The 93,595-nt window shown below is 70.4% G+C and carries 83 protein-coding genes; 50 read left to right on the top strand and 33 right to left on the bottom strand.

The features are described 5' to 3' along the window. The 5 genes from RT2_RS18700 to RT2_RS18720 form a co-directional block, all read left to right on the top strand. Window positions 1-200 (top strand): 3-keto-5-aminohexanoate cleavage protein (locus RT2_RS18700; RefSeq protein WP_139280377.1); only part of this gene is annotated, 200 nt, incomplete at its 5' end. Window positions 201-378: 178 nt separating this feature from the next. Then, window positions 379-960: an RBBP9/YdeN family alpha/beta hydrolase gene (locus RT2_RS18705; protein ID WP_072846312.1), complete on the top strand. Its 582-nt coding sequence runs from the start codon at window positions 379-381 to the stop codon at window positions 958-960. Continuing rightward, complete coding sequence (locus tag RT2_RS18710; RefSeq protein WP_072846313.1) at window positions 957-1,724, top strand: CoA transferase subunit A; 768 nt, start codon at window positions 957-959, stop codon at window positions 1,722-1,724. The genes RT2_RS18705 and RT2_RS18710 overlap by 4 nt, the downstream gene beginning before the upstream one ends. A gap of 1 nt (window position 1,725) precedes the next feature. After that, window positions 1,726-2,373, top strand: a complete 648-nt coding sequence (locus RT2_RS18715; RefSeq protein WP_072846314.1) for a CoA transferase subunit B — start codon at window positions 1,726-1,728, stop codon at window positions 2,371-2,373. A 128-nt stretch (window positions 2,374-2,501) separates the two neighbouring features. Continuing rightward, window positions 2,502-4,070, top strand: coding sequence for a long-chain-fatty-acid--CoA ligase (locus tag RT2_RS18720; protein WP_072846315.1), 1,569 nt, complete (start codon window positions 2,502-2,504; stop codon window positions 4,068-4,070). 81 nt (window positions 4,071-4,151) lie between these two features. On the opposite strand, the gene RT2_RS18725 is transcribed toward RT2_RS18720, so the two are convergent. After that, window positions 4,152-4,748 (bottom strand): hypothetical protein, encoded by a 597-nt coding sequence (locus RT2_RS18725; RefSeq protein ID WP_139191145.1) that lies wholly within the window; start codon window positions 4,746-4,748, stop codon window positions 4,152-4,154. Between the two features lie 154 nt (window positions 4,749-4,902). Here RT2_RS18725 and RT2_RS18730 point away from each other — a divergent pair, with 154 nt between their 5' ends. After that, window positions 4,903-5,673 (top strand): siderophore-interacting protein, encoded by a 771-nt coding sequence (locus RT2_RS18730; protein WP_072846317.1) that lies wholly within the window; start codon window positions 4,903-4,905, stop codon window positions 5,671-5,673. Between the two features lie 22 nt (window positions 5,674-5,695). Here RT2_RS18730 and RT2_RS18735 read toward each other — a convergent pair whose 3' ends face one another. Then, window positions 5,696-6,886 carry a multidrug effflux MFS transporter gene (locus tag RT2_RS18735; protein ID WP_072846318.1) on the bottom strand — a complete coding sequence of 397 codons (1,191 nt, stop codon included), beginning with the start codon at window positions 6,884-6,886 and terminating at the stop codon, window positions 5,696-5,698. A gap of 84 nt (window positions 6,887-6,970) precedes the next feature. Here RT2_RS18735 and RT2_RS18740 point away from each other — a divergent pair, with 84 nt between their 5' ends. Beyond that, a complete protein-coding gene (locus RT2_RS18740; protein WP_072846319.1) occupies window positions 6,971-7,921 on the top strand; it encodes a tyrosine recombinase XerC in 951 nt (316 codons plus the stop codon). A gap of 12 nt (window positions 7,922-7,933) precedes the next feature. On the opposite strand, the gene RT2_RS18745 is transcribed toward RT2_RS18740, so the two are convergent. After that, complete coding sequence (locus RT2_RS18745) at window positions 7,934-8,410, bottom strand: M23 family metallopeptidase (RefSeq protein ID WP_072846320.1); 477 nt, start codon at window positions 8,408-8,410, stop codon at window positions 7,934-7,936. A 284-nt stretch (window positions 8,411-8,694) separates the two neighbouring features. Here RT2_RS18745 and rpsB point away from each other — a divergent pair, with 284 nt between their 5' ends. The 8 genes from rpsB (at window position 8,695) to RT2_RS18785 (ending at window position 16,366) form a co-directional block, all read left to right on the top strand. Next, the gene (gene rpsB / locus RT2_RS18750; RefSeq protein WP_072846321.1) at window positions 8,695-9,591 is read left to right on the top strand and encodes a 30S ribosomal protein S2; all 897 of its coding nucleotides are present in this window, start codon (window positions 8,695-8,697) and stop codon (window positions 9,589-9,591) included. Between the two features lie 102 nt (window positions 9,592-9,693). Beyond that, entirely contained in the window at window positions 9,694-10,518 is an 825-nt protein-coding gene (tsf, locus tag RT2_RS18755; RefSeq protein WP_072846322.1) for a translation elongation factor Ts, read from the top strand. Window positions 10,519-10,721: 203 nt separating this feature from the next. Then, window positions 10,722-11,465, top strand: coding sequence for a UMP kinase (gene pyrH / locus RT2_RS18760; RefSeq protein WP_072846323.1), 744 nt, complete (start codon window positions 10,722-10,724; stop codon window positions 11,463-11,465). Between the two features lie 55 nt (window positions 11,466-11,520). Continuing rightward, window positions 11,521-12,078: a ribosome recycling factor gene (frr, locus tag RT2_RS18765; RefSeq protein WP_072846324.1), complete on the top strand. Its 558-nt coding sequence runs from the start codon at window positions 11,521-11,523 to the stop codon at window positions 12,076-12,078. Window positions 12,079-12,083: 5 nt separating this feature from the next. After that, window positions 12,084-12,956, top strand: a complete 873-nt coding sequence (locus RT2_RS18770; protein WP_245709180.1) for a phosphatidate cytidylyltransferase — start codon at window positions 12,084-12,086, stop codon at window positions 12,954-12,956. Between the two features lie 4 nt (window positions 12,957-12,960). Then, window positions 12,961-13,686 carry a class I SAM-dependent methyltransferase gene (locus RT2_RS18775; protein ID WP_072846326.1) on the top strand — a complete coding sequence of 242 codons (726 nt, stop codon included), beginning with the start codon at window positions 12,961-12,963 and terminating at the stop codon, window positions 13,684-13,686. Between the two features lie 134 nt (window positions 13,687-13,820). Then, window positions 13,821-14,993, top strand: coding sequence for a glycoside hydrolase family 27 protein (locus tag RT2_RS18780; RefSeq protein WP_083577483.1), 1,173 nt, complete (start codon window positions 13,821-13,823; stop codon window positions 14,991-14,993). 32 nt (window positions 14,994-15,025) lie between these two features. After that, window positions 15,026-16,366, top strand: coding sequence for an MFS transporter (locus tag RT2_RS18785; protein WP_072846327.1), 1,341 nt, complete (start codon window positions 15,026-15,028; stop codon window positions 16,364-16,366). 6 nt (window positions 16,367-16,372) lie between these two features. Here RT2_RS18785 and RT2_RS18790 read toward each other — a convergent pair whose 3' ends face one another. Both RT2_RS18790 and RT2_RS18795 read right to left on the bottom strand, forming a co-directional pair. Further along, the gene (locus tag RT2_RS18790; protein WP_083577485.1) at window positions 16,373-17,281 is read right to left on the bottom strand and encodes a cation efflux transmembrane domain-containing protein; all 909 of its coding nucleotides are present in this window, start codon (window positions 17,279-17,281) and stop codon (window positions 16,373-16,375) included. Between the two features lie 3 nt (window positions 17,282-17,284). Continuing rightward, entirely contained in the window at window positions 17,285-17,689 is a 405-nt protein-coding gene (locus RT2_RS18795) for a lipopolysaccharide assembly protein LapA domain-containing protein (RefSeq protein ID WP_072846328.1), read from the bottom strand. Between the two features lie 93 nt (window positions 17,690-17,782). Between RT2_RS18795 and rlmN the strand changes: the two genes are divergently transcribed. Continuing rightward, a complete protein-coding gene (rlmN, locus tag RT2_RS18800) occupies window positions 17,783-18,892 on the top strand; it encodes a dual-specificity RNA methyltransferase RlmN (protein ID WP_072846329.1) in 1,110 nt (369 codons plus the stop codon). A gap of 84 nt (window positions 18,893-18,976) precedes the next feature. Here the strand turns inward: rlmN and RT2_RS18805 are convergent, their stop codons facing one another. Together RT2_RS18805 and RT2_RS18810 are read right to left on the bottom strand one after the other, a co-directional pair. Beyond that, window positions 18,977-19,246 carry a DUF2631 domain-containing protein gene (locus tag RT2_RS18805; RefSeq protein ID WP_072846330.1) on the bottom strand — a complete coding sequence of 90 codons (270 nt, stop codon included), beginning with the start codon at window positions 19,244-19,246 and terminating at the stop codon, window positions 18,977-18,979. Window positions 19,247-19,321: 75 nt separating this feature from the next. Continuing rightward, on the bottom strand, window positions 19,322-19,675 hold the full coding sequence (locus tag RT2_RS18810; protein WP_072846383.1) for a zinc ribbon domain-containing protein YjdM: 354 nt from the start codon (window positions 19,673-19,675) through the stop codon (window positions 19,322-19,324). Window positions 19,676-19,799: 124 nt separating this feature from the next. On the opposite strand from RT2_RS18810, the gene dxr reads away from it, so the two are divergent. The 7 genes from dxr (at window position 19,800) to RT2_RS18845 (ending at window position 27,381) form a co-directional block, all read left to right on the top strand. Beyond that, entirely contained in the window at window positions 19,800-20,957 is a 1,158-nt protein-coding gene (dxr, locus tag RT2_RS18815; protein ID WP_072846331.1) for a 1-deoxy-D-xylulose-5-phosphate reductoisomerase, read from the top strand. Between the two features lie 7 nt (window positions 20,958-20,964). Further along, a complete protein-coding gene (locus tag RT2_RS18820; protein ID WP_072846332.1) occupies window positions 20,965-22,191 on the top strand; it encodes a M50 family metallopeptidase in 1,227 nt (408 codons plus the stop codon). Window positions 22,192-22,237: 46 nt separating this feature from the next. Further along, on the top strand, window positions 22,238-23,395 hold the full coding sequence (gene ispG / locus RT2_RS18825; RefSeq protein ID WP_072846333.1) for a flavodoxin-dependent (E)-4-hydroxy-3-methylbut-2-enyl-diphosphate synthase: 1,158 nt from the start codon (window positions 22,238-22,240) through the stop codon (window positions 23,393-23,395). Window positions 23,396-23,460: 65 nt separating this feature from the next. Then, a complete protein-coding gene (locus RT2_RS18830; protein WP_072846334.1) occupies window positions 23,461-24,297 on the top strand; it encodes a GNAT family N-acetyltransferase in 837 nt (278 codons plus the stop codon). A gap of 90 nt (window positions 24,298-24,387) precedes the next feature. Next, on the top strand, window positions 24,388-26,199 hold the full coding sequence (locus tag RT2_RS18835) for a penicillin-binding transpeptidase domain-containing protein (protein ID WP_083577487.1): 1,812 nt from the start codon (window positions 24,388-24,390) through the stop codon (window positions 26,197-26,199). A 243-nt stretch (window positions 26,200-26,442) separates the two neighbouring features. Then, entirely contained in the window at window positions 26,443-26,958 is a 516-nt protein-coding gene (locus tag RT2_RS18840) for a hypothetical protein (RefSeq protein WP_083577488.1), read from the top strand. A 30-nt stretch (window positions 26,959-26,988) separates the two neighbouring features. After that, on the top strand, window positions 26,989-27,381 hold the full coding sequence (locus RT2_RS18845) for a DUF4240 domain-containing protein (RefSeq protein ID WP_072846335.1): 393 nt from the start codon (window positions 26,989-26,991) through the stop codon (window positions 27,379-27,381). Between the two features lie 88 nt (window positions 27,382-27,469). Here RT2_RS18845 and RT2_RS18850 read toward each other — a convergent pair whose 3' ends face one another. The 4 genes from RT2_RS18850 to RT2_RS18865 all read right to left on the bottom strand — a co-directional run bounded on the left by RT2_RS18850 (window position 27,470) and on the right by RT2_RS18865 (window position 31,926). Beyond that, window positions 27,470-28,327 carry a tyrosine-protein phosphatase gene (locus RT2_RS18850; RefSeq protein ID WP_072846336.1) on the bottom strand — a complete coding sequence of 286 codons (858 nt, stop codon included), beginning with the start codon at window positions 28,325-28,327 and terminating at the stop codon, window positions 27,470-27,472. A 403-nt stretch (window positions 28,328-28,730) separates the two neighbouring features. Beyond that, window positions 28,731-29,501: a nuclear transport factor 2 family protein gene (locus RT2_RS18855; RefSeq protein WP_072846337.1), complete on the bottom strand. Its 771-nt coding sequence runs from the start codon at window positions 29,499-29,501 to the stop codon at window positions 28,731-28,733. Between the two features lie 92 nt (window positions 29,502-29,593). Beyond that, window positions 29,594-30,955 (bottom strand): APC family permease, encoded by a 1,362-nt coding sequence (locus RT2_RS18860; RefSeq protein ID WP_083577496.1) that lies wholly within the window; start codon window positions 30,953-30,955, stop codon window positions 29,594-29,596. A gap of 104 nt (window positions 30,956-31,059) precedes the next feature. Continuing rightward, window positions 31,060-31,926 carry a helix-turn-helix transcriptional regulator gene (locus tag RT2_RS18865; RefSeq protein WP_072846339.1) on the bottom strand — a complete coding sequence of 289 codons (867 nt, stop codon included), beginning with the start codon at window positions 31,924-31,926 and terminating at the stop codon, window positions 31,060-31,062. 103 nt (window positions 31,927-32,029) lie between these two features. On the opposite strand from RT2_RS18865, the gene RT2_RS18870 reads away from it, so the two are divergent. Next, complete coding sequence (locus RT2_RS18870) at window positions 32,030-33,655, top strand: AMP-binding protein (protein ID WP_072846340.1); 1,626 nt, start codon at window positions 32,030-32,032, stop codon at window positions 33,653-33,655. 22 nt (window positions 33,656-33,677) lie between these two features. On the opposite strand, the gene RT2_RS18875 is transcribed toward RT2_RS18870, so the two are convergent. The 5 genes from RT2_RS18875 to RT2_RS18890 all read right to left on the bottom strand — a co-directional run bounded on the left by RT2_RS18875 (window position 33,678) and on the right by RT2_RS18890 (window position 36,880). Next, entirely contained in the window at window positions 33,678-33,971 is a 294-nt protein-coding gene (locus RT2_RS18875; RefSeq protein ID WP_072846341.1) for an antibiotic biosynthesis monooxygenase, read from the bottom strand. Next, entirely contained in the window at window positions 33,968-34,786 is an 819-nt protein-coding gene (locus RT2_RS18880) for a dienelactone hydrolase family protein (protein ID WP_072846342.1), read from the bottom strand. The genes RT2_RS18875 and RT2_RS18880 overlap by 4 nt, the downstream gene beginning before the upstream one ends. 119 nt (window positions 34,787-34,905) lie before the next feature. After that, complete coding sequence (locus RT2_RS18885; protein WP_072846343.1) at window positions 34,906-35,892, bottom strand: GlxA family transcriptional regulator; 987 nt, start codon at window positions 35,890-35,892, stop codon at window positions 34,906-34,908. A 266-nt stretch (window positions 35,893-36,158) separates the two neighbouring features. Then, entirely contained in the window at window positions 36,159-36,284 is a 126-nt protein-coding gene (locus RT2_RS26555; protein WP_255312555.1) for a hypothetical protein, read from the bottom strand. Window positions 36,285-36,427: 143 nt separating this feature from the next. Then, window positions 36,428-36,880, bottom strand: coding sequence for a MarR family winged helix-turn-helix transcriptional regulator (locus tag RT2_RS18890; protein ID WP_072846344.1), 453 nt, complete (start codon window positions 36,878-36,880; stop codon window positions 36,428-36,430). Between the two features lie 170 nt (window positions 36,881-37,050). Between RT2_RS18890 and RT2_RS18895 the strand changes: the two genes are divergently transcribed. From RT2_RS18895 to RT2_RS18905, 3 genes are all read left to right on the top strand, one after another. After that, a complete protein-coding gene (locus tag RT2_RS18895; RefSeq protein WP_072846345.1) occupies window positions 37,051-38,499 on the top strand; it encodes an MFS transporter in 1,449 nt (482 codons plus the stop codon). 96 nt (window positions 38,500-38,595) lie between these two features. Then, entirely contained in the window at window positions 38,596-39,453 is an 858-nt protein-coding gene (map, locus tag RT2_RS18900) for a type I methionyl aminopeptidase (protein ID WP_072846346.1), read from the top strand. Continuing rightward, window positions 39,450-40,994, top strand: coding sequence for a cobyric acid synthase (locus RT2_RS18905; protein ID WP_072846347.1), 1,545 nt, complete (start codon window positions 39,450-39,452; stop codon window positions 40,992-40,994). Before map ends, RT2_RS18905 begins: the two co-directional genes overlap by 4 nt. A 29-nt stretch (window positions 40,995-41,023) precedes the next feature. Here the strand turns inward: RT2_RS18905 and RT2_RS18910 are convergent, their stop codons facing one another. The 3 genes from RT2_RS18910 to RT2_RS18920 are packed head-to-tail and all read right to left on the bottom strand — an operon-like array spanning window position 41,024 to window position 43,037. Continuing rightward, window positions 41,024-41,773 carry an ABC transporter permease gene (locus tag RT2_RS18910; RefSeq protein ID WP_072846385.1) on the bottom strand — a complete coding sequence of 250 codons (750 nt, stop codon included), beginning with the start codon at window positions 41,771-41,773 and terminating at the stop codon, window positions 41,024-41,026. After that, complete coding sequence (locus tag RT2_RS18915) at window positions 41,773-42,678, bottom strand: ABC transporter ATP-binding protein (protein ID WP_072846348.1); 906 nt, start codon at window positions 42,676-42,678, stop codon at window positions 41,773-41,775. Before RT2_RS18915 ends, RT2_RS18910 begins: the two co-directional genes overlap by 1 nt. Beyond that, window positions 42,675-43,037 (bottom strand): GntR family transcriptional regulator, encoded by a 363-nt coding sequence (locus RT2_RS18920; protein ID WP_072846386.1) that lies wholly within the window; start codon window positions 43,035-43,037, stop codon window positions 42,675-42,677. Before RT2_RS18920 ends, RT2_RS18915 begins: the two co-directional genes overlap by 4 nt. A 133-nt stretch (window positions 43,038-43,170) precedes the next feature. Between RT2_RS18920 and RT2_RS18925 the strand changes: the two genes are divergently transcribed. The 6 genes from RT2_RS18925 (at window position 43,171) to RT2_RS18950 (ending at window position 49,173) form a co-directional block, all read left to right on the top strand. Beyond that, a complete protein-coding gene (locus tag RT2_RS18925) occupies window positions 43,171-43,716 on the top strand; it encodes an alpha/beta fold hydrolase (protein ID WP_072846349.1) in 546 nt (181 codons plus the stop codon). Window positions 43,717-43,787: 71 nt separating this feature from the next. Beyond that, window positions 43,788-45,281 carry a SulP family inorganic anion transporter gene (locus RT2_RS18930; RefSeq protein WP_072846350.1) on the top strand — a complete coding sequence of 498 codons (1,494 nt, stop codon included), beginning with the start codon at window positions 43,788-43,790 and terminating at the stop codon, window positions 45,279-45,281. A 329-nt stretch (window positions 45,282-45,610) separates the two neighbouring features. Further along, on the top strand, window positions 45,611-46,609 hold the full coding sequence (locus RT2_RS18935; RefSeq protein ID WP_072846351.1) for an isopenicillin N synthase family dioxygenase: 999 nt from the start codon (window positions 45,611-45,613) through the stop codon (window positions 46,607-46,609). Window positions 46,610-46,640: 31 nt separating this feature from the next. Further along, entirely contained in the window at window positions 46,641-47,474 is an 834-nt protein-coding gene (locus tag RT2_RS18940; RefSeq protein WP_072846352.1) for a MetQ/NlpA family ABC transporter substrate-binding protein, read from the top strand. Beyond that, the gene (locus RT2_RS18945) at window positions 47,474-48,508 is read left to right on the top strand and encodes a methionine ABC transporter ATP-binding protein (protein WP_072846353.1); all 1,035 of its coding nucleotides are present in this window, start codon (window positions 47,474-47,476) and stop codon (window positions 48,506-48,508) included. The genes RT2_RS18940 and RT2_RS18945 overlap by 1 nt, the downstream gene beginning before the upstream one ends. Further along, on the top strand, window positions 48,505-49,173 hold the full coding sequence (locus tag RT2_RS18950; RefSeq protein WP_072846354.1) for a methionine ABC transporter permease: 669 nt from the start codon (window positions 48,505-48,507) through the stop codon (window positions 49,171-49,173). Before RT2_RS18945 ends, RT2_RS18950 begins: the two co-directional genes overlap by 4 nt. Before the next feature lie 62 nt (window positions 49,174-49,235). On the opposite strand, the gene mtr is transcribed toward RT2_RS18950, so the two are convergent. Continuing rightward, the gene (gene mtr, locus RT2_RS18955; RefSeq protein WP_072846355.1) at window positions 49,236-50,606 is read right to left on the bottom strand and encodes a mycothione reductase; all 1,371 of its coding nucleotides are present in this window, start codon (window positions 50,604-50,606) and stop codon (window positions 49,236-49,238) included. Beyond that, window positions 50,603-51,631 (bottom strand): alpha/beta hydrolase, encoded by a 1,029-nt coding sequence (locus RT2_RS18960; protein WP_072846356.1) that lies wholly within the window; start codon window positions 51,629-51,631, stop codon window positions 50,603-50,605. The genes mtr and RT2_RS18960 overlap by 4 nt, the downstream gene beginning before the upstream one ends. 119 nt (window positions 51,632-51,750) lie before the next feature. Between RT2_RS18960 and mqo the strand changes: the two genes are divergently transcribed. From mqo to RT2_RS19005, 9 genes are all read left to right on the top strand, one after another. Then, entirely contained in the window at window positions 51,751-53,289 is a 1,539-nt protein-coding gene (mqo, locus tag RT2_RS18965) for a malate dehydrogenase (quinone) (protein WP_072846357.1), read from the top strand. Between the two features lie 261 nt (window positions 53,290-53,550). Further along, complete coding sequence (locus RT2_RS18970; RefSeq protein ID WP_083577490.1) at window positions 53,551-55,533, top strand: magnesium chelatase subunit D family protein; 1,983 nt, start codon at window positions 53,551-53,553, stop codon at window positions 55,531-55,533. A 29-nt stretch (window positions 55,534-55,562) separates the two neighbouring features. Next, window positions 55,563-56,183, top strand: a complete 621-nt coding sequence (gene cobO, locus RT2_RS18975) for a cob(I)yrinic acid a,c-diamide adenosyltransferase (protein ID WP_072846358.1) — start codon at window positions 55,563-55,565, stop codon at window positions 56,181-56,183. Window positions 56,184-56,284: 101 nt separating this feature from the next. Then, the gene (locus RT2_RS18980; RefSeq protein WP_072846359.1) at window positions 56,285-57,649 is read left to right on the top strand and encodes a cobyrinic acid a,c-diamide synthase CobB; all 1,365 of its coding nucleotides are present in this window, start codon (window positions 56,285-56,287) and stop codon (window positions 57,647-57,649) included. Beyond that, complete coding sequence (locus RT2_RS18985; RefSeq protein WP_072846360.1) at window positions 57,642-58,007, top strand: cobalamin biosynthesis protein; 366 nt, start codon at window positions 57,642-57,644, stop codon at window positions 58,005-58,007. Before RT2_RS18980 ends, RT2_RS18985 begins: the two co-directional genes overlap by 8 nt. A 33-nt stretch (window positions 58,008-58,040) precedes the next feature. After that, entirely contained in the window at window positions 58,041-59,267 is a 1,227-nt protein-coding gene (cobA, locus tag RT2_RS18990) for a uroporphyrinogen-III C-methyltransferase (protein WP_072846388.1), read from the top strand. Window positions 59,268-59,353: 86 nt separating this feature from the next. Further along, window positions 59,354-60,757, top strand: a complete 1,404-nt coding sequence (locus RT2_RS18995; protein WP_371851187.1) for an MFS transporter — start codon at window positions 59,354-59,356, stop codon at window positions 60,755-60,757. Window positions 60,758-60,890: 133 nt separating this feature from the next. After that, window positions 60,891-62,285, top strand: a complete 1,395-nt coding sequence (locus tag RT2_RS19000; RefSeq protein WP_072846389.1) for a 3' terminal RNA ribose 2'-O-methyltransferase Hen1 — start codon at window positions 60,891-60,893, stop codon at window positions 62,283-62,285. Then, complete coding sequence (locus RT2_RS19005) at window positions 62,286-64,820, top strand: polynucleotide kinase-phosphatase (protein WP_072846362.1); 2,535 nt, start codon at window positions 62,286-62,288, stop codon at window positions 64,818-64,820. Between the two features lie 19 nt (window positions 64,821-64,839). Here the strand turns inward: RT2_RS19005 and RT2_RS19010 are convergent, their stop codons facing one another. The 4 genes from RT2_RS19010 to yaaA all read right to left on the bottom strand — a co-directional run bounded on the left by RT2_RS19010 (window position 64,840) and on the right by yaaA (window position 70,674). Next, the gene (locus RT2_RS19010; RefSeq protein ID WP_072846363.1) at window positions 64,840-66,072 is read right to left on the bottom strand and encodes an FAD-dependent oxidoreductase; all 1,233 of its coding nucleotides are present in this window, start codon (window positions 66,070-66,072) and stop codon (window positions 64,840-64,842) included. 126 nt (window positions 66,073-66,198) lie between these two features. After that, complete coding sequence (locus tag RT2_RS19015; RefSeq protein ID WP_072846364.1) at window positions 66,199-67,143, bottom strand: hypothetical protein; 945 nt, start codon at window positions 67,141-67,143, stop codon at window positions 66,199-66,201. Between the two features lie 209 nt (window positions 67,144-67,352). Beyond that, window positions 67,353-69,635 (bottom strand): hypothetical protein, encoded by a 2,283-nt coding sequence (locus RT2_RS26230; protein ID WP_217635581.1) that lies wholly within the window; start codon window positions 69,633-69,635, stop codon window positions 67,353-67,355. 295 nt (window positions 69,636-69,930) lie between these two features. Further along, complete coding sequence (gene yaaA, locus RT2_RS19035) at window positions 69,931-70,674, bottom strand: peroxide stress protein YaaA (RefSeq protein ID WP_072846390.1); 744 nt, start codon at window positions 70,672-70,674, stop codon at window positions 69,931-69,933. A gap of 60 nt (window positions 70,675-70,734) precedes the next feature. Here yaaA and RT2_RS19040 point away from each other — a divergent pair, with 60 nt between their 5' ends. Then, window positions 70,735-72,480 (top strand): proline--tRNA ligase, encoded by a 1,746-nt coding sequence (locus RT2_RS19040; RefSeq protein ID WP_072846368.1) that lies wholly within the window; start codon window positions 70,735-70,737, stop codon window positions 72,478-72,480. Window positions 72,481-72,711: 231 nt separating this feature from the next. On the opposite strand, the gene RT2_RS19045 is transcribed toward RT2_RS19040, so the two are convergent. The 6 genes from RT2_RS19045 to RT2_RS19070 form a co-directional block, all read right to left on the bottom strand. After that, window positions 72,712-73,269, bottom strand: coding sequence for a hypothetical protein (locus tag RT2_RS19045; protein WP_072846369.1), 558 nt, complete (start codon window positions 73,267-73,269; stop codon window positions 72,712-72,714). Window positions 73,270-73,332: 63 nt separating this feature from the next. Further along, entirely contained in the window at window positions 73,333-74,148 is an 816-nt protein-coding gene (locus tag RT2_RS19050; protein ID WP_072846370.1) for an SDR family NAD(P)-dependent oxidoreductase, read from the bottom strand. Then, on the bottom strand, window positions 74,145-75,704 hold the full coding sequence (locus RT2_RS19055) for a succinic semialdehyde dehydrogenase (RefSeq protein ID WP_072846371.1): 1,560 nt from the start codon (window positions 75,702-75,704) through the stop codon (window positions 74,145-74,147). The genes RT2_RS19050 and RT2_RS19055 overlap by 4 nt, the downstream gene beginning before the upstream one ends. Before the next feature lie 28 nt (window positions 75,705-75,732). Continuing rightward, on the bottom strand, window positions 75,733-76,323 hold the full coding sequence (locus RT2_RS19060) for a TetR/AcrR family transcriptional regulator (protein ID WP_072846372.1): 591 nt from the start codon (window positions 76,321-76,323) through the stop codon (window positions 75,733-75,735). Window positions 76,324-76,344: 21 nt separating this feature from the next. After that, entirely contained in the window at window positions 76,345-77,691 is a 1,347-nt protein-coding gene (locus RT2_RS19065) for a cytochrome P450 (protein WP_072846373.1), read from the bottom strand. 9 nt (window positions 77,692-77,700) lie between these two features. Then, window positions 77,701-78,633: an oxygenase MpaB family protein gene (locus RT2_RS19070; RefSeq protein ID WP_072846374.1), complete on the bottom strand. Its 933-nt coding sequence runs from the start codon at window positions 78,631-78,633 to the stop codon at window positions 77,701-77,703. A 205-nt stretch (window positions 78,634-78,838) separates the two neighbouring features. Here RT2_RS19070 and RT2_RS19075 point away from each other — a divergent pair, with 205 nt between their 5' ends. The 7 genes from RT2_RS19075 to RT2_RS19110 all read left to right on the top strand — a co-directional run bounded on the left by RT2_RS19075 (window position 78,839) and on the right by RT2_RS19110 (window position 89,791). Continuing rightward, window positions 78,839-80,590, top strand: a complete 1,752-nt coding sequence (locus RT2_RS19075; RefSeq protein ID WP_072846391.1) for an acyl-CoA dehydrogenase family protein — start codon at window positions 78,839-78,841, stop codon at window positions 80,588-80,590. A gap of 130 nt (window positions 80,591-80,720) precedes the next feature. Then, window positions 80,721-82,121: a lipase/acyltransferase domain-containing protein gene (locus tag RT2_RS19080; RefSeq protein ID WP_072846375.1), complete on the top strand. Its 1,401-nt coding sequence runs from the start codon at window positions 80,721-80,723 to the stop codon at window positions 82,119-82,121. 11 nt (window positions 82,122-82,132) lie between these two features. Next, complete coding sequence (locus RT2_RS19085) at window positions 82,133-85,111, top strand: CHAT domain-containing protein (protein WP_072846376.1); 2,979 nt, start codon at window positions 82,133-82,135, stop codon at window positions 85,109-85,111. A gap of 59 nt (window positions 85,112-85,170) precedes the next feature. Continuing rightward, complete coding sequence (locus RT2_RS19090; protein ID WP_072846377.1) at window positions 85,171-87,288, top strand: DNA/RNA non-specific endonuclease; 2,118 nt, start codon at window positions 85,171-85,173, stop codon at window positions 87,286-87,288. 30 nt (window positions 87,289-87,318) lie between these two features. Further along, window positions 87,319-88,554 (top strand): zinc metalloprotease, encoded by a 1,236-nt coding sequence (locus RT2_RS19095; RefSeq protein ID WP_083577495.1) that lies wholly within the window; start codon window positions 87,319-87,321, stop codon window positions 88,552-88,554. Window positions 88,555-88,571: 17 nt separating this feature from the next. After that, a complete protein-coding gene (locus RT2_RS19105; protein ID WP_245709178.1) occupies window positions 88,572-88,883 on the top strand; it encodes a hypothetical protein in 312 nt (103 codons plus the stop codon). Beyond that, window positions 88,880-89,791 (top strand): AfsR/SARP family transcriptional regulator, encoded by a 912-nt coding sequence (locus RT2_RS19110; protein WP_245709177.1) that lies wholly within the window; start codon window positions 88,880-88,882, stop codon window positions 89,789-89,791. The genes RT2_RS19105 and RT2_RS19110 overlap by 4 nt, the downstream gene beginning before the upstream one ends. A 31-nt stretch (window positions 89,792-89,822) precedes the next feature. Here the strand turns inward: RT2_RS19110 and RT2_RS19115 are convergent, their stop codons facing one another. After that, window positions 89,823-93,224, bottom strand: a complete 3,402-nt coding sequence (locus RT2_RS19115) for a phage tail tip lysozyme (RefSeq protein WP_072846379.1) — start codon at window positions 93,222-93,224, stop codon at window positions 89,823-89,825. 12 nt (window positions 93,225-93,236) lie between these two features. Further along, window positions 93,237-93,595 (bottom strand): hypothetical protein (locus RT2_RS19120; RefSeq protein ID WP_218019049.1); only part of this gene is annotated, 359 nt, incomplete at its 5' end.

Consider the following 93,595-nt stretch of genomic DNA (forward strand, 5'->3'; position numbering starts at 1 on the left):
AGAAGATCACCTCCGCCGAGCAGGTCCGCCAGCTGGTGCGCGTCGCCAAGGAGCTCGGTCGTGAGGTGGCCACCGGTAAGGAGGCCCGCGACATCTACGGGATCGGCAAGTCCTACAAGGATGCCGACGAGACCCTGGCGAAGCTCGGTTACGCGCCGAACCGCAAGCCCGGCCAGACGGGCTTCACCCAGCACGCCTGATCGAGTCATGAGCTGACCGGGACGTCGCCTCGCGACGAGGGGGCATGGACCGACGAGTCCATGCCCCCACCGCCGTATCCCGGCCGGCACACGAGTCCATCGCGCAGACCGTCACACGGTTCGCGGCGTTGCGCGCGAGGCCATCTCACTGATCCACAACCGACAACCGGAGTAGGTAATGAACAACAGCGATTCCCCGACCGTCGTGATCGTCCCCGGTCTGCGTGACCACGTCGCCGATCACTGGCAGACCCTCCTTGCCGAGAAGCTCGACAAGGTGGTAACCGTGGCGCCGCTCGAGCACGACAAGCTCAGCCTGTCGGCCCGGGTGGCCGCGCTGGACCACGTTCTGTCCGAGGTCTCCGGGCCCGTCGTGCTCGTTGCTCACAGCGCCGGCGTCATGATCACCGTGCACTGGGCCGCGCTGCACGACCGCCCCGTCCAGGGCGCGCTGCTCGCCGCCCCGCCGGACTTCTCCACGCCGCTGCCGGAGGGCTACCCGGCCCGCGAGGATCTCGACAGCAACGGTTGGAATCCCACCCCGCTGCAGCCGTTGCCGTTCCCCAGCACCGTCGTCGCGAGCCACAACGACCCGTTGGCCAGCTACGAGCGGGTCGTCGAGCTCGCCGAGGCATGGGGCAGCAAGCTGGTCGACGCCGGCAACGTCGGCCACCTGAACCCGGCATCCGGATTCGGGTACTGGCCGCAGGCCGAGGAACTGGTCGAGGACCTGATCCGGGAGACGGCGGTCCTCGGGTGACGAACAAGGTGGTCGCGTCCACGGCCGATGCCGTGGTCGACGTCGAGTCGGGGTCGTCCCTCGCGGTCGGCGGATTCGGGTTGTGCGGGATTCCGGACCGGCTGATCGCCGCGATCGCGTCCGGCGGTGCGGAGAACCTCGAGGTCTTCTCCAACAACTGCGGAACCGACGGACACGGTCTGGGAATTCTGCTGGAAGGCAAGCGGATCCGCCGGGTCACCGCCTCGTACGTGGGGGAGAACCGCGAGTTCGCCCGCCAGTACCTGACCGGCGAACTCGAGGTGGAGCTGACCCCGCAGGGCACGCTCGCCGAGAAGTTGCGTGCCGGCGGCGCCGGCATCCCGGCCTTCTTCACCCCGGCCGGCGTCGGCACCCCGATCGCCCTGGGCGGGCTGCCGTGGCGTTACCACGCCGACGGATCCGTCGCGCTCGCGTCGCCGCCGAAGGAGGTCCGCGAGTTCCGCGGCCGGCGCTACGTGCTCGAGGAGTCGATCACCGCCGACTTCGCGCTGGTGCATGCGCTGATCGGGGACACCGAGGGCAACCTGGTGTTCGACAAGGCGGCGATGAACTTCAACCCGCTTGCCGCGATGGCCGGTCGGGTCTGCATCGCGCAGGTCGAGCGGCTCGTCGAGCCGGGCGAGATCGACCCCGCGCAGGTGCACCTGCCGGGCATCTTCGTCGACCGGGTCGTGCACACCGGACCGCAGGACAAGAAGATCGAGAAGCGAACGGTCTCTGCCGCGGCCGGGACGGGGAACTGAGATGACGACCATGATCGAGACCGTCGGCTGGACCCGCGAGCAGATGGCGGGCCGGGCCGCGCAGGAGCTGTCCGACGGCGAGTACGTGAACCTGGGCATCGGGTTGCCGACGATGATCCCGAACCATCTGCCCGCGGGCGTGACGGTCACCCTGCACAGCGAGAACGGCATCCTCGGGACCGGGCCCTACCCGACCGAGGACGCCGTCGACGCCGACCTGATCAATGCGGGCAAGGAGACGGTGACGGTCAACCCGGGCGCCTCGTTCTTCGACTCGGCGACCAGCTTCGGGATGATCCGCGGTGGCCACATCGGCACCGCAGTCCTCGGCGGCATGCAGGTTTCGGCGACCGGCGACCTGGCGAACTGGATGGTGCCCGGCAAGATGGTCAAGGGCATGGGCGGCGCGATGGACCTCGTCCACGGCGCCGGCCGGGTGATCGTGCTGATGGAGCACACCGACAAGTCCGGTGCCTCCAAGATCGTGCAGGAATGCACTCTGCCGCTCACGGGTGAGGGCGTGGTGCAGCGGATCGTCACCAATCTCGCGGTCATCGACGTCACCGACACCGGGCTGGTGCTGCGCGAATGCGCACCCGGCGTCACCGAGCAGCAGGTCCGGGACGCCACCGACGCGCCTCTGGCGTAGCGGCCGGGTCCGTGCACGCGGCACGGGCCCGGCCGGTCGGCACGGACGGGTTGCAGGGGCGCCGCCGCGTAGGCGCCCCTGCGACCCGGTGCCGGCCACGATTTCGAAACAACGAAAGTAGGAAGTTCATGCTCAACCTGTCCGTGCTTCTCGAGGATTCCGCCCGCCGGTACCCGGCCCGTGAGGCACTGGTCCTCGGTGACGAACGCCTGTCGTACGAGGAGCTGAACAACCGCGCCAATCAGGTGGCGAACCTGCTCGTCTCCCGTGGCATCGAGCCGGGCGACAAGGTCGCGCTCTCCTGCCCGAACCTGCCGCACTTCCCGATCGTCTACTACGGGATCCTCAAGGCGGGTGCCGTGGTCGTTCCCCTCAACGTGCTGTTGAAGGGACGCGAGATCGCTTACCACCTCACCGATTCCGACGCCAAGGCCTACTTCTGCTTCGAGGGTTCGGCGGATCTTCCGATCGGGGAGTACGGCCACGCCGGCTTTGCCCAGGCCCCCGAGTGCCGCGAGATGTTCGTGCTCACCGCGGACCCGGCCGCGCCCTCGGCGATCGAGGGGGTCGAGAGCGCCGGTCAGGTTCTCGCGGCCCAGCCCGTCCAGTTCGAGACCGTGGTGCGTGAACCCGCCGACACCGCGGTGATCCTCTACACCAGCGGCACCACCGGAAAGCCCAAGGGCGCCGAGCTCACCCACTCCAACATGGTGCTCAACGCCATGGCGGCGAACCGGCTGTTCGACAGTTCGCCGATGCGACACGACACCAGCCTGCTCACGCTGCCGCTGTTCCACTCCTTCGGTCAGACGGTGAGCATGAACGCGGGCCTCGCGGTCGGCTCGACGCTGGTGATGCTGCCGCGGTTCGAGCCCGCCGCCGCGCTCGAGCTGATGGAGCGGGAGTCGATCACGATCTTCGCCGGCGTCCCGACCATGTACTGGAGCCTGCTCGGAGCCCTCGAGGAGGGGGTCGACGTCGAGCGGATCGCGCGGAACATGCGACGCGCCATCTCCGGTGGCGCCGCGCTGCCGGTGGAGATCCTCACGCGGTTCAAGGAGCGCTTCGGCGTGCAGATCCTGGAGGGCTACGGCCTGTCCGAGACCTCGCCGCTGGCACTGTTCAGCGACCCGGAGCGCGACCCGCGGCCGGGATCGATCGGCGTCCCGGTCTGGGGCATCGAGGCCCGCCTCGTGGACCGGGACTGGAACACCGTCACCGGCACCGACGAGGTCGGCGAGCTGGCCCTGCGCGGCCACAACGTCATGAAGGGGTACTACAACCGCCCCGAGGCCACCAGCGAGGTGACGGACAACGGCTGGTTCCGCACCGGCGACCTGGCCAAGGTGGACGAGGACGGCTTCTACTACATCGTCGACCGGGCCAAGGACATGATCGTGCGGGGCGGGTTCAACGTGTACCCCCGCGAGATCGAGGAGGTCCTGATGGCCCACGAGGCGGTCTCCCTGGCCGCCGTCGTCGGGGTTCCCGACGAACGGCACGGCGAGGAGATCAAGGCGTTCGTGATCCTCGAGCCGGGTTCGCAGACCGCCGAGGCCGAGCTGATCGAGTGGACCAAGGAGCAGATGGCGGCGTACAAGTACCCGCGCCTCGTCGAGTTCGTCACGGTCCTGCCGATGACCGCCACCGGCAAGATCCTCAAGCGTGAGCTCGGTCAGGTCGCCTCGAGCTTGTGATCGCGTCGCCCCGGTGAGCACGGGGCCGCGATGATCGACGACGGCGGCGACGGCAACTTGCCGTCGCCGCCGTCGCGTTTGTCAGCTGAACTGGGGGCAGAGGTTCTTCCGGGCTGCCTCGTAGGTCAGGCGCGCCTCGTCGGTGCCCTCCATGCCGCCCTGCGTCATCATGTCGACGTAGCCGGACCAGTCCGTCCAGGCGCCGGTGGAGGCGGCGGAGGGCTGGAGCTGGGCGAAGGCGTCGCAGTAGGTGTGGCCGGTGGCCGCGATCGCGGCGCGCTGGGACCGCGGGCTCGAGACGGCCTTGCCGTCCGCGTCGACCACGTCGTCCCAACGAGACTGCGAGCACACCGCTTTCACGAACTCGGCGTCGCCGCCGGCGGGCACGGCGCGGAAGACCTCGCTCGCCTCCAGGCGGGCGATCTGGTCCGCCCGGCCCTCTTCGAACTGCGCCAGCAGGCTCCGGTACTCGTCGTCGGCGTCCTCGACCTGCACCGGTCGCAGCACGTCGACGAGATCCGCCGCGGTCGCGTTGGCGGCGGTCGCGTCCGCGCACGTCGTGGTGCCGCCGGCAGAGGCGTTGGCGGCGGGCTCGGAGTCCGAAGAGCATCCGACGATCGCGACACCCACCACCGCTACGGTTGCGGCGAACGTGCAGGCACGGCGAGCGATTTTCATGATCCTCCGAATGGTGTGAACGGGATTGGGCGACGGGCGCAGCGTTCCGCTCCGTCGGCACGGCGGTGTGCAGTATTGCAGCCGCGCGCGGATTCCGCGTCGGATATCCCACCTCCGCTATAGTTAGGTAGCCCTAACCGTTGGAGGTATCGGCATGACCCGACCGCTCGTCACCCTCACCGTACTGCGCACCGAACGGCTCACCTCGCACCTGGTGCGGGTGCACCTCGGCGACCCCGGCTTCGACGACTTCGTGGCGAACGGCTACACCGACGCCTACGTGAAGCTGGTCTTCGGCACCGACGCAGAGCCCGTGCTGCGCACCTACACCGTCCGCCGTGTGGACGACGAGAAGCGGGAGGTCGCAATCGATTTCGTCGTCCACGGCGACGAGGGGGTGGCCGGGCCGTGGGCGCGGGCGGCGCAGCCGGGTCAGAGCCTGCGGTTGCGCGGTCCGGGCGGCGCGTACGCCCCGAGGGCGGACGCGGACTGGCACCTGATGGCCGGCGACGAGTCCGCGATACCCGCGATCGGCGCGGCACTCGAGGCGCTGCCCGCGTCGGCGGTCGCCAAGGTGTTCGTCGAGGTGGACGGTCCCGACGGAGAACTCGACCTGCCCTCCGCCGCGGATGTCGAGGTCACCTGGGTGCACCGCGGCGCGGCCGCCGACGAGGTGGGTGACGACCGCGCAGGGGACAACGCGCCGCTGGTGGCCGCCGTCCGGCAGGCGCCGTGGCTGCCCGGCCAGCCCCACGTGTTCGTGCACGGCGAGGCGAACGCCGTCATGCACGGCCTGCGAGGCTACATCCGCAAGGAGCGTGGGGTGAGCGCGGAGTGGGCGTCGATCTCGGGATACTGGCGGCGCGGCCGCACCGAGGAGGGCTTCCGGGTCTGGAAGTCCGATCTCGCGAAGACCGAGGGTTAGGAACTTCCCGGGGCAGGGAGTCTCAGGCGAGCGGGGACGCGGCCTCGGCGGCCGACGGCGCGGGTCGGGGCGCGGGTCGGCCGAGGGTCAGCAGCGCCGTCGTCGCGACCGCGCCGCACACGACGATGCTGCTCGCCATCTGCACGGCCGAGCCGCCCACCAGCGGTGAGATCAGCGCGGCCAGGCCGAACTGGCCTGCGCCCATCACGGCCGATCCGGTGCCTGCGGCCTTGGTGACCTGGGCCTGGCTCAGCGCAGTGGCGTTGCCCATGATGAACCCGATGCTGGTGGTGACCAGGAACAGCAGCGGCAGCACCACCGCGGTGTGGGTGCCGCCGAGCGTGACCTCGAGCAGCAGCGCGACGCCGGCGGCGAGCAGCAGCGTGACGCCGAAGGCGAGCAGCTGCCGGGCGTGGAAGCGCCCGATGAGCCGGGTGTTGACGATGCTGCCGCCGACGATGCCGACCGAGTTCACGCCGAAGATCACGGAGAACTGGCCCGGCGACATGCCGAGCACGTCCTGGACCACGAACGGCGACGCCGAGATGTACGAGAACAGGGCGCCGAACCCGAACACGAAGGTGAGCGCGTAGCCGACGTATCGCCGGTTGCCGACCACGTACCGCATGTTGTGCGCGTGCGCGGCCAGCCCGCCGCCGTGCCGCTTCTCCGCCGGGAGCGTCTCGGGAATCAGGGTCAGTACGCCGACCGCCATCGCCACGCCGGCGCCGGTCAGCACCCAGAAGATGCCGCGCCAGCCGATCGGGCCGAGCAGCGCGCCGCCGAGCAGCGGCGCGACCACCGGCGCGACACCGCCGATGATCATCATGACGCTGAAGAGCTTCGCGGCCGCGTCGCCCTTGGCGCGATCGGCAATCACCGCGCGCGCCAACACGATTGCCGCGCCGCCGCTCAGGCCCTGCAGCAGTCGGGCCCCGATCAGCACCTCCGCGGTGGGGGCCAGTGCGCACGCGACGCCGCTGATCGCGAACGCCACGGTGCCGCCGAGCAGCAGCCGTCGTCGGCCCCAGCCGTCCGAGAGCGGCCCGACGACCAGCTGTCCGATGCCGAGACCCGCCATGAACGTCGCGAGGGTGAGCTGCACCGTCTCCGTCGGTGCCCCGAGGTCCTCGCCGAGCGCGGGTAGGCCGGGCAGGTACATGTCGGTGGCGAGGGGTGCGATCGCGGAGAGCAGGGCGAGGGCCAGCAGCATGGGTATCGAAATGGCTCGGGTCACATGCATGAGCCAGCGGCGCGGAGGCTTGATTTATTCCCGTGCGGGAGAGAATCTTCGGGCATGGCTTCCGAGGCACGCGACCACCCCGCAGAGCAGCTGCCGCCCCGGCTGGCAGCACACCTCGACGCCTACTCCGAGCATCTGCGGCTCGAGCGGGACCGCTCCGAGCACACCGTGCGCGCCTACCTGTCCGACGCCCGTTCGCTGCTCGCGCACCTCGTCGCGACCGCGCCGGAGGACGGGATCGAGGACCTGGACCTGCGGGTGCTGCGGTCCTGGCTGTCCGCCCAGGCGGCCGCCGGCGTCGCCCGCAGCACCCTGGCCCGGCGCACTGCCGCCGCGCGCACCTTCACCGCATGGCTGGCCCGCACCCGACGCATCACCCGTGACCCCGGTACCCGGCTGGCCTCGCCCAAGTCGCACCGGACGTTGCCCGCGGTGCTGCGGCAGGAGCAGGCCGAGGATGCGATGCGCGCAGCGGAATCCGGTGCGGCGCAGATGGATCCGGTCGCGGTGCGCGACCGGCTGGTGGTGGAGATGCTGTATGCCACCGGAATCCGGGTGGGGGAGCTGTGTGGCCTGGACCTCGACGACGTCGACCGGGACCGCCGGGTGCTGCGGGTGCTGGGCAAGGGCAACAAGGAACGTTCGGTGCCCTTCGGTGGGCCGGCCGCCGACGCTCTCGACGCCTGGCTGCGGGCGGGCCGGCCGCACCTGGTGCGGGCCGAGTCGGGTCCGGCGCTACTGCTCGGCAAACGCGGTCGACGGCTCGACCAGCGGCAGGCCCGGTCGGTGGTGCACGAGGTGCTCGAGGCCGTTCCCGGGGCGCCGAGCCTCGCCCCCCACGGGCTGCGGCACTCGGCCGCCACGCACCTGCTCGAGGGCGGCGCTGACCTGAGGGTGGTGCAGGAGCTGCTCGGGCACACCAGTCTGGCCACCACCCAGCTGTACACGCACGTCTCGGTGGCGCGCCTGCGGGCCGTGCACGACCAGGCCCACCCCCGCGCCTGACCGGCGGAGCCGTTACCGCAGCGGCTTGAGGCGCACCGGGGTCGCGCGGAGCAGTCCGAGCGGGTCGAGGTAGGTCCGGTCCCGGCGCAGCCCCCAGTGCAGGCAGCCGTCGCACCCGGGGTGGCCGGCCACGAGGGTGCCCAGCACGGTGCCGCGGGTGACCCGTCGGCCCACGGCGACCGCGGCCCGCACCGGCTCGTACGTGGTCCGCAGGCCGCCGGCGTGGTCCACCGACACCACCGGCTTGCCCGCGACCGTCCCGGCGAAGACCACCGTCCCGTCGCCCGCGACGAGCACCGGCCGGCCCGGTTCGCCGACCAGGTCGACGCCTCGGTGTCCGGGCAGCCAGTCGTGCGCGGGCGGGTCGAAACCCCGGCCGAGCGGCGGTCGGGGGTTCAGCGGCCAGCCGAACGCCGCGGCCGCGGGAGCCGGGGGAGGCGCGGCGAGCAGGAGCAGGGCGGCGAGTCTGACGACGGCGAGCAGGCGCATCCCTCCACGCTCGGCCCTCGCGCCCTCCCGCGGAAGCCCGTTCCCGCCTCCTGTGGACCGGCGGAGGTTCCTCCACAGGCCCGCGACCGCCTGGTTATGACCTGCGCGACCCAAGCCGTACACTTGCCACGCGGTCTGTGTTCGCGCAGTCCGACTTCGCGCGTCCGCGCAAGAACATCGGCCCTCGGCTGGTCCTGCACCCGTGCAGGTCCGAGGGTTCTACGGGCGCCAGGGCAGGGGTCACCCGACCGCCTGCGTCAACCGAATGAAAGAGGTACACAGCCATGGCTGTCGTAACCATGAAGCAGATGCTCGACAGTGGTACCCACTTCGGGCACCAGACCCGTCGCTGGAACCCGAAGATGAAGCGTTTCATCTTGACGGACCGCAACGGCATCTACATCATCGACCTGCAGCAGACCCTCACGTACATCGACAAGGCGTACGAGTTCGTCAAGGAGACCGTTGCCCACGGCGGCACCGTCCTCTTCGTCGGCACCAAGAAGCAGGCGCAGGAGTCCATCGCCGCAGAGGCGACCCGCGTCGGCATGCCGTACGTGAACCAGCGCTGGCTCGGTGGCATGCTCACCAACTTCACCACCGTCCACAAGCGTCTGCTGCGCCTCAAGGATCTCGAGGCCATGGAGCAGAGCGGTGGCTTCGAGGGTCGCACCAAGAAGGAAATCCTCATGCTCACGCGTGAGATGACCAAGCTTGACCGCACCCTCGGCGGCATCCGGGACATGGCCAAGGTTCCGTCGGCCATCTGGGTCGTCGACACCAACAAGGAGCACCTCGCGGTCTCCGAGGCGCGCAAGCTGAACATCCCGGTCATCGCGATCCTGGACACCAACTGCGATCCCGACCTGGTCGACTACCCGATCCCGGGTAACGACGACGCGATCCGCTCCGCCGCGCTGCTCACCAAGGTTGTCGCTTCCGCGGTGGCCGAGGGTGTCCAGGCGCGCGCCGGACGCAACGCCGGCGACGACACCAAGCCCGAGGCCGGCGCAGGCGAGCCGCTCGCCGAGTGGGAGCAGGAACTGCTCTCCTCCGCGGCTCCCGCCGCCGATGTCATCACCGAGGGTGGCCCCGAGTCCCCGCGTGAGGCTGTCGCCGAGGCCGAGGAGAAGCTCGCCGAGGCCCCCGCGGAGATCGCGGACGCCGAAAAGCAGGCCTAGTCGATCCGGCCCTGACCCGTCATCTCGTAAAGACTGGGTCAGGGCCGTTTCGCCCCCTGCACCACCTCAGGCATCGAAACTCACTCAAGGAGGCTCGCCCCGATGGCGAACTACACCGCCGCTGACGTGAAGCGGCTCCGCGAGCTCACCGGCTCCGGAATGATGGACTGCAAGAACGCGCTCGTCGAGACCGAAGGCGACTTCGACAAGGCCGTCGAGCTGCTCCGTATCAAGGGCGCCAAGGACGTGGGCAAGCGCGCCGAGCGCACCACGGCCGAGGGCCTGGTCGTCGCCAAGGGCGGCGTCATGCTGGAGATCAACTGCGAGACGGACTTCGTCGCGAAGAACGCCGAGTACCAGGAGATGGCCGAGAAGGTCGTCACCGCCGCCGCCGCCGCCAAGCCGGCCGACCTCGACGCCCTCAAGGCCGTCGCGGTTGACGGCAGCACCGTCGACGAGACCGTCGCCGCCCTCTCGGCCAAGATCGGCGAGAAGCTCGAGGTCCGTCGTGTCGTGTCCTTCGACGGCCCGGTCGCGATCTACCTGCACAAGCGCAGCTCCGACCTGCCCCCCGCCGTGGGCGTGCTGGTCGAGTACACCGGTGAGGGCGAGGCCGCCGAGGCCGCCGCTCGTGCCGCCGCGATGCAGGTCGCCGCACTCAAGGCGAAGTACGTGACCCGCGACGAGGTCCCCGCGGACATCGTCGACGCCGAGCGTCGCATCGCCGAGGAGACGGCCAAGGAGGAGGGCAAGCCCGAGGCTGCGCTCCCCAAGATCGTCGAGGGTCGCGTCAACGGCTTCTACAAGGACGTCGTGCTGACCGAGCAGTCCTCCGTCTCCGACTCGAAGAAGACCGTCAAGGCGCTTCTCGACGAGGCCGGCGTGACCATCACCCGCTTCGCGCGGTTCGAGGTCGGCGCCAGCTAGTTCGGCGCAACAGACGAACGACAGGGCCCCGTCTCCGATTTCGGAGACGGGGCCCTGTCGCGTACGCCACGCCGACCCGACCCGGCAGTGCTGGTCGGGAGCCGATGAGGCAGGATGGACAGGCAATCCGCGACCGATTCGGTCGCGGGTGGCCGATTCATGCTGGCCGCACCATCCACGCGGCACAGAGACCGAGGAGAGCCATGACCGAACCCGCACCAACCGAATCCGCGACCGGACGCGAGGGCTTCTCGCGTGTCCTGCTCAAGCTCGGCGGCGAGATGTTCGGTGGTGGTGGGGTGGGTCTGGACCCGGACGTCGTGCAGACGATCGCCAAGCAGATCGCCGAGGTCGTCGCGACCGGCGTCCAGGTCGCCGTCGTCATCGGTGGCGGCAACTTCTTCCGCGGCGCGGAACTGCAGCAGCGCGGCATGGACCGGGCCCGCTCCGACTACATGGGCATGCTCGGCACCGTGATGAACTGCCTTGCGCTGCAGGACTTCCTGGAAAAGGCCGGCGTCGACACCCGCGTGCAGACGGCCATCACCATGGGACAGGTCGCGGAGCCGTACCTGCCGCTGCGGGCGCGTCGGCACCTGGAGAAGGGCCGCGTCGTGATCTTCGGCGCCGGCATGGGCATGCCCTACTTCTCCACCGACACCACCGCCGCGCAGCGGGCGCTCGAGATCGGCGCCGAGGTGGTGCTGATGGCGAAGGGTGTCGACGGCGTCTACACCGCGGACCCCCGGGTCGACCCGGCCGCCACCATGTACACGGAGATCAGCCACCGCGAGGTCATCGAGCAGGGCCTCAAGGTGGCGGACGCCACCGCGTTCAGCCTGTGCATGGACAACCAGATGCCGATCATGGTCTTCAACCTGCTGACCGAGGGCAACATCGCCCGCGCGGTCGCCGGTGAGAAGATCGGAACACTGGTCAAATCGTGAATTTCGGTGACATCGTGAATGCCACCGCCGTACCCGCCGAGCCTGGAGGAACACCGTGATTGATGAAGCGCTCTTCGATGCCGAGGAGAAGATGGACAAGGCCGTCGCGGTGGCCAAGGACGACCTCGGTGGCATCCGCACCGGCCGCGCCAACCCCGGCATGTTCAACCGCATCGTGATCGACTACTACGGCTCGATCACCCCGATCACCCAGCTCGCGAGTATCAACGTGCCCGAGGCCCGGATGGTCATCATCAAGCCGTACGAGGCCTCGCAGCTGAACGCGATCGAGAACGCGATCCGCAACTCGGACCTCGGGGTGAACCCGTCCAACGACGGCAGCATCATCCGCATCTCGGTCCCGCAGCTCACCGAGGAGCGGCGCCGCGAGCTGGTCAAGCAGTCCAAGGGCAAGGGCGAGGACTCGAAGGTTGCCATCCGCAACATCCGCCGGAAGGCGATGGAGGAGCTGGGTCGCATCCAGAAGGACGGCGAGGCCGGCGAGGACGAGGTCGCCCGCGCCGAGAAGGAGCTCGACAAGACGACCGCCAAGTACGTGGCGAGCATCGACGAGCTGGTCAAGCACAAGGAAGCCGAATTGATGGAGGTCTAGGCACATTGTCCACCGAAGGCTCAGCGCCCGGCGGCTCGGCGGGCGCGGCCACCGCCCCGCCCTCGAAGGCCGGCCGGAACCTGCCGGCCGCCATCGGGGTCGGGGTGGGGCTCGGTGCCCTGCTGATCGCCACCCTGCTCTTCGTTCCCCGGGCCTGGTTCGTCATCGTGGGCGCCGCGATGGCCGTCGCGACCTGGGAGGTCGCCAAGCGGCTGCGTGAGGGCGGCATCCTGGTGCCGCGGATCCCACTGATCCTCGGTGGGCAGGCCATCATCTGGCTCGGCTGGCCCTACGGCGCCACCGGCGTGCTCGCGGGATTCGCGGGCACCGTGCTGGTGTGCATGGTGTGGCGGCTGTTCGACCAGGGCCTCAAGGCCGCCCCGCAGAACTTCCTGCGGGACGTGTCGATCACCGTGTTCGTCGCGGCCTGGATTCCGCTGCTGGCGTCGTTCGCGACGCTGATGGTGCTGCAGGACCACGGACCCGGCCGCATCTTCGTGCTGATGATCGGGGTGGTGTGCTCCGACGTCGGCGGCTACGCGGCCGGCGTGCTGTTCGGCAGGCACCCGATGGTCCCTGCGATCAGCCCCAAGAAGTCCTGGGAGGGCTTCGCCGGCTCGCTGGTGTTCGCCGTGGTCGGCTCGATCCTCACCGTCACTCTCATCCTGGACGCCAGCCCGTTGACCGGCGCCCTGCTGGGCGCGCTTCTGGTGGTGGTCGCGACGCTCGGCGACCTGATCGAGTCGCAGGTCAAGCGCGAGCTCGGGATCAAGGACATGGGCACGCTGCTGCCCGGGCACGGCGGCATCATGGACCGGCTGGACTCGCTGCTGCCGTCCGCGTTCGTGACGTGGCTGGTGCTCACCGCCCTGCTCTGACGCCATGAGACTCGCGCGCGCCGGCTCCAGCCCGATCCCCAGCCCCAACATCTGGCACTGGCCGGAGATCTACGAGGTGGAGAACCGGGCACAGGACGCGGACGGCGCGATCTTCGCGGCGCTGCGGGACGTCGCGGACTGGTCCGGACGCGACGTCCTGGACCTTGGCTGCGGCGCCGGTTTCCACCTGCCGCAGTTCGCGCGCGACGCCCGGTCGGTGACCGGGGTCGAGCCGCACCGCCCGTTGGTGGACCTGACACTGCGTCGGGTCCGCGCCGCCGAGCCGCCCGTCACGGTGCTCGCCGGGTCCGCCGAACGCATCCCGCTGCCCGACGACAGCGTCGATGTGGTGCACGCGCGGACCGCGTACTTCTTCGGCCCCGGCTGCGGCGCCGGGATCGTCGAGTCGATGCGGGTGCTGCGGCCCGGCGGCGTCCTCGCCGTGGTGGACCTCGACGCCACGGTCGGCGGCTACGGCGAGTGGATGCGCGCGGACCTGCCGCACTACGACGCGGCGAAGGTGGAGGCGTTCTTCGCCGCGCAGGGCTTCGGGCTGGTGCGGGTGCGGACCCGCTGGGAGTTCGACAGCCGGGAGGCGATGCGGTCGGTGCTGGGCATCGAGTTCACCGAACGCACCGCGGAGCGGGCCTTCGCTCAGACGCCCGGGCTGGCGCTCGAGGTCGGCTACCGGATCCACACCCGGCGCGCGCCGGTCGGCCTTGTGCTCTGAGCACCGAAGTCCCGAAACCGAACTGGCTGAAGAGAATCTGAGGCCATTGGCCGCGGAAGCCTTGCCTGGTCGTTACTGTTCGCCCTGAACTCCGACGGATCCGTCGAAAGCGTCATAGTGCCAAGGAGTCTGGCGTGAGTGCAGGCAACACCGCAGGGCGGACGGCGCCCGGCAAGGACCCGGCCCTCGCGCCCACCCCGCCGATGGGCTGGAACAGCTGGAACCGTTTCCGTTGCTACGACCTGACCGAGGAGGTCGTCCTCGCGACCGCGGACGCCATGGTCGAGAGCGGGATGCGCGACGCCGGGTACCGGTACCTGGTGGTCGACGACTGCTGGCAGGCCTTCGCCCGCGGCGACGACGGCCGGCTGCGCTCGCACCCCCGACGGTTCCCGAGCGGGATGGCCGCCCTCGGCGAGCACATCCACGCCCGCGGGCTGAGGTTCGGCCTCTACCTGGCGCCCGGGCGCAAGACGTGCGCAATGACCTACGACCGCTACCCGGCCCGCGACATCGGATCCTTCGGGTACGAGCAGCTGGATGCGGACACCCTCGCGGGGTGGGGCGTCGACTACCTCAAGTACGACTGGTGCCGGGCCGGTCGGGGCGGCACCGGACTCGACCACCGGGGGGCCTTCGAGCGGATGGCCGCGGCCCTCGCGGACACCGGCAGGCCGATCGTCTACAGCATCTCCGAGTACGGCCAGACCCGGCCGTGGGAGTGGGCGGGAGAGTACGCGCACCTGTGGCGCACCACCGGGGACATCGGTCCGAGCTGGCGCTCGGTGCTCAGGCTCGTCGACCGTCAGCACGGATTGGCCCGGTACGCGGGTCCCGGCGGATGGAACGACCCCGACATGCTCGAGGTGGGCAACCCCGGGCTCGGTGAGGTGGAGTCCCGCAGCCACCTCATGCTCTGGGCGATGCTGGCGGCGCCGCTGTTCGCGGGAAACGACCTGCGCACCATGACCGAGCAGACGCGCCGGCTGCTCACCCATGCCGGGGTGCTGGCGATCTCCCAGGACGCGCTCGGCAGGCAGGGGGAGCGGGTCGCACGGTTCGGGCGCGTCGAGGTGTGGCGCCGCGAGCTGAGCGGCGGCGTGGCGTACGGGGTGCTCAACCGGGGCCGACGCGAGGTCTCGCTCCAGGTCCGTGACGACGCGCTGGTGCTGCCCGAGGGCAAGGTGTTGTGCCCGCTCGCCGCCGACAGCGTCGACGTCTGGACCGGGCACCCGGTCCGCGACCGGAAAGGCATGTGGCCGCTGCAGTCTCGTGAGATGGTGCTGGTTCGTTCCCCGTCCGGATGACGCGGGCACACCGTCGCCCGAAGGGATCCCCGATGTCCGTTTCGCCGCCCGAGTCCGTCGCGCCCACCGCGCCGCAGCGCGTCGCGGCACCGACCACGCGGGCGTCACGCGGGTGGATCACGATGTTCACCCTCGCCTACGTGGGCATCAACATCGCGTGGTCGGGACCGACGCAGGTGCTGATGTCGCCGCAGGTGGAGCGGCTGACAGACGGTGCGCCGTGGTTCTTCTCTGCCACCAGCAAGGAGACCAACCTCGCCGTCATCGGCTTCGTCGCGGGCATCTTCGCGCTGCTGTCGACGCCGCTGTGGGGCGCCCTGTCCGATCGCACGGCCTCCCGCTGGGGTCGGCGCACGCCGTGGATGGCCGGGGGAATGGTGGTGGTGGCGGCCGGGCTGGTTGCCACCGGGTTCGCGCAGTCGCTGCCGGCGGTGTTGCTCAGCTGGGTCGCGATGCAGACCGCGATCAACGCGGTCATCTCGCCGCTGTCGGCCTCGGTGCCGGACCACGTGCCCGTCGCCCAGCGCGGCGTGGTCTCCGGCTGGTACGGATTCGCCTACACCCTCGCCGTCGTCACCGGCACCGCTCTCGGCACCGTCGCGACCGCGGTGTGGGCGGGACCGCTGGGGATCACGGTGGGGTACCTGCTGTGCGCGGCCACCTGCGTCCTGGCGATGCTGCCGTTCGTCTTCTCGCGCTGGGAGACGCCGCTCGCCCCGGTCGACAGGCCGCCGTTCCGGTTCGCCGAGTTGCTCGCCTGCTACTGGGTGGACGTGCGCCGGTACCCGGACTTCGGCTGGGCCTGGCTGACCCGGTTCCTCGCCACCCTGAGCACCGCGACGGCGCTGTTCTACCTCTTCTACTACCTACAGGACGAGGTGGGACTGACCCGCGACGACGCGGCGACCGGCGGCGGGCTCCGGGTCAGCGACGGGGTGCTGGTCCTCACCGTCGTCTACGCGTTGTCGGTCTTCGTCACGGTGGTGCTGGCCGGTGTCATCTCCGACCGCGTCGGGCGGCGCCGGGTCTTCGTGTCGGCGTCGGCCCTCTTCATCTCGGTCGCGACGCTGCTGATGGCCTTCGTCCCGAGCTTCCCGGTGACGGTGCTGGCGGCGGTGATCCTCGGGCTCGGCACCGGGGTGTTCACATCGGTCGACTTCGCCCTGGTGACGGAGGTGCTGCCGGCGGCCGAGAGCAACGGCAAGGACATCGGCATCATCAACCTGGCGATCGCGCTGCCGAACGTGCTCTCGCCGGTGGTCGCGGCGGTCATGGTGAACTCCCTCGGCGGCTACACCGGCCTGTACCTGCTCTCCGGGGCGCTGTCGGTGCTCGCCGGGGTGCTCGTCTACCGGATCAAGGGCGTCGCCTGAGCCCGGTCACACCAGTTCGGGGTCGGTGGTCAGCTCCACGTTCACCCACAGGTCGTACGGCAGTTCCCGCAGCCGCCCGATCAGGGCGCGGCGCACCGCGTCCTCGTCCGTGATCTCCCACAGGCCGGGCGGGTCGAGGAAGACCACCTCGACGTACATCTTGCGGCCGACCTTACTGATCGAGGTCTCCGGCTCGGGCAGGTCGAACGTCGCGCGGACCTCGGCGATCGCGCGGTGCACGGGTTCCTGCACGGCGTCCGTCGGTGCGCCCTCGAGGATCTCGACCATCGCCGACCGCAGCATCGTGACCGGCTGGGGCAGCAGCAGCGCGCAGGTGACCAACACCAGCACCGAGTCGACGTAGCGGTCCGCGGAGGTCCAGGAGGTGTACCGCAGGGCCAGCACGACGACGCCGCCGACGGCGATCACCGCGCTGAACACCGTCCCGGACAGCCACTGGCGGGACTCCGCGGCGAGCAGGTCGGACCCGCGGGCCGCGGCGCGGACGTAGAGGTACGCGGCCGCCGACAGCGCGGCGCTGACCAGGCCGTAGCCGAGCAGGGAGCCGCCGGCGACCTCGCCGCCCCCGTCGAGGATCACCCGGACCGCCTCGGCCGCGGCGTAGGCGAGGGTGCCGAACAGGGCCAGGCCCTGCACCACCACGACCACCGGCGTGAGCGCCTCCCGGCCGAACGGGTAGCGGGCCGTCGGACCTGAGGCCGCCACCCGGGACGTCACCAGCGACAGCCAGGTCAGCGCCATCCCGATCAGGGCGTAGGCGCCGTCGAGGAGGATGACCTGCGAGCCGGAGACCAGGCCCCAGCAGACGGCGAGGGCGGCGAGGACGGCGGACGCGGCCAGGCAGACCCGCAGGACCGACTGTTCCCGCCGCGCAGCGTCGGAGGTGGGTGCCAACGGTCAGCGCGCCGAGGCGCGGGACCGTTTGGCGACGCGGCGGATCTGCACGATCCGGACCCCGCCGGCGAGGGCCATGATCAGCGCGCCCGCGATGGCGGCGAGCAGCAGGCTGACGCCGAGCGGCAGCGAGAACTCCCACACGAACACGTTGAGCGTCACCTGGTCGAGGTTCTGCAGGATGAACACCAGCAGCAGCACCAGCACCAGTGCGCCGATCACCAGGCCGGTCCAGGTGGCGGCGGCCTTGGTGTGCCCCAGGCTCGTGTGGCGGTCGAGCGCGGCCTGTTCGGGCGTCACGGCGGGCTCCCGCTCCGCTGCCTGCTCGGGCGTCACCGGCGACGGCTCGCGCGGTTCGCCGGTCGGGCCGGGGCGGGGTTCCGGGATGGGTCCGTCGGTCTGGGCCATGCGCTCATCATCACGCACCGGATGTGTGATTGCACGCTCATCTCGCCGGGAATTCGCATGTCGCGGCCGGGGGATGGGACACTGGGAGGCACTATGTCTGTTCCAGTCCCGCTCGTGTTCAATGCCCCGCGCCGAGGCATGCCGCCCACGCATCTCGCCGACCTCGACGAGGAGGGTCGCCGCGAGGCCGTCAAGGAACTCGGACTGCCCGCATTCCGCGCCGACCAGCTGGCCCGCCAGTACTACGCCAGGCTGGAGGCGGACGCGGAGAAGATGACCGACCTGCCCGCCGCCGTGCGGGAGAAGGTCGGGTCTGCGCTGTTCCCGACGCTGCTCACCCCGGTCAAGCACGTCGCCTGCGACGACGGGACCACCCGCAAGACGTTGTGGAAGGCGAACGACGGCACGCTGCTCGAGAGCGTCCTGATGCGCTACCCGGACCGTGCGACGCTGTGCATCTCCAGCCAGGCCGGCTGCGGCATGGCCTGCCCGTTCTGCGCGACCGGTCAGGCCGGCCTGACCCGGAACCTGTCCACCGCGGAGATCGTCGACCAGGTGCGCGCGGCGGCCGCCGCGATGCGGGACGGCGAGGTGGCCGGCGGCGAGGGACGGCTGTCCAACGTGGTCTTCATGGGCATGGGCGAGCCGCTGGCCAACTACAAGCGGGTGGTGGCCGCGGTGCGCCGGATCACCTCGCCCGCGCCCGAGGGCCTCGGGCTCTCGCAGCGCTCGGTCACCGTCTCCACGGTGGGCCTGGCGCCCGCGATCCGGAAGCTGGCCGACGAGGGCCTGTCGGTGACGCTCGCGGTGTCGCTGCACACCCCGGACGACGAGCTGCGCGACACCCTGGTCCCGGTGAACAACCGGTGGACCGTCGCCGAGGTGCTCGACGCGGCGAAGTACTACGCCGACCAGACCGGCCGCCGGGTGTCGATCGAGTACGCGCTGATCCGGGACATCAACGACCAGGGGTGGCGCGCCGACCTGCTCGGCAAGAAGCTGCACAAGGCGCTGGGCTCGCGGGTGCACGTGAACCTCATCCCGTTGAACCCGACGCCGGGCAGCAAGTGGGACGCCAGCCCCAAGGACGTCGAGCGTGAGTTCGTGCGCCGGGTCATCGCGCAGGGAGTCTCCTGCACCGTCCGCGACACCCGCGGCCAGGAGATCGCCGCCGCCTGCGGGCAGCTCGCCGCCGAGAACTGACGCTCGCCTCACCCGTCATACGACAACTGCGGCCGCGCGGCTCCCCGAGGGGAGCGGCGCGGCCGCAGTCGTCGGCGTGGGTGGCTAGCGCGGCTTGCGGCGCTGGATCATGTCGCGCACCAGCAGGAACACCATGAAGCCGGCAATGCCGACGAGCCACAGGTCTTCTACCTTGCCCTCGTGGTTGCCGATCATGTAGACGAGCAGGAATGCGGCGAAGAACCAGCCGAGGAAACGGAAGAGGCGCGGGGCCTCGCCGCTCCAACCCCAGGCTGCGGACGGAACTTCTGCGGTGTCGACGTGTGCGGCGACGAGGGGCTCGTTGACGCTGGGGTCCAGCTCGGTGGCGGCCACGGTCGATCCTCCTGATCGTACGGGTGTGCGTGTGTGCATATCGTGGCATACGACCGGGCGTCGTACCTAGCTGGGTCAGACCTTCTTGACCACACTGGACTTGAGCTGCATCGGACCGATGCCGTCGACCTTGCAGTCGATGTCGTGATCGCCGACGCCGTTCACCAGGCGGATGTTGCGCACCTTGGTGCCCGCCTTGATGCCGGTCGGGCTGCCCTTGACCTTGAGGGTCTTGACCACGGTGACCGTGTCGCCGTCGGCGAGGACGTTGCCCACCGCGTCGCGGACCACCCCGTCGCCGGCGTCGTCCGTGGCGTCGGCGACGGCGGCCGCCCACTCGTGCGCGCACTCCGGGCAGACCAGCAGGGCCCCCACCTCGTAGGTGTACTCGCAGGAGCACCGGGGGCAGGGCGGCAGGGTCTCGTCCATGCGGGTCATCGTAGGGGAGGCGGCGGGGGGAGAGGTCGCACCGAAGCGCTCCCCGCCGACGTGGGTGGGGAATCCTGTGCGCACCTGTGTAATTCTCTCAGGCTCCGTCAGGAACAATGGACGCGTGGCTGACAACCAACCGACTCGCGTCCTGCTGCTGGGCAGCACCGGCTCCATCGGCACCCAGGCTCTCGAGGTGATCGCCGCCAACCCCGACAAGTTCGAGGTGGTCGGTCTCGCCGCGGGCGGCGGCAACATCGACCTGCTGGCCGCGCAGATCCGCGCCACCGGCGTCACCCGGGTGGCCGTCGCCGACCCGGCCGCCGCCGCGCGGCTCGACCTGCCCGGGGTGCTCAGCGGCCCCGACGCGGTCACCGAACTGGTACGCGAGACGCCGGCCGACGTGGTGCTCAACGCGCTGGTCGGCTCCCTCGGCCTCGCGCCGACCCTGGCCGCCCTCGCCTCCGGTGCCCGGCTCGCGCTGGCGAACAAGGAGTCGTTGGTCGCGGGCGGTCCGTTGGTGACGGCCGCCGCGGCGCCCGGGCAGATCGTGCCGGTGGACTCCGAGCACTCGGCGCTCGCGCAGTGCCTGCGCGGCGGTCGTGCCGACGAGGTGGACCGGCTGGTGCTCACCGCCTCCGGCGGACCGTTCCGCGGCTGGACCGCCGACGCGCTCGAGGCCGTCACCCCCGAGCAGGCCGGGGCGCACCCGACCTGGTCGATGGGCCCGATGAACACGCTGAACTCCGCCACCCTGGTCAACAAGGGGCTCGAGCTGATCGAGACGCACCTGCTGTTCGGCATCGACTACGACCGCATCGACGTCACCGTGCACCCGCAGTCGATCGTGCACTCGATGGCGACCTTCACCGACGGCTCCACCCTGGCGCAGGCCAGCCCGCCGGACATGAAGCTGCCGATCGCGCTCGCCCTGGGCTGGCCGGACCGGGTGCCCGGCGCGGCCGCGGCCTGCGACTTCTCCACCGCGGCGACCTGGACGTTCGAACCCCTGGACGCCACGGTCTTCCCGGCCGTCGACCTGGCCCGCGCCGCGGGCAAGGCCGGGGGCTGCCTGACCGCGGTGTACAACGCCGCCAACGAGGTCGCGGCCCAGTACTTCCTGGACGGCGCGCTGCGGTTCCCGGCGATCGTGCGCACGGTCGAACGCGTTCTCGCAGGTGGCGACGGGTGGAGCGCCGCACCGGCTACCGTGGACGACGTGCTCGCCGCGGACGGCTGGGCGCGGGCGCGGGCACACGAGCTCGTCGAGCAGGAGGGCTAGACCACAGATGGTGTTCGTACTGGGAGTGGTGCTGTTCGCACTCGGCATCACCGTCTCCATCGCGCTGCACGAGGCCGGCCACATGTGGACCGCCCGCGCGCTGGGGATGAAGGTGCGTCGCTACTACATCGGCTTCGGGCCGAAGATCTTCTCCTTCCGGCGAGGGGAGACCGAGTACGGGCTCAAGGCCATCCCGGCGGGCGGGTTCTGCGACATCGCGGGCATGACCATGCACGACGAGCTCGCCCCCGACGAGGTCGACCGGGCGATGTACAAGCAGAAGACGTGGAAGCGGCTGGTCGTCATGTCCGGCGGCATCGTGATGAACTTCGTGTTCGGCACCGTGCTGGTCTTCGTGCTGGCGATGGGCTGGGGCCTGCCGAACCCCGAGACGCGGGCCGTCGTGGACGGCGTCACCTGTGTCTCTCCCAGCCAGGGCCCCGGACCCGACTTCGCGCTCGCGGAGTGTGACGGGGTCGGACCGGCGCAGGCCGCGGGCATCGAACCGGGCGACGTCGTGATCGCCGTGAACGGGACACCCACTTCCACCTTCCGGGACGTGGTGCTGGCGACCCAGCCGCTGACCGGGACCGCTGAGTTCACCGTCGACCGCGACGGGCGGACGGTCAGCGTCCCGGTGCAGGTCCAGCAGGCCCAGCGCTGGGTCAACGACCCGGAGTCGACCGAGGCCGCGCCCCGGCCGCCGATCTCCCAGGAGGTCGGCGCGATCGGCATCAAGGCGCCGCCGCCACTGGTGAAGTACTCCGCGGTGGCGGCCGTCCCGGCTGTCGCGGACTTCACCGGCGACATCTTCGCGCGCAGCGTGGAGGGCCTGGTGCAGATGCCGAGCAAGGTCGTCGACCTCTGGCACGCCGTCACCGGCGGCGAGCGCGGACTCGACACCCCGGTGAGCGTGGTCGGCGCCTCGGTGATCGGCGGCCAGGCCGCCGAGGCCAGCAACTGGGAGACCTTCGTCCTGCTGCTGGCGACGCTGAACTTCTTCCTCGGCATCTTCAACCTGGTGCCGCTGCTCCCGCTCGACGGCGGGCACATGGCGGTCGCGATCTACGAGAAGATCCGCAACGCGTTCCGGTTCCGCCGTGGGCTGCCCGCGGGCGGGCCGGTGGACTACGCGAAACTGATGCCGCTGACCTACGTGGTCATCGTCCTCGGCGGCGCATTCATGCTGCTCACGCTCACCGCGGACATCGTCAACCCGATCAAGATCTTCTGACAAGAAGACTAGACTTTTCCTGTAGCGACGAAAGAAGGCACACCCCGTGACTAGCCCCGTTGGACTGGGCATGCCCGCCGGCCCGGCCGCAGTGCTCGCGCCCCGCCGCCAGACCCGCCAGCTCAAGGTCGGCAACGTCGGCGTCGGCAGCGATTCGCCGGTTTCGGTGCAGTCGATGTGCACCACCAAGACTCACGACATCAACGCGACCCTGCAGCAGATCGCCGAGCTCACCGCGTCGGGCTGCGACATCGTCCGCGTCGCGTGCCCCCGCCAGGAGGACGCCGACGCGCTCGCGACCATCGCGAAGAAGAGCCAGATCCCGGTCATCGCGGACATCCACTTCCAGCCGCGCTACATCTTCGCGGCCATCGACGCCGGCTGCGCCGCGGTGCGGGTGAACCCCGGCAACATCAAGGAGTTCGACGGCCGGGTCGCGGAGGTCGCGAAGGCGGCGGGCGACGCGGGCATCCCGATCCGCATCGGCGTCAACGCCGGCTCGCTGGACCCGCGGCTGATGGCCAAGTACGGCAAGGCCACCCCGGAGGCGCTGGTCGAGTCCGCGCTGTGGGAGGCCGGCCTGTTCGAGGAGTACGGCTTCGGTGACATCAAGATCTCCGTCAAGCACAACGACCCGGTGGTCATGGTCGAGGCGTACCGCCAGCTGGCCGCCAAGTGCGACTACCCGCTGCACCTCGGGGTGACCGAGGCGGGTCCGGCGTTCCAGGGCACCATCAAGTCCGCGGTCGCCTTCGGGGCACTGCTGGCCGAGGGCATCGGCGACACCATCCGCGTCTCGCTCTCCGCGCCGCCCGCCGAGGAGATCAAGGTCGGCACCCAGATCCTCCAGTCGCTGAATCTGCGGCCGCGCAAGCTCGAGATCGTCTCCTGCCCGTCCTGCGGGCGGGCGCAGGTGGACGTCTACACCCTCGCCGACGAGGTGACGGCCGGGCTCGAGGGCATGGACATCCCGCTGCGCGTCGCCGTGATGGGCTGCGTCGTCAACGGTCCGGGTGAGGCCCGCGAGGCGGACCTCGGCGTCGCGTCCGGCAACGGCAAGGGACAGATCTTCGTCAAGGGCAAGGTCATCAAGACGGTGCCCGAGGCGAAGATCGTGGAGACGCTGATCGAGGAGGCGATGCGCATTGCCGAGGAAATGGGTGACGGTTCCGACTCGGGTACGCCGGTCGTGACCGTCAGCTAGGACAGCACCGTATGGTGGGCGTCACACGTCCACTCGATTTTTCCGACGGACCCGGGGGTGACTGGGTGCTCAAACTGCTCGGTGCCAGGCAGCTCGGCACGCGGGACCGCGCCGACGTGCTGCAGGTGCTCGACGCCGACCCGATCGCGACGTGCATGGTCGCGGCTCGGGTGCAGGACCTCGGCGTGGAGCCGCGCGCCATCAACGGGGAGCTGTGGAGCCGTGGCGGGCCCGCGGAGTCGCTGTGCTTCTCCGGCGCGAACCTGGTGCCGCTGCGCGGCAACCTGAGCGACCTGCGGGCGTTCGCCGACCGCGCCTGCCGGGTGCCGCGGATGTGTTCCTCGCTGGTCGGCCGCGCCGAGCTGACGATGCCGCTGTGGGAGATGCTCGAGGCGGACTGGGGCCCGGCCCGGGAGGTTCGCGCCGAGCAGCCACTGCTCGCACTGGCGGGGCCGCCGGCGATCGCGCCGGACCCGCGGGTGCGGCTGGTGCGGATGGACGAGCTCGACGCCTACCTGGTGGCCGCCGTCGCGATGTTCATCGAGGAGGTCGGCATCGATCCCCGCGCCAGCGACGGCGGCCGCGGCTACCGTCGCCGGGTCGCCGGGCTGATCGCGTCCGGGCGGGCGTGGGCCCGGTTCGAGGGCGGCAAGGTGATCTTCAAGGCCGAGGTCGGGTCGATGTCCGCGCAGGTCGGCCAGATCCAGGGCGTGTGGGTGCATCCGCGGTTCCGCGGTCAGGGGTTCGGCGGCGCGGGCACCGCGGCGGTCGCGCAGGCCGTCGTCGACTCGGGTCGGATCGCGAGCCTGTACGTGAACAGCTTCAACCGGGCGGCCCGGCAGACCTACGACCGGGTCGGGTTCAGCCAGGTGGCCACGTTCGCCACCATCCTGATGGACTGACGCCGCCCGGCCCGGGCGGCGGGGTCCTCCGGTGACGGGCCATGCGCGCCTTGCCCTGTCGCCGTCGGCCCACCCCTAGGATGGGCACCGATGATCTCCCGAGCCGTCCGCCGCCGCCTCCGTCCGCCCGTCGTCCTGGTCGTGACGGGGGCCCTTGCCGTCGGCCTCGCAGCCTGCACGCCCAAGCCGGCCGGGCCCGAACCGGTGGCACAGCAGTTCCTCACCGCCGTCGCGGAACGCGACACCGGCCGCGCGGCGGACCTCTCCGACCGTCCGGACGCCGCGCAGGCGGCCCTCGACTCGGCATGGGAGAACCTGCAGGCGGAATCGCTCACCGCGTCGACCGGGACCGTCCGGGTGAACGGGGACACCGCCACCGTCGGCTACACCTACGAGTGGCACCTGCCCAAGGAGCGGGTCTGGACCTACACCGGCGAACTGCAGATGGGCCGCCGGGACGGGCAGTGGGGGGTGCGTTGGAGCGCGACCGACATTCACCCGAAACTGGGCGACACCCAGACGATGTCGCTGCGGGCCACCCCGGCGCCGCGGGCCCGGGTCAACGAGCGGGCGGGCTCGGACGTGCTGGTGCCCGGCACGACCACGCGGATCGGTTTCAACCCACGGGAGGCCGGCGACGTGGGCTCGGTCGGGGCCGCGCTGGCGGCGACGCTCGCGCCGTTCGACAAGACCCTCACCGCCCAGTCGCTGGTCGAGTCGGCGACCGCGGTCAAGGGGGTCTACCCGGTGATGACCCTGCGTCAGGACGACTACGAGTCCGTCGCGGCGACGCTGGCCGGGATGCCGGGCGTCTCGGTGGTCGAGGAGGCGGACCTGGTCGCCACCGACCGGACGTTCGCGCCCGACCTGATCGGCCAGGTCAAGAAGCGGGTGATCGACGAGGTGGACGGCAAGGCCGGCTGGAGCGTCGTCACCGTGAACAAGAACGGCGTCGACATCGACGTGCTCACCGAGAGCAAACCCCAACCGGTGCCTTCGTTTTCGGTGACCCTGGACCGTCCCGTCCAGGTGGCCGCGCAGAACGCCGTCGACGCCCGGCCCGACCAGGCGATGATGGTGGTGATGCAGCCCTCGACCGGCGCGATCCTGGCGGTCGCGCAGAACAAGGCCGCCGACCGCGACGGGCCGGTGGCGTCGACGGGCCTGTACCCGCCGGGCTCCACCTTCAAGATCATCACCGCGGGCGCGGCGATCGACAACGGACTGGCCCAGCCCGGCAGCATGGTCGGCTGCCCGGGCCGGATCGAGATCGGCGAGCGAACGGTGCCCAACTACAACGAGTTTGCGCTGGGCACGGTGTCGATGAGCACGGCGTTCGCGCGGTCCTGCAACACCACCTTCGCGAAGCTGGCGAGCGAGATGACGCCCGACGCGTTGACGGTGGCCGCCGCGAAGTTCGGCGTCGGCCCCGACTACACCGTCGCCGGGCTGCCCACCGACTCCGGTTCGGTGCCGCCGGCCTCGGACCTGGTGCAGCGCACCGAGGACGGCTTCGGCCAGGGCAAGGTGGTGGTGAGCACCTTCGGGATGGCGCTGGCGGCGTCCACCGTCGCGCACGGGTCGACGCCGGTGCCGCAGTTGATCGTCGGCGAGGAGACCACGATCTCCGGGGCGCACCCGGAGATCAGCCCCGCGATGGTCGACGGTCTGCGCGGGATGATGCGTGAGGTGGTCACCAGCGGCACCGCCGAGCGGATCGCCGACCAGGGCGAGGTGTACGGCAAGACGGGGGAGGCAGAGGTCGACGGCGGCTCGCACGCCTGGTTCGTCGGCTACCGGGGCGATCTCGCTTTCGCGACGCTGGTGGTGCGGGGCGGCAGCTCCGACAACGCGGTCGCGGTGACCCGGGACATGCTCGCGGCGCTGCCGGACGGGTACTGAACGAAACCCGTTCGACCGGAAGGGCATCGAGGGCCACACTGGTGACCGTGTCCGTTGGTCTGAAACCCCTGGCAGAGTCGTTCCGCGCGCTCGCGTGCTCCTCGCCGTGGCGCTGGTCCACGCTCGAGTTCGAGCTGGACCGGTCGGGCGAGGTCGAGCACGCGTGGATCCGGCGACCGGATCGTCTGCGGGTGGAGGACCGGTCGGGTGCGGTGTTGTACACCACCGTCGGCGTCGCCGGCGGTGCGATACTCCGATGGTGGCGGCGAGCGCGTCTCGCGAGTCTGGCCGACGGACGTCGAACCCCTGTACAGCGCAGACGGTTTGGTCCTCGAGCGACCCGACGGAGTCGGCATCGACTACGACGAGCCGTTCCACGACGACTACTTCTGGGTCGCACTGCTCGATCCCGCGGAACTGGCGGCGGGCGTCGAGATACGTGAGGTGAACGCGGTGGAGCATTACGGCAGACCCGCGTGGGAGGCGACGGTGCGGCCGACGGGGGAGTACGAGCCGCGGTGCTCGTGCTGCTCGCTGCTCTGCGGCGACGGCGAACCGGGCCCCGGCCCGTGGCCGCCGACAGCCGAGTCGGTGGTCCGACTCGACGTGCAGACCGGGGTGTGCGTGTCGGTCCGGCACGTCGGCGGTGCCGGTGCCGGCCCCCAGCGGGCGGACATGCGGATCGCGGCTGTCGATGCGCCGATGGCCGACGAGTTGTTTCGTGCCGATCACAATGGTGCGGCAGGTTCGTGCCGATAGGTCTGCACGTCTGGAAGGTGGGGCGAGGCTTTGGCTGACGATCTTCGTCGCGACGACGGTCCGGACGTCGACTGGTTCTGGGACGTTGTCGAGGAGTCCTCGCGGAGCCGCGACCGCCTTCGCGAAATTCTTGGACGCCTGCCGAAGGACGCCGTCTACAAGTTCCAAGATCTGTTCTTGGACTTCGCCGCCGAGCTACAGGACGAGCCGTACCGATCCTGTCTCGGGCCCGACGAGTCTGAGGATGGCCTGGAAGATGCAGCGCAGTGGGTCGTCAGCCAGGGACGCGTGAGGTACGAAGCGGTTCTCACAGAGCCAAGCCGGATGCCATCACACATCGACGGCGGTGATCCAGCCAACCTTGGCGGGCTCGCTTACGAGGTCTACTACGACCGGTTCGGGGAGCCCCTGGACCTGATCTAGGGCATGTCTGACAAAGGTCGGGTCGGTAGCCGAGCCGGGCCGAGGCTGTGCAGGATTCCTGTCCGCCGAGGCAGCGGTTTGGTCCGCACTACCCGCCCGCGGGGATCAGGTCGGCGGGCTTCATCGTCAGCGGGTCGACCGCGTCGCGCAGCTGTGTTCGCACGCTCTCGATTTCGGCGTCGGACAACCCACCTGCACGCAGGTATCCAGCCGCGCCGCCGTGCACTCGGTCAAGCCACTCCATAGCCGTCTCGATCGCATCGGCTGGCGACTCCGTCGCCAGGGCGCGAAGTCTCGGCACAGCAGGAATGCCCAAGGACGTGATGAGGCCGAGCAACTGCTCGGCGAACGGGCCCGCCAAGTTCTCGCCCGTACGCGTGTAGTCCTCGACGATCGCCCGCCGCTCGACATCGGCGAGCATCAGCAGAATCGCCGATACCAACCCAGTCCGGTCCTTTCCCGCAGTGCAGTGGAAGAGCACGCCGGGAGGAGACCCGTCAGCAGGAGTGACGATGCTCCTCGCTGCGGTCGCGAACGCGGCAGCACTGTTCTCGAGAATCGTCACGTAGAGATCACTCAGCAGGGGAACCTGGTCGACGATGTTCTGGATCTGATCGTGCGCCAGCGACCCACTGCGCCCATCGGAGGGAAGTAGTTGCTGCACAAGCTCGTCCATGGCCCCGCCCTGAACGGGCAGCGAGATGAACCGGACGGAACCATCCGTAGGAAGCGCATCCGGTGCCCGGCGCCGCTCTCCCTCGGTCCGCAGATCCACAACCGTCCCGATCCCCAACGACGCCAACTGCTCAACTCCCACCGGGGTGAGCGAACTCAACGCGTCGGAGCGATACAGCACCCCAGCACGCACCGTGCCGCCACCCACGAGCGGTAGCCCCGCAAGACCGCGCGCGTTGTGTGTTACCTCGAGCATCGTGGATAGATCCATCCGAACTGCTCCTCACCTTGACGTCGAGTGAATCTGGATGAGCCGACAACGATGCAAATTTACGGGGGAGGACCACAGAACGGGTGAAACTGGATATCCACCACGAACGGTGCGCACCCGGCTCTGCTCAGCCCGACGAACGAACTCAGAGACGAACAAACTCGGAGGCGTCAAGCTGCATGTCCTTACCAAGGCGGAGCTGCTCCGAGATCTCATCGCCTCGACCTCAGCGATGTGGGGCTCGGGCCGGACGAGGCTCTGCGATCACGGAGAAGCTGCCAACGCTCGCATCTCGCGCGCTCTCCGCGCCGACTGTCTACTGGATCGTCGGCGTCATCCTCGGTTACTGCGCATCCGAGCGAATGAGCTGGAACCCGACGTGCAGGGCGGAGCGCCGGGGGTGCTACCCGCCGACGTACACGCGGGCGTCGATGACGCGCAGGTCCTTTCGGTTCAGGTAGGCGAACAGCACGGCATGGCGACCGTCGACGGTGCACGACGCGGTGACCGTGTCGCCGGCGGCGATGGTCTTCGTCAGGTCGGTGACGGTGCGGCCGCCGAGCATCCGCAACGCCTCGCCGTTGCCGCTCGCCGCGGACTCGACGAACCGCTGCACCGCGCGCTTGCCGGGAGCGCCGACGCTGCGGACGGCGGCGCCGAATGCGAGCGAGCCGCCGAGGCCCTGCAGTCGGAGCATCCGCGCGCCCATCCCGGCGCCGACCCGGAGCTTCGCCGGCGACACCCCGGCCACCTGTGCGAACATCGGTCCGACCTCCCAGTGCGCCGCGATCCGGCGGATCCGCGGCGCGCCGTCGTCGACGGTGGCCTCGTACAGCAGGTGCATCGGGGCCTTCGCCGTGACGTCGCCGGACAGCCGGGTCTCGATGGTCACGTCGCGGACCACGTTCAGCCCGTCGACGATGTCCTCGCGCTCGACGTGGAAGCGGATGTCGTTGGGGGCGATGAAGGTTTCCCAGAATCGGGCCAGGGGTGCGTTGCCGCGCTCGCCGCTGCGGCGGTCGTTGAGCCCGCCGTGCACGGGCCGCCCGCCGACCGGGTCCTCGACCACGTGGCGGTACGCGAAGAGGTCGAGCCAGGCCTGCTTGTCGTGTGCGGCGACCGCGGCGGGAGAGGCGTGGGCCAGCGCCAGCAGGGTGTCGGTGGTCGCGGTCATGGCTCTCCCGTGGTCGGTGATGTCGGTTCCACGGAGTATGCCAGGAATGCTAGAACGTGTTCCAGAATTAGCGACTGCCGAGGTTGCCGTGCTCAGTTCATCGGCCCGGGCGGGACGCCCTCCTCGCCGAGGAACTCCGGGTGCAGTTCCGCCTTCACCCCAAGGCGCTTGTTGACGGCCACCGTCACGAACCACAGCACCACGCCGATGGCGAGCAGCACACCGGCGATCTTGTACTGCACCGGGTCACGATCGGTGAGCGGGGTGGCGAGGAACGCGCAGCTGACCGCGCCGACGATCGGCAGCACCGTGGGCGCACGGAAGTGCTTGTGTTCTACCACGTCCCGACGGAGCACCAGCACCGCGACGTTGACCACGGTGAACACGCAGAGCAGCAGCAGCGCGGTGGTACCGCCGAGCTGGGGCACCTCGCCGACCACGGTGATGAGCCCGAGTGCCAGCACCGTCGTGAAGCCGATCGCGACGTACGGGGTGCGTCGCGACGGGTGCACGCGGCCGAGTGCGTAGGGCAGCACATGCTGGCGGGCCATGCCGTAGAGCAGGCGGCTGGCCATCAGCATGTTGATCAGCGCGGAGTTGGCGACCGCGAACATGGTGATGAACGCGAAGATCCCCAGCGGGAATCCCGGCGCGCCCGCCTCGACCACCTTCAGCAGCGGGGTGTCGCCCTCGCCGAGTTCGTTGATCGGCACCAAGGCGACCGCGGTCACGGACACCAGGACGTAGATCAGGCCCGTCGAGACGAGGCCGATCAGCAGCACCTTGGGGAAGATCCGGGTCGGGTCCTTGCACTCCTCGGCCATGTTGACCGAGTCCTCGAATCCGACCATGGCGTAGAAGGCCAGCGTGGTGGCGGCGATCACCCCGCCGAGTGCCGACCGGTCCCCGGTGTCGAAGGTGGCGGCGCGGGAGAAGTCGCCCTCGCCGACGCCGAGTGCCCACATGCCGATGAAGATCACGATCAGCAGGCCTGACAGCTCGACGCAGGTGAGCACCACGTTGAGCTTCACCGACTCGCTGACCCCGCGGAAGTTCACCGCCGCGACCGCGAGCATGAAGACGATGCCGATGATCGTGATGCCGGCGCCGGTGCGCACGTCCCAGTCGAAGGCCTCGGCGAAGTTGGAGGCGAACGCCCGCGACGCCGTCGACGCCGAGGTGATGCCCGAGCACATCACGGCGAACGTCACCATGAAGGTGAAGAACTGGATGCCGAAGGCCTTGTGGGTGTACAGCGCGGCCCCCGCCGCCTGCGGGTACTTCGTCACGAGTTCGAGGTAGCTGAACGCGGTGATCAGGGCGACCAGGAAGGCCACCAGGAACGGCAGCCACACCACGCCGCCCACGTCGTTGGCGACCTGGCCGGTGAGGGCGTAGATGCCGGTGCCGAGGATGTCGCCGACGATGAAAAGCAACAGCAGCCACGGACCCATCACGCGTCGGAGGGTGGGTTCGTGCGTGCCGGCGTCCTCGGTTGGTCGCGGAGTGGTCACGTCCGGCTCCTCTCGGTGTGGGCCACCGGGTCGGTGGCACCGAATTACGGCAGCAGCCCCAGTCGCCGCGCGGTCACCACGGCCTCGTGCCGGGAGTGCGCGTCCAGCTTGCCCATCGCGCCGCGCAGGTAGCTCTTGACCGTCTCCGGGCGCAGCGAGAGCCGGTGGGCCACCTCGTTGTTGGTGCAGCCGAGTGCGATGTGGGCGAGCACGTCCAGTTCGCGGGGCGAGAGGGTGACCGCGTCCGGGGCCTCGCGGTCGCGCTCGCCCGCGAGCGCGGCCAGCTTCTCGGCGACCGCCCGCAACCGGTTGCGCAGCGGGCCCTCCGGCACCGACTGGGCGATGCCGCGCAGGTCGGCATGGGCGTCCCGGATGCCCTCGGCGACGGCGCCGTCGACGGCGGGCGAGGCGGCGTCCTGCACGCCGAGCATCCGCAGCCGGCGGTCCACCTCGTCGCGGACGGTGATCTCGGCGGCGAGCCGGCGGCCGGCCTGGATCAGCGCCTCCGCGGTGCGGTCGCCGATCGCGGTGGACTCGCGGACCGCGGCGTAGAGCACCGCACGCGAGGTGCCGGCGACCATCACCGGCACCGCGACCACCGAGCGCAGGCCCTCGCCGAGCACCGGGCCGTCGTAGTGGTGGGTGATCGTCCGGTCGCTGCCGTAGTCGGGCACCGCGGACGGCCGACGCAGGTGCACGACGCGGCCGCCGAGTCCGGATGCGGGCGGGACCACCAGGCCCTTGAGGCCGTTGGTCCGGGTGCCGAGGAACTCGGTGAGGTGCAGCGACCCGTCGTGCACCTCGCCGCCGAACAGGACCGGGACGGCCGTCAGCGCGGCGGTGTGCCGGAGCTCAGCGCGCAGCGCGTCGCCGTCTCGGGGGCGCAGGAGCGACGGCGTGCGGGAGTCCATTCGGCTACCCCTTTCCGGGGGTGGTGGAAGTGTCGTGTGAGCTAGATCATAGGTCCTGACGAGAGTTCGGTCCGAGCCGGACCACTGGGAGAAGGAGTTGGACATGGGCGTCGACGCCACTGCGCGGGTGCGCGAGCTGTTGGAGCGGTACGACACCCCGGAGGCCTGCGCGGCAGAGCTGTTGTGCGACCGGCATCCCGCGGCCGACGTCGCTTTCACGGTGATCGAGGGCGACCTCTCGTCGCGGGACCTGACGTACGGCGAATTGCGTGCCGAGTCCACCCGGTTCGCCGCCGCCCTCGCCGACCTCGGCGTCGAGCCCGGCGACTGCGTGGCCACGCTGATGGGCAAGTCGGCGGAACTGGTCGTCGCGCTGCTCGGCATCTGGCGTCGCGGCGCCGTGCACGTGCCGCTGTTCACCGCGTTCGCCGCGCCGGCGATCGCGTTCCGGCTCGGGGCCAGCGGTGCCAAGGTGGTCCTCTCGGACCGGGACCAGCTGGCCAAGCTGGCGCCCGGCGAGGACATCCCGGCCGACGCGCCCTGGCGGGTGATCGTCGCGGCCGGCGACCCCCAGTCCGACGACCAGCTCCGCTTCCAGGACCTGCTCGACGCCCATGCCGCGGACGACCCGGCGGGCGCGGCGGTCGCGCGCGGCGGCGACGCGCCGATCGTGCAGCTGTTCACCAGCGGCACCACGGGCACCCCGAAGGGCGTGCCGGTGCCGGTGCGCGCGCTCGCGTCGTTCCACGGCTACATGGAGTTCGGGCTCGACGTCCGCGAGGACGACGTGTTCTGGAACGCCGCGGACCCGGGCTGGGCGTACGGGCTGTACTACGCCCTGCTCGGTCCGCTGGCCGCCGGTCGCCGCAGCCTGCTGCTGCACTCCGGTTTCTCGGCGCAGCTCACCTGGCAGGTCATCGAGAAGTTCGGAGTCACCAACTTCGCCGCCGCGCCCACCGTGTACCGGAGCCTGCGGGCGGACACCGGGCCGGTGCCCGAGATGAACCTGCGCCGGGCGTCGTCGGCGGGCGAGCCGCTGACCCCGGACGTGGTGGCGTGGTCGCGGACCGCCCTCGGCTGCGAGGTCCGCGACCACTACGGCCAGACCGAGCACGGCATGTTCATCGTCAACGCCTGGGCGGACGGGCTACGCGAGGACGTACCGGCCGGGTCGATGGGCCGCCCGCTGCCGGGCTGGTCCTGTGCGGTGCTGCGCGAGGACGCGGACGAGGTGGCGACCGCGGGCACCGCCGGCCGGGTCGCCATCGACACCGCCGCCAGCCCGATGATGTGGTTCTCCGGCTACGTCGACGCCCCGGAGAAGACGGCGGAGCGGTTCAGCGAGGACGGCCGCTGGTACCTCACCGGCGACGCCGGCAGCACCGACCAGGAGGGGCGCTTCTTCTTCTCCTCCCGCGACGACGACGTGATCATCATGGCCGGCTACCGCATCGGCCCCTTCGATGTGGAGTCCGTGCTCGCGATGCACCAGGACGTGGTCGAGTCGGCAGTCGTCGGCATGCCCGACGAGCTGCGCGGCGAGGTGCTCGAGGCCTTCGTGGTGCTGCGTGACGGGGTCGACGGCACCGACGCGCTCGAGGTGGAGCTGCAGACGCTGGTGAAGAAGAAGTTCGCCGCGCACGCCTACCCGCGGACCGTGCACTTCGTGCCGTCACTGCCGAAGACCCCCAGCGGCAAGGTGCAGCGCTACCTCCTCCGCAAGGGGTAGGCGGCTCCGCCGCCCGTGCGCCTCAGAGGATTCCGTCCTCCAGGTTCTCCAGGTAGTGGAACGTCGGCGCCCGGACGCCGGCCTCGGCGCGGATTCGGACGAGGTCGGGGGATTCGAAGAAGCATCTCGCCGCCGCCAGCGTCGTCCACCGTGAGAAGTGGACGACCTGGTTGGCGTCGTGTTCCTGCCGCAGCAGCCGGTACTCGATTTCCCCGGCCGCCCTGCGCATCGGCGCCGCGTCGTCGAACACCCGCTTCCAGCCGGCGTAGTCGGCGACCTCGTGAACGATCAGGACGTAGCTCGCGCCGTCCGTCATCGCGCGAGCCGTTCGGTGAAGAACGCCAGGATCTCGTCGCGGGCGGCGAGTGTCGGCTCGCCGGCGCCGTCGACCAGGTGCGCCGTGACCACACTGTGTGGGCTGGCGACCACCTCCGCGAAGAACGGTGCGGGGGTGGGGTTGGCGGCGCTGTCCGGCAGCACCCTTCCGACGAACCGGTCGCCGAGAGCCTCGGTGTATGCGGCGAATCGCTGTGCCCGGCACCACTTGTCGCCGGCGAAGCGGTAGGCCAGGACCGTCAGGTCGTCCCGGTCGAGGCGGTCGGCAACGGCCCGCAGGTCGTCGGGCGCGATCTCGAGGCCGGCGGGGTCGTCGAGCGGCAGGGACGGCTGGCACACCACCGGCGCGAGCACCGACTTCTCGAGCACCATGGTCAGCGCGAAGTTCCCGGTGAAGCACATGCCGATCGCGCCCACGCCGGGGCCGCCACACTCCTCGTGCGCCCGCCGCGCCAGCGCCCGCAGCCACTGGGTGACGGGGCTCGTCCGGTTGGCCCCGAAGGCTCGGAACTCGGCGCTGACGCAGGCCCGCTCCATGACCGCGGTGCCCTCCTCGACCTGCGGCACCGCGCCGTCCCGCCCGAACAGCGAGGGCAGGTAGACGGTGAAGCCGGCCGCGCGCACCCAGCGGGCGAAGCGCGCGACCTGCGGGCTGATGCCGGGCATCTCGGGCAGCACGATCACCGCCGGGCCCCGGCCGCTCACGTGGACGACCTTGGCGACGCCGTCCACGGTGACGGTGCGGGCCTCGAAGTCCTCGAGCGGATCGTCCTCGGTCATCTGACGGGTCGGCATCGGCGGCGCCCCCTGGTTGTCGAATCGGTCTGCTCGGTGCGAGCACGATGATCCTGTCTGCCTCCAGGCCCGGTCGGCGAGGGGCGCGATCGCCACATTTGCGGCCGATCTCGCCATCCCTACCGTGGCGGCCGAGGTCGGCGGAACTGCCGGCGGTACTCGGCTGCGCTGACGCCCACCCGCTCGACGAACAGCCGGCGCAGCGCGCCCGGGTCCTGGTAGCCGATCCGTCGGGGGATGTCGCCCAGCGGCACGTCGGTCGCGGCGAGCAGGTGCTTGGCGGCCCGGACCCGGGCCTCCAGCAGGAAAGCCAACGGCGACCGGCCGGCCTCGGCGCCGAACCGGCGCAGCAGCGTCCGGCTGCTGACGTGGAACTCGCCCGCCAACCGCGACAGGTTGTACGGCTCCTGCAGGTGCTCGACCAGCCACCGCCCGACCTCGTCGGCGAACGGCCCGCCGGCCGCCGGCACCATGGCCTCGACGATGTACGGCGCCTGGCTGGTTCGGTTCTCGGACACCAGCGTCACCCGGGCGGTGATGCTCGCGACGTCGGCGCCCAGGTGTTCGCGGACGAGGGCGGTCGCGAGGTCGAGCGAGGCACTGAACGCCGCCGTCGTGGTGATGTGCCCGTCGTGCACGATCAGCGACTCCACGCACACCGTCGTGCGCGGATGGCGCCGACCCAGCTGCGACGCGTACAGCCACGAGGTGGTCGACCGGCGCCCGTCGAGCGCCCCGGCCTGACCGAGCAGGAAGGCGCCGACGCACACCGACGCGATCCGGGTCCGACGCGCCGCGGCCGCACGGAGGAAGTCGACCTCGCGTTCCCATCCGGCGAGCCGGGCGTCGGTGTCCTCGGCGGGCACGAACTCGAATCCGGGTACCACCAGCAGGTCGAACCCGTGGTGCCACCGTCGCACCCCGATGGGGAACCCGCCGGCGGCGGCCACGGGGGAGTCCGACGCCCCGATCACCGACACCTCGAACAGGTCCGCGGCGGGGACACCGCGCTGCCGGGCCACGCGGTTGGCGATGCGGAGCATGTCGGAGAAGAGGAAGACCTCGGCCGCGAAACAGCCGTCGTAGGCCAGGATTCCGATCCGCATGGCCGTCACTCTTCCAGACAGGCAGTGCCCACCGTCGACGGCGGATCCGCCCGACCACCAGCGCCACCAGGGTGACGGCCAGCAGCAGCGTGGTGTCGGCGGCGGCCGGGAACACCTGCCCGCGGTCGGTGAGCCCGAAGATGGTGACCGGCAGGTTCTTCCACGTCGCGGGGTACACTATGACGGTGGCGCCGAGCTCGCCGTGTCGACCCGGAGTCTGAGAAGCCGGAGCGGGGGTGGGCGGACCGACTACGGTGCGGTGGTCCCTATTCCGCCGACTGGGGCGAGAAACCGAGCTGGAGCAAAGTAGTTTCCAGGCCTCCCGATGATGCGGCGTCGATGCCGCCGGCGACGTAGGTGTAGGCGACGTAGACGTCCTCGATTGATCCCATGCGAGCCTCCGCGGGGCGATGTCGCGTTCGCACCGAGGCGGAGTGCCCCGGTTGTGCCCTGCGACGGCACGCACGCTACGTGGCACAACGGGGCATGTGTCGGTTTTCACCCGATCCCGCCCGGCGAGATGTCCGCTGGGTGTTCAGGATTCGCGCATTCGCGGCCACGGGCGGCCCGCGCGGCGCTCTATGTCGAGGTTGAACCGTTCGAGCATCGCGGCGAAGGCGGCGACGTCGTCGGGTTCCCAGTCGGCCATCACCCGGTCCAGCCCGGCGACGTTGCCGGCCCGCTCGGCGTCGAGGCGTTGGCGGCCCTCGGCGGTGATCCGGAACTTGCGGGCCATCCCGCCGTCGGGGTCCGGGATGCGTTCGACCAGGCCGGAATTGAGCATGGCGGTGCTCTGGCGGCTGATGGTCGAGGTGTCCAGGATGAAGGCGTCGCTGAGTTCGCCTACGGACATCGGGCCGTCGATGCAGAGGCGGCTGAGCAGGGCGTAGGCGCTGGCGTCCAGGTGGCCCACACCGCGGCGGGGGCGGGTGAGGTGCCGCCCGAGCAGCATGGTCTCGAACTCGATCCGGTCCGTGGGCTTGTCCATGCGGGTCCTTCCGTCGCCCCGGCCCGGGGCGCGCTGCGCGGTTTGTCCGTATTGCACGATACATGCCCATTGCATGGTGCAGACAGTTTGCATCATGCAATAGATGTGTAGTGTGCACACTCTGTGTATCGAGCACATCGGTGCCGCCCGTGAAGTCGAGGAGATCGCCCGTGTCAGGTCCGAGTCCAACCGCCAACCCGAAGGGCCTCGTCGGTGTGCTGGCGTTCACCGGCATTGTCGCCGCGCTGATGCAGACGCTGGTCGTCCCGCTGATCGCCGACCTCCCGCTCCTGCTCGACACCACCGCATCGAACGCCTCCTGGGTGATCACCGCGACGCTCGTCGCCGGCGCGGTTTGCGTCCCGATCACCGGACGGCTCGGCGACCTCTACGGCAAGCGGCGCATGCTGCTCGTCTGCACGGTGCCGCTGATCGTGGGTTCGGTGATGTGTGCACTCGCTACGTCCGTGGTGCCGATGATCGCCGGCCGCGCCCTGCAGGGCATGGGCATGGGCCTGATCCCGATCGGCATCAGCGCCCTGCGCGACCTGGTGCCCAGGGAGAAACTGAACACGTCGATTGCCCTGATGAGTGCGTCGATGGGCATCGGTGGCGCGCTCGGCCTGCCGATCGCCGCGGCCGTCACGCAGAACACCAGCTGGCGGGTGCTGTTCTGGGGCGCCGCCGTCCTCAGCGTCGTGATCGCCGGACTGATCTGGAAGGTCGTGCCCACCACCCCGGTCGACCCCGACGCCGGCAGGTTCGACCCCATCGGCGCGGTCGGCCTCGGCGTCGGCCTCGTGTGCCTGCTCCTCGGCGTGTCCAAGGGCGCGGTCTGGGGCTGGACCAGCGGGACCATCGTCGGACTCTTCGTCGTCGCGATCGCCGTCCTGCTGGCCTGGGGCTGGTGGGAGCTGCGCACCAGCGATCCGCTGGTCGATCTCCGGACCACCGCGAGGCCGCAGGTGTTGCTGACCAACGTCGCCGGCGTGGTCGTCGGCTTCGCGATGTACGCGCAGTCGCTGATCCTGCCGCAGCTGTTGCAGCTGCCCGAGGCCACCGGATTCGGCCTGGGACAGTCGATGCTGGCGATGGGCCTGTGGATGGTGCCGGGCGGCCTGGTGATGATGGCGCTCTCCCCGGTCGGCGCCAAGCTCTCCTCGGCGCGCGGGCCCAAGGTGACCCTGATCGTCGGTGCCCTGATCATCGCGGTCGGCTACGCCTCGTCGATGCTGCTGATGGGCACGGCCTGGGGCCTGATGATCGTCGCCGCCATCTGCGGCGCCGGCACCGGCTTCGCCTACGGTGCGATGCCGGCCCTGATCATGAGCGCGGTCCCGCACTCGGAGACCGCCGCGGCCAACGCCTTCAACACGCTCAGCCGGTCCATCGGTACGTCGATCGCCGCCGCCGTCGTCGGCCTCGTCCTCGCCCAGATGAGCGTCCAGGTCGGTGAGTACACGCTGCCCACCGAGAACGGCTTCCGGACCGGACTGCTGCTGGGCTGCGGCGTCGCGCTCGTTGCCGCCGTCGTCGCCGCGTGCATCCCGACGGGTCGACGGGCACCGGAGGTGCCGACCGTCGGGTCCGAGGACGAGCTGGTGTCCGCGCGGAGCTGACCTGCAGCCGAACCACCCGGGCACGGCGGGCATCCCTCGTGGATATTCGCCGGGCTCGTCCGTTCGGGCGCTCGCGCGGCGCGTAGCCTTGCACCCATGTCTGTGCGCACCCAGCTCCGCCCCGGAACCGTCTCGCCGACCCTCGCCGTCCCCGCCAAGATCGAGCGGCCGGAGTACGCGTGGAAGCCGACCGTCAACGAGGGCAACGAGCCGTGGGTGCAGACCCCCGAGACGATCGAGAAGATGCGGGTGGCGGGCCGGATCGCCGCGCAGGCCCTCTCGGAGGCGGGCAGGGCGGTGGCGCCCGGCGTCACCACCGACGAGCTGGACCGGATCGCGCACGAGTACATGTGCGACCACGGTGCCTACCCGTCCACGTTGGGCTACAAGGGTTTTCCCAAGTCGTGCTGTACCTCGCTCAACGAGGTCATCTGCCACGGCATCCCGGACTCCACGGTGATCGAGGACGGTGACATCGTCAACATCGACGTCACCGCCTACATCGACGGCGTGCACGGCGACACCAACGCCACCTTCCTGGCGGGCGACGTCTCCGAGGAGCACCGGCTGCTCGTCGAGCGCACTCGCGAGGCCACCATTCGGGCCATCAAGGCGGTCCGGCCGGGCCGCGAACTGAACGTGATCGGCCGGGTGATCGAGGCCTACGCGAACCGCTTCGGCTACGGCGTGGTGCGCGACTTCACCGGCCACGGCATCGGTGAGACGTTCCACAACGGACTGGTGATCCTGCACTACGACCAGCCGAACGTGGACACGGTCATCGAGCCCGGCATGGTCTTCACCATCGAGCCGATGATCAACCTCGGCACCCCCGACTACGAGATGTGGGCCGACGACTGGACCGTGGTCACCGCCGACCGCAAGTGGACCGCGCAGTTCGAGCACACCATCGTGGTGACCGAGACGGGTACGGAAATCCTCACCCTCCCGTGAAGGGCGCACTGCTCGTAGCCGGGACCACCTCCGACGCCGGCAAGAGCGTGCTGGTCGCCGGGCTGTGCCGGATGCTGGCCCGGCGCGGCGTCTCGGTGGCGCCGTTCAAGGCGCAGAACATGTCGAACAACTCCGTCGTCACCCTCGACGGCGGCGAGATCGGCCGCGCCCAGGCCCTGCAGGCGCAGGCCTGCGGGCTCGCGCCCAGCGTCCGCTTCAACCCGGTGCTGCTCAAGCCCGGCAGCGACCGCACCTCGCAGCTGGTGGTGCGGGGCCGCGCGGTCACCACCGTCGGCGCCCGGGACTACGTCGAGCACCGGCAGTGGCTGCGCGAGGTGGTCGCCGAGGAACTGGCCGCGCTGCGCGAGCAGTACGACGTGGTGATCTGCGAGGGTGCCGGCTCGCCCGCCGAGATCAACCTGCGGGCAACGGATCTGGCGAACTTGGGGCTGGCGCAGGCCGCGCAGCTGCCGGTGATCGTGGTCGGGGACATCGACCGCGGCGGGGTGCTGGCCCACCTGTTCGGCACCGTGGCGGTGCTGGACGCGGCCGACCAGGCGCTGATCGCTGGGTTCGTGGTCAACAAGTTCCGCGGCGACGTGGGGCTGCTCGAACCCGGGCTCGAGCAGCTCCGGGTGATGACCGGCCGGCCCACGCTCGGCGTGGTGCCGTTCGCCGAGGGCCTGTGGATCGACGCCGAGGACTCGCTGTCGACGGTGGCCGACGCGCCCGTCGGCCGGCCCGGCCCGCCCGTCGGGCAGGCGTGGCTGCGGGTGGCCGCGGTGCGGCTGCCACGGGTGTCCAACGCCACCGACGTCGAGGCGCTGGCCTGCGAGCCCGGGGTGTCCGTGCACTGGGTGACCGAGCCGTCCCGGTTGCAGGACGCGGACCTGGTGGTGCTGCCCGGCAGCAAGTCCACCGTCACGGACCTGGCGTGGCTGCGGTCGAGCGGGATCGCGGACGCCCTCACCGCCCGGGCCGCGGCCGGCCGGCCGATCCTCGGGATCTGCGGCGGCTACCAGATGCTGGGCCGCACCATCGTCGACGACGTCGAGTCCGGGTCCGGGGCCGTCGACGGGCTCGGCCTGCTCGATCTGGACGTCGAGTTCGCGGCCGAGAAGGTGCTGCGGCAGGCGACGGGGACCTCCGAGCCCGGCGTCCCGGGCGCGGCAGTCGCGGTGTCCGGCTACGAGATCCACCACGGCCGGGTGGTCCGCACCGGCGACGCGCCGTTGCTGCGCGGGTCCGACGGCGTCGCCGAGGGCAGCGTCCGCGGCGTGGTGCTGGGCACCCACTGGCACGGGCTGCTCGAGTCCGACGTCTACCGTCGCGCGTTGCTGGCCTGGGTGGCCGGGCAGACCGGCCGCGCGTTCACCGTCGCGCCGGACACCTCCGTCGCCGCCGAGCGCGCCGCCCAGCTGGACCTGCTGGCCGACCTGGTGGAGCGGCACCTGGACGTGGACGCGGTGCTGGCGTTGATCAGCGGCGGTGCGCCCCAGGGTTTTCCGGTCCTGGAGCACTTCCTGGCGGTGGGGGAGTAGCCGCAGTCAGCAGAACTCGTCGGCGACGCTCACGGCGTCGCGCGCCGCAGCGCGCACCAGGCCACCCCGATCGCCAGCACGGCCAGCGCCAGCGGCAGCACCACCATCGGCACCGCCCGGTTCACCTCCTGGAACCAGGCGCCGATGCTCGGCCACGCCCGCGCCCAGGTCACCAGGACGGCCGCCAGCGACAGGCCGCCGAGGACGGTGACGCCGGCAGTGAGCACCCCGGTGACCTTCCAGCGCTGGTAGACGGCGCCGGCGGCCAACGCGATCGCGGCGACCAGCAGCAGGTTGGCGAACAGGGCGAGGAACTGCAGCACCGGGCTGTCCGTGAAGTACCGGGCCAGGCCGAACATCCGCATCCGCACGCCCCATCCGTCGGTGGCCGCCTCGACCACCGACAGGAGGTAGAGCGCGAGGGCGAAGACGACGGACTGCGCCAGGGCCATCAGCGCGGTGGCGGTGAAGAACTCACGGCGGGTGACGCTGAGGCCGAGCGCGAACGGGAACGTCTGCGTCATCGCCTGCAGGTAGAAGGCCAGGACGAAGCCGTAGACGGCGAACACGCTGCCCGTGAAGTTGTCGTCCTGGTCCGACTGCACCAGGGAGAAGATCACGTAGCTGATCAGGAACGAGCCTGCGAGGATGCCGACCGGCCAGGCGATCAGCAGCGGCCAGGCCACGGTGTGCAGGCGCAGCGTCGCGCCGATCCGGGAGCCGGTGGTGGCGTCGTCGTGGACGGGTGCGGTGGCGGTGGCGGTGGGGGAGTCGGTGATCACCGGGTCGGCTCCTTGGTGGCGGTGGTGCTCCGGATGACGAGTTCCTGCAGCGACGCGGGTTCGAGCGTGACGCCGTCCTCGCGGAGTCGGGCGACCTCGGCGCCGGACGCGGTGCGGCGCACGGTCGCGCGGGCCTGCTCGCCGAGCGACTCGCGGTGCAGCACGGTGGCACCCGCGCTGAATGCGTCCACGGCGGCGGCCGGGCCGGTAGCGACGACCGCGCGGTGGCGCAACGCGTCGGCGTCGTCGTCCATGATGATCCGGCCCCGGTCGAGGACGACGACGTGCTCGAGCAGGTTGGCGACCTCGTCGATGAGGTGGGTGGACAGCACGACGGTGCGCGGCTGCTCGGCGTAGTCGGCGAGCAGCCGGTCGTAGAAGAGCTGCCGGGCAACGGCATCGAGGCCGAGGTAGGGCTCGTCGAAGAGTGTGAGCGGGGCACGGGATGCGAGGCCGATGACCACCCCGAGTGCCGAGCGCATCCCGCGGGAGAGCTTCTTGACCTTGCGGCCCAGGGGAAGTTGGAAGTCGTCGAGGAGTTGGTCGGCGAAGTCGCGGTCCCAACCGGGCAGCAGGTGCCGCGCGGCGGTGAGGACGTGCCGCACGCACAGGTCCTCCGGGTAGGACTGGCTCTCCCGGACGAAGCAGAGGTTGCGCAGCACCCGGGGGTTCTCGAACGGCGTCTCGCCGAACACCTCCACCCGTCCGGTGGTCTGCAGCGCCTGGCCGGTGAGGGTCTGCATCAGCGTGGTCTTGCCCGCGCCGTTGCGGCCGAGCAGGCCGTAGATCTTGTCGCGTTCGAGGGTGAGGGTGACGCCGTCGAGCGCGTCGACGTCGCCGTAGCGCATGCCGACCTCGCGCACGGTGACGACCGGTTGCTCGGCGAGGGCGGTGCGGTTCATCGGGTCTCCTCCCACTGGTCGAGCATGGTCTTGAGCTCGGGGATCGTCATGCCGAGCTTGTCGGCCTCGGCAACGAGCGGCTCGATGTACTGGCGCGCGAAGTGCTCGCGTCGCCGAAACCGGAGCGCGTCGCGCGCGCCTGGCGTGACGAACATGCCGATGCCTCGTTTCTTGTAGAGGATTCCCTCGGTGACCAGCTGGCCGAGGCCCTTGGCGGCGGTCGCCGGGTTGATCCGGTGGAACGCGGCGAGCTCGTTGGTCGAGGGGGCCTGGCCGTCCTCCGGCAGGGATCCGTCGATGATCGAGTTCTCGACCAACTCGGCGATCTGCTGGAAGAGCGGCCTGCCGTCGTCGATCACCGAAATCCCCACCGTCGCCGGCTCGCTGGTTCATTACTCATGTAATGAACCATAGAACCGGCGCGGCGGGGGGCGCAACCCTGCGCGCACGGTTTTCCCGACCGGGGCGTGGCGGCGTGTACCGTCCGTTGCCATGGAGTTGACGGAAGTGTCGGTCGGCGAGGTCGTCTACACCGTGCGCATGGACGGTCCCGAGAGTGCCCACGTGGTGGTGCTGCTGCCCGGCGCCGGCGAGGACGCTTCGGTGTTCGACGCCGTCTGCGAGCGGTTGCACGGCTCCGACCTGCGCACCGTGGTGCCCGACACGATCGACGGCCTCGACGTGGCGGGGGTGCTCGCCCTCCTCGACGCGCTCGGCCTGAAGTACGTCAACCTCGCCGGCAACCGGGAAGGCGCCGCGCTCGCCTGGCAGGCCGCCGCCCGCACCTTCGGCCGGTTCAAGAGCCTCGTCGTCGCCGACAGTCCGCACCCCGCGGTGGCCGGCGCCGACTGCCCGGCGGTCGAGGTCCCGTCCACGCTGGTGATCGGGGGGCCCGAGGCCCGGCCCGACGCCGACGCCAGCGGCCGACGCTGCTACTCCGACTTCCGGGTCGTCGAACTCGACGGCGTCGAGTCGGTCCCGCGCGCCGCGGCCGCCGCGTTCGCCGCAGAGATCTCGCTGCGCACCAGCATGTGGTGAGGCGCTGCACGGGTGTTGATCGACGACTCCCGCATCGGGTCCTGCCGCAAGCAGCGCACTAGACTCTGCCGGTGCTCGACACCGTCCCCGCCGCCTCCGACGAAACGTCGGTCCGCTCGGCCCTGCGATCCCCCCGCCGGCTGACCACGGAGGCCCTGGCGGGCTTGGTGACGGCACTTGCCCTGATCCCCGAGGTGATCTCGTTCGCGGTCATCGCGGGCGTCGACCCCAAGGTGGCGCTGTACACGTCGTGCATCATGGCGATGACGATCGCGTTCGTCGGCGGCCGGCCCGCGATGGTCTCGGCCGCGGCCGGTGCCACGGCGCTGGTGGTGGCGCCGCTCGTGGCGTCGCACGGCATCGACTACCTGATCGCCGCGGTGTGGTTGGCCGGCGGGTTGCAGATCGTCCTCGCGCTGGCTGGGGTCGCGCGGCTGGTGCGGTTCATCCCGCGGTCGGTGATGATCGGCTTCGTCAACGCGCTCGCGATCCTCATCTTCGGCGCCCAGGTGAGGCACCTGTTCGACGTGCCGTGGCTGGTGTACCCCCTCGTCGCCGCGGGTCTCGCGATGGTCGTGTTCGTCCCGAAGCTGACGCGGGCGGTCCCGGCCCCACTGATCGCGATCGTGGTGCTCACCGGGGTCGTCGCCCTGTTCCGCCTGGACGTGCCCGACGTCGCCGACCAGGGCGAGCTGCCGTCGGGGCTGCCCACCTGGATGATCCCGGATGTCCCCTGGACGTGGGAGACCCTCACGATCGTCGCGCCGTTCGCACTCGGCCTCGCCCTGGTGGGTCTGCTCGAGTCGCTGCTGACCGCGAAGCTCGTCGACGACATCACCGACACCCCGTCGGACAAGACCCGCGAGTCCTGGGGCCAGGGCGTCGCGAACATGGCCGGCGCACTGTTCGGCGGCATGGGCGGATGCGCGATGATCGGGCAGACCATGGTCAACGTGAAGGAGGGCCGGGCGCGCACCCGCATCTCCACGTTCCTCGCCGGGGCGTTCCTGCTGGTCCTGTGTGTGACGGTCGGCGACGTGGTCGGCGCGATCCCGATGGCCGCGCTGGTCGCGGTGATGCTGGTGATCGCGGTGACCACCTTCGACTGGCGCAGCATCGCGCCGCGCACCCTGCGGCTGATGCCGCGCAGCGAAACCCTGGTGATGGTGGTGACGGTCGTCGGCACCATCGCCACCGAGAACCTTGCCGTCGGTGTCGTCCTCGGTGTGCTGACCGCGACGGTGGCGTTCGCGCGTCGGGTCGCCCACATGGCCTCGGTCGCCGCCGCCGACCGCGACCGGGACGGAGGGGTCGAGCGGGTGTACCGGGTTACGGGACAACTGTTCTGGGCGTCGAGCAACGACCTGGTCCACCGGTTCGACTACGACGCCGACCCCGAGGCGGTGGTCATCGACCTCACCGACGCCGAGGTGTGGGACGCGTCGACCGTGGCCACGCTCGACGCGGTGCGCGAGAAGTACGAGGCGCGGGGGAAGTCCGTCCGGATCGTCGGCCTCGGGGGCGCCGGACTGGGCCGGCTCGAGCGTCTGTCCGGGCGGCTCTGACCGCTCGTCGCACCCGTCTCGCCGCTCGGCGCTCCGCGTGCCCGCGTGATTTGAACTCGTGGCCGCCGACGCGTTAACGTTCAGCAACGCCGAGTCATATGCGGCGGTAACGACCTCGTCCGGAAGGGACCTCGATGCGCGGCCCCGCAGCAACCGCCACCACGATGCACATGCGTGGTTGTTGTTGCATGCGTCAGCGCTGAGACGAGACCCCGCGCGACGGCACCTTCAAGGCCGTCCCGTTCCCGAAGTGCGAATCCTCCCACCGGGCACCCACACGTCGCAGCGCCAGTAGCCCGCCGGTGCCCCGTGGGGAAAGGACCCGTTCCATGTCCGCCCGCTCACTCCCGATCATCGATCTGGAGAACCTCGACGTCGACGCTCTCCGTGAGGTCACGCACGAGATCGGATTCTTCTACCTGACCGGTCACGGCATCGACCAGCAGCTCACCGACGACCTGATCGCCGCCGCCCGTGAGTTCTTCGCGCTGCCCGAGGCCGACAAACTCGAGATCGAGAACAGCAACTCGCCGCACTTCCGCGGTTACACCCGCGTCGGCGGCGAGCGCACCCAGGGCTACATCGACTGGCGCGAGCAGCTCGACATCGGGCCCGAGCGCGCCGCGGTGGAGCCGATCGACCCGGCCCGCCCGTGGGACGTGCTGCACGGGCCCAACCTGTGGCCGGCCCGGGTCCCGCGGCTGCGCGACCTGGCGCTCGAGTGGTCGGCCCAGGCGCAGTCCGCGGGGCTCCGACTGATCAGCGGATGGGCGGTCTCGCTCGGCGCGCCCGCCGACTTCTTCGACGCCGCGTTCGCCGACCCCGATCCGCTGCTGAAGATCGCCCGCTACCCGGGCCACGACGGCTCGGTCACCGACCAGGGCGTCGGCAGCCACAAGGACGTCGGGGCGCTGACCCTGCTGTACCCGGAGCCGGGCAGCGCCGGCTTCCAGGTGGAGACGGACGACGGCTGGCTGGACGTCGCACCGATCCCCGGACACCTGCTCGTCAACATCGGCGAGCTGCTCGAGGTGGCCACCGGCGGCTACCTCAAGGCCACCGTGCACCGGGTGCTGCCGCCGGCCGCCGGCACCGACCGGGTCTCGCTGCCGTTCTTCCTCAACCCCGGCTACGACCAGGCCCTGCCGACGGTGCCGCTGTCGCCCGAACTCGCGGCCGAGGCCGCCGGCGTCGGACCCGACCAGCACGGCGGCACCCTGCACGCCCGTTACGGACTCAACGCCCTCAAGTCGCGCCTGCGCGCGCACCCGAACGTCACCGAGCGGTACCACCGCGACCTGCTCGACCTGCCCGCCCTGCGCGGCTGACCCTCTCGACCCCACCGGAAGGTATCTCCCAATGTTCTTGCGCCGCACCGCTGTTCTCTCCGCCGCCGCCCTGCTCACCGCCGGTCTCGCCGCCTGCTCCTCGGGCGGTGACGGGGAGAAGTTGGTGATCTCCGCGTCGAGCACGCCGCACGTCGAGATCCTCGAGCACATCGCCGACTCCGGCGCCCTCGGCGACGTCAAGCTCGACATCAAGCCCGTCACCGGCGAGATCGACCCCAACGAACTGCTCGTCGCCGGCGACGTGCAGGCCAACTACTTCCAGCACGCCCCGTACCTCGCCGACTGGCAGAAGCAGAAGGGCGTCGACGACCTCGTCTCCGTCGCCGACGTGCACCTCGAGCCGATGGGCCTGTACTCCGAGAAGGTCACCGCCGTCGACCAGATCGTCGACGGGTCGACCATCGCCCTGCCCAAGGACACCACCAACTTCGCGCGCGGCCTGTACCTGCTCGAGTCGGCCAAGCTGATCGAGATGGACGTGCCGTTCGCCGACGCCGACCTGTCCGTCGTCACGCAGAAGAACATCAAGGCCAACCCGAAGAACCTGAAGTTCGTCGAGATCGAGCGCTCCCAGATCGCCCGCAACCTCGGCGACCCGCAGATCACCGCGGCCGTCATCAACTCGAACTACGCGATCGAGGCAGGCCTGGTCCCGGCCGACGACGCGCTGCTCTCCGAGAACGTCGAGAACAACCCGTTCGCGAACCTGCTCGTCGTTCGCGCTGCGACGGAGAACGACCCGGGCGTCAAGGCCCTCGCCGCCGCTCTCGTCTCCCCGGAGACCGCCGCCTGGATCCAGGAGAACTACCACGGTTCCGTCGTCCCGGTTCACGCGGCCAACTGATGATCGTCATCGAGAACCTGGTCAAGACCTACCCCGCCGCCGCCGGCGCGGGGGAGGTCTCGGCCCTGCGCGGCATCGACCTCGAGATCGCCGAGGGCGAGATCTTCGGCATCGTCGGGCCGTCGGGTGCGGGCAAGTCGACGCTGCTGCGGTGCCTGAACCTGCTCGAGAGCCCGACCAGCGGGCGCATCGTGCTCCGCGGCGACGACGTCTCGCAGCTGACTGGCGCCGGCCAGCGGCAGGCGCGTCGCCGCATCGGCACCGTGTTCCAGCAGTTCAACCTGCTGCACTCGCGGACGGTGCGGGCGAACGTCGAGTTCCCGCTGGAGCTGGCCGGACTGGGCCGCACGCAGCGCCGGGCCCGCGCCGACGAGCTGATCGAGCTGGTCGGGCTGGCGGGCAAGGAGAAGGCCTTCCCCTCGCAGCTGTCCGGCGGCCAGCAGCAGCGGGTCGGCATCGCCCGCGCTCTCGCGTCGGAGCCAGACGTGCTGCTGTGCGACGAGGCGACCAGCGCCCTCGACCCCGACACCACCGACCAGGTGCTGGACCTGCTGGCGGAGCTCAACGGCAGGATCGGCGTCACCGTTGTGCTCATCACCCACGAGCTGGGGGTGCTGCGCCGCATCTGCACGTCCGCCGCCCGGCTCGACGACGGCCGGATCGCCGAGACAGGCCGGATCCTCGACCTGGTCGGTACGCCCGGCTCGGTCCTGGGGTCGGCGATCGTCCCGGTCGGGGACGATCCGTCCGCGGGGGACGGCGCGGACACGGCGCTGGTCACGACGATCGGTGACGAGGCGCACGGGCCGTGGCTCGCCCAGCTCGTGCGCAAGCTCGACGTCGACATCTCGGTGGTCGGGGGTCGCGTGGAACAGGTCGCCGGCGTCACCGTCGGCCGGCTGCGTCTGCGCTTCGGCCCCGACGTGAACCGGGCGGACGTCGCCGCGTTCGTGGACGCCCAGTCGGGTACCACCCTGGCCTGGGGCGAGGGACCGGAAACGATCGGCGCAGTGACGCAGGGAGCAACCGCATGAACAAGCTGACCTGGTTCGACTCGCTGCCCGAGGTGTGGGAGGCGACGCAGGAGACCCTCTACATGGTGTCGATCTCGTTCCTGCTCACCGTGATCGGGGGGATCCTGCTCGGCGTGGTGCTGCACGTGACCTCGCCGAGCGGGCTGTGGCCGCAGCGCGCCGTCAACGGCGTGCTCGGCGCGATCGTCAACATCTTCCGGTCGCTGCCGTTCCTGATCCTGATGATCGCCCTGATCGGCGTCACCCGGCTGGTCGTCGGCACCGCGATCGGGCCGACCGCGGCGATCGTGCCGCTGACGATCGGCGCGATCCCGTTCTACGCGCGCGTGGTCGAGTCGTCGCTGCGCGAGGTCCCCGTCGGCCGCGTCGAGGCGGCGCAGGCGATGGGGGCGACCAACGGTCAGATCGTGCGCAAAGTGCTGCTGCCGGAGTCGGTTTCGTCGCTGGTGGCGGGCGCGACCCTGACCGTGGTGCTGCTCGTCGGGTACTCGGCGATGGCCGGCGTCATCGGCGGCGGCGGGCTGGGCGACTTCGCGATCGTCTACGGCTACCAGCGGTTCAACACGCCGGTGCTGCTCGTTGCGGTCGTGGTGCTCATCGTGCTGGTGCAGATCCTGCAGTCCATCGGCGACGGCGTCGTGCGGGCGCTGGCCCACCGGCGCTGACGCGCCCGTGCGTGGTTTTGGTGGTCGGAGCTACCAAAACCACGCACAGGCGGCGGAGCCGCCTACAGGCCGAGGAGGGCGTTCTCGACGACCTCGGCCAGCGCCGGGTGGATCCAGTACTGGCCGCGGGCCATGTCCTGGGCACTGAGGCCGAACGACATCGCCTGGATCAGCGGCTGGATCACCGTCGACGCCTGCGCGCCGATGATGTGCGCGCCGAGCAGCCGTCCGGTGCCGCGCTCGGCGATCACCTTGCACAGTCCCTCGGTGTCCTCCATCGCCCATCCGTAGGCGACGTCCGAGTAGCTCTGTACCTTCACGGAGATGTCGAGGCCCTGCTCGCGGGCCTGCTCCTCGGTGAGCCCGACGTCCGCGATCTGCGGGTCGGTGAACACCGCGGCCGGCACGAACCGGTGATCGGTTTCGACCAGGTCGGCGTCCTCGGCCCACGCGCCGCGCAGCAGGTTCTCCTGCACCACCCGCGCCTCGTGGTTGGCGACGTGCTTGAGCTGGTAGGGCGAGGACACGTCGCCGAGCGCGAACACCCCCTCGGCGGTGGTGCGCTGGTACCGGTCGACCACGATGCGGCCGGTCTCGTCGACGTCGATGCCCGCCGTGTCGGCGCCGAGCCGGTCCCCGTTCGGGGCGCGGCCCACCGCGACGAGCAGGGCGTCGCCGGCGACCCGGCTGCCGTCCGCCAGCTCGATCTCCACGGAGTCGCCGTCGCCGCGCACCGACGCGACCGGGTGCCCGAGGCGCACGTCCCACTTGGCGTGGGCCAGTTCGGTGAACCGGTCGGAGATGTCGCGGTCGAGGTGGCGGAGCAGGCGGTCGCCGCGGCCGATGATCGACACCCGGCTGCCCAGCGCGGAGAAGACGTGCGCGAACTCGGCGCCGATGAAGCCGGAACCCAGGATCACCAGGTGTTCGGGCAGTTCCGGCAGCCGCATGATGTCGTCGTTGGTGTAGTACCGGACGCCGCTGTCGCGCACCTCGGCGGGGATGATCGGCCGCGACCCGGCGGCGATCACGACCTGGTCGGCGGTGATCACCTCGCCGGTCCCGGTGTCGATCCGGCGCGGTCCGACGAACCGGGCGTGGCCGGAGTACACGGTGGTGTTGGGGCTCTCGTCCCGCCGGTACCGCATGCCGCCCGCCGAGATCGGGTCGATCCGGTCGAACACCCGGGCCACGATGTCCGGCCAGCGCACCTTGTCCACGTGCGCGTCCACGCCGTACCGGCCGGCGTGCTCGACGGTCCGCGCGACGTCCGCGGCGTAGACGAACATCTTGGTGGGGATGCACCCGACGTTCAGGCAGGTGCCGCCGAAGACGCCGTCCTCGAGGATCGCCACCTGCAGGTCCGCGAACCGGTCGTCGAGGATGGTGTTGCCGGAGCCGGATCCGATGATCGCGAGGTCGTAGTGGGTCATCGCAGGTGCCCGTTCAGCCAGTCGAGCCACTGGTCCAGTTCGGTGAAGGCCTGCTTGCGCGGCGCCTCGGTGGACAGGAAGACGTCGTGCCGTGCGCCCTCGATCGGGACGATGGTGGTCCGGTCGCCCAGACACCCTGCCCACCGGGCGATCTGCGTCACGTCGAGCACCAGGTCCGCCGCGTCGGACTTGTCCGTGTACTTGCGCGAGACGTGGGATTCCTTGGACCGCAGGATGAGTGAGGGCACACCGACGTCCAGGCCGCGGTGCAGGCGGGCGTGCCCGGCCCGGATCGCGCGCAGCCAGCCGAAGGTCACCGGGAATCCGCTGAGCGGCTTCCACTCCAGGTTGTAGTCCCACTCGCCACTCGAGTCGCGGTGCAGGCTGCGGCCGTAGACGTCCGAGAGCGGCTGGCCGACCGTGAGCTTGTCCCGGACCCGGCCGATCGCGTCCACCGCGACCGTCCCGACGCTGCGCAGGTACGACGGGCCCTGCAGGTCGAACCAGGGGCTGTTGAGGACCATGCCGGTCACCCCGGCACCCGCCACGCCCGCGGGCCGGGCCCGCACCCGGTCCATCCACAGCGGCACGATCAGGCCGCCGGTCGAGTGCGCCACGAGCAGGACGGAGCCCTCGCCGGTCCCGGCGGCGTCCGCGTCGCCGCCGACCTCGGCACGCACGATCTCCAGCGCCCGGTCGAGCTCCTGGTCGTAGGACGTGAGGTCGGTCACAAAATGTGGGGTCTGGCCGGGGCGAAGTGAACGGCCGCACTTGCGCAGGTCGAGCGCGAAGAACGCGTATCCTTGCTCGTGGAAGTGCTCTGCCAGGTGTTCCTGGAAGAAGTAGTCGGTGAATCCGTGGACGTACAGGACCGCGCGGCCGTGCTCCGCCGCGGAAGGTCCTTGTGGGGGGTGGTACCGGACCAGGGTGGCCTCGACCGTGCCCTCGCCGTCCGGATCGTTCCCGAGGGGGATGCTGCATTGCTGGTAGGCGTCGCCGAGGACGTCCGGAGCCCATGTAGTCACAGATCACAATGTTAGTGGGCTGGTATCCGGTCCGCAGTGGCGCACAATTGGGTGGGGTCATCGGCGTACTTATGCGCGGGTAACCTATCGGCTGCAGTCGGCGCGACTGCCCACTGCCAATGGACAAGGAAGTCGATTTTCCAGTGTCAGACAATAATGCGGTAGAGACCAAGACCGACGTAGTGCTCGTAGGTGCGGGCATCATGAGTGCCACCCTCGGGGCGCTCCTGCGACAGCTGCAGCCGGACTGGTCCATCAGTGTGTTCGAGCGGCTCGACGCCGCGGCCGCGGAGAGCAGCGACCCGTGGAACAACGCGGGCACCGGGCACTCCGCACTGTGCGAGCTCAACTACACGCCCGAGAACAAGGACGGCTCCGTCGACATCGCCAAGGCGATCAACGTCAACGAGCAGTTCCAGGTCTCGCGGCAGTTCTGGGCGCACGCGCTCGAGAACGGTGTGCTCACCGAGGCACGGGAGTTCGTCAACCCGATCCCGCACGTGAGCTTCGTGCACGGCGCGGACAACGTGAAGTACCTGCGCAAGCGCTACGACGCGCTCGCCGGGCACCCGCTGTTCGCGGGCATGGAGTACACCGAGAGCCCCGACGAGTTCGCCCGTCGCCTGCCGCTGATGGCCAAGGGTCGCGACTTCTCCGAGCCGGTCGCGCTGAACTGGTCCGACGGTGGCACCGACGTCGACTTCGGCGCGCTCACCAAGCAGCTGCTCAACCACGTCGCGTCCTCCGGTGGCACCGTCCACTTCGGGCACGAGGTGACGGGGATCTCGAAGCAGTCCGACGGCAGCTGGACGCTCAAGGTGCACAACCGTCGCACCCGCGCGAGCAAGACCGTCAACGCCAAGTTCGTCTTCGTCGGCGCCGGCGGCGGCGCCCTGCACCTGCTGCAGAAGTCCGGTATCGCCGAGGCCAAGGGCTTCGGCGGGTTCCCGGTCAGCGGTGCGTTCCTGCGCTGCACCAACCCGGAGCTGATCGACCAGCACCGCGCGAAGGTGTACGGCAAGGCCGCGGTCGGCGCCCCGCCGATGTCGGTTCCGCACCTCGACACCCGGGTGATCAACGGCAAGCCGGGACTGCTGTTCGGCCCCTACGCCGGCTGGTCGCCGAAGTTCCTCAAGCAGGGCCGGCTCACCGACCTGCCCGGGTCGATCAAGCCGAACAACCTGTTCTCGATGCTCGGCGTGGGTCTGACCGAGTTGGGCCTGACCAAGTACCTGATCTCTGAGCTGCTGCAGTCGCCGGAGGACCGGATCGGCACGCTCGGCGAGTTCGTCCCCGAGGCGCAGGGCAAGGACTGGGAGCTGATCACCGCCGGCCAGCGCGTGCAGGTGATCCGCCGCAAGGGCAAGGGCGGCGTGCTCGAGTTCGGCACCGCCGTCGTCACCGCCGGCGACGGCTCCATCGCCGGCCTGCTCGGCGCGTCCCCGGGCGCCTCGACCGCGGTCCCCGCGATGATCGACGTACTGCAGCGCTGCTTCGGCGACAAGTTCGCCTCCTGGGAGCCGAAGCTCAAGCAGATGGTGCCCTCGCTCGGCGTCAAGCTGTCGGACAACGAGGCGCTCTTCCGTGAGGTCTGGGACTGGACGAACCGCGTCCTCGAACTGGGCACCGACGAGATGGCCACCGCCGTCACCGCCTGACGTACACAGCTCTGCCGCTCGTGCGCGGTCGACGGGTCTCACCGGCCCGTCGGCCGCGCACGAGTGCGTTGTGGGCACGGGCTAGAGTCGTCACCACAACATCTCGTTCGCTGCCGTGGGGAATCCTGTGTGAATCAGGTACGGTCCCGCCACTGTGACGGTTCGTCGGCCCACGCACCGAACCGGAGTCAGATCACCGCGGCCGCGACGCATCTCGTCCGACTCCCGGCGCGGAAACCGGGCAGTGAAGGGAATTACGCTGTGGCACAAACCGGTTCAGGTATCGACCCGGGCTTCCCGTTCAGTGCGATCGTCGGTCAGGACCAGCTGCGGCTGGCCCTGACGCTGTGCGCGGTGCACCCCGGCATCGGCGGTGTGCTGGTGCGGGGGGAGAAGGGCACCGCCAAGTCGACGGTGGTGCGGGCGCTCGCCGCGCTGCTGCCCCCGGTCGACGACGGGCGGCCCGCCCGGCTGGTGGAACTGCCCGTCGGCGCCACCGAGGACCGGGTGGTCGGGTCGCTGGACCTCGAGAAGGTGCTGCGCGACGGCGAACGCGCCTTCCAGCCGGGGCTGCTCGCCGCCGCCCACGACGGTGTCCTCTACGTCGACGAGGTGAACCTGCTGCACGACCACCTGGTGGACGTGCTGCTCGACGCCGCCGCGATGGGCCGCGTGCACATCGAGCGCGACGGCGTCTCGCACTCGCACCCCGCCCGCTTCGTCCTGGTCGGCACCATGAACCCGGAGGAGGGCGAACTCCGCCCGCAGCTCCTCGACCGCTTCGGGCTGGCCGTGGACGTCGCGGCCTCCCGCGACGTCGACACCCGCATGCAGGTGGTCCGTCGCCGGCTCGACTTCGAGGCGGACCCCGGCGGGTTCGCCGGCCGGTACGCGGAGCAGGACGCCGCCCTGGCGCGCCGGATCGCCGCCGCCCGCGCCGCCCTGCCCGCCGTCGCGCTCAGCGACACCGAGCTGCGCCGCATCGCCGCGCTCTGCGCGTCCTTCGACGTGGACGGCATGCGCGCCGACCTGGTGCTCGCGCGCACCGCGACCGCGCACGCCGCCTGGCGCGGCGCCGACGCCGTCGCCGAGGAGGACGTGCGGGTGGCCGCCGAACTGACGCTGCCGCACCGGCGTCGCCGCGACCCGTTCGACGAGCCCGGGCTGGACCCGCAGCAGCTCGAGGACGCGATGCGCGACGCCGCGGAGCAGGCTGGCCGGCCCGACCCGGACCCCGAGCCGGACCCCGATCCGGACGGCCCCGGCGGCGCGCCCGTGCCCGACGAGACGCCGACGCCCCCCGACGGACAGGCCCCCGAAACGCCCGCCGCCGATGCCCCTGCCCCCGAGGCCCCCGCGCCCGCCGAGACGGCCCCCGACGAGGCGCCCGCACGCAGCGGACCGGGGCCGGCGCCGCAGCGGCAGGCCGGCGCGCCGTCGGCCCAGTTCCGCACCCGGCTGCTGCAGATCCCCGGCGTCGGCGAGGGCGCGCCCGGCCGCCGCTCCCGGTCGCGGTCCCCGCAGGGCCGCACCGTCCGCTCCACCTCCGAGCGCGGGCACGGGCTGCACCTGGTCGGCACCCTGTTCGCCGCCGCCGAGCACCAGGTGGTGCGTGGCCGGACGACGGGCCGAATGAAGTTGGCGCCCAGTGACATCCGGGGCGCACACCGCGAGGGCCGCGAGGGCAACCTGGTGCTCTTCGTGGTCGACGCGTCCGGCTCGATGGCCGCCCGGGACCGGCTCTCCGCGGTCACCGGCGCCATCGTCTCGCTGCTGCGCGACGCCTACCAGCGCCGCGACAAGGTCGCCGTGATCACCGTCCGCGGCAGCTCCGCGGAGCTGGTGCTGCCGCCCACCTCGTCGGTGGACGTCGCGGTCCGGCGGCTGGCGTCGTTGCGCACCGGCGGCAAGACCCCGCTGGCGCAGGGATTCCTGGAGGCCCGCAGGGTCGTGCTCCGGGAGAAGGTCCGGGACCCGCAACGACGCGCCCTGGTGGTGGCGCTGACCGACGGCCGCGCCACCGGCGGCGTCGACCCGGTCCAGCGCGCGAAGGTCGCCGCCGGCCTGCTCGCCGACGCGTCGGTCGCCTCGGTGGTCGTCGACTGCGAGTCCGGGATGATCCGGCTCGGGCTGGCCCGCGAGCTCGCGACGGCGCTGCGCGGCGCGTACGTCCGGCTCGACGAGCTGTCGGCAGAGCAGGTGGCCGGCGTGGTGCGCGCCGGCACGTCCAAGTTCGCGGCCTGAGTTCGGCCGGAAGAGAAGGAGTCGTCACGATGCCCAAGGGAGTCCCGCTTCCGGAGAACGTCCCCGACGACGGTCTGACCACCCGGCAGCGCCGCAACGCGCCGGTGCTGGCCGTGCACACCGGGCCCGGCAAGGGGAAGTCGACCGCCGCGTTCGGGATGGCGCTGCGCGCCTGGAACCAGGGTTTCGACATCGGGGTGTTCCAGTTCGTCAAGAGTGCCAAGTGGAAGGTCGGCGAGGAGGCCGCGTTCCGCGCGCTCGGCGACCTGCACACCGCCACCGGCGTCGGCGGCCCGGTGCAGTGGCACAAGATGGGCGAGGGATGGTCGTGGACCCGCAAGAAGGGCAGCGACGAGGACCACGCGCAGATCGCGCTGGAGGGCTGGCAGGAGATCGCCCGGCGAATTGCCAACGAGGAGCACCGTTTCTACGTCCTCGACGAGTTCACCTACCCGCTCAAGTGGGGCTGGGTGGATGTCGACGAGGTGGTGCGGGTGCTGCGGGACCGGCCCGGCAACCAGCACGTCGTGATCACCGGCCGGGACGCGCCGCAGGCGCTGATCGACGCCGCCGACCTGGTCACCGAGATGACGAAGGTCAAGCACCCGATGGACGCCGGCCGCAAGGGCCAGCGCGGTATCGAATGGTAGAGCCGAGCGGAGCGACGAGGAGTGTTACAGAGCCGAGCGGAGCGACGAGGAGTGTTACAGAGCCGAGCGGAGCGACGAGGAGTGTCACCACACCCGCGGTCGTGATCGCGGCCCCGGCGTCGGGCAGCGGAAAGACCACGGTGGCAACGGGTCTGATCGGTGCACTGCGGGCCGCCGGGGACCGGGTGGCGCCGTTCAAGGTCGGTCCGGACTACATCGACCCCGGTTACCACGGCCTGGCCGCGGGCCGGGTCGGCCGGAACCTGGACCCGGTCCTGGTGGGCGCCGACCGGATCGGCCCGCTGTACCGGCACGGCAGCGCCGGCTGCGACATCGCCGTCGTCGAGGGTGTGATGGGCCTGTTCGACGGCAAGATCTCCGACGTCGCGCCCGACGGCGCCGCCGAGGGGTCCACCGCGCAGGTGGCCACCCTGCTGGGGGCGCCGGTGGTGCTGGTCGTCGACGCCCGCGGCCACAGCCAGTCGCTGGCCGCGACGCTGCACGGCTTCGCGACCTTCGACGCCGGGGTGCGGATCGGCGGGGTGATCCTCAACCGGGTCGGCAGCGAGCGGCACGAGCAGGTGCTGCGGCAGGCCTGCGAGCGGGTCGGGGTGCCGGTGCTCGGCGCGGTCCCGCGGCTCGCCGAGCTCGCCGTCCCGTCCCGTCACCTCGGGCTGGTCACCGCCGTCGAGCACGGCGACGCCGCCACCGACGCGGTGGCCGCGATGACGGAGCTGATCGCCCGGCACGTGGACCTGGCCGCCGTGCGCGCGCTGGCCCGCGCGGGGGCGCCCGGCCCGGCCTGGGACGCCGTCGCCGAGGTGGGCGGGCCCGGCCCCGCCGCACCGGTGGTGGCGGTGGCGGGCGGCGCGGCCTTCACCTTCGGCTACGCCGAGCACCGCGAGCTGCTCGAGGCCGCCGGCGCGCGGGTGCGGGTGTTCGACCCCACCGTCGAGCAGCTGCCCGCCGGCACCGCGGCGCTGGTGCTGCCCGGCGGCTTCCCCGAGGAGCACGCGCCGCAGCTCGCCGCGAACGCGGAGCTGCTGACCTCGGTGCGCGAACTGGCCCGGCGCGGGATGCCGATCCACGCCGAGTGCGCGGGCCTGCTCTACCTGGCCCGGCGGCTCGACGGGCACCCGATGGCCGGTGTCATCGGGGTCGACGCCCAGTTCGGCACGAAGCTGACCCTCGGCTACCGCGACGCGGTGGCGCTGGGGGACTCCGTGCTGCTCGAGGCCGGTGCCCGGGTGACCGGGCACGAGTTCCACCGCACCCGTCTCGACGTCACCGAGGTGGACGGCTGGACGCCCGCCTGGGGCTGGCGGGCCGCGGGGGCGTCGACCCGGGAGGGCTTCGCCGGCGGCGGCGTGCACGCGTCGTACCTGCACACGCACCCGGCCGGAAGTCCGCGGTCGGTGCGCCGATTCGTGGACGCAGCAACAGAATTCGAGGTATCTCATGGGTGATCTGGTGGTAGGAATCGGCGTCCGGGACGGCATGGACCCGGACGTGGTGCTCGCCGCGATCAGCGAGGTGATCGACGACCCGCAGGACCTCTTCGCACTGGCGACGCTCGAGCGCAAGGCCACGGAGTCGTCGATCGCCGTCGCGGCCGCCGAGCTCGGGGTGCCGGTGCTCGGCTTCACCGCCGACGAGCTCGAGGCGGTCGAGGTGCCCACCCCGTCGGGCCGGGTCGCGGACGCGGTCGGCACGCCCAGCGTCGCGGAGGCCGCGGCGGTGCTCGGTTCGGGCGGCGGCGACCTGCTGGTGCCCAAGCGCGCCAGAAATGGCGTGACCGTGGCGGTGGCCCGTAATGTCTGGTGACCTACGAGACCTACCCCTGTGAAGGAGACCGAAGTGCCTGCAGCGGCCGCTGACGAGCCCAACTACCTGGTTGGACTCAACCTGACCGACCGTCGGGTGGTGGTCGTCGGCGGCGGCACCGTCGCCCAGCGTCGACTCGGACTGCTCGTCGCGTCCGGCGCGCGGGTGCACGTGGTCAGCCGGGCCGTCACCCCGGCGGTCGAGGGGATGGCCACCGGCGGCCAGATCACCGTCGAGCTGCGCGACTACGCGGACGGCGACCTGGACGGCGCCTGGTACGCCATCGCGTGCACCGACGAGCCGGAGACCAACGCCGCGGTCGTAGCCGAGGCGGAGCGCCGCCGGATCTTCTGCGTGCGCGCCGACAGCGCCCGCAACGGCACCGCCGTCACCCCGGCCACCGCGACGTTCGACGGCCTCGAGGTGGGCGTGCTCGCCGGCGGCCGGCACCGGCGCTCGGCCGCCGTGCGCACCGCGATCGTCGACGCGCTGCAGTCCGGGTCGATCTCGGACGACGCCGAGCCGCACGTCGCGGGCGTCGCGCTGGTCGGCGGCGGCCCCGGCGACCCGGACCTGATCACCGTCCGCGGCCGGCGGCTGCTGGCCCGCGCCGACGTGGTGGTCGCGGACCGGCTGGCCCCGCCGGAGCTGCTGGCCGAACTCGGCCCGCAGGTCGAGGTCATCGACGCCGCGAAGATCCCGTACGGCCGGGCGATGGCGCAGGAGGCCATCAACGCCGCGCTGATCGACAACGCCAAGGCCGGCAAGTTCGTGGTCCGGCTCAAGGGCGGCGACCCGTACGTCTTCGGCCGCGGCTTCGAGGAGCTCGAGGCCTGCGCGGCGGCCGGGGTCCCGGTCACCGTGGTGCCCGGCATCACCAGCGCCATCTCGGTGCCGTCCGCGGCCGGCATCCCCGTCACCCACCGCGGCGTCACCCACGAGTTCGTGGTGGTCAGCGGGCACGTCGCGCCGGACCACCCCGACTCGCTCACCGACTGGTCGGCGCTGGCCCGGCTCAAGGGCACCCTGGTGCTGCTGATGGCCGTCGAGCGGATCGAGAAGTTCGCGGACGTGCTGATGGCGGGCGGCCGGCCCGCCGAGACGCCGGTCACCGTGGTGCAGGAGGGCACCACCCGCTCGCAGCGGGTGCTGCGCGCCGACCTGGCGACCGTCGCGGCCCGGGTCCGCGAGGAGGAGATCCGGCCGCCGGCGATCATTGTCATCGGGCCGGTGGCGGGCTTTTCTGTTGACGCTGGGTAACGTGATCGTCCGTGCCTGAAACCACCGCAGTGAAGTACCCCGTGACCACGAGGGCATTCGGGCTGGCCATCGTCGTCCTCGGCGGCATGCAGCTCATGATGGTGCTCGACGGCACCGTCGCCTCCCTGGCCCTGGCCCGCATCCAGGACGACCTGGTCCTGAGCGACTCCGGCCGGAACTGGGTGATCACCTCGTACGCGCTGACCTACGGCGGCCTGATGCTGCTCGGCGGCCGGCTCGGCGACGCGTTCGGGCGCAAACGGGTCTTCATCGGCGGTGTCGCGCTGTTCACCCTGGCCTCGCTGTTCTGCGGGATCGCGGTGGGGGAGTTCACCCTGATCGCCGCGCGCGCCCTGCAGGGCGTCGGCGCCGCGATCGCCTCGCCCACCGCGCTGGCCCTGGTCGCGACGACGTTCGCGCCGGGCCCCGTGCGCAACCAGGCGATCGCCATCTTCGCGGCGATGACCGGGATCGGGTCGGTCACCGGCCTGATCGTCGGCGGGGCGCTGACCGAGGTGTCCTGGCGGTGGATCTTCCTGATCAACGTGCCGATCGGGCTGCTGATCATGGGGCTGGCATTCGGCTCGCTGGTGGAGACCAGCGCCGAGCGACTGCGCCTGGACGTCCCCGGCGCGATCCTCGCGACCCTCGGCTGCACCGGCATCGTGTTCGGGTTCACCGAGGGCGCCGAGCTGGGCTGGGCGAGTCCCGCGGTGATCGTCGCACTGGTCGGCGGCGCCGCGCTGCTGGCGGCGTTCCTCGTCGTCGAGCGCCGGGCCGAGAACCCGCTGCTGCCGTTCTCGCTGTTCCGCAACCGGGACCGGGTCGCGACGTTCGCGGCGATCGCGCTCGTCGGCGCGGTGATGTTCAGCCTGGCCCCCTTCGTCGCGCTGTTCGTCCAGGACATCCTCGACTTCACCCCGCTGCGCGCCGGCCTGGCGTTCGTGCCGTTCGCGTTCGGGCTCGGCGCGGCGGCCTTCGTGGCGTCCAAGCTGGCGGTGCGGATCCAGCCGCGCTGGCTGGTGGTGACCGGCACCGTGATCACCGCGCTGGGGCTGTTGTACGGCTCCACGCTGGACTCCTCGTCGAGCTACATGCAGGACATGTTCGCGCTGGTCGTGGTGATCGGCTTCGGCGTGGGCCTGGCCGTCGTGCCGCTGCCGCTGTGCGCGATCGCCGGGGTCGGGCAGCACGAGATCGGCCCGTTGGCCGCGATCGCCCAGGTGGCGCAGGTGCTGTTCGGCCCGATCGGGTTGGCGATCGTCGGCGCGATGGCCACCTCGCGGACCCTCTCGCTGGGCGGCATCTCGGGCCCGGCGGCCGACATGACGCCGGACCAGCTCGACGCACTGAGCTCGGGCTACACCTTCGCGCTGCTCGGCTGCGCGATCTTCGCCGCGCTGGCTGCCGTCGTCGCGCTGTTCATCCGGTTCACCCCCGAAGAGGTCGCGCAGGCGCAGGCCGCGGAGAAGGCCGCGCAGGAGGCGTAGGCGGCTGCGCCGCCCGGGCGCGGATGTCCTAGACCCGTCAAACGCGCACGAGCAGCGAAGCTGCCGGGTCTGGCGGCGCGCGGCGCCCGAAATGTCCTGGCTGAACGGTCCGCCGCGCCGTAATGTGCGCTCGGTGCTGCTCACACTGACCGCCACTGCAACAGTCGATCTCCCGGACGCCACGGACCTCGGCTACCTTCTGCACAAGCATCCCGACCGGGTGCAGGTGTTCGAGCTGACTGTGGGCACCGCGACCGTGCTGTACCCGGAGTCGACGCCGGCGCGGTGCACCGTGGCGTTGATTCTCGACGTCGACCCCATCGAGTTGGCGCGCAGCAAGTTCCGCCGAGGCAGTGACGGTTTCGCGCTGGGCCAGTACGTCAACGACCGACCGTACGCCGGGTCGTCGATGCTGGCAGTTGCCCTGTCGAGGGTGTTCAAGTCCGCGCTGGCAGGGGTCTGCAAGACGCATCCCGACCTTGCGGAAACGGTGATGCCGCTGCACGTCACGATCCCGGCGATGCCGGCCCGCGGCGGAGCCGACCTGCCCGGCCGGCTCTTCGAGCCGCTCGGCTGGGACGTGACGGCGGAGCCGCTGCCGCTGGACGAGACGATTTCGCAGTGGGGCGACGCGGACTACGTCCGACTGGAACTGAGCGGCACCGCGACCCTGTCGGCGGCACTGCGCCACCTGTACGTGCTGCTGCCGGTGCTCGACGACGTCAAGCACTACTGGGTCGGCGAGGAGGAGGCCGACAAGCTGGTGCGGATGGCCGGCGAGTGGCTTGTCGATCATCCTGAGACCGGGCTCATCGCCTCGCGGTACCTGGCGCACCGCCGCGAACTGGTGGCCTCGGTCGTCGATCGACTGGCCGAGGAGGCCGCGGTGCCCGGCGACGAGGTGCCCGCATCCAATGCGAGCCTGGCCCAGCTGCGCCAGGATGCTGTGCTGACGACCCTCGAGGACCTCGGCGTGGCCAGGGTCGTCGACCTGGGCTGCGGCGAGGGCCGACTGCTGCGGGAGATGCTGGCCCGGCCGGCGTTCACCAGGATCGTCGGCGTGGACGTCAGCGACAGCGCCCTCCGCAGGGCGGAACGACGGCTCGGCATCGACGAGCTGCCGGATCGTCAGCGGGACCGGATCGCGCTGCTGCAGTCCTCGGCCACCTACCGCGACGCTCGGCTTCGCGGCTTCGACGCGGTGGTGCTGATGGAGGTCGTCGAGCATGTCGACGAGCCACGACTGCCCGCACTGGTGCGGTCGGTGTTCGGCGACATGCGGCCGCGAGTCGTACTGGTGACCACGCCCAACGCCGAGTACAACGTGCTCTACCCGAACCTCGCGCCGGGCGCCTTTCGGCATCCCGATCACCGGTTCGAGTACACCCGAACGCAATTCGAGTCCTGGGCGTCGGAGATCGCGGCCACCCACGGCTACGACCCGACCTTCACCGGGATCGGCGAGAACGACGAGACCCACGGCGCGCCCACCCAGATGGCCGTCTTCACCCGAAAGGAGGGATCGTAAGTGAGCGTCTTCGAGATCCCCGAGCCGTCGCTGGTCGTGCTCGTGGGAATCAGCGGATCAGGCAAGTCGACCTTCGCAGCCGAACATTTCGGTCCCTACGAGGTGATCTCGAGTGACCACTGCCGCGGGCTGGTCAGCGACGACCCGAACTCGCAGGCCGCGACGGCCGACGCATTCGAGGTGCTCGAGTTCGTTGCGACCAAGCGCCTGCGCGCCGGGAAGCTGACCGTCGTCGACGCCACCAGTGTCCAACCGGCGGCCCGCAAGAAGCTGATCGACCTCGCCCGCCGCCATGACGTGCTGCCCGTGGCGATCGTGCTCGACGTGCCCGAACCGGTGTGCGCGGAGCGCAATGCGGCCCGTGGGGACCGAGCCTTCGACCGCGCCGTGCTGCGTCGTCAGCATCAGCAGCTCACCCGGTCGCTGCGAGGCCTCCCGCGCGAGGGTTTCCGCGTCGTCCACGTGCTCGACGGGGTCGAGGCGGTCGAGTCGGCGCGGTTCGTCCGGCAGCCGCTGCGCAGTGACCGCCGCGACCTGCGCGGGCCGTTCGACGTGATCGGCGACATCCACGGCTGCCTCGGCGAGCTCGAAACGCTGTTGGGGGCGCTGGGATACACGGTGCTCCGTGACGAGCGGGGCCGGGCGGTGGACGCGGTTCCGCCGGCCGGGCGGACCGCGGTCTTCGTCGGCGACTACGTCGACCGGGGACCGGACTCGCCCGGTGTGCTTCGGCTGGTGATGGGGATGGTCTCCGCCGGGCATGCACTCGGCGTCCCGGGGAACCACGAGAACAAACTGGTGAAGGCGCTGCGCGGGCAGAAGGTCAGCACCACGCACGGTCTCGACCGCACCCTCGAGCAGTTGGCGGCAGAGCCGGAACAGTTCCGCCGCCAGGTCGCGGACTTCTGCGACGGACTGGTCGCACACCTTGTCCTGGACGAGGGACGCCTCGTCGTCGCGCACGCAGGACTGAAGGAGGAGTACCACAATCGCGCATCGGGCCGGGTGCGCAGCTTCGCGCTCTACGGCGAGACCACAGGCGAGACAGACGAGTTCGGCCTTCCGGTGCGATACCCCTGGGCCGAGGACTACCGGGGCGAGGCGGTGGTGCTCTACGGGCACACGCCGGTGCCGGAGGTGCGCTGGCTCAACCGCACCGCGTGCCTCGACACCGGATGCGTCTTCGGTGGCGCGCTCACCGCGATGAGATACCCGGAGCGCGAAGTGGTGTCGGTGCCCGCCGAGCGGCAGTGGTACCGACCGGTGAAGCCGCTGCACCAGCCCGAGCCCGATCCGCAGGCCCTCGACATCGACGACATCCTCAGGGTCGGGGGAGTGGAGACGGCGACACGCGGGCGGATCTCGGTTCGCCCGGAGAGTGCGGCGGGCGCGCTCGAGGTGATGAGCCGCTACGCGGTGGACCCGCGGTGGCTCACCTACCTCCCACCGACCATGGCGCCGTGCGCGACCTCCACGCTCCCGGGGTTGCTCGAGCACCCGGCCGAGGCCTTCGCCGCTTATCGAAAGTCGAAGGTGGGCAAGGTGATCTGCGAGGAGAAGCACATGGGGTCGCGGGCGGTGGCACTGGTGTGTCGCGACGCGTCCGTTGCCGCGGCGCGCTTCGGGGTCGGCGACGGGCTGTCCGGGATGGTGCACACCCGGACCGGCCGGCGCATGTTCGGCGAGTCGCAGACCGAGCTGCTGGTCGCCCGGATCGCGGAGGCGGTCGGGGCCGCCGGGTTGTGGGAGGAACTCGGCACGGACTGGGTGCTGCTCGACGCCGAGCTGCTGCCGTGGTCGGCGAAGTCGGAGGGACTGCTGCGATCGCAGTACGCGGCCGTCGGCGCGGCCGCAACGGCGGACCTGTCGGCGCGCACGGCGGTGCTGGAGTCAGCGTCCGGCCGGGGTCTCGACGTCGGAGCACTGCTGGCGGGGACTCGGTCCCGTGTCGAGGACGTGGAGCGTTACGTCGAGGCGTACCGGAGGTACGTGTGGCCGACCGACGGCATCGACGGTGTGCGGCTCGCGCCGTTCCAGCTGCTCGCGACCGAAGGCGCGAGTTACGGTGACCGCGACCACGGCTGGCACCTGGCGGTCGCGGATCGGCTCGTCGACGTCGCACCGACACTGTTCACGACCACCCGCCGGGTGGTGGTGGACACGGCGTCGCCGGAATCGGAGGCGTCGGGCATCGCGTGGTGGGAGGAGCTGACCGCGGCAGGCGGTGAGGGCATGGTGGTCAAGCCGTTCGTCAACCAGGGCCGCGACGGCGCCGGGCGAGCGCAGCCCGGCATCAAGGTGCGAGGACGGGAGTACCTTCGGCTGATCTACGGCCCGCACTACACCGAGCCGCAGAACCTGGCACGGCTGCGCGATCGGAGCCTGGGGCACAAGCAGTCCATGGCGCTGCGCGAGTACGCGCTCGGGATGGAGGCGATCGACCGGCTGATCAAGGATGATCCGCTGTGGCGGATCCACCAGGCGGTGTTCGCCGTCCTCGCGCTCGAGTCGGAGCCGGTGGATCCACGCCTGTAGCTGTCTGGGTCGTGGGCGTTCAGCGCCGGGCCGCGGGCGGCGGGCGTTCGCGCACCGCGCCGTAGGCGAAGAAGTAGCCGGGCAGCCGCGAGAGTCCCGGGGTCGCCATGATCGCCCGCACCACCCGCGGCGCAGGCTGTGCGGCGTCCGCGGAGACGGTCCCCGCCAGCACCGGCGAGATGATCTTGGCGTGCGCGAGGCGCTGTAGCGCCTGCGTCGCGGCGGCGGTCGGCCAGCGGCGGCGCTGGACCCGGCGCAGGTCCGCCGAGGTGACCGTGTCCGTCATCAGGGGCGCGGCGAGATGCCGGGCGGCGGCGACGGCGTCCTGGACGGCCAGGTTGATGCCGATGCCGAAGATCGGCGACATCGCGTGCGCCGCGTCCCCGATGCACAGCAGTCCCGGCAGGTGCCAGTGCCGTAGCCGGTCGAGCCGCACGTCGAGGAGTTGCACCTGGTCCCAGGACCGCAGCGCGTGCACGCGCTCGCCGAGCCAGGGTGCGGTGTCCGCGAACTGGCCCCGGAAGCGGTCGAGTCCGGCGGCACGTCGCTCGGCGTCCGTGCCCTTGGGGATCATGACGGCGCACTGCCAGTAGTCGCCGCGGTCGATCATCGCGGTGAGGAAGCGGTCTCCTGCGTTGCCGACGAGTCCCTCCGGATCCTGCGGTGAGCGCGGCAGCCGGAACCACCAGGCGTCCATCGGGCAGCGGAACTGCCGCAGTCGCAGTTCTGGAAGTTGCCGCGCCAGCGAGCCGCGGCCGTCGCACGCGACGTTGAGCGCGGCACGCAGTTCGCCGACAGTGCCGTCCGGCGTGCGGTACCGGACGCCGGCGACCCGCCCGTCCTCGTGGAGGAGCGAGATCGCCTCGGTGCTCATCCGCAGGTCGAAGTCGAGTTCGTTGCGTCCCTCGTCCGCGAGCAGGTTCAGCAGGTCCCACTGGGGCACCATCGCGATGTACTTGTACCGGCCGGGCAGCGTGTCGAAACGGCCGACGGTGAGCCGCGTCCCGTCCCGGCCGATGGGCAACTGGACCGTGTGCACGTGACGTTGGGGCAGCCGCGCAAACCGCTCGCCGAGGCCGAGATCGTCCAGCAGCGACAGTGTTGAGGGATGCACGGTGTCACCACGGAAGTCACGGAGAAAGTCGCCGTGCTTCTCGAGGACCGTGACCGGCACACCGCACCGCGCGAGCAGCAGCCCGAGGACCATCCCGGCGGGGCCCCCGCCCACTACACAACACGTGGTCCGCTCCATCCGCACCGTTCCCCTCCCGTCCAGTCTGCGCCCGTGCGCCCGCGACGGCGTCAAAAGGTCTGGCCTCCGCTCCGGAGAGCGAAGGCCAGACCTCAGTGGTGAAGCGGTTTCAGTTCTGGTGCGACGTCACAGCCAGGCCAGCGCCGGAGCGACCGGCAGGCTCTTGCCGGCGACGGTCCGGAACTCCGAGGCAGCCGTGGCCGCGGGTGCCGCGAAGCTCACCGGGGTCTTGGTGTCCTGGGTGCGGTCGGCGGAGCCGTGGGCGGCGACGGTGTAGATCGAGCAGGTGTTGACGAGGCAGTCCGAGCCGTTGAGGACGGCGGCGGCGTCGACGGTGGCGGTCCAGGCGCCGCCGACGATCTGGGTCGGACGGATGAATGCGGTCGTCATCCAGGCGCCGGCGTCGGTGGCGGAGTACTTGCTGTCCTGGACGAGGCCGACGTAGAGGCCCGGTGCCGCGCCGGAGAAGCCGGTGCCGGAGACGGTGATGGTCTCGCCGGCCGGGGCGACGTCGGTGGCCTTCGACAGCGTCACTGCCGGTCCGGCGGGCACGACGACGGGTGCCTTGAAGGTGACCGGGGTCTTGGTGTCCTGGGTGCGGTCGGCGGAGCCGTGGGCGGCGACGGTGTAGATCGAGCAGGTGTTGACCAGGCAGTCCGAGCCGTTGACGACGGCGGCGACGTCGATGGTTGCGGTCCAGGCGCCGGCGGTGATGTCGGCGGGCTTGAGCCACTGGGTGGTCATCCACGCGGTCGAGTCGGTGGCGGAGTACTTGCTGTCCTGGATGAGGCCGACGTAGAGGCCGGCGCCGGCGCCGGAGAAGCCCGTGCCCGAGACGGTGACGGTGTCGCCGGCGGCGGTGAGGTCGGTGGACTTCGACAGCGTCACTGCCGGTACCGGATCCTCGGTCCCCGGACCCTCGGGTTCCGGGGCGCTGGAACCGACGCTGCCGAGCGACCCGGTGTCGATGTCGCCGAACGGCGTGGTGAACGCTCCCGCGACGCCGACGGGGAGCGTCCACGCGATCGTGGCGGCAACGGCCGCGATCGCTGCCTTGTTGAACGTGCGCATGTTCCTGCTTTCTTGTGTGAGCCGCCGTGACGGCACCAGCTGAGGGGAAAGGGTTAGGAAAAGCTAACCTAAGTTTTGATCGTTTGTCCAGGGACGAATCGGACGAATCTGACCGCGGTCGACGGCAGTTCATGGGCGTAATCCTGCAGGTCATGGCAGATTTGGGCGCGCGAGTACCCCGGCCGTCGGTCGGTCGTGTGCGCGGGCGGTCAGGAGCTCCGGCGGCGTACTGCGAACGTCGTTGCCACGGCAATCGCGGCGCCGACGCCGCCGCCGATCAGGAGGGGTGCGATCCAGGCGGTGCCCTCCGTGAACGTGCTGGAGAGGCTGCGGAGCGCGGCGGGGGAGTCGGAGTCGCCCGACGCCGAGGTCCCGTCGGCCGCGGCCAGGGCCGCCTCCTTCGCGCCTGCCGGGTCGTCGCCGAAGCTGACCGGCGTCTGGCTGTCCTGGCTGCGGTCACTCGAGCCGTGCGCGGCAATGGTGTAGACGGAACACGCGTTCTTGGTGCAGTCGGAGTCGCCCTTGACGGCCATCACGTCCATGGTGGTGGACCAGGCGCCGTCGACGATCTTGTTCGGCGTGATGAACGCCGTGGTCATCCAGGCCCCCGCGTCGGTGGTGGAGAACTTGTCGTCCTGGATCAGGCCGGCGTAGATGCCGGGGCCGCTGGTGGAGAACCCGGTGCCCGAGATGGTGATCGTGTCGCCGTCGACCTCGAGGCCGCGAGTCTTCGACACGGTGACCGCCACGCTGTTTCCCTCGCCCACCTTGCCCTTCTTTGCGGCCGCGGCGGCCTTGGCCCCGCCTGCCGTGCCGCCGGCTCCGCCCGTGTTGCCGGACGCGGGGCCGGCCACCGGTGCGCCGGTCGTGTCCGGCGCGACGCCGCCGGCGAAGCCCACCGGGGTCCGGGAGTCCTGGCTGCGGTCACTCGAGCCGTGGGCGGCGACGGTGTAGATCGAGCAGGTGTTGCTCATGCAGTCGAAGTCGCCCACGACGGCGGGCAGATCCATGGTGGTGGACCAGTTACCGCCGGAGATCGCCTCCGGCTTGAGGAAGGCGGTCGTCATCCAGGCCGAGGCGTCGGTGGCGGAGAAGCGGTTGTCCTGGACGAGGCCGACGTACAGGCCCGGTGCCGCTCCGGAGAACCCGGAACCGGAGATGGTGACCGTCTCGCCGGCCGGGGCGAGGTCGGTGCCCTTGGACAGCGTCACGGACAGGTTGGGGTTGGAGGTCACCGTGCCCCCGCCGGTTCCGGGGCTGGCTCCCGCGGGTGTGCCGGGACCGGCGGGTGCGTCGGGCGCTCCGGGGGTTCCGGGGCCTGCGGGCGCGTCGGGTCCGCCGGGAGTGCCCGGTCCCGCGGGGGTGTCGGGGCCTGCGGGGGTGCCGGGACCCGCCGGGCTGCCGCCGAAGTCGATGCGGGTGACGGTGTCCTGGCTGCGGTCGGACGAGCCGTGTGCGGCCAGGGTGTAGACGGCGCAGACGTTGGCGATGCAGTCGCTACCGGCGAACGTGGACGAGACGTTGAGTGACTTGGACCAGGACCCGCCCGGCATGTCCGAGGGCTTGATGAACTGCGCGTCCTGGAAGACCGAGGCGTCGGTGACCGAGAACCGGTTCATCTGGGCGACGCCGATGTAGATGCCCGGCCCGGAGGTCGAGAAGCCGCGGCCGTTCACGGTGATGGTGTCGCCGGCGGCGTTGAGTCCGCTGGTCCGGTCGGCACTCACGCTCGGCCCGTTGCCCGTCGGTGGCTTTGTGGTGGTCGTCGGCGGCTTGGTCGTTGTGGTGGTGGGTGGCTTGGTGGTGGTGGTCGGCGGCGGCGCGGTCGTCGTCGTGGGTGGCTTGGTGGTGGTGGGCGGCTTGGTGGTGGTTGGCGGCTTTGTGGTGGTGGTGGTGGTGGGCGGCGTCGTCGTCGTGGTGGTCGGCGGCACAGTGGTCGTCATCGTCGTCGGCGGCGGCGTCGTGGTCGGCGGCGGTGTGGTGGCGGTGGCGGTGGTGGTCGTGGGCGGCGGCGTGGTGGTCGTGGGCGCCGCGGCGAAGGTCACCGGATTCTGGGTGTCCTGGGTGCGGTCCGACGAGCCGTGCGCGGCGACGGTGTAGATCGAGCAGGCGTTCACGGTGCAGTCCGAGCCGCCGCTGACGGCCATCACCTCGACCGAGGTGGACCAGGCGCCGCCGCTGATCTCGCTGGACCGGATGAACACCGTGGAGATCCAGGCGTCGGCGTTGGTGGTGGAGAACATGTTGTCCTGGGCGAGGCCGACGTAGATGCCGGCGCCCGCGCCGGAGAATCCGGTGCCCGAGACGCTGATGGTCTCGCCGTCGACGTTCAGGCCGCTCGACTTGCCGACTGTCGTGACCGCAGGGCCGGAGACGGCTTGGGTGGCCGTGTCGCCGGAGATATCGGGGTTGGCGACGGCAACGCCCGCCGGCGCCGTCAATGCCATGGCGACCGCCATGGTCGCGAATGCGGCCCTGCCTAACGCGCGCATCTTCCTACTTCCTGGTCATAGCCGCAGGTCACGGCACCGTATGGAGTACAAAACTCAGGTGAGGTTAGCCTATATTTGGCTAGGTGAGGCTAAGTTACCTGACTGGACGTCCAAGTTGGTGGGCTACGTTTTTTGGACGCATCGCCCGAAGAGGTCAGGGGTCGTGTCCCGGCGGGCTGGACGAGGAATCGGAGGAGCGGCTGTGGCCGGTCGTTGGAACGGCGAAGGCCTCCTGTCGTGACTCACAGACAGGAGGCCTTCGTGGTGCGCGCCATGCGCATGTCGGTTGGTGTGGCTAGGTCAGGACGACCAGTTCGGTTGCCGAGCTGATCTCCACGGTCAGGCCGGCCTTCGTCGCCACTCGGGCGAGGCCCTTGACGTCGGTCGGCTCGGCGCGGGACAGCACCAGGGCGCGAGCCAACAGGCCCTTGTGATGCTTGTTGAAGTGGCTGACGACGGAACGGCTGCCGTCGGGCTTGACGGTGAGCACGGTTGCGGTGACCGCGCCGGGGACCGGCCCGAGTTGCTGGTAGGTGCCGGAGCGCAGGTCCACCACCAGGCCGCCGTCCGCCTCCGCGGACAGCGCGGCGGACAGTTCCGGCCTCCACAGTGACTGCAGGGTGCCGAAGCCCGGGAGCTTGGAGCCGCCGGACAGCCGGTAGGCGGGGATCGGGTCGCCGGCCCGGACCGCGCCGAACAGCGCCGACCCCATCGCGAGCCGTCGGTACGCCTTCTCCCGCTGGACCTTGGTGAACGCCTTCGCGTCGAGCGCGTCGAACAGCACTCCCGTGTAGCGCTCGAGCGCGGGCCGGGTCGGGGAGACCCAGAGCTTCGCGTTGCGCTCGACCTCGTCGGTCTGGTGGGCGCTCAGACCCAGTGCGACGCTGGACGCGTCGGTGTCGGCGGACAGCTCGACGAGGGCATCGACCAGAGCCTCGCGGGTCGCCGTCAATGTGGGCAGGGACAGTTCGCCCAGGTCGAGCGGGGCGCCCTTGCCGCCGTCGGACTTGGTCTCGGAAGGGGGCAGCAGAACCAGCACGAGCGGCAACGGTACCGGGTGCGCGCGGCGGCCCGCATCGGGCGACTAGTCTGATACCCCGTGATCACCCGCCTTTCGCACCTGTTCCTCCGCACGCTGCGTGACGATCCCGCCGACGCCGAGGTTGCCAGCCACAAGCTGCTCGTCCGGGCCGGCTACGTCCGCCGAATCGCGCCGGGTGTGTACTCCTGGCTGCCGCTGGGCCTGCGGGTCCTGCGCGAGGTCGAGCGGGTGGTCCGCGAGGAGATGGACGCGATGGGCGCGCAGGAGATCCTGCTGCCCGCGCTGCTGCCGCGCGAGCCCTACGAGACGTCGAACCGCTGGACCGAGTACGGCGCCGGGCTGTTCCGTCTCAAGGACCGCAAGGGCAACGACTACATGCTCGGCCCCACCCACGAGGAGCTCTTCGCGCTCACCGTCAAGGGTGAGTACAACTCCTACAAGGACTTCCCGGTCACCCTGTACCAGGTGCAGACCAAGTACCGCGACGAGGAGCGGCCCCGCGCCGGCATCCTGCGCGGCCGCGAGTTCGTGATGAAGGACTCCTACTCCTTCGACCTCACCGACGAGGGCCTGACCGCGTCGTACCAGGCGCACCGCGACACCTACGAGCGGATCCTGGCCCGGCTCGGCGTCAAGTACGTCATCGTCTCCGCGACCTCGGGCGCGATGGGCGGCAGTGCCTCGGAGGAGTTCCTGGCCGAGAGCGCGATCGGCGAGGACACCTACGTCCGTTGCCTCGAGTCCGGCTACGCCGCGAATGTCGAGGCCGTCAAGACGCTGGCGCCCGAGGCGATCCCGTTCGACGGGCTGCCCGACGCGAAGGTGTACGACACCCCCGGCACCGAGACCATCGACACTCTCGTCGAGTGGGCCAACGGCGCGGACCTCGGCAAGACGGTCACCGCCGCGGACACCCTGAAGAACATCATGGTCAAGACCCGGGTGCCGGGCGGGGAGTGGGAACTGCTTGCCATCGGCATCCCCGGCGACCGTGAGGTCGACGAGAAGCGCCTCGAGGCCTCGCTGGAGCCGGCCGAGTACGTGCTCATCACCGAGACCGACTTCAAGAACAACCCGTTCCTCGTCAAGGGCTACATCGGACCGAAGGCGTTGCAGGAGAACGGTATCCGCTACCTCGTCGACCCGCGCGTGGTCGACGGCACCAGCTGGATCACCGGCGCCGACGAGGAGGGCAAGCACGTCGTCGGTCTCGTCGCCGGCCGCGACTTCACCCCGGACGGCACCATCGAGGCCGCCGAGGTGCGCGACGGCGACCCGTCGCCCGATGGCGCCGGACCGCTGGTCGCGGCCCGCGGCATCGAGGTCGGTCACGTCTTCCAGCTGGGCCGCAAGTACACCGACGTGTTCTCCGTCGACGTGCTCGGCGAGAACGGCAAGCCGGTCCGGCCCACCATGGGCTCCTACGGCATCGGCGTCTCGCGCCTGGTCGCGGTGATCGCCGAGCAGATGCACGACGAGAAGGGCCTGCGCTGGCCGGCCGAGGTGTCGCCGGCGAACGTGCACCTGGTGATCGCGAACAAGGACGACGCCGCCCGCGAGGGTGCCGAGGGCCTGGCCGCCGAGCTGGACGGGGCCGGGCTGTCGGTGATCCTCGACGACCGCAAGGCCTCGCCGGGCGTGAAGTTCAAGGACTCCGAGCTGCTCGGGATCCCGCTGGTGGTCGTCGTCGGCCGCGGCTGGGCCGACGGCAAGGTGGAGCTGCGCGACCGCTTCACCGGCGAGTCCCGCGAGGTCGACGCCGGCGGCGCGCTGGCGGAGATCCTCGCCGCCGTCCGCGGCTGACCCGAATTACCTGCAGTGCCGGACCGGGCCGTCAGTCGACGGCCCGGTCCGGTGCGTTGAGCGGGAATTGCCGGTCCTACGGATCGATGCCCTACGGATCGGAATCGAAGGAGACCGAGAGTAGCGAGACGAACGCCGGCGACCGGATCGCTCGGATCGCTCGGCCTGCCGTCCTTCGGTCGCTAGATCGGCCCATTCGCGCCCGCCCCGTCGCGCCACCGGACCAAGCCGTCAGCCGACGGCCCGGTCCAGTGCGTTCAGGCGGGCATCCTCCGCCGCCACCCGGCGCCGCTGCACGATCACGTGGGTGACCCCGGCGACCGCGGTCGCCCCGGCCGCCGCGGGCAGCGCCCAGCCGGCGCCCGGGACGTGGTGTGAGATCGCGGCGGTGAGCTCGACGACGCCGCGGAAGCCCCCGGTGCAGTAGTAGACGAGCGCGCCAGCGGCCACCCAACGGGCCTGCAGCGCAGCGACATTGACCAGCGCCCGCCGCGGCGCGAGACCCAGTTGTGCGCGGCGCTGGCACTCGCGGACCGCCGCCCGGTCCTGCGCGGTGGCCCGGGCGGCGAGTGGAAGCACCAGCATCGCGGCGCAGGCCAGGACGAGGGCGGTTTCGCCCGTGGGGCCCCGGCGCAGGGACACGGCCGCGAGCGTCAGCAGTCCGGCGGCCAGCGCGTAGGTCCGGACCCGGGCCCAGACATCGGCGCGCAGCGCGGCGTCGGCGCGCAACCGCCGGTAGCCGACGAACCCCACCGCGGACAGGGCGAGCAGCAGGACGGCGGTGAACATGTGGACGAGGCCCCTCGGGTCGGTGTGGTGAAGGCCTGGATCGTCCCACAGTCGGCCGGCGGGTCAGCGGCGGAGGCGGGCGTCGTACTCGGCGCGGTCGGCGTCGACGTCCAGGAACACCCGGTCGAGCCCGGTGACCTTCCGCATCCGGCGGGCGAGCGGACGCGGCAGCAGCGGCCACACCAGCACACCGGACAGCCGGCCCGGCACCACGGCACGGCGACGTCCGGTGCGCAGCACCCCCACCACGGCGTCGGCCACCCGTTCCGGCGGAATCGGCGCGATCAGCCGGCCGGGGTGGGTGCCGGTCAGCAGGCCGGTGTCGGTGAACGACGGCAGCACCGTGCTCACCCGCACCCCGAGCGGTGCCAGTTCGGCGTCGGCCGCGTCACCGAAGCACAGCACCGCGGCCTTGGTGGCGTTGTAGACGGCCATGCCCGGCACCGGGATGCAGCCCGCCACCGAGGCGACGTTGACGATCCGGCCGCCGCCGGCGGCGGCCATGGCCCGCCCGGCGGCGCGGGTGCCGTGCAGGACCCCGCGCAGGTTGACGTCGACGGTGGTGTAGACGATCTCGTCGTCCTGGTCGAGCAGCGCGCCGAGCGGCATCACCCCGGCGTTGTTCACCCAGCCCCACGGCTGCCCGAGCGTCGACTGCACGCCGGCGAGGAAGGCCTGCACCGACGCGCGGTCGGTGACGTCGAGGACGGCGCCGTGCAGGCCGTCGGCCTCGGCGGTGCGCCGCACCGCGTCCTCGTCGACGTCGCCGAGGGCGACCCGGGCGCCGGCCTCGCGCAGCGCCTGCGCGGTGGCCCGGCCGATGCCCCGCGCCCCGCCGGTGACCACGACGACCCGGCCGGCGAGGTCGGTTCTGCTCATGTGTGGATCTCCTTCGGGTCGTGGATCCTTCGATGCCGCACCGCGACCAGCGCGCGGGTGCCGGCGTTCATCGCCCGCAGCAGCGGCCCGCGGAAGCGGTCCGGGTAGGCGGTGGCGACGCGCTGGGTGGTGACGGTCTGCGGTTCGGTGTAGCGGACGATGCCCTCGCGGCCGTGCCGACGGCCGGACCCGCTGGTGCGCATGCCGCCCATCGGGGCGCCCAGCGAGGCGATCGCGGACAGGTATCCGTCGTTGACGTTCACCGATCCGGCGACCACCTCGGCCGCGATCCGGCGGCCGCGCCGCAGGTCCCGGGTCCAGACGCTGGCGCTGAGGCCGTACTCGCCGTCGTTGGCCAGCCGGACCGCCTCCGCGTCGGACACCACCCGATGCACGGAGACCACGGGGCCGAAGGTCTCCTCGGCGAACACCGACATCTCCGCGGTGACGCCGGTCAGCACGGTCGGCTCGTGGAAGAGCGGACCCAGGTCCGGCCGGGACCGGCCGCCGGTGACCACGGTCGCGCCCTTGGACACCGCGTCCGCGACGTGCTTCTCGGTGGCCTCGAGCTGACGCCGCGAGGTGAGCGAGCCCATGTCCACGTCGTAGCCGTACCCGCCGCCGACTCGCAGCCGGGCGGTGCGGGCGGTCAGTTCGGCAAGGAAGCGCTCGAACACCTTCTCGTGCACGTAGATCCGCTCGATCCCGATGCACATCTGCCCGGCGTTGGAGAACGCCGCCTGCACCGCGCCCCGGGCTGCGGCGGTGACGTCGGCGTCCGCGCACACGATCATCGGGTTCTTGCCGCCGAGCTCGAGCGAGGCGCCGATCAGCCGGTCGGCGCAGCGCCGGGCGATCTCCCGGCCGGTGGCGCTCGACCCGGTGAAGCTGAGGTAGTCCACCGCGTCCACCAGTGCGGGCCCGAGCAGCCGTCCGGGGCCGGCGACCACCTGCCACACCGGCTCGGGAACCCCGGCCCGCACGGCCAGTTGCCGGGCGTAGAGCAGGGTCAGCGGGGCCTGCGAGTCCGCCTTGCTGAGCACGGCGTTGCCGGCCAGCAGCGCCGGGATCACGTCCCCGACGGCCAGGAACAGCGGGTAGTTCCACGGGGCAACCACCCCGACCAGGCCCTTGGGTCGGTAGCCGACGCGGGCGGTCACCAGGCCGGGCACCGCGCCTCGGGTGCGGCGTTCGCGAAGGTATCCGGCGCTGTGCGCGGCGTAGTGCAGCGCGGTGGCGACGACACCCTGCACCTCCACGGCCGCGTGGATGCGGGCCTTGCCGGTCTCCCACTGCATCAGGTCGCAGAGCCGGTCGTGGTGCTCGACCAGCAGCCGGGCGAAGCGGGCCGCGACCGCCTGTCGGTCCCGGACCGGCCGGGCCGCCCACTGCCGCTGCGCCGCCCGGCCGACGGCCGCCGCGGCAGCAACGGACTCGACCGTGGTCTGCGGGACCTCAGGGAGCGGCTCGCCGGTGAACGGTGCGGCGGCGCAGGAGAATTCGGTGGATGCGGGCAGCTGGGCCAGCAGGGCGTCGAGGGCGTTCGCGGTCAGCACGGCGCACCTGCCCGGGTGCGGCCGGCGGTCACCACACGAGTCGGGCGAGGTACCTCTCGGCGTAGCGGCGCACCGCGGCGGGATCGGCGGTGTCCAACTGTCCGTGGGGGAGCAGCATCAGTGACATCGCGACGCGGATGAGTATCTCCGAGACCGCGAGCAGGTCCTCCTCGGGCATCTCGGCGCCGCTGTGCCGCAGCGTCGCGGCGACCCGGACCGAGGTGACCGCGATCGGCGCCCCCTCCGTGCGGGTGGCCACCTCGACCATCAGCTCCGGCTCGCTCTCGAGGATCCGTCCGAGCAGCGGAATCTCCCGCGTCAGCTCGATGCCGCGGGCGAAGCACTCGACCACGGCGCGGGCCGGGTCGAGCTCCCGGGCGACGACGTCGAGTTGGTCGAAGAACAGCCCCGCCTCCCGAAGGATCAGCATCTCGACCAGCGCGTCCTTGTTCGGGAACCGCCGGTAGAGGGTGCTGCGACTGATCCCTGCGCGCTTGGCGACGTCGTCCATGTTGGTGCGACGGATCCCGTAGCGCTCGAACTCGTCGCGGGCGGCGTCGAGCATCGCCTGCTCCGCGGTCGCGGCGGGCACTGCAACGGGTCCTGGTCGGGTTGTCATCGTGCGCCAGCATATCCATCGTCAGATCGCCCGCAGCGTCACCGGCAGGCGGTCCTTCGGGACCGGCAGCGTGGAGTTGTCGAGCTTCCAGGTGTAGCCGTCCGGCACCGACCACTCGTACTCGAGCAGCAGGTTGTGCATGATCGTCTTGATCTCCATCTGGGCGAAGTACAGGCCGATGCACTTGTGCACGCCGCCGCCGAAGGGCATCCACGCGTAGCGGTGCGACGTGTCCTCGGCGCGTTCGGGGGAGAAGCGGTCCGGGTCGAAGCGTTCGGGATCGGTCCACAGGTCCGGGTTGTGGTGGTTGACCATGCCCACCGCGCTGACGTAGGTGCCCTTCGGGACGAAGTGCCCGTTGATCTCGGTGTCCTCCAGCGCCCGTCGGGCCAGTCCCGGCACCGGCGAGTTCAGCCGCAGCGATTCCTTCATCACGGCGTCGAGCACCGTGAACTCGCCGAGGTTGTCGTAGTTGATCTCACGCGGCAGCGAACGCGACTGGGCCCGGGCCCGGTCCTGCCACTCGGGATGTTTGGCCAGGTAGTAGGCCATGGTGGTGAGGGTGATCGTCGAGGTGTCGTGCGCGGCCATCAGCACGAAGATCATGTGGTTGACGACGTCCTCGTCGGTGAAGGTGTGACCCTCCTCGGACCGGGCGTGGCAGAGCACCGAGAACAGGTCGGGGGTCTCGTCGGACGCGCGCTTGGCGGGCAGGTGCCGGCGGAAGAACTCCTCGAGTACGCGTCGCCCGGCCAGGCCCTTCGCCCACTTGGTCCCCGGAATGTCCTTGCGGATGATCGACATTCCGGCGTTCACGCAGTCGACGAAGGCCTTGTTGATGCGGTCGGCCTCGGCGCGCGGCAGGTCCATCCCGAGGAAGATCTCGAGGGCCAGGTCGAGGGTGAGCGCCTTGAGCTCGTCCAGGACGAGAACGTTCTCGCCGGTCGGGAGTCGCTCGACGCCCTTGCGCAGCATCGGCTGCATCTCGTCCAGGTACCCGCGCAGCCGCTTGTTGTTGAAGGCCTGCTGCAGGATCAGCCGGTGGTGGCGGTGCTCCTCGAAGTCCATCAACAGGATGCCGCGGCGGAAGAACGGGCCGATGAGGAAACCCCAGGCCGGTTCGGCGGCCAGCGCCTTCTGCCGGTTCATGGCCACCGACTCGGTGCCGTCGGCGGTGAGCGGGATCGCGAACTCGAGGCCGAACGCCTTGATGTAGGTGATGTCGCCGAAGGCCGCGCGGCGCTGGGCCACCAGCTCGATCGGATTGCGGAAGAAGCGGAGTAGTTCGATCACGCCGGGGTCGCCGGTGCCGTAGATGGGTCGGAGGCCGCTGCCGGCCGGGGGAGCTGCCAACACTCTGGTGCGCACGGGTGACTCCTAGCGGTCGGTGGGGTCGGTGGGGGCGTTCATCAGGGGTCTGGGATCGACGTCGACCCGGCGCCATGCGTCGAAGGCCCAGGACAGGTACAGCGCGCGCAGGGGCAGCCGGTTGACGAGGGGGTTGATTCGGCGGGAGAAGGCAGCGAATCGCTGGAACCGCTTCTCCTTCTTGGTATCCCATTCGAGGTTGCAGACCTCGCGCATCTGCGGCGGCAGCGTGCCGACGACGACGGTGCGGATGAAGCCGTTCAGGGGCGCCGACAGCACCCGCCACACCGGTGCCGGGATCCGTCGTGGCCCTGGCACGCCCTTCCTGATGTACCCGGTGGCGTACACGATGGTCCGGGTCGGCACGAACCGGTCGAGCATCTGCTCCCAGTACTCGAGGAACTCCTCGTAGGTCTGCGGCTGACTCCGGTCACTCACCCCGTAGAGGCCGTACCAGGTCCGGCCCTCCTCGAAGATCTGCGCCTTCTCCTCGTGGGAGAGCCGTCGGATGAAGGTGTCGGTGACGTAGAGGACCTGGTCCACGAAGGTCGCGTGCGCCCAGTAGAAGAGCTCCGGGTTCAGCGCGTGGTACCGGGAGCCGTCGGCGATCGTGCCCTTGATGGGCTTGTGGAAGTCGCGGATCGTGCGACCCCAGTGGTGCGGGTCCTCGGCGTAGACGGTCTTCATGATCGGCGGTCCGCTGCGCCGGGCCCGACCCAGGGTGTCGGAGAAGATCACCGAGTGGTCCTCGACCGCCTTGCCGAGCTGCTCGATGCAGTTCTCGGCGCCGGCCAGTCGCTGGAAGCCGAGCAGTCCGCGCACGTCGCCGTAGTACTTCCAGATCAGCGAGTCGGGGCCCAGTCGCGGCGAGTCCGCGGTGACCTCGACGTCGACGGGCATGGGGACGGCCTCGCGGATGGCGGATTCGTAGTCGGGCGGCATCTTCGGCTCCTTCTCTGCCTCGGCGCTCCCGGACCAGCCCTGAAGGACAGGGCCCGAATTTGTGGGACGTTGACACAAGTTTGTGTCGCTGTGTCAAACAGTAGCAATGGGTGACGTGCGCCACAAGGGCCTTCGCGCGCGACGCCTCTTCACGTGGAAGTTACTGGCTGGTAGGTTTGCCTCGACCCCGACGAAAGGCGTGACCGTGGCGAACTCCGGTGGACTGCTGTTCAACCCGCGCACCTACGACCCGCAGCACTTCGACCCGGAGACCCGGCGACTGCTGCGCGCGACCATCGACTGGTTCGAGAACCGCGGCAAGGACCGGCTGCTCGCCGACGACCTGGACGCCGTGTGGGTCTCGGACTTCCTGCAGTTCGTGAAGGACGAGAAGCTCTTCGCGACCTTCCAGACGCCCGCGGAGTTCGGCGGCGACGACCCGAACCGGCGCTGGGACGCGGCCCGCAACGCCGCGCTGAGCGAGATCTTCGGCTTCTACGGCCTCGCGTACTGGTACGCCTGGCAGGTCACCATCCTCGGCCTCGGGCCGATCTGGATGAGCGAGAACGACAAGGCCCGCCAGCGCGCCGCCGACGAACTGACCGCGGGCGGGGTGATGGCCTTCGGCCTGTCCGAGCGCGCGCACGGCGCCGACGTGTACTCCACCGACATGCTGCTCACCCCGGCCGCCGGCGACGACGCGTCGGGCGACGACGCGGTCGCGTTCCGGGCGACGGGAGACAAGTACTACATCGGCAACGGCAACGTGGCCGGCATGGTGTCGGTGTTCGGTCGCCGCACCGACGTCGAGGGCCCCGAGGGCTACGTCTTCTTCGTCGCGGACAGCCGGCACCCGAACTACCGGCTGATCGACAACGTCATCCACGGCCAGATGTACGTGAGCACCTTCCGACTCGAGGACTACCCGGTCCGCGAGGAGGACATCCTGCACACCGGGGTGCAGGCGTTCGAGGCCGCGCTCAACACCGTCAACGTGGGCAAGTTCAACCTGTGCACCGGCTCGATCGGCATCACCGAGCACGCGTTCTACGAGGCGATCACCCACGCGCACAACAGGATCCTCTACGGGAACCCGGTCACCGACTTCACCCACGTGCGGGCCGCCTTCGTCGACGCGTACAGCCGACTCGTCGCGATGAAGCAGTTCAGCGCCCGCGCGGTGGACTACTTCCGCAGCGCGAGCCTCGAGGACCGCCGCTACCTGCTGTTCAACCCGATGACCAAGGCCAAGGTCACGTCCGAGGGCGAGCGGGTGGTCGCGCTGCTGCACGACGTGATCGCCGCCAAGGGCTACGAGAAGAACACCTACTTCCGTGAGGCCGTCGAGGTGATCGGCACCCTGCCCAAGCTCGAGGGCACCGTGCACGTGAACGTCGGGCTGATCCTCAAGTTCATGCCGAACTACCTCTTCGCCCCGGCGGAGTACCCGGAGATCGGCACCCGCCTCGACGCCGCGGACGACGAGTTCTTCTGGCACCAGGGCCCCACCCGGGGCGCGGCGAAGGTGCAGTTCCACGACTGGGTCCCGGTCTACGAGCGGCACGCCGACCTCCCCAACGTGGCGCTGTTCCTCGAGCAGGCTCGGGCCCTGCAGGTGCTGCTCACCACCGCCGGCCCGGACGCCGAGCAGCAGAAGGACCTGGACTTCCTGCTCAACGTCGGCCACCTGTTCTCGCTGGTGGTGTACGGCCAGCTGATCCTCGAGCAGGCCGAGCTCACCGGACTCGACCGCGACCTGCTCGACCAGATCTTCGATTTCCAGGTCCGCGACTTCTCCGCGTACGCCGTTGCGCTGCACGGCAAGTCCTCCTCCACGCCGGCCCAGCAGGCGTGGGCGCTCGGCGCGATCCGCAAGCCGGTGGTCGACGACCAGCGGTTCGCGCGGGTGTGGGACCAGGTGGTCGCCTACGACGGGGCATACGAGATGCGGCCCTGAGCTGCAGCCGGCACGAGTACCCGACCCAGCTCGAAGACGAGTAGTCGGGTACTCGTGTCTTTGCCGGCGGCACTGAGGACACTTGGTTCAGGGCAGCCCGAACCAGGGCCGTTCGACGCCGGAGGACGCCATGAAAGACGTGGTCGTGTTGTTGCCGGGCATCGGGGGATCCGTCCTCGCGAAGGACGGCAAGGATCTCTGGGTGCCGTCGCGTGGCGCGGCGCTGCAGGGCGTTCTCTCCCTGGGCGGGAGCATCAAGCGGCTGCAGCTCGACGGGGACGACCCGGAAGCCGACGACCTGGGCGACGGAGTCGTCGCGACACGCCTGGTGCCGGACTTCCACATCGTCCCGGGACTGGACTGGAAGATCGACGGCTACACGAGATTTCGGACCGCACTGGCGGAGCGCGTCGGGGCGGTCCCGGGCGAGAACTACTTCGAGCTCCCCTACGACTGGCGGCGCGACAGCCGCGTCGCCGCCCGCAAGCTCGCGCGGGAGGCCCACGGGTGGCTGAGCCGGTGGCGAGAGAGGTCGGGCAACCCCGACGCCAAACTGATCCTGGCGTGTCATTCGATGGGCGGGATCGTCGCTCGCCTGTACCTGGAAATGCTCAACGGGTGGCGTGAGACCCGCACGCTCATCACCTTCGGCACCCCGTACTCGGGTTCGGTCAACGCCCTCGACTTCCTCGTCAACGGCTTCCGGAGGGGCTGGGGTCCGTTCAGCCTCGACCTCACCGCACTCATCCGGTCCTTCACCTCCGTGTACCAACTGTTGCCGTCGTACCGGTGTCTCGAAGGACCGGACGACTCCTGGCTCAATCTCGACGACGAGACGGTGGACTGGGCGGGCACCGGGCTCGACGGGACCCGGATGCGTGCGGCGGTGGATCTGCACCGGCAGCTCCGCGCCCGGGTCGATCAGCGGCTGAAGGACGGCGACGCGGGGTACGACATCCGACCGGTCATCGGCGACTTCCAGCACACCCGCTGGGCGGCCAGGCGGGTCGGGGACAGGATCGAGACGCTCCCCGCGCGCGCAGCGGGGGAGAGCGGCGGGGACGGCACCGTGCCCACCCTGTCGGCGGTCCCGCACGAGCTGATGAAGGGTTGGCGGAACGCCGCCTTCTTCAGCCAGCGGCACGCCTCGCTGCAGAACGACGACCCCGTGCTCGACCACATCGGCGGCGTCCTGCGGAACTCGGAACTGGAGCCGCCCAATATCTTTCCCGCGGTCAACGAGTCGATCTCGCTGGAGGTCGAGGACGTCACCACCGACGAACCCTTGGTGATCCGTGCCCGCACCGACGCCGAGGACGCGGCGCTCGTCGCGACGGTACGGCCGGTGGCGGGCGGCGAAGGCCTCGAGCGACCGCTGACGCGCTCGGACGACGGCCGGCACCGGGCCACGTTCGAGGGGCTCGCGGCACAGGACTACCGGATCACGGTGCGTGCCCCGGGGGTGCACGCGGTGACCGACGTGGCGAGCGTCATCGATCTTGGCGACCTGACGAGGGCGGCAGGCCCCTAGGAGCCGGACCGATGAGACCGCTGCCGGGCCATACCTTCGAGGAGCTGGAGATCAGCGTCCTCCAGGTCGGCGGAGATGTCTGGCTGTCGGCGCAGTCCCGGCTGGGATCCGTGTTCGCGGTCCGCCGCCCCATGCCGGAATGGGCGCTCCCCGAGACGGTCTCGGGGAAGCCCGCCCGCGCGCCGGCCGACTGGCTCGCCGACGCGGTCCGGCATGCGCGCACCGATGCGAGTGCGTCCGCACTCGACGTGGGGCGGGTGCTGACGGACCTGGTCTTCGGGGTGCCCGAGATCGTCACCCTGCTCCAGCGGACTCGGGGCACCGCGGGCACCACCGGTGTGCAGCTGCTCATCCGGGTGCTGGCGGCGCCGCAGGCCGTCTGCGCGTGGCCCTGGGAGTTGCTGCTGGACCCGGAGCGGCCGAACCGGTTCCTCGCCATGTCGCGCGATGTCCACATCGTGCGTTCGGGGCGGTCGCGTACCTACCCGATCAGGCAGGCCCCGATCGAGCCCCCGCTCAACATGTTGCTGGTGATGTCGAGCCCGCTCTGGGCGGAGCGGAAGAACGGCGAGGCACCATTCGACCTCTACGCGGAGAAGCGCAGCTTGCTCGCCGAACTCCAGCCGATGATCGACCGTGGCCTGTTGCGCGTTGTGGTCGAAGACCGTCCGTCCGTGGAACGTCTCAGGTCCCGAATGGGGATGCAACGAAGCGGGTTTCATCTGTTCCACTACCTGGGGCACGCCAACCCCAACGGGCTCAAGCTGGAGCGGCGAAACGGCCGCGGCATGCTCCTGCCGAGCCAGGAGTTCGCGATGTTGCTCCAGCAGCTTCCCGACCTGCGCCTGGCAGTGTTCGCGGGATGCGAGACGGCGCGCGCACCGGACGAGACGGCGCAGGAGGCAGGCTGGCCGGGACCGTTGTCCTCGGCGGACTACTGCGTACGCGATGCGTGCCCGATGGTGATCGGGATGCAGGCGGTCCTGCCCTTCGGTACCGAACGACTGTTCACCCGGTTCTTCTATCAGGCACTGACGGCCGGCCACCCCGTGGCCGAGGCGCTGCGTCTGGCCCGGCTTGCCATCCAGGGTGACGAGTACAGCGGTGGCTCCCTGCTCAACTGGGCGGTCCCCTGCCTGTTCGTCGGCGGCAGCGAACCGGGTGCGGTCATCGACCCCGGGGCGAAGGCGCGGCCGGTCCCCGCGCCGCGCCCGGTCGGGCTGCGCCTGGGCGTCCGGCAGGGCGAACTGCGATTCATCTCCAGGCTGGCGGAACTGCGCGAGTCGGTGGACGTTCTCTCCGGGCACACGTCGGCGCGCCTGCTGTGCGTGATCGGGATGCCCGCGACTGGCAAGACCGCGCTTCTCGACCGGGTGCTGGAGGAGCTCGACCCGGGGATCGGCTACCTGTTCATCAGCGCCAGGCGCCTACTCGCAGACCAGGACAAGGCACAAGGCCAGGACCCGGTGCGCATGCTCGCAGGCCTGGTCGCCGAACTGATTCAGGCCACGGGTGTTGCGGCGGCCGGCGCGGGGAAGTTCCGGTCCGACGACTGGTGGGAGCGGCTGCTCGGTGACCTCGCGAACGTTCCGCTCGCGATCGTCATCGACGATGGTGACCTGCTCCTCGGCGAGGAGCCGGGCGCCCGCGCCCTCCTCGAGGCGCTCGCCACCCTGACCGAACGACGCGGACGCGCTCGGCTGGCCGTCGCCGCCACCAGGGAACTCGACGAACTGACGAGCGCCCTGCTCGCCTCGGAGGTACGCACGATTCGACTCGATTCACTCTCCTGGCCTGAGGTGTGGCAATGGATTCGGCGAAATCTCCCGGCCCTCACGCGGTATCCCGAGAAGGAGCTGTCCAGGCTCTACGTCGACCTCCGCCACCTGGAGCTGTGGGAGCAGCTGGCCGACCTCGCGGCCCAGGAGGGTGACTTCGACGCGGAGAAGCTGCCCGGCCTCGTCAGGCAACTCGGGGCCGAGCCGGGCGCGATGGCCGAGCGTGCAACGACCCCAGCCGAGTTCTTCGGGGCCGAGGCGGAACCCGAGACCGCCCCGGTGACCGAGCTGCCCATCGCGGTGCCGGCGAAGCGGGCCCTGCGGATCGCGGTCGCGGGGCCGTTCACAGCCGGCCGCCGCCACGAGATAGCCGACGCCGTCACCCAGTGCGCCATCGACCACACGGTGCCCGGACGGGTCGTCGTGGGGGTGCCGGGTGACAACGAGTCCGCGATGGCCGAGCTGCTACCCCTCGAGTTGGCCTTCTCGGACGGGGCACCGCCGGACAGCGAGGTGTGCAACTGGATGACCGAGGCCGGCCGGGCAGGCGCGGACCTCCTGGTCATCGACTACGGGAAGACGGTGCCCTCGAACGCGGAGAACGAGGTCATGTCGGCGCTGGCGGCCGACGGCCGACTGATCATCGCGTCGGGGGATCACTCGGAGGAGCCGACCTACCCGGCGTGGTGTGACGACGTGCTGGCCGTCGGGGCGATCGAGGACGACGGCTCGTTGACCCACGAGACCCCGTTCTTCCCTGATGTGGGCAAGCCGGACATCTATGCGCCGAGGACGATCTCCGGTACCTCCTGCGACCAGATGGTCGACGAACCGGAGATGGAAGGCACGACCTTCGCCGCCCTGTACGTCGCGGTCGCCGCGATGTTGGTCTGGGCGACCGACCGTGACCTGAGCGCCAAGGATGTCCGGGGTCTGCTAGTCGACACGGCGTCCCCGCTGCCGGTCGACGACGGCCGGCCCGCACGGCGGTTGTCGGTCGCCGCGGCGCTCGAGCGCGTTCGTCGGGACGTCATCGTCGGCACGCTGGGGTCCGATGCTCTCGAGCTCGGCCAGCTGCTGGCCGAGACGTCGATCCGTCCGGAGGTGGTGGTCCCGATCCTCGACAAACTCGTCGCGGGCGAGTCCCTCCGCAAGGTGATCAGGAACGGGGTGGAGCAGTACGAGCGCAGCGATCGTGCGGCGGCCGGGTAGGACGCCGGTCGAACCGCGAGCAGATCAGCACGTTGGGGTTCGCAACGAAAGGAAACGTGATGACGATCGTCACTCCTCGGCCCGGCCACCAGGGAGAGCAGGAAATTGGCAGTGCCACGGGCCGAACGGGGACATTCGAGAGCGAGCGGCAACGCCAGGGTGAGGCCGCCGCGCAGCGCGCGCGGGAGCGGGCCCCGCAACGCGGTGAGCACGTGAGCGTGCTCTCCGGGCCCGGCGGTGTCGCCGCGGCGGACACCCCCGAGCGCATCGCGAAACGGCTGGACCGGCTGAGCCGTTACTACGCCGGCGAGGAGCTGTCCGCACAGCCGATGGCGGACCCGCCGGAAGCGGTGGTGGAGGAGGCCCTGAACCGGATCAGTGACGTCGTCGACGTTGACGGCAGCCCCGAGGTCGTGCTCGAAAAGATCATCAACACAGCGGATTTCGTCGGCGCCCGGTATCTCGACGCCGGTGTGGCTGCGTCGCGTGCCGTCTGTCGGGTGGTCATTCGCGACGGACGCGGGATCGACCAGGGCTTCGGGACCGGGTCGCTCGTCTCGCCGACGCTGATGCTGACCAACCATCACGTGCTGCCGGACGCGGACACGGCCCGCAACAGTGTGATCGAGTTCAACTTCCAGGACGGGGTCGACGGCAGGGAATTGCCGAGGCAGACCTTCCCGCTCGACCCGGGGGGCTTCTTCGTCGCGGACCGGGAACGGGACTTCGCCCTCGTCGCGGTCCGAGGTCGGCCCGAGTTGCTCGCGCCGTTCGGCTTCAACCGGTTGATCGAGTCGGAGGGCAAGGCGATCATCGGTGACTTCGTCACCATCGTGCAGCATCCCCGCGGCGCCAAGAAGCAGATCGCGTTGCGCGAGAACCGGATCGTCGACATTCCGGATCGCTTCCTGCACTACTCGGCGGACACCGAACCGGGGTCCTCGGGATCCCCGGCCTTCAACGACCAGTGGGAGGTCGTCGCCCTGCATCACGCGAGCGTGCGGGCACCCGCGCACACAGAGTTCGGTGGGGTCCTGAACGAGGGGGTGCGGATCAGCCGGATCCTCCAGCACCTCCGCGGCCTGGACCTGCCGCCCGCGTGGCGCTCACTCGTGGACCAGGCCTTTGCCGTCGACCAGGTGGAACGGCAGACCCCGGCGGTGGACCTGCCGACGCCCGCCACCGAATGGCGGCGGCAGACCTCCCGCGAGGGCGAGGTGACCGTGCAGATTCCACTCGAGATCACCGTGCGCGTGGGCGCCTCCGGGGGCGGCAGCTCGCCATCCGTCACGGGCGGCTCGCCGCCGTTTGCCGTGGTCGGCTCGTCGCGGGCCGCCGGACCCGAACCGGAGGCGATCTCCATCGACCCGGACTACCGCAACCGCGGTGGCTACGACGCGGGTTTCCTGGGCGTGCCGCTGCCGCTGCCCGAGCACGGCGGAGCGTTGGAGGCGGTCGCCTCCCCGGAGCTGCGCTACCACCATTTCAGTGTCGTCATGCACCGGACCAGGGCGCTCGCCCTGTTCACCGCGGTGAACATCGACGGCAAGCAGTCGCAGGACCTGCGGCGCGAGAGCGACCGCTGGATCCTCGATCCGCGGCTGCCCGCGAACCAACAGACCGGCGAGGCGGTCTACAAGGAGAATCCCCTCGACCGCGGGCACCTGGTGCGCCGGCTCGATCCGGCCTGGGGCCCGGCCGCGAAGGCCGCGAACGACGACACCTTCCACTTCACCAATTGCACTCCGCAGCACCACGATTTCAACGCCGGCAGCACCCTCTGGCTGGGGCTGGAGGATTACATCCTGAACAACACGGACAATGCCGACCTCGCTGTCAGCGTGGTGTCGGGGCCGGTGCTGGCGGCCGACGATCCCCGGTACCGCGGGGTGTTGCTGCCCCGGCAGTTCTGGAAGACCGTGGCCATGGTCAAGCAGGACGGCGAGCTGTCCGTCACCGGGTACCTGCTCAGCCAGGCGGCGCTGCTCGAGGAGTTCGCGGAGGGGGAGGAGGCGTTCTCCTTCGGTGCATATCGCACCTTCCAGGTCCCGGTCCGGCGGATCGCCGCGTTGACCGGACTCGGCCTGGATGCGTACCTCGCGGCCGATCCGCTCGAGCACATCGAGGCCAGCGGCCTGCCCCGCGAACTGATCCGCCCGCAGGACCTCCTTCTCTGACGATCAACGGTTGCAAAGGAGTTCAAGGAAATGACCAGCAACGACGCAAATGTCGAACTGCCGACTCGTCGCAAGTGTGGAGCGATGGAGGTGCACCGCAGGTTGCTGACGGAGTCGGAGTCCTACCGCATCGCGCGATCGGAGATCGAGAATCAGACGATCGAGTTGGAGTCGACCGGCGCGGCAGCTGCCCGCGGCCTCGCACGGATCCCGGTCGTCGTCCACGTGGTGGCGCACACCCCGGAGCAGAACATCTCCGATGCGCAGATCGCGAGCCAGATCGAGGTGCTCAACCGGGACTTCCGCGCCGCCAACGACGACCTGTCGACGGTCCCCGCCGTCTTCGAGGAGCTGGTCGGTGACGCGCAGCTCGAGTTCTTCCTCGCCACCGCCGATCCGCTGGGGCGGCCGTCCAACGGCATCACCCGCACGTCGACCAACGTCGCCGCGTTCGACCAGGGTGACGGCGTCAAGTTCGTCGAGAGCGGTGGGGCCACTGCGTGGCCCGCCGAGCGCTACCTGAACATCTGGGTCTGCCAGCTGGAGGGAGGGCTGCTCGGCTATGCGCAGTTCCCCGGCGGCCCGGTCGCGACCGACGGAGTCGTGATCACGCACACCGGATTCGGGACCGTGGGCACCGCGGCGGCCCCGTTCAACCTCGGCCGGACCACCACCCACGAGATCGGTCACTACCTCAATCTGTTTCACATCTGGGGTGACGACGGCACCGGCTGCCGCGGCAGCGACGAGGTGGACGACACGCCCAACCAGGCCGGTTCCAACGGCGGCATCCCCACCTTCCCCAGGATCACTTGCAACAACGGCCCCAACGGGGACCTGTTCATGGACTACATGGACTACACCGACGACGCGGGGATGGTGATGTTCACCAAGGGGCAGGTCGCCCGGATGACGGCGTGCCTGGACGGCGCCCGCAGGCAGTTGTGGACCGAGCGGCACGCGCCGGAGCCCGCGGTTCCCCGGGTGGAGGCCCCGCCTGCCACCGCAGAGGCCCCGGCGGTGGCAGGCGCGGTGTCCGTCATCGGTCAGCCGACCGTGGTCTCGACGGATTCCGGACGCATGGACGTCTTCGTGACGGGGGCGGACGGCGCCGTGCACCACAAGTGGTGGGACGGCTCCGGGTGGCGGCCCTCGCAGGACGGATGGGAATCGCTCGGCCGACCGGAACTCGCGGCACGCGCCGAGTGGCATGCGGGAGACGGCGAGGTGGCGGCCGAGCCATCGGAAATGTCGGCCTCCACGTAGACGTGACGGAGCACGGCGTGACGGAGCTGTGCGGACGCTGGGGCCATTCGTTCGAGGAGGACCACGACGGCATCCGGGTGTACCGGCCGGCCGGGTACGACTTCCCGCGGGCGCGAGGTCGTGACGGGATCGAGTTCCGGCCGGACGGTTCCTACGTCGACTGGGCGGTGGGCCGGGGCGATGCCAACGAAGCCCGTGAGGGCAGTTGGGTGTCGGGCGCTGGGAACGAGCGCCTGGAACTGACCACGGCGGCCGGGGAGCATCGGGTCGTTCGGGTGGTCCGGGTCGAAAAGGGTCGCCTGGAGCTGGAAGTGGGTGACGCACCGTGACCGGCGAGAAGGCCGACCTCAGCGTGGCCGCGCGCATCCCCTTTCGGCAGGTCCGCGGCGATCATCGTGTGCCGGAGGCACGCGGCTCGATGTGCCCAGAGCCTGAGCAAGTCGGTGAGTCGGATGGCCCAGGGCGCCCGTTCACGGCGGCGGTCGCAAGCCGCGATCACATCACTGTCGAAGGGGAACCCACGATGCGGCTATCGTTGCTCGGCGGATTCGCCCTCCGAATGGACGGTCGGGCCATCGCTCTCCCGCTGAACGCGCAACGTGTCCTGGCGTATTTGTCCTTGGACAAGGTGAGTCGACCAGAGTGCGATCGCGCGTTGTTGGCGGAGCGATTGTGGGTGGATGCGCCGACTGGGCGCGCCAGGGGAAGACTGCGTACTGCGATGTGGCGAATCAGACAGGCGAGCCCGGATCTAGTGGGCGGCAACACCAACAACGTCTGGCTTGCCGACGACGTCGATGTCGATGTCCACGACTTCTCGCACGCGGCGCACCGGCTGTTGTCCGAAACGAGCGATCTTCCGACCGATCCCACACAGGTGGCGGTCCGGCCTGCGGAGCTGCTGCCGAGCTGGGACGAGGACTGGCTCATGCTGGCACGAGAGCAGTTGCGGCAGTTGTGGATGCACGCGCTCGAAGCGTCGGCTCGCCGATTGCTCGACGCCGGGATGATTCCGCAGGCGATAGACCAGCTGCTCGTGGTGGTGGCAGAGGAGCCGCTGCGCGAGTCGGCGCAGGCCCTACTGATCGAGGCGTACCTGCGGGAGGGAAACATGTGCGAGGCTCGACGCCAGCTCGCGTCGTTCGCGCGTCAATTGTGGACGGTGCTGCGTGTCCGGCCCTCTCGCGATCTGTGCGAGCGTGTTGGCGGTGAGCTGAACGTTGAACGGCTGCGGTGAGCTGAACCTCGAACGGCTGCGTTGAGCCGGCTCACGGGCGTTGCGCGCGAAACACACGAAGGGCGCGCTGCGCGTGGGACCGTCGTTGTTCGAACACTTGCTGCACGCGAGGATCGTCCCGCGGGAGCAGCTTGCCGTCCTGCAAGACCCTCCCTGGTCGCTCGACGCGGTAGACGACTTCGTCGGAGGCGTCATCGGCCGTGACGCGTGGTGCAGTCAGTGTCGCGTTCACCGTGCGGAATCCGCGTCGGAGTTCGGTGACCAGATAATCTACCTGGGCATCGAGATCGAACAGTATCGTCGCGCCCAACACCTTCCCGTTGAAGCTGTGGCTGAATAGTCCAGCCCGACGCCGTGGGTGCGTCCATTGCGCGATGCCGATTCCTGGTCGACGAGGACCGCGTTTGGCGGCAAAGTCACGGTCACGGACCTGCTCGGCGGTGAAATCTGTTTGCCGTCCTGTGAAGTCGCGTGCCCGCATCGGTTGGTCGGCCGTGCTGCCCTCGATCCGATTCGGCAGCACTGCTGATTCGGCGATCAGGTTGCCGACCAAACCCGCTGCACCGGTAATGGGGTAGCCATATCGATCGACCAGCAACTGCATCACCGTACGGATGCGGCGGTCCAGGTCCGACGGTGTCCGCGGTGACGGCGGGGCTCCGCAGCGACGGCGACGGTGCTCGACATCCTGACCACCGGGCGTCGGGACCGGCACTGTGCCTCGGCTGCGCCGGTACTCGCCGAGCTGAGCCCGCACGCTTGCCTGATCGACACCCTTGTAGGCCCAGACCATCCACGACCCGCGAACATCTATGTGCGCGAAGGTCTTACCGATCCCGATCCCGATCCCGCCACCGCACGCGTCGACGGCGAGTTTGGCGATGTCGAGCCCGCTGAGGCCAGCGATCGTGATGTCGGCTGCCTGGCCGCTGCAATGCCTGCTGAGCTTGGGAGTGTGGGGCCGGTAAACCTCGACGTTCCGCTTCCACGAGCGGTAGCCGGACGTGATCTTCACCGGCTTGCCGGCGCGGTCGCGTATGGCCTGGAGGCAGCGAACCAACACCGGGGAGATCCTGGCGCGCTCGGCCGGCACTGCGCCGCTCGACACCAGTTCACCGACGGTGAAATTGGTCGACAGTTTCTTTCCGCGTACGTCGAATGGTGTGTCGTACAGCGGCAGACCCGTGTTGTGGGGGTCCCAATGCTCCTCGCCCGGCTTGTCGGGGCTCGGCCTGGTCGTCAATCCTAGCCCCGACGGAAACGACTCGAACTCTGTTGAGTCTGTTTCCGCGTCGGTCGCCTCCTCCAACAGGGCTTCCTCGACCTCGCCGGACTCGACATCGCTCGGGGATGCGGCCTCCCGATCCATCACGTAGTAGTCCTCGAAATCCGTGGCGGCTTCGTCGGCACGCTCGACATCGACCTCGCTGTCTGTGTCCTCGAAATCCGTGGCGGCTTCGTCGGCACGCTCGACATCGACCTCGCTGTCTGTGTCCTCGAAATCCGTGGCGGCTTCGTCGGCACGCTCGACATCGACCTCGCTGTCTGTGTCCTCGAAATCCGTGGCGGCTTCGTCGGCACGCTCGACATCGACCTCGCTGTCTGTGTCCTCGAAATCCGTGGCGGCTTCGTCGTATTCCTCGCTGTCGTAAACCTCGGCGTCGACCTCGCGGGCGAGGACGACCCCGGGGAGGTCGGCCGACGCATCCGCGAGCAGCCGCCACCCGAAACGCCGCGGAATATCGTTGTGTCCCACGTTGGTGCGTTCCACGCGGAAGCTCGGCGATTTCGCGGCACGGATCGCCCGGTGGACCGCCTCGCTGTTCGCGGCGGTTCCCTCGCCAGGACGGTAGATGACCCGCAGTGTGCCCGTCCCGGCCACGAGCCGCCGTTTCGCCCACGTGATCAACGGCGTCGCGTCGTTGTACAGCGCGTCGAACGCGTGAATCTCGTCGGGATCGGTATGCGCCAGTATCTGCATCAACGCGGCACCGCCGCCCGAATGCGCGGTGAGGATGAGCCGATTCCGGCGCACCGCGGTCCCGGTCTGTGCGGCGAACCGGGCGAGTGCCTCGTCGACGAGCTGTTGCAGCCCGCCTGGGCGGGTCAATGCCGGGAAGGTGTACCGCGCAGGGTTGTAGCCCTTCGAGGTCTGGGGGTCGTGATGACCACGGGGAAGCACGAGCAGGGTGGGGGCGGTACGTCCGAGTGCGGCGGGGTTCGCGGGGTCGGCGAAGTCCAGGCCGCTGATCGGGAGCTTGCGCGCGTTGATGTCGATGTCCCAGCCGCCCCCGTGGTGGCCGTGGAGGTGGACAACGACGTCGACGACCGACGGCTGGGCCATCGCGTTCCACTTCAGCACCAGATCGGGAGGCGTCCCTGCGTGCGATCTCAACAACGGTAGCTGCTTCACCACAAGTTTGCCCGCCGCAACTCCGGCCAGCGGTGTGGGCACCGGCGACGGTCGTGGTGCGACGGCACCGGCCTGACATTTGATGACGGCGAAGAATCGCGACTGTGGGCCGTCGAGGCGCAACCGGCCGTCCGGGTGCGTGAGAATTGTCTTCTCGTCGACGTTTTGCCGCACGTTTCCGCCGATTACCCGTATGGACCCGGGACGGACCGCGGTCACGATGTCGCAGTGCGTTCTCCGTCGTTGCGGATCGGCGATATTGTCGTACGTCGCCCCGCTGTTGGCCCGCGACGCACAGACGAGGTCGCCCACCTGCGGCACTACTTCGGTGACGCGGTACGCCCAGAACGGGCTCGCGGCGTTCTGCGTGAGCCGGTTGCGTCGGGCGGCGCGAATGTAGTTCTGGTGTGCCGCCGAGTAAGCGAAGGTCCTTCCGGCGCCGGCCTTCCGCATCACCCAGGACACGAACACGGCGCTCCACGGATGCGCCTTCTGGAATTCGGTGCTCTGCAGTTGCGCCGCGGTGGCGGTCGTTCCGACGCCGTTGCGGTAGTAATCCTGGAGAATCGGCGTGGCGCCAGGATCGGTCTCTGTCAGCGACCGGGTGCCCGACGGCCGCCACCGTTTGAATTCCTGCTCCGCGATGCGCGCGATGGCACCGCACAACGCACCCGGCACGGCCGGCGTCGCGGCCCGCCGGCGGCTCTGGTGGTACGTGTCGAGTTCGGTTTCCTCGCCCGGTGCGACCTCGTCGAACCCGCCGGCATTGGCGTAGTCCTCGCCTTCGTAGTCGACCTCGTCGGCGTACGACTCGAGATCCGCAGGATTGGCCCTCCATGTTTCGTCTTCTTCTTCTGTTTCCCAACTGCTTTCGGGTTCGCCACTGAGTTCGAATGTTGTCTCCGGTGTGGCGAAGACGTCTTCCTGCATGGACCACTCGAAGGTATCCGAATCCGGTTGTGACTCGGCGAAGACCGAAGGTTCGCCGTCGAGAGCGAACTCAGTACTGCTGTCGAGCATGATGCACCTCTTCTACGGGAGCTTCAAAGGTCCGCGGATCTGGTATCCGCCGAAGGTCTTCGACTCGATCCACCAAAAGCCTTGCACGTCAATTGCTGCGGCGTTATCGGCGTTGTTGTCGCCGTTGACGGTCAGCCAATCCTGCGCGAAGGCTGTAGCTCCTGATTGGATTCGACGTGCCATGGCCGCTGCTATGCGGTCGCCGTTCGGTTTGTCGCACGGTGCCCTTCCGCCGTAACCGAGCAGCGCGGTGAGGCCTCCCGCCCGGTTGGAGAGAAGTTGCGACCACGCCAGCCCGGGTCCGACCAGCGGTTTCTTCATGAACAGGTGCTCACCGAGATTGATCTTGAGCATGGAGCAGCCCGCGATGA

The organism is Rhodococcus tukisamuensis NBRC 100609, from assembly GCF_001894985.1.
GTDB classification, from domain to species: Bacteria; Actinomycetota; Actinomycetes; order Mycobacteriales; family Mycobacteriaceae; genus Rhodococcus_G; species Rhodococcus_G tukisamuensis.

Excerpts from the sequence above, each read along its gene's own strand:
- RT2_RS18705 (WP_072846312.1), top strand. The coding sequence starts at position 379 with ATGAACAACAGCGATTCCCCGACCGTCGTGATCGTCCCCGGTCTGCGT.
- RT2_RS18715 (WP_072846314.1), top strand. The coding sequence starts at position 1,726 with ATGACGACCATGATCGAGACCGTCGGCTGGACCCGCGAGCAGATGGCG.
- RT2_RS18720 (WP_072846315.1), top strand. The coding sequence starts at position 2,502 with ATGCTCAACCTGTCCGTGCTTCTCGAGGATTCCGCCCGCCGGTACCCG.
- RT2_RS18725 (WP_139191145.1), bottom strand. The coding sequence starts at position 4,748 with ATGAAAATCGCTCGCCGTGCCTGCACGTTCGCCGCAACCGTAGCGGTG.
- RT2_RS18730 (WP_072846317.1), top strand. The coding sequence starts at position 4,903 with ATGACCCGACCGCTCGTCACCCTCACCGTACTGCGCACCGAACGGCTC.
- RT2_RS18735 (WP_072846318.1), bottom strand. The coding sequence starts at position 6,886 with ATGCTGCTGGCCCTCGCCCTGCTCTCCGCGATCGCACCCCTCGCCACC.
- RT2_RS18740 (WP_072846319.1), top strand. The coding sequence starts at position 6,971 with ATGGCTTCCGAGGCACGCGACCACCCCGCAGAGCAGCTGCCGCCCCGG.
- RT2_RS18745 (WP_072846320.1), bottom strand. The coding sequence starts at position 8,410 with ATGCGCCTGCTCGCCGTCGTCAGACTCGCCGCCCTGCTCCTGCTCGCC.
- rpsB (WP_072846321.1), top strand. The coding sequence starts at position 8,695 with ATGGCTGTCGTAACCATGAAGCAGATGCTCGACAGTGGTACCCACTTC.
- tsf (WP_072846322.1), top strand. The coding sequence starts at position 9,694 with ATGGCGAACTACACCGCCGCTGACGTGAAGCGGCTCCGCGAGCTCACC.
- pyrH (WP_072846323.1), top strand. The coding sequence starts at position 10,722 with ATGACCGAACCCGCACCAACCGAATCCGCGACCGGACGCGAGGGCTTC.
- RT2_RS18775 (WP_072846326.1), top strand. The coding sequence starts at position 12,961 with ATGAGACTCGCGCGCGCCGGCTCCAGCCCGATCCCCAGCCCCAACATC.
- RT2_RS18785 (WP_072846327.1), top strand. The coding sequence starts at position 15,026 with ATGTCCGTTTCGCCGCCCGAGTCCGTCGCGCCCACCGCGCCGCAGCGC.
- RT2_RS18795 (WP_072846328.1), bottom strand. The coding sequence starts at position 17,689 with ATGGCCCAGACCGACGGACCCATCCCGGAACCCCGCCCCGGCCCGACC.
- rlmN (WP_072846329.1), top strand. The coding sequence starts at position 17,783 with ATGTCTGTTCCAGTCCCGCTCGTGTTCAATGCCCCGCGCCGAGGCATG.
- RT2_RS18810 (WP_072846383.1), bottom strand. The coding sequence starts at position 19,675 with ATGGACGAGACCCTGCCGCCCTGCCCCCGGTGCTCCTGCGAGTACACC.
- RT2_RS18820 (WP_072846332.1), top strand. The coding sequence starts at position 20,965 with ATGGTGTTCGTACTGGGAGTGGTGCTGTTCGCACTCGGCATCACCGTC.
- RT2_RS18835 (WP_083577487.1), top strand. The coding sequence starts at position 24,388 with ATGATCTCCCGAGCCGTCCGCCGCCGCCTCCGTCCGCCCGTCGTCCTG.
- RT2_RS18850 (WP_072846336.1), bottom strand. The coding sequence starts at position 28,327 with ATGGATCTATCCACGATGCTCGAGGTAACACACAACGCGCGCGGTCTT.
- RT2_RS18855 (WP_072846337.1), bottom strand. The coding sequence starts at position 29,501 with ATGACCGCGACCACCGACACCCTGCTGGCGCTGGCCCACGCCTCTCCC.
- RT2_RS18860 (WP_083577496.1), bottom strand. The coding sequence starts at position 30,955 with ATGGGTCCGTGGCTGCTGTTGCTTTTCATCGTCGGCGACATCCTCGGC.
- RT2_RS18865 (WP_072846339.1), bottom strand. The coding sequence starts at position 31,926 with ATGGACTCCCGCACGCCGTCGCTCCTGCGCCCCCGAGACGGCGACGCG.
- RT2_RS18870 (WP_072846340.1), top strand. The coding sequence starts at position 32,030 with ATGGGCGTCGACGCCACTGCGCGGGTGCGCGAGCTGTTGGAGCGGTAC.
- RT2_RS18875 (WP_072846341.1), bottom strand. The coding sequence starts at position 33,971 with ATGACGGACGGCGCGAGCTACGTCCTGATCGTTCACGAGGTCGCCGAC.
- RT2_RS18880 (WP_072846342.1), bottom strand. The coding sequence starts at position 34,786 with ATGCCGACCCGTCAGATGACCGAGGACGATCCGCTCGAGGACTTCGAG.
- RT2_RS18885 (WP_072846343.1), bottom strand. The coding sequence starts at position 35,892 with ATGCGGATCGGAATCCTGGCCTACGACGGCTGTTTCGCGGCCGAGGTC.
- RT2_RS26555 (WP_255312555.1), bottom strand. The coding sequence starts at position 36,284 with ATGGGATCAATCGAGGACGTCTACGTCGCCTACACCTACGTCGCCGGC.
- RT2_RS18890 (WP_072846344.1), bottom strand. The coding sequence starts at position 36,880 with ATGGACAAGCCCACGGACCGGATCGAGTTCGAGACCATGCTGCTCGGG.
- map (WP_072846346.1), top strand. The coding sequence starts at position 38,596 with ATGTCTGTGCGCACCCAGCTCCGCCCCGGAACCGTCTCGCCGACCCTC.
- RT2_RS18915 (WP_072846348.1), bottom strand. The coding sequence starts at position 42,678 with ATGAACCGCACCGCCCTCGCCGAGCAACCGGTCGTCACCGTGCGCGAG.
- RT2_RS18925 (WP_072846349.1), top strand. The coding sequence starts at position 43,171 with ATGGAGTTGACGGAAGTGTCGGTCGGCGAGGTCGTCTACACCGTGCGC.
- RT2_RS18935 (WP_072846351.1), top strand. The coding sequence starts at position 45,611 with ATGTCCGCCCGCTCACTCCCGATCATCGATCTGGAGAACCTCGACGTC.
- RT2_RS18940 (WP_072846352.1), top strand. The coding sequence starts at position 46,641 with ATGTTCTTGCGCCGCACCGCTGTTCTCTCCGCCGCCGCCCTGCTCACC.
- RT2_RS18945 (WP_072846353.1), top strand. The coding sequence starts at position 47,474 with ATGATCGTCATCGAGAACCTGGTCAAGACCTACCCCGCCGCCGCCGGC.
- RT2_RS18950 (WP_072846354.1), top strand. The coding sequence starts at position 48,505 with ATGAACAAGCTGACCTGGTTCGACTCGCTGCCCGAGGTGTGGGAGGCG.
- mtr (WP_072846355.1), bottom strand. The coding sequence starts at position 50,606 with ATGACCCACTACGACCTCGCGATCATCGGATCCGGCTCCGGCAACACC.
- mqo (WP_072846357.1), top strand. The coding sequence starts at position 51,751 with ATGGACAAGGAAGTCGATTTTCCAGTGTCAGACAATAATGCGGTAGAG.
- cobO (WP_072846358.1), top strand. The coding sequence starts at position 55,563 with ATGCCCAAGGGAGTCCCGCTTCCGGAGAACGTCCCCGACGACGGTCTG.
- RT2_RS18985 (WP_072846360.1), top strand. The coding sequence starts at position 57,642 with ATGGGTGATCTGGTGGTAGGAATCGGCGTCCGGGACGGCATGGACCCG.
- RT2_RS18995 (WP_371851187.1), top strand. The coding sequence starts at position 59,354 with ATGCAGCTCATGATGGTGCTCGACGGCACCGTCGCCTCCCTGGCCCTG.
- RT2_RS19010 (WP_072846363.1), bottom strand. The coding sequence starts at position 66,072 with ATGGAGCGGACCACGTGTTGTGTAGTGGGCGGGGGCCCCGCCGGGATG.
- RT2_RS19015 (WP_072846364.1), bottom strand. The coding sequence starts at position 67,143 with ATGCGCACGTTCAACAAGGCAGCGATCGCGGCCGTTGCCGCCACGATC.
- RT2_RS26230 (WP_217635581.1), bottom strand. The coding sequence starts at position 69,635 with ATGCGCGCGTTAGGCAGGGCCGCATTCGCGACCATGGCGGTCGCCATG.
- RT2_RS19045 (WP_072846369.1), bottom strand. The coding sequence starts at position 73,269 with ATGTTCACCGCCGTCCTGCTGCTCGCCCTGTCCGCGGTGGGGTTCGTC.
- RT2_RS19050 (WP_072846370.1), bottom strand. The coding sequence starts at position 74,148 with ATGAGCAGAACCGACCTCGCCGGCCGGGTCGTCGTGGTCACCGGCGGG.
- RT2_RS19060 (WP_072846372.1), bottom strand. The coding sequence starts at position 76,323 with ATGACAACCCGACCAGGACCCGTTGCAGTGCCCGCCGCGACCGCGGAG.
- RT2_RS19070 (WP_072846374.1), bottom strand. The coding sequence starts at position 78,633 with ATGCCGCCCGACTACGAATCCGCCATCCGCGAGGCCGTCCCCATGCCC.
- RT2_RS19080 (WP_072846375.1), top strand. The coding sequence starts at position 80,721 with ATGAAAGACGTGGTCGTGTTGTTGCCGGGCATCGGGGGATCCGTCCTC.
- RT2_RS19085 (WP_072846376.1), top strand. The coding sequence starts at position 82,133 with ATGAGACCGCTGCCGGGCCATACCTTCGAGGAGCTGGAGATCAGCGTC.
- RT2_RS19090 (WP_072846377.1), top strand. The coding sequence starts at position 85,171 with ATGACGATCGTCACTCCTCGGCCCGGCCACCAGGGAGAGCAGGAAATT.
- RT2_RS19095 (WP_083577495.1), top strand. The coding sequence starts at position 87,319 with ATGACCAGCAACGACGCAAATGTCGAACTGCCGACTCGTCGCAAGTGT.
- RT2_RS19115 (WP_072846379.1), bottom strand. The coding sequence starts at position 93,224 with ATGCTCGACAGCAGTACTGAGTTCGCTCTCGACGGCGAACCTTCGGTC.